The 98,156-nt window shown below is 66.3% G+C and carries 95 protein-coding genes and 1 tRNA gene (1 of these 96 only partly in view); 56 read left to right on the forward strand and 40 right to left on the reverse strand.

Translation table 11 applies throughout. The features are described 5' to 3' along the window. From AC1RPL_RS16655 to flgB, 13 genes are all read right to left on the reverse strand, one after another. A protein-coding gene (locus AC1RPL_RS16655) for a flagellar motor protein MotB (protein WP_493070757.1) crosses the window boundary here: on the reverse strand, positions 1–666 show its 5' portion. It extends 309 nt beyond the left edge of the window; only the first 666 of its 975 coding nucleotides appear in the window; it begins with the start codon at positions 664–666; its stop codon lies off the left edge, out of view. A 3-nt stretch (positions 667–669) separates the two neighbouring features. Beyond that, the gene (motA, locus tag AC1RPL_RS16660; RefSeq protein ID WP_493070759.1) at positions 670–1,533 is read right to left on the reverse strand and encodes a flagellar motor stator protein MotA; all 864 of its coding nucleotides are present in this window, start codon (positions 1,531–1,533) and stop codon (positions 670–672) included. Between the two features lie 187 nt (positions 1,534–1,720). Further along, the gene (locus tag AC1RPL_RS16665; protein ID WP_493070761.1) at positions 1,721–2,620 is read right to left on the reverse strand and encodes a flagellin N-terminal helical domain-containing protein; all 900 of its coding nucleotides are present in this window, start codon (positions 2,618–2,620) and stop codon (positions 1,721–1,723) included. Between the two features lie 6 nt (positions 2,621–2,626). Beyond that, positions 2,627–3,970 carry a flagellar hook-associated protein FlgK gene (gene flgK / locus AC1RPL_RS16670; protein WP_493070763.1) on the reverse strand — a complete coding sequence of 448 codons (1,344 nt, stop codon included), beginning with the start codon at positions 3,968–3,970 and terminating at the stop codon, positions 2,627–2,629. After that, positions 3,967–4,317 carry a rod-binding protein gene (locus AC1RPL_RS16675; protein WP_493070765.1) on the reverse strand — a complete coding sequence of 117 codons (351 nt, stop codon included), beginning with the start codon at positions 4,315–4,317 and terminating at the stop codon, positions 3,967–3,969. Before AC1RPL_RS16675 ends, flgK begins: the two co-directional genes overlap by 4 nt. Continuing rightward, positions 4,314–5,411 (reverse strand): flagellar basal body P-ring protein FlgI, encoded by a 1,098-nt coding sequence (locus AC1RPL_RS16680; protein ID WP_493070767.1) that lies wholly within the window; start codon positions 5,409–5,411, stop codon positions 4,314–4,316. Before AC1RPL_RS16680 ends, AC1RPL_RS16675 begins: the two co-directional genes overlap by 4 nt. Positions 5,412–5,425: 14 nt before the next feature. Next, complete coding sequence (locus tag AC1RPL_RS16685; RefSeq protein WP_493070768.1) at positions 5,426–6,121, reverse strand: flagellar basal body L-ring protein FlgH; 696 nt, start codon at positions 6,119–6,121, stop codon at positions 5,426–5,428. A 10-nt stretch (positions 6,122–6,131) separates the two neighbouring features. After that, positions 6,132–6,920: a flagellar basal-body rod protein FlgG gene (flgG, locus tag AC1RPL_RS16690; RefSeq protein WP_493070770.1), complete on the reverse strand. Its 789-nt coding sequence runs from the start codon at positions 6,918–6,920 to the stop codon at positions 6,132–6,134. Positions 6,921–6,935: 15 nt separating this feature from the next. Further along, positions 6,936–7,679 (reverse strand): flagellar basal-body rod protein FlgF, encoded by a 744-nt coding sequence (gene flgF / locus AC1RPL_RS16695; RefSeq protein ID WP_493070772.1) that lies wholly within the window; start codon positions 7,677–7,679, stop codon positions 6,936–6,938. A gap of 26 nt (positions 7,680–7,705) precedes the next feature. Further along, positions 7,706–9,013 (reverse strand): flagellar hook protein FlgE, encoded by a 1,308-nt coding sequence (locus AC1RPL_RS16700; protein WP_493070774.1) that lies wholly within the window; start codon positions 9,011–9,013, stop codon positions 7,706–7,708. Positions 9,014–9,040: 27 nt separating this feature from the next. Continuing rightward, positions 9,041–9,748 (reverse strand): flagellar hook assembly protein FlgD, encoded by a 708-nt coding sequence (locus tag AC1RPL_RS16705; RefSeq protein ID WP_493070776.1) that lies wholly within the window; start codon positions 9,746–9,748, stop codon positions 9,041–9,043. Positions 9,749–9,750: 2 nt separating this feature from the next. Next, on the reverse strand, positions 9,751–10,161 hold the full coding sequence (flgC, locus tag AC1RPL_RS16710) for a flagellar basal body rod protein FlgC (RefSeq protein ID WP_493070778.1): 411 nt from the start codon (positions 10,159–10,161) through the stop codon (positions 9,751–9,753). A 2-nt stretch (positions 10,162–10,163) separates the two neighbouring features. Next, positions 10,164–10,517 (reverse strand): flagellar basal body rod protein FlgB, encoded by a 354-nt coding sequence (flgB, locus tag AC1RPL_RS16715; RefSeq protein WP_493070780.1) that lies wholly within the window; start codon positions 10,515–10,517, stop codon positions 10,164–10,166. A gap of 228 nt (positions 10,518–10,745) precedes the next feature. Between flgB and AC1RPL_RS16720 the strand changes: the two genes are divergently transcribed. The 9 genes from AC1RPL_RS16720 to AC1RPL_RS16760 all read left to right on the forward strand — a co-directional run bounded on the left by AC1RPL_RS16720 (position 10,746) and on the right by AC1RPL_RS16760 (position 18,426). Beyond that, the gene (locus tag AC1RPL_RS16720; protein WP_493070782.1) at positions 10,746–11,408 is read left to right on the forward strand and encodes a motility protein A; all 663 of its coding nucleotides are present in this window, start codon (positions 10,746–10,748) and stop codon (positions 11,406–11,408) included. After that, positions 11,405–11,917, forward strand: a complete 513-nt coding sequence (locus AC1RPL_RS16725; protein ID WP_493070783.1) for a flagellar motor protein MotB — start codon at positions 11,405–11,407, stop codon at positions 11,915–11,917. Before AC1RPL_RS16720 ends, AC1RPL_RS16725 begins: the two co-directional genes overlap by 4 nt. Next, positions 11,914–12,444, forward strand: coding sequence for a flagella basal body P-ring formation protein FlgA (locus AC1RPL_RS16730; protein WP_493070785.1), 531 nt, complete (start codon positions 11,914–11,916; stop codon positions 12,442–12,444). The genes AC1RPL_RS16725 and AC1RPL_RS16730 overlap by 4 nt, the downstream gene beginning before the upstream one ends. 69 nt (positions 12,445–12,513) lie before the next feature. Then, the gene (flgM, locus tag AC1RPL_RS16735) at positions 12,514–12,807 is read left to right on the forward strand and encodes a flagellar biosynthesis anti-sigma factor FlgM (protein ID WP_493070787.1); all 294 of its coding nucleotides are present in this window, start codon (positions 12,514–12,516) and stop codon (positions 12,805–12,807) included. Then, positions 12,794–13,105, forward strand: coding sequence for a flagellar protein FlgN (locus tag AC1RPL_RS16740; protein ID WP_493070789.1), 312 nt, complete (start codon positions 12,794–12,796; stop codon positions 13,103–13,105). The genes flgM and AC1RPL_RS16740 overlap by 14 nt, the downstream gene beginning before the upstream one ends. 84 nt (positions 13,106–13,189) lie before the next feature. Next, a complete protein-coding gene (locus AC1RPL_RS16745) occupies positions 13,190–14,083 on the forward strand; it encodes a lytic transglycosylase domain-containing protein (protein ID WP_493070791.1) in 894 nt (297 codons plus the stop codon). A gap of 36 nt (positions 14,084–14,119) precedes the next feature. Further along, on the forward strand, positions 14,120–16,171 hold the full coding sequence (gene flhA, locus AC1RPL_RS16750; protein ID WP_493070957.1) for a flagellar biosynthesis protein FlhA: 2,052 nt from the start codon (positions 14,120–14,122) through the stop codon (positions 16,169–16,171). Between the two features lie 101 nt (positions 16,172–16,272). Beyond that, entirely contained in the window at positions 16,273–16,935 is a 663-nt protein-coding gene (locus AC1RPL_RS16755; protein WP_493070793.1) for a FliA/WhiG family RNA polymerase sigma factor, read from the forward strand. Between the two features lie 144 nt (positions 16,936–17,079). Beyond that, positions 17,080–18,426 (forward strand): M28 family peptidase, encoded by a 1,347-nt coding sequence (locus AC1RPL_RS16760; protein WP_493070795.1) that lies wholly within the window; start codon positions 17,080–17,082, stop codon positions 18,424–18,426. A gap of 118 nt (positions 18,427–18,544) precedes the next feature. On the opposite strand, the gene AC1RPL_RS16765 is transcribed toward AC1RPL_RS16760, so the two are convergent. Beyond that, positions 18,545–19,363 carry a flagellin N-terminal helical domain-containing protein gene (locus tag AC1RPL_RS16765; protein ID WP_493070798.1) on the reverse strand — a complete coding sequence of 273 codons (819 nt, stop codon included), beginning with the start codon at positions 19,361–19,363 and terminating at the stop codon, positions 18,545–18,547. A 222-nt stretch (positions 19,364–19,585) separates the two neighbouring features. Here AC1RPL_RS16765 and AC1RPL_RS16770 point away from each other — a divergent pair, with 222 nt between their 5' ends. The 18 genes from AC1RPL_RS16770 (at position 19,586) to AC1RPL_RS16855 (ending at position 34,890) form a co-directional block, all read left to right on the forward strand. Continuing rightward, positions 19,586–20,842 (forward strand): sigma-54 interaction domain-containing protein, encoded by a 1,257-nt coding sequence (locus AC1RPL_RS16770; protein ID WP_493070800.1) that lies wholly within the window; start codon positions 19,586–19,588, stop codon positions 20,840–20,842. After that, positions 20,839–21,204 carry a flagellar hook-basal body complex protein FliE gene (fliE, locus tag AC1RPL_RS16775; RefSeq protein WP_493070802.1) on the forward strand — a complete coding sequence of 122 codons (366 nt, stop codon included), beginning with the start codon at positions 20,839–20,841 and terminating at the stop codon, positions 21,202–21,204. The genes AC1RPL_RS16770 and fliE overlap by 4 nt, the downstream gene beginning before the upstream one ends. A 3-nt stretch (positions 21,205–21,207) precedes the next feature. Continuing rightward, the gene (gene fliF, locus AC1RPL_RS16780) at positions 21,208–22,896 is read left to right on the forward strand and encodes a flagellar basal-body MS-ring/collar protein FliF (RefSeq protein WP_493070804.1); all 1,689 of its coding nucleotides are present in this window, start codon (positions 21,208–21,210) and stop codon (positions 22,894–22,896) included. Beyond that, on the forward strand, positions 22,893–23,909 hold the full coding sequence (gene fliG / locus AC1RPL_RS16785) for a flagellar motor switch protein FliG (protein WP_493070805.1): 1,017 nt from the start codon (positions 22,893–22,895) through the stop codon (positions 23,907–23,909). The genes fliF and fliG overlap by 4 nt, the downstream gene beginning before the upstream one ends. After that, positions 23,896–24,630, forward strand: coding sequence for a FliH/SctL family protein (locus AC1RPL_RS16790; protein WP_493070807.1), 735 nt, complete (start codon positions 23,896–23,898; stop codon positions 24,628–24,630). Before fliG ends, AC1RPL_RS16790 begins: the two co-directional genes overlap by 14 nt. Beyond that, positions 24,624–25,952 (forward strand): FliI/YscN family ATPase, encoded by a 1,329-nt coding sequence (locus AC1RPL_RS16795; protein ID WP_493070809.1) that lies wholly within the window; start codon positions 24,624–24,626, stop codon positions 25,950–25,952. The genes AC1RPL_RS16790 and AC1RPL_RS16795 overlap by 7 nt, the downstream gene beginning before the upstream one ends. Next, positions 25,945–26,370 carry a hypothetical protein gene (locus AC1RPL_RS16800; protein ID WP_493070811.1) on the forward strand — a complete coding sequence of 142 codons (426 nt, stop codon included), beginning with the start codon at positions 25,945–25,947 and terminating at the stop codon, positions 26,368–26,370. Before AC1RPL_RS16795 ends, AC1RPL_RS16800 begins: the two co-directional genes overlap by 8 nt. Before the next feature lie 143 nt (positions 26,371–26,513). Beyond that, positions 26,514–27,848, forward strand: a complete 1,335-nt coding sequence (locus AC1RPL_RS16805; RefSeq protein ID WP_493070813.1) for a flagellar hook-length control protein FliK — start codon at positions 26,514–26,516, stop codon at positions 27,846–27,848. Between the two features lie 18 nt (positions 27,849–27,866). Next, entirely contained in the window at positions 27,867–28,499 is a 633-nt protein-coding gene (locus AC1RPL_RS16810) for a flagellar basal body-associated FliL family protein (protein ID WP_493070815.1), read from the forward strand. Positions 28,500–28,502: 3 nt separating this feature from the next. Further along, positions 28,503–29,450, forward strand: a complete 948-nt coding sequence (locus tag AC1RPL_RS16815) for a flagellar motor switch protein FliM (RefSeq protein WP_493070817.1) — start codon at positions 28,503–28,505, stop codon at positions 29,448–29,450. After that, entirely contained in the window at positions 29,447–29,743 is a 297-nt protein-coding gene (gene fliN / locus AC1RPL_RS16820) for a flagellar motor switch protein FliN (protein WP_493070819.1), read from the forward strand. Before AC1RPL_RS16815 ends, fliN begins: the two co-directional genes overlap by 4 nt. Position 29,744: 1 nt before the next feature. After that, positions 29,745–30,017, forward strand: a complete 273-nt coding sequence (locus tag AC1RPL_RS16825) for a flagellar biosynthetic protein FliO (protein ID WP_493070821.1) — start codon at positions 29,745–29,747, stop codon at positions 30,015–30,017. Further along, a complete protein-coding gene (gene fliP, locus AC1RPL_RS16830) occupies positions 30,017–30,844 on the forward strand; it encodes a flagellar type III secretion system pore protein FliP (protein WP_493070823.1) in 828 nt (275 codons plus the stop codon). Before AC1RPL_RS16825 ends, fliP begins: the two co-directional genes overlap by 1 nt. A 5-nt stretch (positions 30,845–30,849) precedes the next feature. Continuing rightward, entirely contained in the window at positions 30,850–31,119 is a 270-nt protein-coding gene (gene fliQ / locus AC1RPL_RS16835) for a flagellar biosynthesis protein FliQ (protein ID WP_184163011.1), read from the forward strand. Between the two features lie 7 nt (positions 31,120–31,126). Further along, complete coding sequence (fliR, locus tag AC1RPL_RS16840; RefSeq protein WP_493070826.1) at positions 31,127–31,900, forward strand: flagellar biosynthetic protein FliR; 774 nt, start codon at positions 31,127–31,129, stop codon at positions 31,898–31,900. Next, positions 31,900–33,036 carry an EscU/YscU/HrcU family type III secretion system export apparatus switch protein gene (locus tag AC1RPL_RS16845; RefSeq protein ID WP_493070828.1) on the forward strand — a complete coding sequence of 379 codons (1,137 nt, stop codon included), beginning with the start codon at positions 31,900–31,902 and terminating at the stop codon, positions 33,034–33,036. Before fliR ends, AC1RPL_RS16845 begins: the two co-directional genes overlap by 1 nt. Positions 33,037–33,082: 46 nt before the next feature. Then, complete coding sequence (gene fliD, locus AC1RPL_RS16850) at positions 33,083–34,492, forward strand: flagellar filament capping protein FliD (protein ID WP_493070830.1); 1,410 nt, start codon at positions 33,083–33,085, stop codon at positions 34,490–34,492. Continuing rightward, the gene (locus tag AC1RPL_RS16855) at positions 34,492–34,890 is read left to right on the forward strand and encodes a flagellar export chaperone FliS (protein ID WP_493070832.1); all 399 of its coding nucleotides are present in this window, start codon (positions 34,492–34,494) and stop codon (positions 34,888–34,890) included. Before fliD ends, AC1RPL_RS16855 begins: the two co-directional genes overlap by 1 nt. Here AC1RPL_RS16855 and AC1RPL_RS16860 read toward each other — a convergent pair. Further along, the gene (locus tag AC1RPL_RS16860) at positions 34,887–35,966 is read right to left on the reverse strand and encodes a CaiB/BaiF CoA transferase family protein (RefSeq protein ID WP_493070834.1); all 1,080 of its coding nucleotides are present in this window, start codon (positions 35,964–35,966) and stop codon (positions 34,887–34,889) included. The genes AC1RPL_RS16855 and AC1RPL_RS16860 overlap by 4 nt on opposite strands. Positions 35,967–36,064: 98 nt before the next feature. Here AC1RPL_RS16860 and AC1RPL_RS16865 point away from each other — a divergent pair, with 98 nt between their 5' ends. Together AC1RPL_RS16865 and AC1RPL_RS16870 are read left to right on the forward strand one after the other, a co-directional pair. After that, positions 36,065–36,601: an NADPH-dependent FMN reductase gene (locus AC1RPL_RS16865; RefSeq protein ID WP_493070836.1), complete on the forward strand. Its 537-nt coding sequence runs from the start codon at positions 36,065–36,067 to the stop codon at positions 36,599–36,601. A gap of 62 nt (positions 36,602–36,663) precedes the next feature. Next, on the forward strand, positions 36,664–37,224 hold the full coding sequence (locus AC1RPL_RS16870; protein WP_493070838.1) for a response regulator: 561 nt from the start codon (positions 36,664–36,666) through the stop codon (positions 37,222–37,224). A gap of 4 nt (positions 37,225–37,228) precedes the next feature. Here AC1RPL_RS16870 and AC1RPL_RS16875 read toward each other — a convergent pair whose 3' ends face one another. The 5 genes from AC1RPL_RS16875 to argH are packed head-to-tail and all read right to left on the reverse strand — an operon-like array spanning position 37,229 to position 41,800. Next, positions 37,229–38,182 (reverse strand): zinc transporter ZntB, encoded by a 954-nt coding sequence (locus AC1RPL_RS16875; RefSeq protein WP_493070840.1) that lies wholly within the window; start codon positions 38,180–38,182, stop codon positions 37,229–37,231. Beyond that, entirely contained in the window at positions 38,179–38,910 is a 732-nt protein-coding gene (locus AC1RPL_RS16880; protein ID WP_493070842.1) for a precorrin-2 dehydrogenase/sirohydrochlorin ferrochelatase family protein, read from the reverse strand. The genes AC1RPL_RS16875 and AC1RPL_RS16880 overlap by 4 nt, the downstream gene beginning before the upstream one ends. Next, positions 38,907–40,169 carry a diaminopimelate decarboxylase gene (gene lysA, locus AC1RPL_RS16885; protein ID WP_493070844.1) on the reverse strand — a complete coding sequence of 421 codons (1,263 nt, stop codon included), beginning with the start codon at positions 40,167–40,169 and terminating at the stop codon, positions 38,907–38,909. The genes AC1RPL_RS16880 and lysA overlap by 4 nt, the downstream gene beginning before the upstream one ends. A gap of 18 nt (positions 40,170–40,187) precedes the next feature. Continuing rightward, positions 40,188–40,424: a hypothetical protein gene (locus AC1RPL_RS16890; RefSeq protein ID WP_493070846.1), complete on the reverse strand. Its 237-nt coding sequence runs from the start codon at positions 40,422–40,424 to the stop codon at positions 40,188–40,190. After that, complete coding sequence (gene argH / locus AC1RPL_RS16895) at positions 40,424–41,800, reverse strand: argininosuccinate lyase (protein WP_493070959.1); 1,377 nt, start codon at positions 41,798–41,800, stop codon at positions 40,424–40,426. Before argH ends, AC1RPL_RS16890 begins: the two co-directional genes overlap by 1 nt. A 115-nt stretch (positions 41,801–41,915) precedes the next feature. Between argH and AC1RPL_RS16900 the strand changes: the two genes are divergently transcribed. The 6 genes from AC1RPL_RS16900 (at position 41,916) to AC1RPL_RS16925 (ending at position 46,784) form a co-directional block, all read left to right on the forward strand. Continuing rightward, positions 41,916–42,395 carry a TlpA family protein disulfide reductase gene (locus AC1RPL_RS16900; RefSeq protein WP_493070847.1) on the forward strand — a complete coding sequence of 160 codons (480 nt, stop codon included), beginning with the start codon at positions 41,916–41,918 and terminating at the stop codon, positions 42,393–42,395. 41 nt (positions 42,396–42,436) lie between these two features. Continuing rightward, positions 42,437–43,171 carry a pyrimidine utilization protein B gene (gene rutB / locus AC1RPL_RS16905; protein WP_493070849.1) on the forward strand — a complete coding sequence of 245 codons (735 nt, stop codon included), beginning with the start codon at positions 42,437–42,439 and terminating at the stop codon, positions 43,169–43,171. Between the two features lie 10 nt (positions 43,172–43,181). Next, entirely contained in the window at positions 43,182–43,565 is a 384-nt protein-coding gene (rutC, locus tag AC1RPL_RS16910) for a pyrimidine utilization protein C (RefSeq protein ID WP_184162974.1), read from the forward strand. Continuing rightward, complete coding sequence (gene rutD / locus AC1RPL_RS16915) at positions 43,565–44,341, forward strand: pyrimidine utilization protein D (RefSeq protein WP_493070851.1); 777 nt, start codon at positions 43,565–43,567, stop codon at positions 44,339–44,341. Before rutC ends, rutD begins: the two co-directional genes overlap by 1 nt. Before the next feature lie 4 nt (positions 44,342–44,345). Further along, positions 44,346–45,410 carry a pyrimidine utilization protein A gene (gene rutA, locus AC1RPL_RS16920; RefSeq protein ID WP_493070853.1) on the forward strand — a complete coding sequence of 355 codons (1,065 nt, stop codon included), beginning with the start codon at positions 44,346–44,348 and terminating at the stop codon, positions 45,408–45,410. Positions 45,411–45,602: 192 nt separating this feature from the next. Continuing rightward, the gene (locus tag AC1RPL_RS16925; protein WP_493070855.1) at positions 45,603–46,784 is read left to right on the forward strand and encodes a tyrosine-type recombinase/integrase; all 1,182 of its coding nucleotides are present in this window, start codon (positions 45,603–45,605) and stop codon (positions 46,782–46,784) included. A 557-nt stretch (positions 46,785–47,341) separates the two neighbouring features. Here AC1RPL_RS16925 and AC1RPL_RS16930 read toward each other — a convergent pair. From AC1RPL_RS16930 to AC1RPL_RS16945, 4 genes are all read right to left on the reverse strand, one after another. Continuing rightward, positions 47,342–50,428 (reverse strand): P-loop NTPase fold protein, encoded by a 3,087-nt coding sequence (locus tag AC1RPL_RS16930; protein ID WP_493070857.1) that lies wholly within the window; start codon positions 50,426–50,428, stop codon positions 47,342–47,344. A 356-nt stretch (positions 50,429–50,784) separates the two neighbouring features. Then, entirely contained in the window at positions 50,785–52,584 is a 1,800-nt protein-coding gene (locus AC1RPL_RS16935) for a recombinase family protein (protein WP_493070859.1), read from the reverse strand. A gap of 382 nt (positions 52,585–52,966) precedes the next feature. Beyond that, the gene (locus tag AC1RPL_RS16940; RefSeq protein WP_493070861.1) at positions 52,967–54,190 is read right to left on the reverse strand and encodes a hypothetical protein; all 1,224 of its coding nucleotides are present in this window, start codon (positions 54,188–54,190) and stop codon (positions 52,967–52,969) included. Positions 54,191–54,290: 100 nt separating this feature from the next. Next, complete coding sequence (locus AC1RPL_RS16945; protein ID WP_493070862.1) at positions 54,291–54,497, reverse strand: helix-turn-helix transcriptional regulator; 207 nt, start codon at positions 54,495–54,497, stop codon at positions 54,291–54,293. Between the two features lie 731 nt (positions 54,498–55,228). Between AC1RPL_RS16945 and AC1RPL_RS16950 the strand changes: the two genes are divergently transcribed. The 3 genes from AC1RPL_RS16950 (at position 55,229) to AC1RPL_RS16960 (ending at position 58,255) form a co-directional block, all read left to right on the forward strand. Continuing rightward, positions 55,229–56,968, forward strand: coding sequence for a ParB/RepB/Spo0J family partition protein (locus AC1RPL_RS16950; RefSeq protein WP_493070863.1), 1,740 nt, complete (start codon positions 55,229–55,231; stop codon positions 56,966–56,968). 53 nt (positions 56,969–57,021) lie between these two features. Then, positions 57,022–57,261, forward strand: coding sequence for a sigma factor-like helix-turn-helix DNA-binding protein (locus AC1RPL_RS16955; protein ID WP_493070865.1), 240 nt, complete (start codon positions 57,022–57,024; stop codon positions 57,259–57,261). 70 nt (positions 57,262–57,331) lie between these two features. Beyond that, positions 57,332–58,255 carry a HEPN domain-containing protein gene (locus AC1RPL_RS16960; protein ID WP_493070867.1) on the forward strand — a complete coding sequence of 308 codons (924 nt, stop codon included), beginning with the start codon at positions 57,332–57,334 and terminating at the stop codon, positions 58,253–58,255. Between the two features lie 481 nt (positions 58,256–58,736). Here the strand turns inward: AC1RPL_RS16960 and AC1RPL_RS16965 are convergent, their stop codons facing one another. The 7 genes from AC1RPL_RS16965 to AC1RPL_RS16995 all read right to left on the reverse strand — a co-directional run bounded on the left by AC1RPL_RS16965 (position 58,737) and on the right by AC1RPL_RS16995 (position 62,722). After that, entirely contained in the window at positions 58,737–59,132 is a 396-nt protein-coding gene (locus tag AC1RPL_RS16965; RefSeq protein ID WP_493070869.1) for a hypothetical protein, read from the reverse strand. A gap of 848 nt (positions 59,133–59,980) precedes the next feature. Then, positions 59,981–60,199, reverse strand: coding sequence for a hypothetical protein (locus AC1RPL_RS16970; protein ID WP_493070871.1), 219 nt, complete (start codon positions 60,197–60,199; stop codon positions 59,981–59,983). Positions 60,200–60,543: 344 nt separating this feature from the next. After that, a complete protein-coding gene (locus AC1RPL_RS16975) occupies positions 60,544–61,206 on the reverse strand; it encodes a hypothetical protein (RefSeq protein ID WP_493070873.1) in 663 nt (220 codons plus the stop codon). A 251-nt stretch (positions 61,207–61,457) separates the two neighbouring features. Then, positions 61,458–61,823 carry a hypothetical protein gene (locus AC1RPL_RS16980; protein WP_493070875.1) on the reverse strand — a complete coding sequence of 122 codons (366 nt, stop codon included), beginning with the start codon at positions 61,821–61,823 and terminating at the stop codon, positions 61,458–61,460. Between the two features lie 166 nt (positions 61,824–61,989). After that, positions 61,990–62,151 (reverse strand): DUF6771 family protein, encoded by a 162-nt coding sequence (locus AC1RPL_RS16985; RefSeq protein WP_493070877.1) that lies wholly within the window; start codon positions 62,149–62,151, stop codon positions 61,990–61,992. Positions 62,152–62,157: 6 nt separating this feature from the next. After that, entirely contained in the window at positions 62,158–62,382 is a 225-nt protein-coding gene (locus AC1RPL_RS16990) for a conjugal transfer protein TraD (protein ID WP_493070879.1), read from the reverse strand. A 31-nt stretch (positions 62,383–62,413) separates the two neighbouring features. Then, positions 62,414–62,722, reverse strand: coding sequence for a conjugal transfer protein TraD (locus tag AC1RPL_RS16995; protein WP_493070881.1), 309 nt, complete (start codon positions 62,720–62,722; stop codon positions 62,414–62,416). A gap of 171 nt (positions 62,723–62,893) precedes the next feature. On the opposite strand from AC1RPL_RS16995, the gene traA reads away from it, so the two are divergent. The 4 genes from traA (at position 62,894) to AC1RPL_RS17015 (ending at position 69,311) form a co-directional block, all read left to right on the forward strand. Then, on the forward strand, positions 62,894–65,710 hold the full coding sequence (traA, locus tag AC1RPL_RS17000; protein WP_493070883.1) for a Ti-type conjugative transfer relaxase TraA: 2,817 nt from the start codon (positions 62,894–62,896) through the stop codon (positions 65,708–65,710). A gap of 201 nt (positions 65,711–65,911) precedes the next feature. Continuing rightward, positions 65,912–66,910, forward strand: a complete 999-nt coding sequence (locus AC1RPL_RS17005; protein ID WP_493070884.1) for an ABC-three component system protein — start codon at positions 65,912–65,914, stop codon at positions 66,908–66,910. Next, positions 66,898–67,410, forward strand: a complete 513-nt coding sequence (locus tag AC1RPL_RS17010) for an ABC-three component system middle component 2 (RefSeq protein WP_493070885.1) — start codon at positions 66,898–66,900, stop codon at positions 67,408–67,410. The genes AC1RPL_RS17005 and AC1RPL_RS17010 overlap by 13 nt, the downstream gene beginning before the upstream one ends. Then, a complete protein-coding gene (locus tag AC1RPL_RS17015; protein ID WP_493070887.1) occupies positions 67,407–69,311 on the forward strand; it encodes an AAA family ATPase in 1,905 nt (634 codons plus the stop codon). Before AC1RPL_RS17010 ends, AC1RPL_RS17015 begins: the two co-directional genes overlap by 4 nt. Positions 69,312–69,810: 499 nt before the next feature. Here AC1RPL_RS17015 and AC1RPL_RS17020 read toward each other — a convergent pair whose 3' ends face one another. The 5 genes from AC1RPL_RS17020 to AC1RPL_RS17040 form a co-directional block, all read right to left on the reverse strand. Then, a complete protein-coding gene (locus tag AC1RPL_RS17020; RefSeq protein ID WP_493070889.1) occupies positions 69,811–71,574 on the reverse strand; it encodes a UvrD-helicase domain-containing protein in 1,764 nt (587 codons plus the stop codon). Next, positions 71,571–73,349, reverse strand: a complete 1,779-nt coding sequence (locus AC1RPL_RS17025; RefSeq protein ID WP_493070891.1) for an ATP-dependent nuclease — start codon at positions 73,347–73,349, stop codon at positions 71,571–71,573. Before AC1RPL_RS17025 ends, AC1RPL_RS17020 begins: the two co-directional genes overlap by 4 nt. Before the next feature lie 81 nt (positions 73,350–73,430). After that, positions 73,431–77,135, reverse strand: coding sequence for an AAA family ATPase (locus AC1RPL_RS17030; RefSeq protein ID WP_493070893.1), 3,705 nt, complete (start codon positions 77,133–77,135; stop codon positions 73,431–73,433). Then, complete coding sequence (locus tag AC1RPL_RS17035) at positions 77,132–78,364, reverse strand: exonuclease SbcCD subunit D C-terminal domain-containing protein (RefSeq protein ID WP_493070895.1); 1,233 nt, start codon at positions 78,362–78,364, stop codon at positions 77,132–77,134. Before AC1RPL_RS17035 ends, AC1RPL_RS17030 begins: the two co-directional genes overlap by 4 nt. A 560-nt stretch (positions 78,365–78,924) precedes the next feature. Continuing rightward, positions 78,925–78,998 (reverse strand) — tRNA-Gln (locus AC1RPL_RS17040). Between the two features lie 166 nt (positions 78,999–79,164). On the opposite strand from AC1RPL_RS17040, the gene AC1RPL_RS17045 reads away from it, so the two are divergent. The 3 genes from AC1RPL_RS17045 (at position 79,165) to AC1RPL_RS17055 (ending at position 81,141) form a co-directional block, all read left to right on the forward strand. Then, a complete protein-coding gene (locus AC1RPL_RS17045; protein WP_493070897.1) occupies positions 79,165–80,217 on the forward strand; it encodes a Ppx/GppA phosphatase family protein in 1,053 nt (350 codons plus the stop codon). Then, positions 80,214–80,894, forward strand: a complete 681-nt coding sequence (locus AC1RPL_RS17050; RefSeq protein ID WP_493070898.1) for an RlmE family RNA methyltransferase — start codon at positions 80,214–80,216, stop codon at positions 80,892–80,894. Before AC1RPL_RS17045 ends, AC1RPL_RS17050 begins: the two co-directional genes overlap by 4 nt. 91 nt (positions 80,895–80,985) lie before the next feature. Then, positions 80,986–81,141: a hypothetical protein gene (locus tag AC1RPL_RS17055; protein WP_493070900.1), complete on the forward strand. Its 156-nt coding sequence runs from the start codon at positions 80,986–80,988 to the stop codon at positions 81,139–81,141. Between the two features lie 100 nt (positions 81,142–81,241). Here AC1RPL_RS17055 and rpoZ read toward each other — a convergent pair whose 3' ends face one another. Next, the gene (rpoZ, locus tag AC1RPL_RS17060) at positions 81,242–81,586 is read right to left on the reverse strand and encodes a DNA-directed RNA polymerase subunit omega (RefSeq protein ID WP_348973991.1); all 345 of its coding nucleotides are present in this window, start codon (positions 81,584–81,586) and stop codon (positions 81,242–81,244) included. Positions 81,587–81,775: 189 nt separating this feature from the next. Here rpoZ and AC1RPL_RS17065 point away from each other — a divergent pair, with 189 nt between their 5' ends. Beyond that, the gene (locus AC1RPL_RS17065; protein WP_493070961.1) at positions 81,776–82,960 is read left to right on the forward strand and encodes a phospholipase D-like domain-containing protein; all 1,185 of its coding nucleotides are present in this window, start codon (positions 81,776–81,778) and stop codon (positions 82,958–82,960) included. Here AC1RPL_RS17065 and AC1RPL_RS17070 read toward each other — a convergent pair. Then, positions 82,928–83,683 (reverse strand): 3-deoxy-manno-octulosonate cytidylyltransferase, encoded by a 756-nt coding sequence (locus tag AC1RPL_RS17070; protein WP_493070902.1) that lies wholly within the window; start codon positions 83,681–83,683, stop codon positions 82,928–82,930. The genes AC1RPL_RS17065 and AC1RPL_RS17070 overlap by 33 nt on opposite strands. Before the next feature lie 107 nt (positions 83,684–83,790). Between AC1RPL_RS17070 and AC1RPL_RS17075 the strand changes: the two genes are divergently transcribed. From AC1RPL_RS17075 to AC1RPL_RS17090, 4 genes are read left to right on the forward strand one after another with little or no spacing between them, the layout of a single operon-like run. Further along, on the forward strand, positions 83,791–85,026 hold the full coding sequence (locus AC1RPL_RS17075; protein WP_493070904.1) for a capsule polysaccharide biogenesis protein: 1,236 nt from the start codon (positions 83,791–83,793) through the stop codon (positions 85,024–85,026). Continuing rightward, positions 85,014–86,138: a glycosyltransferase family 4 protein gene (locus AC1RPL_RS17080; RefSeq protein ID WP_493070906.1), complete on the forward strand. Its 1,125-nt coding sequence runs from the start codon at positions 85,014–85,016 to the stop codon at positions 86,136–86,138. Before AC1RPL_RS17075 ends, AC1RPL_RS17080 begins: the two co-directional genes overlap by 13 nt. Continuing rightward, complete coding sequence (locus AC1RPL_RS17085) at positions 86,138–86,917, forward strand: ABC transporter permease (RefSeq protein WP_493070908.1); 780 nt, start codon at positions 86,138–86,140, stop codon at positions 86,915–86,917. The genes AC1RPL_RS17080 and AC1RPL_RS17085 overlap by 1 nt, the downstream gene beginning before the upstream one ends. A 25-nt stretch (positions 86,918–86,942) precedes the next feature. Further along, positions 86,943–88,094 (forward strand): KpsE/RkpR family capsule polysaccharide export protein, encoded by a 1,152-nt coding sequence (locus tag AC1RPL_RS17090; protein WP_493070910.1) that lies wholly within the window; start codon positions 86,943–86,945, stop codon positions 88,092–88,094. An 18-nt stretch (positions 88,095–88,112) separates the two neighbouring features. On the opposite strand, the gene AC1RPL_RS17095 is transcribed toward AC1RPL_RS17090, so the two are convergent. Further along, positions 88,113–88,781 (reverse strand): ABC transporter ATP-binding protein, encoded by a 669-nt coding sequence (locus tag AC1RPL_RS17095; RefSeq protein ID WP_493070912.1) that lies wholly within the window; start codon positions 88,779–88,781, stop codon positions 88,113–88,115. A gap of 99 nt (positions 88,782–88,880) precedes the next feature. Between AC1RPL_RS17095 and AC1RPL_RS17100 the strand changes: the two genes are divergently transcribed. The 4 genes from AC1RPL_RS17100 to AC1RPL_RS17115 are packed head-to-tail and all read left to right on the forward strand — an operon-like array spanning position 88,881 to position 93,169. Next, positions 88,881–90,221 carry a glycosyltransferase family 4 protein gene (locus AC1RPL_RS17100; protein ID WP_493070914.1) on the forward strand — a complete coding sequence of 447 codons (1,341 nt, stop codon included), beginning with the start codon at positions 88,881–88,883 and terminating at the stop codon, positions 90,219–90,221. Continuing rightward, positions 90,214–91,305, forward strand: a complete 1,092-nt coding sequence (locus AC1RPL_RS17105) for a polysaccharide biosynthesis/export family protein (RefSeq protein ID WP_493070916.1) — start codon at positions 90,214–90,216, stop codon at positions 91,303–91,305. The genes AC1RPL_RS17100 and AC1RPL_RS17105 overlap by 8 nt, the downstream gene beginning before the upstream one ends. After that, the gene (locus tag AC1RPL_RS17110) at positions 91,302–92,348 is read left to right on the forward strand and encodes a capsular polysaccharide export protein, LipB/KpsS family (protein ID WP_493070918.1); all 1,047 of its coding nucleotides are present in this window, start codon (positions 91,302–91,304) and stop codon (positions 92,346–92,348) included. Before AC1RPL_RS17105 ends, AC1RPL_RS17110 begins: the two co-directional genes overlap by 4 nt. Continuing rightward, positions 92,348–93,169 carry an FkbM family methyltransferase gene (locus tag AC1RPL_RS17115; protein WP_493070920.1) on the forward strand — a complete coding sequence of 274 codons (822 nt, stop codon included), beginning with the start codon at positions 92,348–92,350 and terminating at the stop codon, positions 93,167–93,169. Before AC1RPL_RS17110 ends, AC1RPL_RS17115 begins: the two co-directional genes overlap by 1 nt. Here AC1RPL_RS17115 and AC1RPL_RS17120 read toward each other — a convergent pair. Further along, entirely contained in the window at positions 93,166–93,627 is a 462-nt protein-coding gene (locus tag AC1RPL_RS17120; protein WP_493070922.1) for an Lrp/AsnC family transcriptional regulator, read from the reverse strand. The two genes, AC1RPL_RS17115 and AC1RPL_RS17120, sit on opposite strands and share 4 nt — an antisense overlap. Positions 93,628–93,726: 99 nt before the next feature. On the opposite strand from AC1RPL_RS17120, the gene putA reads away from it, so the two are divergent. Both putA and AC1RPL_RS17130 read left to right on the forward strand, forming a co-directional pair. Beyond that, positions 93,727–97,311 (forward strand): trifunctional transcriptional regulator/proline dehydrogenase/L-glutamate gamma-semialdehyde dehydrogenase, encoded by a 3,585-nt coding sequence (putA, locus tag AC1RPL_RS17125; protein WP_493070962.1) that lies wholly within the window; start codon positions 93,727–93,729, stop codon positions 97,309–97,311. 184 nt (positions 97,312–97,495) lie between these two features. Continuing rightward, complete coding sequence (locus tag AC1RPL_RS17130; protein WP_493070924.1) at positions 97,496–97,825, forward strand: hypothetical protein; 330 nt, start codon at positions 97,496–97,498, stop codon at positions 97,823–97,825. Positions 97,826–98,156: the final 331 nt, after the last annotated feature.

Consider the following 98,156-nt stretch of genomic DNA (forward strand, 5'->3'; position numbering starts at 1 on the left):
GATCATGATCGGGTTTTCCATGCTCTTGATCGAGTCCGCGATCGTGCCGATCAGCGCGCTCGCCTCGGGCACCAGCGCCGTCGTGCCTAGGTTGAACATCGAATAATTGGCGTCGTCGATCAGATCGATACGCATGCCGTCGCGCGTGGGCACGAAGCGGATATGGTTGGCGAGCTTGGACAGCGACGGCGTCATCTGCATGCGCTGGCGGATCCGCTTCGCCGTCTCCTCGAAATTCTTCTGGTCCTGCTGGGTCAGCGCGCGTTGGTCCTTGAGCGTACCCTTGGATCCGGTGCCGACATCCTTGCCGCCGCTGCCGCCCACCGGGACGGTCAGCGACTTGGTGCCGGTCTGCGACGCCTTGCCGGGATAATTGTCGCGTTGGTTGATCGCCTCGCCCCCGAACAGTCCGTTCGAGCCGGCGCTGTTCTGCTTGAGCTCGACCAGCGTCGGCGCGAAATAATCGGCCAGCGCCTTGCGCTGCTTCTCGGTGGTGGCGCCGAGGATCCATAGCAGCAGGAAGAACGCCATCATCGCGGTCACGAAATCGGCATAGGCGACCTTCCAGGCGCCGCCGTGATGACCGCCATGCCCTTCGACATAGATCTTCTTGACGATGATCTTGGGCGGCGCGTTTACGCCGTGAGGTGCGCGCGCCGCGGCCATGGCTTAGCGGCCCCTCAGGCCATCGAAGACTTCGCCGAAGCCCGGCTGGTTGGAATGCGCGATGCCAGAGCGGGCGGCCTCGATCACCAGCGGCTGCGGATGGCCGTGGAGCGAGGCGATGATGATCTGCTTCACCACGTGATAGATCGCCGAATCGGCGTCGATCACCTGTTGCAGCCGGTTGGCGAGCGGTGCGACGATGCCATAGGCGAGAAGCACGCCCATGAAGGTGCCGACCAGCGCCGAGCCGATCATTGCGCCGAGGATGCTCGGCGGCTTGTCGATCGAGCCCATCGTCTTCACCACGCCGAGCACGGCCGCGACGATGCCGAGTGCCGGCAGCGCGTCGCCGAGCGAGGTCAGCGTGGTCTGCGGGCCCTGCACTTCGTGGTGGTGGGTCTTGATCGCGTTATCCATCACTTCTTCGACGGCGTGCACGTCGAGCGTGCCCGACGAGACGACGACGAGGCGCAGCGTATCGGTGATCAGGTTGATCAGCGTGTGATCGGCGAGCAGGCGCGGATATTCCGCGAAGATCGCGGAGGACTTGGGATCCTCGACATGCGGTTCAAGCGCGATCGGCCCCTCGGTCCGCAGCATCTTCATCAGCTTCGAGACCAGGAAGATCGTGTCAAGATAGTCCTGCTTCTTGTATTTAGGGCCCTTGAGGACCTTCATGAAGCCGCCGCCGAGCGCCTTCAGCTCCTTCATCGAATTGCCGATGACGAGCGCGCCGACGGCAGCGCCGCCGATGATCAGCATCTCGTGCGGGATGGCTTCCATGACGGGGCCGAGCGCGCCGCCGGTGATCGTGAAACCACCGAAGACCATCACCAGCAGGATGACTAGGCCGATGACAGGATACATGTGCGCGCGAACCCCCCGATTGGTCGTTTCGGTTAACGACCGCTTCGCTGTGATATTCAGCGGAAAAACATGGTTAATTCGTTACCGGCGCGAATAAATTGCGCGATTTGCTTGGATTTTGCCCGCGCGCGGCCTAGCGGCGCCGGCATTCCGGCCGGCGCGGCGCAAAAACGCGATTTCCGGGCGCTTACTTCAGGTAGTTGAACAGCGACATGCTGCTCAGCTTGGTGAAGGTCGATTGGGTTGCCGACAGCACGGTCAGAGTCTTTTGCAGATTGGCCACTGCCGTCGGAATGTCGGTGTCCTCGATGCCCGATCGCGTGACTTCGCGCGTCTCGGCCGTCTGGGTCATCTGGTCCGCCTTCAGGTCGAGCCGCGCGCCGCGCGCGCCGATCGAGGCGCGGGCCAGCGAGACCTGGCTGAGCGAGGCATTGATGCCGGTCAGCGCGGTGCCCGCCGCGGTCTTCACATCGGTGCCCGATTTCAGCGCATCGGCAAGGTTGCCGATGATCGCGAACATGTCCGCCTCGTCGGTGGTGAACACGCGCTCGCCACTGACCGAAGGCTGGATGTTCTCGCCATCCGCGACCGGGATGCCCGAAGGCTCGCCGGTGCCGGCGAAGCTGATCGAGCCGTCTGCGTTCTTCACATAGGCGCTGTCGCCGGTCGCGCCGCCGAACAGCGGCTGGCCGCGGATATCGTCCTTGGTGTTGGCCAGGCCGTAGATCGTGTCGCGGATCGCGCTCAGTTCCTCGCCGATCGCGGCACGGTCCGAGTCCGACAGCGTGTCGTTGGCGGCGCGGGTGGCAAGCTCGAGCGCGCGCTGGAGCTGCGTCTCGACGCTGTCCAGCGTCTGGTCGGCCTGGGAAAGCACGCCCTGCGCCACGTTGATGTTCGACTTGTAGGTCGCATCGCCGGTGGTGGCGCGCTGGATCTGCTGCAGCTTCACATAGGATGCCGCGTCCGAAACCGCGGTCACGCCCAGCTTGGTCGTGGCGATCTGGGCCTGGGTCTTGTCGGCCTCGGCGGTGAGCTGGGTCATCAGCGACACCGGCCGGCTATACATCTGGGCAGTGGAGATGCGCATGATCGTTTACCTGATATCGAGGATCGACTGGAGCGTTTCGCGCGCGACCTGGATCACGCGGGCCGACGCCTGATAGGCCTGCTGGAAGCGCATCAGATCGACCGCTTCTTCATCGACATTGACGCCGCTCACCGAATCGCGTGCGGAAACCGCGGCGTCGCGGATCGAGGTCTGTGCGTCGGCGATGCTGTTGCGGCCTGACAGTGCCGCGCCATTGGCCGCGGTCAGGTCGGTCACGCCCTGCTCGAAATTGCCGCTGGTGCGCAACGTGTCGAAGCCGGCGAGATTGGCGTTGTCGCGCGTGCCCCCGCCCGCAGCCGCGGCGGCGATGCTGCGTGGATCGGTCATCGCGATGCTCAGCTGATAGGATGGGTCGCCCACGGTGAGGATCGGCTGGCCGGCATTGCCCTGCAGGTCGTCACCCGCGGCCTGGACCGCGTTGACGCCGTCGGCGAAGTCCCGCGCCATCCGGCCGATCTCGTCGCGCGCGGCGCCGATGCGGGCGCCGCTCTCGGCGATGCCGGCAAGTGCGCCGCCGTTCGGCGACATCGCCGAGACCGCGCCGGTGGCCTGCTTGACGGAGAAGGAGAAGGCCCCCTCGTCATTGCTGGTCTGCGAGACGATCGCGGCGTTCGCGCCCTCGACGAGCGTCGGGCCGGTGTTGTTGCCGGCCTGAACGGTGGCGCGGCCATAGGTGTCAAAGCGCACGGTCACGTCGGTGAGCGCGCTCATCTGCTCGAGCATCTGGTCGCGCTGGTCGAGCAAGGCCGCCTGGCCGGCCGTGCCCTCGGTGGCGCGGGCCAGGCCGGCATTGACCTTGGCGAGGCTGGTTGAAAGATTGTTGAGCTGCGTCACCGCGGTATCGGCCGAAGCCTTGAGATCGGTCATCGCGCTGTCGAGCGCCTTGCCCGTCGCGCTGAACACGGCGGCCACGCTGGTGGCGCTCTCGAGCAGGTTGGCGCGGGCGGGCAATGCAGTCGGGTCCGCCGCCACCGCTTTCGCGGAATTGAAGAAGGCGGTGAGCTGGTCGCCCAGCTTGTTCTGGGTCAGGCCGGTGTCGATCCGGCCCAGCCAGGTCGCGCTGGCGAGCGTACGGGCAAGATCCGAGCTGGAGCTGCGCACTTCGCTCGCGCGGAACTGGTCGGCCGAGCGAACGACGCCGCCGACATTGGCGCCCAGACCCGAAGTGGTCGCGCTGGTGTTGCCGCCGATCGCAACGACTTCGCGCACCGTGGCGACGCGGCGCGAATAGCCAGTGGTCGCGGCATTGGCGATATTGTCCGACGTGGTGGCGAGCGCGGACTGATAGGCCCGCGCGCCGCTCGCGCCGATCGACAGCAGGTCGGTCATGTGGCGGTGCTCCCGTCGGCGGCGGGCGGCGAGGTGGCGCCTCCGTCTGCCGTCTTGAGGTTCTTGGCCAGGAAGTCGGTCATCGCCTTGCCGATGCCGATCGGCGCGTGCACGGCCATGCTCTGGGCGAGCTGCTGGTCCTGCATGTCGCGGAACTGGTCCTCGCCCTTGCTGTCGAACAGCCCATCGCCCAGCTTCGCCTGGCGCATCGATTTCAGCATCATGCCCGTGAAGACTGCCTCGAAGCGCTGGCCGGCGGCTGCGAGGTTCTCCTTGGACGCGAGGCGCGACGTGTCGGCCGACACACCGCCCGACGGGCTGGCGGAAAGGGCGATGGGATCGGTCACAGGATGATCAGCTCCGCCTTGAGCGCGCCGGCTTCCTTGAGCGCTTCGAGGATGGCGACGAGGTCCGCCGGCGACGCGCCGATCGCGTTCACCGCCTTGACGACGTCGGAAAGCTTGGGCCCGGGCGCCATCAGGAACATCGGGTGCTTCTCCTCCTCCAGGCCGACCGTGCTGTGCTGCTCGGTACGGGTCTCGCCTTTGCTGAACGGCGCGGGCTGGCTCGTGCGCTGGTTCTCATCAATACGAACGGTGAGTTTACCATGTGTTACCGCGGCCGGGCTCACCCGGACGGCCGAGTTGATCACCACCGTGCCGGTGCGCGCATTGACGATCACCCGGGCGGCGGCCTCGGCGGCTTCGACCGGCAGGTTCTCGACTTCGCTCATCAGCTCGGAGCGCACGTCGCGACCCTCGGGCGCCTGGATGGCGATCGACACGCCGTCGATCGCGCGGGCACGGCCGGGTCCGAAACGGGTGTTGATCACATCCTGCACGCGCTGCGCCGTGGTGAAGTCGGCGCGGGCGAGGTTGAAGGTGAGGAAAGGCGATTTGTCGAAGCCGGTGTCGACGCTGCGCTCGACCGTCGCACCCTCAGGGATGCGGCCCGAGCTCGGCGTGTTGACCACGATCTTCGAGCCATCGGCGCCCTCGGCTCCCAGCCCGCCCACGGCGAGGTTGCCCTGCGCCATCGCATAGATCTGCCCATCGGCGCCCTGGAGCGGCGTCATGATCAGCGTGCCGCCGCGCAAGGACTTGGCCTTGCCCATCGACGATACGGTGATGTCCAGCTTCTGGCCCGGCTTGGCGAAGGCAGGCAGCTCGGCGGTGATCATCACCACCGCGGCGTTCTTCAGCCCCGGCGCTACGCCCTGGGGCAGCTGCAGGCCGAAGCGCGACGTGACGCCCTTCATCGACTGGACGGTATATTCCAGATTGTCGTCGCCAGTGCCCGGCAGGCCGACGACGACGCCGTATCCCGTGAGCTGGTTGGTGCGGATGCCCTGGAAATTGCCCAGGTCCTTCACGCGCTGGGCCTGCGCCGGCGTAGCGGCGGCAAGCGCCAGGGCGGCGAGTGCGAGGAAGCGGCGGATCATGGTCTGGCTCCGGCTCAAAAGGGGCTGATCACGGAGAAGAACCGGCCCAGCCAGCCCTGGCGGCTGGCGCGGGCGACGTCGCCCTTGCCGGTATAGGCGATGCGAGCATCGGCGACGCGGGTGGAGAGTACGCGGTTGTTCGCATCGATGTCCGCCACGCGCACGATGCCCTTGATCTGGACGAACTCGTCGCCGCGATTGAGCGTCACGCGCTTCTGGCCCTGCACCAGCATCGTGCCGTTGGGATAGACGGCGGCAACGGTCACGCTGATCTCGCCCGACAGTGCGTTCGACTGGTCGGCCGCTCCGGTGCCGGCGAAGTTGCGTTTGCCGCTCACGCTGGCGTCGGTTTCCTTGAACAGCGAGAGGTTACCCGTGCTCGGCGGCGTGATGCCGAACCCTCCCGAGCTGTCGAGCTTGGTGCCCGCCGACTTGGACGCGGCGGTCTTCTCGACCAGCAGGATGGTCAGCGGATCGCCGATGCGGCGGGCGCGCATGCCTTCGTAGAGCGCAGCATAGCCGTCGCTCGCCTGGAAGATGCCGCCGTTGGCGACCGGCGTCACGGGCGCGACGGTTGGGAGCGTCACGGAGTAATCCTCCTTGGGCTTCTTCTTGCCGATACCGAGGAACTGCGCCTTGGCGGGCGTGGCTGTGAATGCGAGCCCCGCTGCAATCAGCGCACCGGTGGCGAGGCCTGTGAGAAACTTCATGGCGCGGCCCTCAGATGTTCTGGTTGACATATTTGAGCATCTCGTCGGTTGCCGAGATCATCTTCGAGTTGACCTCATAGGCGCGCTGGGTCTCGATCATGTCGACCAGCTCCTCGACGACGTTGACGTTCGAGCCTTCGAGCATGCCCTGGCGAACCGTGCCGCGGCCATCGACGCCGGCATTGCCAAGCGCGACGGTGCCGCTGGCGGGCGTTTCGATCAGGTAGTTGTCGCCAACTGCCTGAAGTCCCGCCGGATTGGGGAAGCTCGCAATCTGGATCTGGCCGATCTGGGTGAGGTCGACCTGGTTCGGCATCTGCGCCGAGACCGTACCGTCGCTGCCGACGGTGACCGAGATCGCGCCTTCCGGGATCGTGACGCCGGGCATCACCTGATAGCCTTCGGAAGTGACCAGCTGGCCCTCGGCAGAACGCGAGAAATTGCCCGCCCGGGTATAGCCCAGGCCGCCGCCGGGCAGCTGGATCTGGAAATACCCATTGCCGTCGATCGCCATGTCGAGGCCGTTGCCGGTCGTCTGGAGCGACCCTTGCGTCTCCAGGCGCTGCGTACCCTGCACGCGCACGCCGGTGCCGAGGTTCAGGCCGGTCGCGTACTTGGTCTCCGCGGTCGAGGCCGCGCCGGGCGCGGTGACAACCTGATAGGCCAGGGTCTGGAAGCTGGCGCGATCCTTCTTGAACGCCGTGGTGTTCACGTTCGCCAGGTTGTTCGAGATGACCCGCATGCGCGTATCCTGAGCGTCGAGGCCCGTGCGCGCGATGTGCAGTGCTGCCGATCCCATGCGTCTAACTCCTTATCAGGACGGCATCCGCATCAGCGATGCGGTGCTCTCGTCCATGTTCTTGGCTTCCTTGAGCAGGCCTGCCTGCACTTCGTAGGCGCGCTGGTTCTCGATCATGTCGACCAGCGCCTGCGTCAGATTGACGTTCGATTGCTCGAGCGAGCCCGAGGTCACCTTGGCCTCCATGTCCTCGGGCAGCACGCCGCCGCCCTTCACATGGAGGAGATTGTCCAACCCCTTGGCAGTCTGGCTGCCGTCGGTGCTGCACAGCTTGATCTTGTCGATCACCTGCGGCTGCGTCGGATCGCCGCCACGCGGCACGATCGAGACGGTGCCGTCCTCGGCGATCGAAATCTTGTCGGCGGGCGGCACGGTGATGGGGCCCCCCGACCCCATCACCGGGAAACCGTCTCCGGTTTCCAGCACGCCCGAGGCCGCGATCTTGAGATCGCCACGCCTCGTATAGGCTTCGGTGCCGTCGGTCGCCTGGACAGCCATCCAGGCATCGCCGTTCACCGCAAGGTCGAGCGGGTTGCCGGTCTGGATCATCGTGCCCTTCGTCCGGTCGAAGTCGTTGACTTCCTCCGCGGCGAACTGGCGCGAATCCAGGCCCGTTCCCTGAAGGACCAGCCGGTCGAAGCTGACGCGCTCGCCGCGGTACCCGATGGTCGAGGCGTTCGCGATGTTGTTCGCGATCGTCGCCTGCGACTGCATCTGGCTGCGCAGCCCTGACATCGCTGTGTAGACAAGCCGGTCCATACTTTGCTCCTCCTCAGCCGATCAGATCAGCTGCGGATGTTGAAAATGGTCTGGGACATCTGGCTGGCGGTATCGAGCGCCTTGGCATTCGCCTGGAAGTTGCGCTGTGCCGCGATCAGATTGACCAGCTCTTCGGTGATGTCGACGTTCGAGCGCTCGATCGCGCCCGACATCAGCCCGCCGAAACCGTTGGTGCCCGGCTCGCCCAGGCGCGCATCGCCCGAGAAGCCGGTTGCGGCCCAGGTCGAGTTGCCCAGCTGGCGCAGGCCTGCATTGTTGGTGAAGCTGGCCAGCACGACCTTGCCCAGCGCCTGGGTGTCGCCGTTGGAGAAGCTCGCAGTCACCGTGCCGTCGTCGCCGATCGTCACGCCTTCGATCTGGCCGACGGGCGAACCGTCCTGGCTGGTCGAATTCAGGCTGAACGGGGAGCTGACCTGCGTCGTGCCGGCGGTCAGGTCGAGCTTGAGCACCTGCTCCGACGTCGCGCCCGGCGCCAGGAAGCCCATGAAGGTGATCGGGGTAGTCGGCTCGGAAAGCTTGCCGGTGCTGTCGAACTTCAGCTCGATCTGCTCCATCGTGTCGGGGTCGTCGCCGGCATTGAGCTGCTGGTCGCCGACGAACGAATAGACCTTCCAGCTGCTGGTTGCGTCGGTGCCGGTCGGTTTGGTCTCGCGGACGAAATAGTTGGTCAGCGTCAGCGCGTTGCCGTTCGCGTCATAGACCGTGGTCTGGACCGACTGGTTGTAGGTGGTCGGGTCGAAGCGATCGAACTTGTACTCGGTATCCTCGAACTTCACGTTCTCCGACGGGATCGCCGAGCCGGCATTGAGGTTGAGGCCCAGCTTGACGTTCTCGGTCTCCTCCGGCGTGCCGCTGGTCTGCGGCAGGCGCAGGCTGACGGTCGAGCTAAGGCCGGTCGCGACCACCGCGCCCGAGCCGTCGACCGGATAGACCTGCAGCTTGTTGCCCTGGGCATCGACGACATAGCGCTCGGCATCGACCTGGAAGCTGCCGTTGCGGGTATAGGCCACGCCGTTGCCGCTCTTCTCGTCCCCCTTGACGATGAAGAAGCCGTCGCCCGAGATTGCGACGTCGAGCGCCGACGAGCTCTGGGTGAAGCCGCCCTGGCCGAACTGCTGCCGCACCGCCTTCACGACCACGCCCGAACCGACCATCTGACTCGGGTTCATGTTGGCGGTCGATGCGATGACGTCGGCGAACTGCGTGGTGCTCTTCTTGAAGCCGTTGGTCTGCACGTTCGCGAGATTGTGCGAGATCGTCGACATGTCGGTCTGAGCTGCCTGAAGGCCGGAGAGCGAGGTGAAGAAGGACATTTTCCGTTACTCCTTGGAAAAACTGATTCAGCCGACCTGCCAGATGGCGTCGGTGGACACGTTGCCGATGCCTGGAAGCGTGAGGAGCGGCTTGCCGTCCGATCCCAGCGAGACGGCGGTGACCGGCGCCCAGACGAGCGGCGCGGCCTTGACGTTGCCGGTGCCGTTGGTGGCGGTGACGCTGACGGTGAACGGGCCGGCGCCGGCGTCTTCCCCGGAGTCGGTCTTGCCGTCCCAATCCCAGGCAACGGCGCCGGAGGTTTCCTTGCCCATCTCGATCGTCTTGAGCGTGTTGCCGTCGCTGTCCTTGATCGTGACGCTGACGTTGGTCGCGTCCTTGTCGAGCGCGACGGCGCCGGCGAGGCCGCCGGTGGTGCGCGGATAGGCAGTCGAGCCCTCGACCAGCACGGTCTTGCCGACATAGCCTATCGCGTCGTTTAGCGAGGTAGTGCTCAGCTGGCTGGCGATCGTCTTGAGCGTCGAGCCCATCTCGGTGATGCCGGAGAGCGAAGAGAACTGCGCCATCTGGGCGACCATCTGGCTGTTGTCGACCGGCGCGAACGGATCCTGGTTCTTCAGCTGCGCCGTCATCAGCGACAGGAAGTCGGACACATCCATGTCGGTCTTGCCGAGGTTCGACGTGTCCTTGGTGTCGAGCGTGGTGCCGCTCGTCGTGCTCGAGGTGTTGTACCTGGAGATGCCCAGACCAGTGAGGGTGGTATCGAAATCACTCATGTTCAGCGACCCAGCTTGAGGGTGTCGACGATGAGCTGCTTGGCAGTCTGCATCACTTCGACGTTGTTTTGGTAGCTCCGGGCGGTCTCCATCATGTCGACCAGCTCCCGGGTCTCATCCACGGCGGCTTCCCAGACATTGCCGTCCTTGTCGGCGAGCGGGTTGCCGGGATCGTAGCGCTTGGTCGGCTCGGAGCCCGCGGTGACGACCTGCTCGACATCGACGGTCGACATCCCGCTCGCCTGGTCGAAGGCGGTGCGGAACACCGGCTTGATCGTGCGATAGGCAGCGTCCGGGCTCGATGCGACCGTGCCGACATTGGCCAGGTTCGAGGCCGTGGTGTTCATCCGCACCAGCTGCGCGCTCATCGCGCGGCCGGAGACCTGGAAGATCGAGAGGGGCTGGTCACCCATGCTTATTCTCCCTTCAGCGCGCGCGTGATCTGGCCGATGCGGCCGTTCAGGAACGACAGCGTCGTCTGATAGGCGACGGCGTTTTCGGCGAAGGCGGTCTGCTCGGTGGTCAGCTCGACGGTGTTGCCGTCGGCCGAAGGCTGGAGCGGCACGCGGTAGAGCGTGTTGGCGTCGATCGAGGCGTCCAGCGAACCGCCGGTTGCGGTGGCGCCGTTGAGCGCCGCCTGGAAATCGATGTCCTTGGCCTTGTAGCCAGGGGTCGAGGCGTTCGCGATGTTCGACGCCAGCATGCCCATGCGCTGCGAACGCACGGCAAGTGCTGCGCCATGTACGCCGAAAAGGTTGTCGTTGGGCATTGCACGTCTCCCGCACAAAAGTTCGCCAGAAGGCTTGGGCACCTCTCTGCAACCGCCGTGCCAATTTGATCCGATAGGCGAAAAAACCGCCATTCCCCTCGGAAGCGGCAAGCACCGGCAAGCTCTTGCCGGTGTGTCGGCAGCGCGTTGCCGCTCCAGCATGCCCGGCATGCCGCTCTCTCCGGTGCGCACACTTGGCCCGCCTCTTGCACCCACGCAGGTATGGATATGAATGCCCTCCCCGCGCTCGGGACCTTTCTCGATCCGCTCGCCCTCGCCATTGTCGGCGGAGGCACGCTGGCGGGTGCCGTGCTGCGCACCGCGTCGGGCGACCTGGCCCGCGGCGTGTCCGCGCTCGCCGTGCTGCCGCGCCGCCGTTTCGATGCCGAGCCGCTCTGCTCCCAGATATCCGCGCTCACCCGGATCGCGCGCCGCCACGGCGTGATCGCGCTCGATCGCACCAAGATCGAGGACCCGGATCTTGCCGCCGCGGTCGCTGCGATCGTCGATGGCGCGAACCCCAAGGATGTCGAGACGTTGCTCGAGCAGCGCCGCTGCGCCCGCTTCGAGCGCCAGCGCGGCGCCTGGGAGCTCTGGTCAGGCGCGGCCGAGCTGGCGCCCGCCATGGGCATGGTCGGCACCTTGCTCGGACTGGTCGGCATGTTTGCCGCGATGAAGGACCCGCAGGCGATCGGTGGCGCGATGGCCGTCGCCCTGCTCGCTACCCTCTACGGCGCGCTGCTCGCCAATCTCGTGCTGCTACCGATCGCCACGCGCCTCAAGCGCCGCGCCCGGCACGAGGCACAGGAGCGGCTGCGCCTCCAGCCCGGCCTCGCCGCGCTGGCCGCGATCGAACCGAACACGGGGCGGATCAAGGAGATCGCCGCGTGACTGCCAATGTGACCGTCTTCGACGAGGACGAGCCCGTACGCGCGCCCTGGCTGGTCACCCTGGCCGACCTGTCGCTGCTGCTCGTCGGCTTCTTCGTCTTCCTCCAGGCGACCCAGGTCGACCCGGCCAAGCTCGCCGCCGGCATCCGCGCCGGCTTCGGCGCGACGGAAACCGGGCCCGCACCGATGCCGGTCGATATCGCCACTGCCACCGGCTTCGCGCCCGGCTCGGCGCTGCCTGCCGACACCGCATCCGCGCTCGAATGGGCGCGCGCCGCCGCCCGTGACCCCCGCACCCGCCTGCGCATCACCGGCGAAGTCGATGGCTCTTCGGCAGACGTCGATCCGGCCACCGGCAGCGGTCCGATTCTCGCCGCCGACCGCGCCCGCGCCGTTGCGGCGCTGCTCATCCGCCAGCACGCGATCGACCCGTCGCGCATCCTGATTTCCACCGGCCGCGGCCAGCGCCGCGCCGTGCTTACGCTTGGCTTCGAAGGAGACCGGCAATGATCCTCGCCCTCACGCTCGCGCTCACCGCCCAGGACTTCCAGTCCACCGCCGCGCTCGACACGGTCGTCACCCAGTTCACCGGCAAGAGCGTCGGCGAGCAAGGCGGGGCGATCGCGCCGATCGACCGCCGGCTGAAGCTCGCGGCCTGCACCGCACCGCAGCTCGAATGGCGCGGCGACAGCCATGACGCGGTCGTGGTCCGATGCATGGCGCCGGTCTGGAAGATCTATGTGCCCGTCGCGGCGGTCCCCAGGCCCAAGGCTGCCGTGCCCGCCCCGATGCCCGCCAACGTCGTCGTACGCCCCACCGCGCCGGTAAAGGCCGAGCCGGTGATCAAGCGCGGTGACTCCGTCACGGTGGAGGCCGGATCGGAAGGTTTCTCGATCTCGCGCCAGGGCATCGCGCAGAACGATGCCCCCGCCGGCGGCCGGATCAGCGTCAAGGTCGACGACAAGCAGCCGCCGATCCAGGCCATCGCGATCGAGCCCGGCCGCGCCCGGCTGCCGGGCTTTGCCGAGGGCGGCTGAAATTTTCCTGTAAAGCTTGGGCGCCCGCGGTCGTTTGAAGGACTGCAGGCACAGCAAGGATTGCAGGCAATGGTGGAATCAATCGGCACGAAGGCAGGCGCGGTCACCGACCGTCGCACTGTGCCCGTTGACCCTGCTGCCAAGGTGGCGGCGGTTCGATCGGTAGCGAGCGACGCGCCAACGGTGCAGAGCGCCGCGGCGGCGATCTCCGGCCAAGCGGCGGCACAGCCGCCCGTCGACATCGAACGCGTCGCCCGGATCCGCAAGGCCATCCAGGACAACAAGTTCCCGCTCTCGCCCTCGACGATCGCCGACCGGCTGCTCGCCCTCAAGCTCGATTGGAAGTCCCGTGACTCGGCGTGATGCACTGATCCAAGTGATCGAATGCCTCCATGCCGAGATCGCGGCGCTGAAGGCGGGCGACGTCTCCGCGCTCGAGCAGGCCACCCAGACCAAGCTTGCCGCGATCGACACGGTCGCGCTCTATGACGGCGAGGCCCCGGGCCCCGAGGTCCGCGAGCTGGCGGCCGAGGCGCAGCGCCTCAACGAGACCTGCCGCATCTATGTGAACCTGATGGCGGCAAATGTCCGCCGCCGCCTGCAACTTCTTTCCGGTCAGCAGGCGCCGTCGTACAAGTCGGCAGGCTATGCACTGGGCTGAGCCCCTCCCTAACGCGCATTAACCAGAACTGGCACGGTCCTTGCTCTGATAGCCCCGAATAAGGGCAATCCGGAACGGGATTAGATGAGCGTCACTTCGGTCAACTCAAAGGCAAGCGTCCAGACGGCGATCGCCGCGGCGAGCCGCAAGACCGGCATCGACTTCAACTATCTGCTCGGTCAGGCGCAGGTGGAAAGTGGTCTGAAGGCCGATGCCCGCGCCGGCACCTCGTCCGCGACGGGGCTTTACCAGTTCATCGAGCAGAGCTGGCTGGGCGTGGTCAAGCAGCACGGCGCCGAGCATGGCCTGTCCTGGGCCGCCGACAGCATCAAGCAGACCAGCTCGGGCCGCTATGTCGTCAGCGATCCCGCCGCACGCAGCGCGATCCTCAACCTGCGCAGCGACCCACAGACCGCGGCGCTGATGGCGGCCGAGCATGCGTCGGACAACAAGGCCAAGCTCGAGGACAGCCTGGGCCGCCCGGCCACCGGCACCGATCTCTACATGGCGCATTTCCTCGGCCTGGGCGGCGCGGACAAGTTCCTCAGCGCGATGGCCGACAGCCCGAGCCGCTCGGGCGCCTCGATGTTCCCCGCTGCCGCCCGCGCCAATCGCGGCGTATTCTACGCATCGAACGGCCAGCCGCGCACGCTTTCGGAAATCTACAGCCGCTTCGCCGGCAAGCTCGATCAGGGCGCCGCTGCCGGCGGGGCCACCGGCATCGCGTCGGACGGCATGGACAGCGGCTTCGCCAGCGCCGCCCGCGCCTTCACCGATGGCGACAACGAAGTCGTGCTCGGCAATGGCGCGGTCGATAACGACCGGCACTGGGTGCAGAATACCCTGGCCCAGCTCAACGTCTCGCGCCCCGAAGGTGCCGCGACAACCGATCCGCTCGGCCGCCGCATCGATCCGCTGCGCCCGACGCCGGAAAATGCCCGGCTCGCCTATCTCATGCTCGCAAACCTCGGAGCGTAACCCCCAGTGTCCGCAATCACGCTTCCGCAGGGCACGGTGCCTGCCTTGAAGAGCTTCGCGCTGCCCGGTGCGATCCTGCTGCTCGTCGCGCTGATGGTGGTGCCGATCCCGGCCTTCCTGCTCGACGCCTTCTTCATCCTCAACATCATGATCAGCCTCGCGGTGCTGATGGTGGCGCTGAACGCGCAGAAGCCCCTGGACTTCTCCGCCTTCCCCACCGTGCTGCTGTTTGCCACACTGTTCCGCCTCGGCCTCAACGTCGCCTCGACGCGCGTCGTGCTGGTGCACGGGCATGAAGGCGAAAGCGCCGCGGGCCATGTGATCGAGGCGTTCGGCACCTTCATGATCGGCGGCGACTATGTCGTCGGGCTGGTCGTGTTCGCGGTCATCGTGATCATCAACATGATCGTCGTCACCAAGGGTGCGGGCCGCGTCTCCGAAGTCAGTGCGCGCTTCACCCTCGATGCCTTGCCCGGCAAGCAGATGGCGATCGACGCCGATCTCAATGCCGGCCTGATCACACCCGACGAAGCCCGCGCCAAGCGCATCGAAGTCTCGACCGAAGCCGATTTCTACGGCGCGATGGACGGTTCGTCCAAGTTCGTGAAGGGCGATGCGATCGCCGGCCTGCTGATCCTCGCGATCAACGTGATCGGCGGCCTGATCCTCGGCGTCGCCAGCCATCACATGGCGGTGGGCGAGGCTGCATCGACCTATGTGCTGCTCGCCATCGGTGACGCGCTGGTCGCGCAGGTCCCGGCGCTTTTGCTCTCGATCGCCGCCGCCGCCATCGTCACCCGCGTCAAGTCGAGCGACGACCTCGCCGGCCAGATCGGCAGCCAGTTCGCCAGCTACAAGACCTGGATGCCGGTCGCCGTCATCCTCGGCCTGCTCGGTGTCTTCCCCGGCATGCCGCATTTCCTGATGCTGCCGGCCGCCGCCGGCGCCGGCTTCGCGGCGTGGCGCCTGCGCAAGGCCGCCAACCGGCCCAAGATCGTCGCCGCGCCGCCGGCCGAGCCGACCGATCTCTCCAAGATCGGCTGGGACGAAGTCACCGACAACATGCAGGTGATGCTCGACATCGGCTACGGCCTGGTGCCGCTGGTCGACGAGCGCCGCGGCGGGCCGCTGATGGGCCGCATCACCGGCGTGCGCCGCCAGCTGTCCAAGGAGCTCGGCTTCGTCGTGCCCCAGGTGCGCGTGCGCGACGACATCAACCTGGCGCCCTTCACCTACCGCGTCGTCATCGGCGGCGTCGTGGTGGCGGAGGACAATGTCTCGCCCGACGAGATGCTGGCGATCGACACCGGTCAGGCGTCGGGCCGTCTCGGTGGCAAGCCGGTCAAGGACCCGACCTTCGGGCTCGATGCGATGTGGATCTCGGCCGGCGATGCCGATGCCGCCACCGGGCTTGGCTATCTCGTCGTCGATCCGGGCACCGTGGTCGCCACGCATCTCAACCAGTGCCTGATCCAGAACAGCACCGACCTGCTCGGCCCGGACGAAGTCCAGTCGCTGCTCGACGGGCTCAAGGAACGCTCGGCCCAGCTGGTCGCAGCGCTCTCGCCGGCGCCGCTGCCGCTCACCACGCTCACCCAGGTGCTGCGCGGCCTGCTCGCCGAGGGCATCCCACTCAAGGAATTCCGCCGCATCGCCGCCGCCGTCGCGGTCGCCGCGCAGCGGACCCTCGACGCGGAAGAGCTGATCGAGCTGATCCGTCCGGAGCTGGGTCCGCTGATCATCCAGAAGCTTTGCGGCGTGCGCGAGCCGCTGCGCGTGATGACTCTGGAGGGCCAACTCGAGGGGTTGCTCGGCCAGGCGGTCCGCTCGGATCCGTCGAAGCGCCACACGATCGAGCCCGATCTCGGCCGCCGCATCGCCGATGCGCTGCAGCGCGCCGCCCAGCCGCTGATCGCCGAGGCCAAGCCCTTCGCGCTGGTCGTCCAGCCGTCGATCCGCGTCGCGATCCGCAAGCTGATCAAGAACGTCCTGCCCGACACGCCGGTAATGAGCTTCTTCGAAGTGCCCGAGGACAAGGCCGTCGAAGTCGTCGCCGTGATCGGTGCGCCGGAGGCGCTGCCCGCATGAACGCTTTCACCCCAGGGAAACTAGACGCCATGGCTTCATTGGCACTTGACCCACCTCTGACCTACACGCCTGCGCCGCCGCGGCGCGACCCGGAGGCGCTGGTGCGCAAGCATCTGCCGCTGGTCCGGCGCATCGCCTGGCACATCCATGGCTCGATGAGCTCGCTCGTCGAAGTGGAGGACCTGATCCAGATCGGGCTGGTCGCGCTGATCGAGGCGTCGGCGAATTTCGAGGATCGCGGCCAGGTCACGTTCGAGCAATATCTCGCCACGCGTTTGCGCGGCGCGATGATCGACGAGCTGCGCAGGCAGGCGACGACGACGCGCGGCGCGATGCGCCGGCGCAAGGCCTATCACGAAGCCGTATCCGCGCTCACCGCCGAGTTCGGCCGCGTGCCCGAGGACGAGCAGGTCGCCGAAAAGCTGGGCGTCACGCCGGAGAAGCTGCGCACCGACTATGCCAATGCCGAGGCGGTGCGCTTCGATTCGATCGACGACACCTATTCGGACGAGAGCCCCTGGTTCATGTCCGATGAGCCCAACGCCTTCGAGCAGCTCGCCGAGAACGGCCAGCGCGAGGCGCTGGTCGCCGCGATCGCCGAACTGCCGACACGCGAGCAGCAGGTGATCCAGCTCTATTATGTCGAGGAACTGAACCTCGAGGAAATCGGCCAGGTCCTCGGCGTCGGTGCGGCACGCATCTGCCAGATCAAGGCAAGCGCGCATGCCCGGCTGAAGAAGGGACTCGCGCGCAGGCTGACGTAGACACGCGCGCCATTCTCCCTGCGCAGGGGCGCGCACGCGCGTGCGTGTCGTGACTTTTGTGACTTTCCGGCCCGCGACTCGGCTTGCGCGGCCCCGACGCTTGGCCCAGAAATCCGCCCCAACGAACCATTCGGGGGATTTCAATTGACCAAGCATCTGTTCCTGGCCGGCGCGATGGCGTTCGGCATGCTGGCAACGCCGGCGCTTGCCCAGGACAAGTGGACCGTCCGCTCCGAATGGGTGCGCGCGCATGAGAGCTTCCTCGCCAGCGACGCACTGCAGGGCCGCGGCAGCGCGACCCGCGACGAGGCGATCGCCGCGGCCTATGTGGCGGCGCAGTTCGAGAGCTTCGGGCTGAAGGCAGCGCCCGGCATGCCCGGCTATCTCCAGGTCGGCACGATCATCCGCGCCAGCCTGAACGGTGCCTCGCTGGTCTCGGGCGATCTGCGCGTGCCGCAGTTGGCGGTGCTGGTCGGCGGGGCGGAAGGCGCCAGCGGCAAGTCGGTGGTCTTCGCTGGCACCGATCCCAAGGAACTGCCGGCCGGCGAAGTGATCCTGGCCTCGGGCGATCCCGATATCATGGCGGTCTACCGGGCCGCGTCGCGCAAGGACGTGAAGCTGCTCGTGCTGCGCGAAAGCGCCAAGACCGAGGCGATGCGCAAGGCGATGGGCGGCCAGCCGCGCATGCCGACCTTCCTCGAGGGCGCGCCCAAGGAGCCGCGCACGCTCGTCGTCGTGCTGCCCGTCGCCCAGTTCGATGCACTGGCGAAGAAGCCGGGCACCGATGTCCAGGTCCAGCTCGACGTCGCGCGCAACACCACCACCACCACCAATGCGATCGGCTGGCTGCCCGGCACCGATCCGAAGGCGGGCGTGATCCTGCTCACCGCGCATCTCGATCACTTGGGCGTGCGGCCGGACGGCGTAATCATGCACGGCGCCAATGATGATGCCTCGGGCACCACCGCCGTGCTCGAGCTGGCGCGGGCGCTCGCTGCCGGCAAGCCATTGAAGCGCGGCGTGCTGTTCGTCGCCTATGGGGCAGAGGAGATTGGCGGGCTCGGCTCGACCTGGTTCGGCATGCACCCGCCGGTACCGCTTGCCGACATGGTGGCGAATATCGAGTTCGAGATGATCGGCGCGCAGGATCCGAAGCTTCCCGCCGGCCAGATGATGATGACCGGCTTCGAACGTTCGAACCTGGGGGAAACGCTCAAGAGCCATGGCGCGCTGGTCGGGCCCGATCCCTATCCGGACCAGCATTTCTTCGAACGGTCGGACAACTACTCGCTCGCGCTGCAGGGCGTGGTCGCGCACACCATCTCGGGCTGGGCGGTGATCCCGACCTATCATACCGCCAAGGACAATCTGGAAAGCCTCGACATCGCGTTCATGACGCGCGCGATCCAGTCGCTGGTCGCGCCGATCCGCTCGCTGGCGAACAGTGCAGACAAGCCGGAATGGAAACCGGGCGGCAAGCCTGGGAAGTAAAAAGGAAAAGCCCCGGTGATCACTAGGACCACCGGGGCTCCCCATGCGCCCCCTCCGGCAAGAAGGGGTGACCGGCCTTGGTGCCTGTCAGGGGGGTGACACCCCGACCGGCACGCGCTTACTGAAGAAGCTTGAGAACCGACTGCTGGCTCTGGTTCGCCTGGGCGAGCATTGCCGTCGAAGCCTGGGACAGGATCTGTGCCTTGGCGAGCGCCGCGGTCTCGGTCGAGTAATCCGTGTCCTCGATGCGGCTGCGTGCGTCGCTCAGGTTCGCTACGTTCGACTGGAGGTTGTTCACCACCGATTCGAGCTGGCTCTGGCCGGCGCCGAGAGCGGCGCGGGCAGTGTTGACCGTGGCGAGTGCGTCGTCGAGCGTTTCCAGCGCGTCCGAAGCATCGTCGGCGTCCGAGATGTCGATGTCGACGGCGTCGTCGAGGTCGATTTCGCTGAAGTCGAGCGATACGGTGTCCGAAGCGGTCGAGCCGGTCTGGATCGTCACGCTGCCCGAGTCACCCGCCGAACCGTCGAACAGCGCCACGCCGTTGAACGTGGTGTTGTCCAGGATGCTGGTGATCTGGGTGGTCAGCGCGGTGACTTCGGTCTGCAGATTGGTGCGGTCGTCGTCCGAATAGGTGCCGGACGAAGACTGGACCGCCAGCTCGCGGATACGCTGCAGCATGTTGGTCACTTCGCCCAGCGCGCCTTCGGCGGTCTGCGCCATCGAGATGCCGTCATTGGCGTTGCGGACCGCCTGGTTCATGCCGCGGATCGAGGCAGTCATCGTCGAAGCGATCGCCAGGCCGGCGGCGTCGTCCTTCGCGCTGTTGATGCGCTTGCCGGTCGACAGGCGCTCCATGGCAGTGCTCAGCGCCGAGTTGGCGCCGCTGGAAGCGTTGGCAGCGCGCAGCGCCGCGGTGTTGGTTCCGATAACAGTCATGTTCTTTACTCCATGCTCGTCGGCTTCCCATCTACCCCCCTGAACGGGAGCTCGGAGCCGCCAAGCCAAGGAACGGCCGCTGCGGACCGGGCTTAAGCAAAAAATTTCGGCTCTACGTGCGCCCGCGTAGACGCGCCCGGACCAAGGTGGTGGCGGGCTACGTAAATTTACGGTGCGTTAACCAACCTGGCGCCAAAAGGATGGTGTTCAGGGGGTTTACCAATGCGATCCATCGTTCCTTCCGCTGCAGTGCTGCGTCAGAAATATGCGCTCGTGTCGTCGTTGCGTGCCCAGGGCTTCGCAGTCGGCACCTGCGAGGAAGGCCGTCCTTCCGCGAACGATCTGTTCCTGGTTGCCGAGGGCGAAGTGCCCCCCGCCGCAGCCCGCACGCTGATCCTGGGCGACGAAGGCCGCCAGGCGATCGCGTTCGGCGATGGCAACCCCGCCCGCCTTTCCTACACGATCGAAGACGCCGCCGTCGGCGCCGGCTTCGCCACTGCGCTGCTGCGCGGCCCCCATGAGCCGGTCGCCGCCGACCCCGAGAGCCTGGCGCTGCTGGCGCTGGCCGAGCGCGTAGCTGCGTCGGATATCACCGTGCTGATTAACGGCCCGACCGGCACCGGCAAGGAAGTCCTTGCCCGCGCCATCCACAATGGCTCGACCCGCAAGGACGGACCGTTCGTGGCGATCAACTGCGCTGCGCTGCCCGAGTCGATGCTCGAGGCGATGCTGTTCGGCCACCAGAAGGGTGCCTTCACCGGCGCCTCGTCGGGCGGGCAGGGCTTCTTCCGCGCCGCGCATGGCGGCACGATCCTGCTCGACGAGATCGCCGAGATGCCGCTCAGCCTCCAGGCCAAGCTGCTCCGTGTGCTCCAGGAGCGCGAAGTGGTCCCGATCGGCGGCACCATGCCCGAGAAGGTCGACGTCCGCGTCGTCGCCTGCGCCAACCGCGATCTCCACGCCGAAGTCGCCGCCGGCCGCTTCCGCGCCGATCTTTACTACCGCCTGTCGGTCTTCCCGCTGATGACCAAGGCGCTCGTCGATCGCCAGGGCGACATTCCCGCGCTCGCGGCGGCCATGGTCGTGCGTCACGCCGGCGGCCGCGGCGCGATGCCGTGGATCTCGAACGAAGCGCTCGACGCGCTCGCTGGCCATGACTGGCCGGGCAATGTCCGCGAGCTCGAGAATGTCATCCAGCGCGCGCTGCTGCTCTGCGGCGGCCGCACGATCGATCCCGAGCATCTGATCTTCGACCGTCCCAGCGCACGTCGCATGGAAGTCGAGGCGTCGGGCACGCTCTCCAACATCGTCCAGATCCATGAGTTCGCTGCGATCCGCGAAGTGCTCGCCGAATGCGGCGGCAGCCGGATCGAGACCGCCAAGCGGCTCGGCATCTCGGAACGCACCCTGCGCTACCGCCTCGCCAAGGCGCGCGAGCAGGGCGAGCAGATCGATAGCAAGGCGAGGGCCTCGGCATGAGCGTTGACGGTATCGGCGGCGGCGCGATGAGCGTCGATCGGGTCCTGGCGCTGCGCGCTTCGATCCTCGAGCGCAACGCCGCGCTTTCCAAGGCCAATGAAACGCCCGCAGGCGCGGTGACCGGCACGTCGGGCTCCAAGCCGACGAGCTTCACTTCGTCGATGGAAGACGCCCTGAAGCAGGTCAACGCCGACCAGAGCCGGGCAGGCGCGCTTTCGGAAGCCTATGAGCGCGGCGACACGGTCGACATCGCCAAGGTGATGCTCGCTCGCCAGCAGGCGTCGGTCGGCTTCGAAGCGACCCTCCAAGTCCGCAACAAACTCCTGTCCGCATACAAGGACATCATGAGCATGCCGGTGTAATCCATGAGCAACGCACTCACCTCCACCGAAGCGCCCCTCCTGCCCGCAGCCGCGGGCCGTCTTGGCGCACCGCTCTCGCAGATGCGCGATTTGCTCGCACAGCCCGCGGTCAAGCGTGCCACGCCCTTGATCTTCCTGATCGGACTGCTCGCTGCCGGCTTCCTCGCCTGGTCGCTGGTCTCGACCTCGCCGCAGCGGATCCTGTTCGCCAATGTGACCGATTCCGACAAGGCGGCGATCAGCACGGCGCTGGAAGGTGCCAGCATCAAGTCGAGCATCGACAGCTCGGGCTCGATCACCGTCGCCGAGGACGATTACCACAAGGCGCGGATGCTGCTCGCCAGCCAGAACCTGCCCAAGGCGGCGCCGGGCGGCTACCAGATCCTCGACCAGCTGCCGATGGGCGTGAGCCGGGCAGTGGAAGGCGAGCGCCTGCGCCAGGCCCGCGAGACCGAGCTCGCCCGCTCGATCGAGGAAATCGATGCCGTAGGCGAAGCGCGCGTCCATCTCGCGACGCCCGAAGCCAGCGTCTTCGTGCGCGACAAGTCGGTGCCCACCGCTTCGGTGATCCTCAAGCTCCAGCCCGGCCGCGCGCTGGGCGAGGCGCAGACCCGCGCGATCGTCAACCTCGTCGCCTCGTCGGTGCCCGGCATGGCGGCGGAGAACGTGACCATCGTCGACCAGATGGGCGCCCTGCTCTCCAAGAAGGGCAATGAAGCAAATTCGGCGAGCGATGCGCGCATCGATTATCAGCGCCGCATCGAGGACAAATATCGCGAGCAGCTCGTCCAGCTGCTCACCCCGCTTGTCGGTGCCGGCAATTTCACTGCCGAGATCCAGGCCGATGTCGATCTGGATGAAAGCCAGGCGACGCGCGAAAGCTATGACAAGCAAGGCGTGCTCGCTGCCGAGCAGGGCGCCTGGACCGGTAACAAGGACGGCCAGGCTCCGGGCGGAATCCCCGGCGCGCTGTCGAACACCCCGCCGCCTGCCAGCACGATCACGGCGCCCAATGCCCAGCCCACTCCCGGCGCCGCGCCTGCCCCCGGCACCACGGTCGCGAACGGCGCCAGCCAGGCCAGCCCGCAAAAGCAGAGCGAGAGCTACGGCCGTAGCTTCCAGAACGGCCGCGAGGTTTCGGTCACCCGCCAGGCCCCGGGCAACATCAAGCGCCTTTCGGTCGCCGTGCTTCTCCGCGAAGAAGGCGGCAAGCCGCGTTCTACCGTCGAGATCCAGCAGATCACCCAGCTCGTCCAGGCCGCGGTCGGCTACAACCAGGGCCGCGCCGATCAGGTGACGGTGATCAGCCGCAAGTTCAGCACCGCGCCCGAAGCGGCCGAAAAGGGACCCTCCTGGTACGAAGCCGATTGGGTGCCGGTCGCTGCCCGCAACGCCACCGCGCTGGTGATCGCCTTGCTCGTCCTGTTCCTGGGTGTCCGCCCGCTGACCAAGGCGCTGCTCAAGAAGCGCGAAGAGCCGGCGGGAGCAGGCAATCGGCCGGCGCTCGCGATAAGCGGCGTAGCTGGCGAGGATGGCCAGGAGCATGGCGCCGCGCCTGTCTCGATCGACATGCTCGCCGGCGACCATAACAGCTATGACGAGCGCGTGGGCCTGGTCCGCGGCTTCACCCGCGACAATCCGGCACGCGCTGCGCTGGCGGTCCGCGACATGATCAAGGCAGACGCGCAATGAACGCCATTCGCAGCTTCAATGGCGTCGAGCGCGCCGCGGTCCTGATGATGCTGGTCGGCGAGGAGGAGGCTGCGGCCATCCTCCAGAAGCTCGATCCCGACGAGGTCCGCTCGCTCGGCAAGGCGATGTTCAACGTCGCCGATGTCAGCGAGGCGGAAGTCGAGATCGTCCTCGACGATTTCGTGTTCAAGGCGCGCGAGCGGACAGGGGTTTCCTTCGATCCGGCGCCGCGCATCGAAAGCATCATGAACAAGGCGCTCGGCCCCGAGCGTGCCTCGGGCGTGCTTGCCCGGGTGATGCCGGCCAGCCAGGCCGCATCGATCGAATGGCTCGACTGGTTCGAGCCCGACGAGATCGCGGGCATGATCGAGGCGGAGCATCCGCAGATCGCCGCGGTGCTGCTCGCCAATCTCGATCCCGATATCGCCGCCAAGGTGTTCGAGGCGCTGCCCGAAGCCGTGCAGCCGCAGATCCTGCGCCGCATCGCCAAGCTAGGTCCGATCCCGCCCGAGGCGATCGAGACGCTCAAGACGATGCTCAAGGGCCGCGCCGGCATGGGCGGCAAGAAGTCCAGCGGCGGGCTCCAGCTCGGCGGCACGCGCGAGGCGGCGAAGATCCTCTCGGGCGCGCGCAAGGTCACCGAGCAGCGCGTCATGCCCAAACTCGCCAAGATCGACCGCGAAGTCGCACGCGCCATCGAGGAAGCGATGTTCGTCTTCGACAACCTGCTTGAGCTCGACGACAAGAACCTGTCGACGCTCATCCGCAGTATCGACACCAATATCCTGATCAAGTCGTTGAAGGGTGTCGAGGAAGAGGTGCGCGAGCGGTTCCTCGGCTGCATGTCGAGCCGCGCGGCCGATGGCATCCGTGACGAGATGGAATCGCTCGGGCCGATGAAGATGGCGGATGTCCTCGATGCGCAGAAGGCAATGATCGCCATCGCCCGCGGCCTGGTGAAGGACGGGACGCTCCAGATGCCCTCGAAGGGCGGAGACGATGACTATGTCTGATTTCGCGCCGGGCTTTGTCGGACGGATCAGTGCGGCCGGACATGTGTTGCAGCGTGCCTTTGGTGACGGCGCCGGTTTCGCGCCCTCGGAAGTCGAGAGGATCGGCCGCAGGTTCGAAGAGGCGCCGGCCCAGCCGCGCCATTTCTCGCCGGCCAATCCCGACACCAATCCCACCGAAGGCTGGGACCCTTTCGCTGCCGATACGCAGCAGCCGGCCGAGCATGGCCCGTTCGTCGATCCGATTGCGGCAGCGCATGAGGCGGGATTCGCCGAAGGGCATGCCGCAGCGCTGGTGGAGATCGAGGCGGCGCGGGCGCGCGAGGCGGCGTTGCTCGATCAGGTCTCGACAGCGCTTGCCACCGGCGCGCATTTCGATCGCGATCGGATGGCGGGGCAGTTGCGCCAGACGGTGCTGCACCTCGTCACCAGGCTGGTCGGCGAAGTCGGCGTTGCACCCGATATCCTTGCACAGCGGGTCAACGCCGCTGTGGACTTGCTTGCCAACAGCGCCGAATCCGCGCTGCTCCGCCTCCACCCGGAGGACGTTGCCTTCGTCCAAGGCAAGCTGCCCGCCACTGTCTTCCCGGTCGGCGATCCGCACATCGCGCGCGGTGGCTTCGTGATCGAAAGCGCTTCGACCATCGTCGAGGACGGGCCCGATCTGTGGCTCGAGCAGCTCGCCCAGGCGATCGATCGCGTGCCGATTCCGCCCGCATGCTGAACCATTTCCCCGAAGAATATCTGGGAGGTCTCGGCCTCGGCAGCTTCGTGGCCCAACCCCGGATATCCGGTCGGCTGTCCTCCTATGACGGCTTGCTGATGGAGGCTATCGGTCTCCAGCTTCCCGTCGGCACGGTCTGCGCGATCGGCAACGGCGAAAGCCGGGTCGAGGCCGAAGTGATCGGCTTCCGCTCGGGCAAGACGCTGTTGATGAACCTGGGCGGTCCCGCCGCCCTGCTGCCCAATGCCCCCGTCCGCCCGATCGGCCCTCCCGGAGAAGCCGAAGTCGGTGCCGCGATGCTCGGCCGCGTGGTCGATGGCTCGGGCAAGCCGATCGATGGGCTCGGCCCGATCCGCGGCGCGGGCAAGTGGCCGCTTGCCGGCAAGCTCCAGTCGCCGCTCGATCGTGGCCGCGTGCTCGAGCCGCTCGATGTCGGCGTGCGCGCGATCAACGGCTTGCTCACCATCGGCCAGGGCCAGCGCGTCGGCATCATGGCCGGCTCCGGCGTTGGCAAGTCGGTGTTGCTCGGCATGATGGTGCGCGCTGCCCAGGCGGAAGTGGTGGTTATCGGGCTGATCGGAGAGCGTAGCCGCGAAGTTGCGGACTTTCTCGAGACCAAAGTGGCCGGCGAAGCGCGGGCGCGCTCGGTCGTCGTCGCAGTGCCCGCCAACCATTCGCCGGTGCTCCGCATCCGCGGCGCCCTGCGCGCCACCGCGATCGCCGAGGCATTCCGCGCCGAGGGCAAGAAAGTGCTCCTCATCATGGATTCGCTCACCCGCGTCGCCCATGCCGGCCGCGAGATCGGCCTGGCGCTGGGCGAGCCCGCCTCCGCGCGCGGATACCCGCCGAGCGCGATCGCGATGCTGCCCAGCCTGATCGAACGCGCCGGCACCGATGTCCACACCGGCGGATCGATCACTGCGATCTACACCGTGCTCGCCGACGGCGATGACGGCAATGATCCGGTGGTGGACTCTGCCCGCTCGATCCTCGACGGCCATATCGTGCTGAGCCGTGCGCTTGCCGAGCGCGGCGTCTATCCGGCGATCGACCTCGGCCCCTCGGTCAGCCGCGTGATGACCGATATCGCGCCCAAGGAGCATGTCGCCGCCGCGCGCGTGCTGCGCCGGCACCTGGCGACCTATGAAGAGAATCGCGACCTGGTGCTGATGGGCGCCTATCGCGCCGGCGCCGATCCCGAGATCGACGCGGCGATCGCCTGCCACCCGGCGGTGATGGAATATATCCGCCAGGGATCGGACGAGATCGTCACCCTGCCCGATGCCGTGACCGAGCTGGTCGGCGTGTTCGGGCATGGCTAGGAGCGCCAAGAAGCTCGGCCGGCTGCTGCGCGTCCGCACGCTCCAGCTCGACCTGGTCCGCGCCGACGAAGTGCGCGCCGTCGCCCGCGTCGATCAGGAAGCCAGGCTGCGCGATCGCATCGCCAGCCTCGCGGCGAACGTCGCGCCGGTGCGCAGCACGACCGAATCGGCCTCCAGCCTCGCCGCTGCGGCGAATTTCCGTGAGCGGCTCCACCAGTCCGCCTTCGCCGCCGACAAGCGAGTCGAAGTGGCCGAGCAGAGCCTCGAAATCGCTCGCGTCGCCACCCGCGAGGCGCGCCGCGACCAGAACGCGATCGAGAAGCTGATCACCCGTGCCGAGGCCGATGCCGCACTAAAGGCGCTGCGCGAACTCGAAGCGCTCCCGCCCATGGGAAAAAATCGGCACGATATTTGCTAAGTGCCCTGTGAACCTAGTGTCACGGGGACTTGAACTTGATCCAGCTTGCCGCCGCGCTTCCCGCAATTTCCGTGGGTCCCGTAAAGCCGAACGCCGCGATTTCCGTGGATGCGAGCGGTTTTGCGCTGGCCCTGGGAGCGCTGATGCCCAAGATCGCCGCGCCCGCCGCCGGCCTGCCGGGCAAGGCAGGCGACGCGGCGGTGCCGCTGCCGGAGGGGCAGGATCTTGCCGAGGGCGGCAAGGAATTGCCGGATGCCGTGCTCGGCCTCGACGGCAAGAGCGAGGACCACCCCGGCGCCGATACCGATAGCGACGACGATGCGAGCGCCGAAGACGCGCCGCCGCCACCCTTCGCCTGGTTCGCCACCGCGCCCATCCCGACCGCCGAACCCGAAGCCAAGCCCGTTACGGGCGAAGCGGCGCCAGCGGTGACCATGGACGCGGGCGGCAAGGAACGCCGCGACGTGCAGCTGCCCGAGGTCGCCGTTACCGATACAGCAGAAGCCCCGGCCAAGCCCGCGCCGCAACCATCCGTGCCGATCCCCTCGCCGGTGCCGCAGGTCGAGGCCAAGCGCACCGCGCCGGTGCAGCGCCAGCCCAGGACCGATGCCGCGCCGGTCGATCCGGCAGCAGATACTGTCATCGCCGATGCGATGAAGGCCGAGGTCACGACTACGACAGCGACCAACTCCCCCGAGCAGCAGCCGGCGGCCGCGGCCCCCGTCGCCCAGGCGCCGCGCGAGCTGCGCAAGGCCGCGGCCGATGCGCCCGTCGTGCGCATCTCGCTCGACAGGCCGGCAGCACCGCAAAAGGTGTCGATCGCCGATGTGACCCAGGTCCAGCGCCAGGCCGCTCCGGCATCCCAGTCGGTCGCCGAGCAGATCTTCGCCGCATTCGATTCGCCCCAGCCGCGTGCGCCCATCGCCAGGACGAGCGACCCGCAGGCCGATATCGCCACGCTGGCGGCGCAGGCCGCCGGCACCCAGACCGCATCGGCGGTCACCGCCACCGGCCAGGGTCAGGACGCCGCGCTCGACACGCGCCATCAGCAATGGACCGCGCAGATACTCGACAAGATCGAAGCGCTGCGGGATGCATCGCCGGTCCGCGAGACCAGGATCAGCCTGATGCCCGAGGGGCTGGGCAAGGTCGATATCTCGATCCGCCAGGACGATGCCGGTCTCCATGTCCAATTCAACACCGATACCCAGTCTGCGCGCCAGCTGATCGCCGATGCGCAGCCCAAGCTCGCCGAAATCGCGCAGGAGCGCGGCATCCGCCTCGGCTCGACCAGCGTCGAATCGAACGCAGCCGATACCAATGGCGGTACCGGCGCCGGCGCCGGGTCGCAGATGAACCAGGGCCAGCGGCAGGACGCCGCACCCAATCGCAACCAGCCTTCGGCGCCGCCCAGTGCCCGCCGCGAGGCCCCGTCTTCCAGCAATTCTTCCACCAACGACGATGAACGGGTCGCCTGAGACCTTCGGAGATAGATGATGTCCGACACCAAGACCGATGGCGCCGCGGCGCCCAAGAAGAAAAAGGGCAAGTTGCTGCTGCTCGTCGGCGCCCCCGTGCTGCTGCTCGGTGCCGGCGGCGGCGTCACCTTTTACGGCATGCAGGCCGGCTGGTTCAGTGCCGCCGCGCATGCCGAGGAAAGCAACGATCCCAAGCTCGTGCCCAAGAGCGAGGAGAAGCGCGCCTCGATGAAGGAAGGCGGCGAGGGCGGTCACGGCGGCGAAGGTGAGGGTGGTGGCGAAGCTGTCGGCCATGGCGGCAAGCCGACACCGAAGGGCGAGGGTGGCGACAAATATGCCTCGACCTATTATCCGATGGAGAAGGAGTTCACCTCCAACCTCCAGGACAGCGTCCATTTCGTCCAGGTCGGCGTCGCCGTTTCCACGCCCTATGACGAGCGCGTCCTCGAGAATATCAAGACCCACGAGATCGCGATTCGCTCCGCCGTGCTGATGGCGCTCGGCGAGACGACCGAGGACGAAGTCTTCACCGCCGAGGGCAAGCGCCACATCCAGGACCGCCTGGCCAAGGCAATCAACGGCGTTTTGAAGGAAAAGGAAGGTTTTGGCGGGGTTAGTAACGTCTACTTTACCAATTTCATCGTTCAGTGAGACATGGTTAACAGCCCTTCACTAGACGGCACGGCCGAACGGCGGGAACGCCCCCGGGCAAGCGCGGAACACGCGGCGGCCCTGGGGACGGTCAACCTCAATCCGTTCGGCGATCTGGTCACGCTGCAGCACCTTAGTGCGCGGCTGGCAAAGTCGTTGAAGGGCCCCTTCGAAGGGCTTCTTCGGAAAGATCTGCGCGCCTGGGCCGAGCCGCTCTCGGTCCAGCGTTTCGCCGATTACAAGGCCGAGCGCGGCGGCGTGCTTTCGGCCTGGCAGCCGCTGGCGATGGGCCCGGCCCGCGCCCGCGCGCAGTTCGTGATGGATGCCGGGCTGGTGTTCGAGATGCTCGACGCCTTTTTCGGCGGCGATGGCGAAGCACCGCTCCCGCTGCCGACCGAATTCACGCCGGCTGCAGAGGCGCTGGTCGCCCGTCTGGCCAATTCCGCATCGGGGTTGCTCGACAAGGCGTGGGAGCCGCTCTCGCGTGTCGCCTTCTGCGCCGAGGCTGCGCCCAATCTCGCCGCCGCGCCCGATCTCGGCAATGACGAGCCGGTGGTGGTAACCCGCTTCGGCATCGCCGCCGGCGAGGGCAAGCCGCATTTCTTCGACATTCTCTATCCCGTCGCCGCGCTCAAGCCGCACGGCGCGGCGCTGATGGTCAAGGTTCACGGCGCCACGGAAGAGGTCGAGCCCGAATGGCGCTCGGGCCTCACCCGCGCGGTGATGGCCGTCACGCTGCCCGTCCGCTCGGTGCTCGCCGAACCGACCCTTTCGCTCGGACGCCTGCTCGAGCTCAAGGAAGGCGATGTCATCCCGATCGATTTCGGCCCCGAGGTTCCGGTGATGGTGGCCAGGCGCCGCCTCGGCACTGGTCTCGTCGGCACCGCCAATGGCCGCGCCGCGGTCCGCCTCACCCAGCTCGAACCGCTCAACGCAGAGGACTTCCAATGAACGACATGACGGCCACCTTCCAGGCCGACACGGCGCTGGCGGCCAATTTCCGGCTGCTGCAGGACGTCGACGTCAAGCTGACCGTCGAGATCGGTTCGACCCGCCTAACCCTGCGCGAGCTGCTCGCTTTGGGCGAGGAGAGCGTGATCGAGCTCGACCGCGACGCGAACGAACTGCTCGACGTGTTCGTCAACGGCACGCTGATCGGCCGCGGCGAAGTCGTGACCGTCGGCGAGAAGTTCGGCGTGCGGATGACCGAGCTGGTCAGCCCGGACAAGCGCGCGGTCCGCTAACATGACCTGGTACATCATCAAGCTGATCGTGCTGCTGCCGCTCGTCTGCGGCCTGCTGGTCGGCTGCCTCTATGCCTGGCGCAAGCTCGAATCGCGCCTGCCCAAGAACCAGGGCACGCGCATGGTGCAGCTCAAGGAGACGATGATGCTGTCCCCGGGCCTGCGCCTCGCGGTGCTCGAGTTCGAAGGCCAGAAGCTGCTCGTCTCGGTGAGCCGTACCGGCGTCACCCTGGTCGACAAGCAGGGCCAGGGGCAAGGGCTGGGGCAGGCGTGATGCGCGCGATCGTTCCGGCGCCGCGCACGATCGGAGGCCGCGCCGCGGTATTCATCGGGCTGCTCGCCTTCCTCGTCCTCTTCGCCCTCCCGGCGTTCGCGCAGGGCGCGGCACCTGTGGTGCCGACGCCGGTCGCCACTCCTGGCGTAGGCGAAGCGGTGGACCGCGCGCTCGGCGACCTTGGCGGCGGCAATGCGCCGCTCAGCCTGTCGCTGCAGGTTCTCATCATCATGGGCCTGCTCAGCGTGCTGCCGGGCATCCTGCTGATGATGACCAGCTTCACGCGGATCATCATCGTGCTCGCGCTACTGCGCCAGGCCTTGGGTCTCCAGCAGACCCCGCCCAACCAGGTGCTGCTCGGCCTCGCGCTGTTCCTCAGCTTCTTCGTGATGGCGCCGACGCTCAACACGATGAACACCAATGCGATCCAGCCCTATTCGGCCGGCAAGATCGGTGCGAGCGAGATGATCGCCAAGTCGGGCGAGGCGCTGCACGGTTTCATGATCAAGCAGACCCGCACCAAGGACGTCACCATGTTCGCGGGGCTGGCCAAGAGCGGTCCCTATGCGAAACCGGAAGACGTGCCCTTCTCGGTGCTGCTGCCGGCCTTCGTGACGAGCGAGCTCAAGACCGCCTTCCAGATCGGCTTCCTCATCTTCCTGCCCTTCATCGTCATCGATCTCGTCGTCGCCACCGTGCTGATGGCGCTGGGCATGATGATGATGTCGCCGACGATCATCTCGCTGCCCTTCAAGCTGCTGCTCTTCGTCCTGGTGGACGGGTGGGCGCTGACGATGGGTTCGCTCGCCTCCAGCTTCGTGAGTTAGCGCACATGGACGCCGAATATTTCCTCACCGTGGGGCGCGAGGCGATGTGGGTGCTGGCGCTCGCCGCCACGCCGATCCTGGTGCCCGCCCTCCTCGCCGGCCTCGTGCTCGGCATGGTCCAGGCCGCTACTTCGATCCAGGAGCAGACGCTCACTTTCGTGCCCAAGCTGATCGTGGTCGGCATCAGCCTGATCATCTTCGGCTCGATGATCCTCGGCCTGCTCGGCGATTTCACGGTGAGCATCTTCGAGCGCATTCCGGATCTGGTGAAGTAAGCTAGCGATGCTGATGGGCTTCGGCCTCTCGATCGAGCCGCAGCTCTGGGCGCTCCTGTTCGCGATGGTGCGGGTGGGATCGGCGTTCATTGCGGCGCCGGTGTTCAGCAACATGGCGATCCCGCTGCCCGCGCGCATCGCGCTCACCGGCGCGATCGGCGTGCTGGCGCTCAATGTCGCGCACATCACTCCGCCCGAACAGATCTTCTCGCTCACCACCTTCCTCGCCATCGCCGCCGAGGCACTGATCGGCCTGGCGATGGGCTTCGTGCTCCAGATCGCCTTTGCAGCGCCGATGGTGGCGAGCGAAGTGATCTCGATGTCGATGGGTCTGGGCTTCGCCAACACGGTCGATCCCACCAGCGGGCATTCGACGCCGGCGATCGGCACCTTCCTGTCGCTGATGCTCACCTTGCTGTTCCTCGCGGTAGACGGGCATCTCGTGCTCGTCGATCTCGTCGTGCGCAGCTATGCCGTCATGCCCCCCGGCGCCTGGATCTCGCCCGACCGGCTGCTCGGCATCGCGATGTTCGGCGGCTATACCTTTCTCGCAGGGCTGCTGCTTTCGCTGCCGATCGGCTTCCTGCTGCTCTGTCTCAACCTCATCGTCGGCATGCTCAGCCGCGCCGCGCCGGCGCTCAACCTGTTCGCGGTGGGCCTGCCTGCCAGCCTGTTGTTCGGTGTCGTCGCGATGCTGCTCGCGCTGCCCGCCATGGGCGATTATCTCGTCGTCATCATCCGTGAAGCGCTCACGATGATGCCCCAGTTGGTGCTCGGTTGATGTCGGAGTCCGCTGGCGAAAAGACGGAAGCCCCAACAGCCAAGCGCAAGCGCAAGGCCGCCGAAGAAGGCCAGATATTAAGCTCGAAGGACTTCGGCACCGCCTTGATCGTCCTGCTCGGCTGCGCCTGGATGGCGATGTTCGGGCCGTCGCTGGTCCGCGGCTGCAAGGAGATCATGATCGGCAGCTTCACCTTCGGCAGGGCGGATGTCGACGATTTCGAGCCCTGGCGCCCGCTCATGGAAGCCGGGTGGAAGCTGGCGCTGCCGATCGGCGCGCTGCTGCTGGTCGCGGTATTGGGCGCGGTGCTCAGCCATGTCGGCCTGGCCGGGCTGCGCTGGAATTCGGCGCTGTTCGCCCCCAAGGGGTCGCGGATCAATCCGGCCTCGGGCCTTGCCCGCATCTTCGGCCCCACCGGCTGGATCGAGCTCGGCAAGGGGCTGCTCAAGGTGGTGCTGCTCGGCAGCATCGGTAGCTGGCTGCTCTGGTCGATGACCCAGCGCTCGCTCGGGCTGGTCCAGGCCGATCTCAACGGCGCGATCGGCGCGATGGGCGGCGAGTTCATCCACCTGCTCTTCGTCATGGCGGGCGGGCTGCTGATCATTGCCGGCATCGACCTGCCGATCCAGATCATCCGCCACATGCGCCGGCTGCGCATGAGCAAGCAGGAAGTGAAGGACGAGCACAAGGAAAGCGATGGCTCGCCGGAGACCAAGGCGGCGCAACGCCAGCGCGCGCGCCAGATCCTCAAGGGCGGCTTCCGCAAGTCCGTGGCCACCGCCAACGTGGTGATCACCAACCCGACGCATTTCGCCGTCGCGCTCCGCTACGAGCCGGGCAAGGACCAGGTGCCGGTGGTGGTCGCCAAGGGCCGCGGCGCCACAGCGCTAGCCATCCGCGAGCTGGCCGGCGAGCTCGACGTGCCGATCCTCGAATATCCGCAGCTCGCCCGTGCGGTCTATTACACCAGCAAGGAAAACCAGGAGATCCGCGACGATCTCTACATGGCGGTCGCCACCGTGCTCGCCTTCGTCTTCCAGCTCAGCAAGCGCGCGAACGCGGCGATGCCGGCGATCAGCGTGCCCGAGACGGCACTTTTCGACGAGCACGGCCGCAAACAGGCGCGCGCGCACTAAAAAATGCGAAGGCCCGGCCGTTTAAGGGAGGGAGCAGGGGGACAAGATGGCCGTCGAATCGATCGCAAAGACGCTGGGCACCGGATCGGGGATCGACACCACCGCGCTGGTACAGTCGCTCGTCGACAACGCGTTCGCCAACAAGAACCACCTGCTCGAGACCAAGGGCGACACGCTCGCCACCCAGATTTCCACGGTCGGCACGCTCAAGAGCAACATCAGCGACTTCGCCTCGGCTCTCGCCTCGCTTACCGGCTCGGGCTCGCTCGCGACCCAGCCGACCAGCTCGAACACCGGCATCCTCACCGTCACCCGCCTGCCCGGCGCCGATCTCGCCGGCCTCAACGCCACGATGGAAGTGCGTCAGCTCGCCCAGGGCCAGGTCACCAGTTCGCAGTCGTTCAGCGGCGGCAACGCAAGTGTGATCGGCACCGGCACGCTCACCCTGACCTTCGGCACCGCGACGGTAGCCGACGGCGCGATGAGCGATTTCACCGCGGGTCCGGCGACGCCGGTCACGATCGACATCACGTCGTCGAACAACTCGCTCAAGGGCATCGCCGACGCGATCAACGCCAAGAAGACAGGCCTCACCGCCTCGGTCCTCAGCGACGCCAATGGCGCGCGCCTGGTGCTGAAGAGTTCCACCGGCGCCTCGCAGGCCTTCACCCTCAGCGGCACGGGCGACCTGTCGCAGCTCGATGTCGGCGTCGGCGCCACGGCCACGACGATCAATGCGACCGCGCAGGACGCCAAGGTCGCGCTCGACGGCGTCGAAGCCAAATATCCGACGAACAGCATCTCGGGCATGATCCCGGGCGCGCGGATCGATCTGGTCGCCGCCCAGGTCGGCACCAAGGTCGCGATCGGCGCCAGCGCGCCGACCTCGGCGATCAGCGAAGCGGTGACCAACTTCGTCACCACCTACAATGAAGTGCTGAAGGCGGTGCAGGCCGCAGTCGATCCGATCACCGGTCCGCTGCGCACCGATCCCGCCGCCAAGGACCTGCTGCGCCAGCTCAAGGGGCTGACGCTGGCCCAGCTCGTGCCCGGAGCGTCGAGCGACGTGCCGTCCAGGCTCGCCGATATCGGCGTGAAGACCAATCGCGACGGTACGCTGAGCGTGGATACCAGCCGCCTGTCCAAGGTGCTCGCCAGCTACCCCAATGATGTCGAGAAGATCTTTGCGGGCAGCGCGGCGCTTTCCAAGGCGCTGTCGACGATCGCCACCAACGCCGCGAGCACCACGACGGGTCTTGGCGCCAGCGCCGCCAACTACACCAAGCAGCAGACCAAGATCGAGGATCAGAAGGACAAGGTCCTCACCGATACCGAGGCATTGCGCGCGCGCATGACCCAGCAATTCGCCGCGATGGATTCCAAGGTCGCTGCCTACAAGTCGACCCAGGCCTTCCTGACCCAGCAGATCGCTTCGTGGAATGCGAGCGACAGCTGATGCGCTACGCTTCCGCCCTCGCCGCCAACCCGGCGGCAACCTATCGCCAGATCGACCTGGTCGGCCGCGGTGCCGGCGGCGATCCGCATGCGCTGGTCGGCCTGCTCTATGAGGAAGGCATCGCCGCGCTGCGCACTGCCGCCTGGGCGGCCGAGCGCGGCAATTACGCCGTCAAGGGCGAGCGCGTCGCACGCGCCACCGCGGTGATGTTCGCGCTCGAGGCCGGGCTCGACTTCGACAAGGGCGGCGACGTCGCCAAGACGCTGGCCACCTTCTATCACGGGCTTCGCGGCGAGATCCTGAACGCGGCCACCGGCCTGGATCCCGAGCCGTTCCGCGCGGCGGCGAACAGCCTGGAAGACATCGCCAAGGCCTGGAACAGCCTGAAGGCAGGCTAGGCCCAGCGGGCGAGGATCTCCGCCACCGTCTCCTCCCTTGCCGGCAGCGCTTCGGCCGGCGTTACCGCGAATCGCGGCGCGGGCCCTGGCCGCATGACGCCATCTTGTGCCGTGAAGGTGCCGCGCGCGCGGTTGTGCGGGTGGAGCGGTGCCTCGGTGAGCGACAGCACCGGCGTCACGCATGCCTCGCCCCCGTCGAACAGCGCCGCCCAGTCATCGCGCCCGCGCGTGGCGAAGCCGGCGGCGAGCGCTTCGCCCAGTGCCGGCCAGCAGGCGCGATCATATTGGTCGAATTTGTCCGCCGCGATGCCGATGCCGGCACAGAGCGCGCGGAACGCCGGCGGCTCAAGCGCGCCCACCGCGACGTGCCGTCCATCGGCGCAGGCATAGCAGCGATAATAGGGCGCACCGCCGTCGATCATGTTCGATGCGCGGGCATCGGCCCAGCGTCCGGCGCCGTGGAGCGCGTAATAGAGCGTCATCATCGATGCCGCGCCGTCGATCTGCGCCGCCTCGATTACCTGGCCATGCCCCGTCGCCTGCGCCGCAAGGATCGCGGAGACCAGGCCGAGCGCGAGATAGAGCGCGCCGCCGGCATGCTCGCCGATCAGGTTGAGCGGCGGCACCGGTCCCGGCACCGGGCCGATGGCATGGAGCGCGCCCGAGAGCGCCAGATGGTTGATGTCGTTGCCCGGCGCACCGGCCAGCGGCCCCTCGCGTCCCCAGCCGCTGGTGCGCGCATAGACGAGCCGCGGGTTGAGCGCGAGGCAGCGCGTCGGATCGAGGCCGACCTGCTCGGCTACGCCCGGGCGATAGCCTTCGATCACGCCGTCCGCCCCGGCGATCAGCGCCAATGCCTGTTCGCGCCCCGCCGCCTGCGTCAGGTCGAGTGCCACCTGCGAACGCCCGCGATACAGGCTCGCCGCCACCGCGCTGCCCTCGTTCCCCGGCCGCAGGATCCGCACGACGTCGCAGCCGAGATCGGCGAGCAGCATGCCGGTGAAACTGACCGCGCCCGGCGCGTCGAACTCGATGATGCGCAGGCCCGCCAGGGGCCCGTGCGTTGCTGCAACCATGATGTTCCCCGCGAACGATTCTGGCCCTGCATAGCCGCTGGCCCGGTCCCGGGTCCACGGACTGGCGCTCGCCCGGCCTTTGGGCTAGCGCAAGGGGCATGACGGCACCCCACATCGTCGCGCTCGGCGGCACCCTGCGTCCTGAATCCGCTACCGGACGCCTGCTCGCGGCCACGCTGGAGATGGCGGCGGCGCGCGGCGCCCGCACCACTTTGCTCACCGGCGACGCGATCGCCTTCCCGCATTACGAGCCCGGCAATGTCGAGGGCAATCCCGCGGTGATGCGCTATCTCGAGGCGCTGCGCTCGGCCGATGCGGTGATCGTCGGCTCGCCCGGCTATCACGGCACGCTCTCGGGCCTGGTCAAGACCGCGCTCGATTATGTCGAGGCGCTGAGCAAGGACGAGCGCCCCTATTTCGACGGCCTCCCCGTCGGTCTCGTTGCCACCGCGGCGGGCTGGCAGGCGGCGGTCTCGACGCTCCAGGCGCTGCGTACCATCACCCATGCCCTGCGCGGCTGGCCCACGCCGATGGGCCTGGCGATCAATACCGTCGAGCCGGGCGACCCGATCGCCAAGTGCAGCGGCCCGATGGAAGTGATGGTGGGACAGATATTCAACTTCCTGGAACGCTGATCCAAGTAGATAACGACCTGGTTGCGCGCCGTTTAACTGTTTCGTGATTGTTGCTGGCTAGAATGGCCGCCATGGACGAAGCTTCGGCACAGGAGGGGATCGGCAGTGCGCGCCGTCGCGCCACGCGTACGATCCTGGCGGTCGATGACAGCCGGACCAATCTGCACGTCCTCGCGCACCGGCTCGGCCAGCTCGGCTATCTCGTCGTGCTCGCCGATCGCGGCGCCCAGGCGCTCGAGCTGATCTCGGCGCGCGGCTTCGACATGGTGCTGCTCGATTGCGTGATGCCCGAGGTTTCGGGCCTGCACGTGCTCCAGGAGATTCGCGGCGCCCGCGACACGGCGGACCTGCCGGTGATCATGGTCACCAGCCAGAACGACGCCAGCGGTGCGGTCGAGGCGCTCCAGGCCGGCGCGGACGATTATCTCTCGCGCCCCTATGCCTTCGAAGTCCTCGCTGCCCGGATCGAGCGCACGCTCGCCCGCGCGGCGCGGATGGAGGAGCTGAAGCGCTCCAACCTCGCGCTCGATGCCCGCATCGCCGCCCGCGCGATGGAGCTGGGCGAAATGCGCAGCGAACTCGCCGCTGCCCGCGCCGAACTGGACCGGCACCTTCGCGCCTAGGCGTTCAGCCCTCGAACCAGTGCCGCCACAGGAAATAGCCGGCAATCCCGACCGCCATCACCACGCACAGCGCCACCACGCCGGCAAAGGCCCAGGGCTCGTGCGCGTACGGGATGCCGGCCACGTTCATTCCCAATAGCCCGGTGATGAAGGTCAGCGGCAGGAACACCATCGCCACGATCGCGATCATCAGCGAGCGCTGGTCGATCAATTCCGAACGCAGGTCGGTCAGCGTCTCGTGCGTCAGCGCGGCGCGCTCGCGGATGCTCTCCAGCTCCTCGGCCATGCGCGCGGCGCGATCGGCCGCGGCGGTGAGGTGGAGCCGGTCGTCCTCGGCCAGCCACTCGACCGGCAGCCCGGCCAGCTTCTCCAGCGCGGCACGCTGCGGATAGAGGAAGCGCCGCAACCCGATCGCCTTCACCCGCGTCGCATTGACCATCCGGCGCAGGTCGAAGGCGCGGTGCTTCGAGATCTGCTCCTCGCAATCGTCCAGCGAATCGCCAAGCTCGGCGACCATCGGGTCGAGTTCCTCGGTGATCGCCTGGGCGATCGCGGCGATCAGGTCGCCGGGATCGAGGATCTTGCCGTCCTCGACCAGCTTGCGCACCGGTGCGATCGCGTTGAGCGGCTTGCGCGTCACCGAGAAGACGCAGCCTCCATGCGCGTACATCCGGATCGAGGCGAGCGGATCGGAGCTGTCGAGCGTCTCGGACGAAAGCCCGCGCAAATTCACCAGCGCGGCGGGCCCGAACATGTCGCAGCGCGGGCGAGTCTCGGTCGCGGTCAGCGCCTCGGTCACCGGCTGGGGCAGCTTGGCCTCGCCGCCCAGCCACAGCTGCGCGCGCTCGTCATTGGTGGTCAGGTGGATCCAGCTGAGGCTGGCATCCTTTCCCAGCGCCTCATGGAGGACCGGCTGCTCCACCTTCCCGTCATGGACGATATAGGCAAAGCCGCTCATGCGCCGATCTCCAGCCAGATCGAGAGTCCCGGCCCGGGCGCGTCGGGCGGGACGGGGCAGGCGATTCGCGCGGCATCGGCCCGGGCGCGGTTGAGGATGGCGGTCGGCACAGCCGGAGCGTGGTACACCCGCTCCGCCTGCGCAAGCGCCCGCGCCTGGCGCAACGTCAGATCGTCGGGATCGGCGGAGGTCAGCGTGAAGCGCTCCAGCCGCGCCGCGTGCGGATCGCGCAACCGCGCGACCACGTCGCTGCCCAGCCCTTCGGCCAGCGCGGCGCCGATCGCGCGGCGGCGGTCGGCGATGTCGGGGAAGCGGGTGCGCAATTCAGGCCGCGCTGCATGCAGCGCCCGCGCGGTTTCGCCCAGATCGGCGGGCAGCTCTGCCTCCAGCTTCTGCCGGATCGCCGCGGCCAGCCCGGCGGAGACGCCGCCGGTTCCCACCGCCACCAGCACCGGGTCGCGCTCGACGATCGCGGGCAGGGTGAAGTCGCACAGGTCCAGGCGATCGACGGTGTTCACGAGCATGCCGCGAGAACGCAGCCGCGCGACAATGGGTTCGGGGTTCTCGACTGCGACGATGGCGAGGGAGGCCTGCGCCTCCTCGCCGACGATCACTGCACCCGCGCGCTCGAGCAGCCGGCGCTTGGCTTCGGCAGCCTCGCCGCTGCCGATCAGCATCACCGGCCGCCCTGCCAGCATCACGAAGATCGGCAGGGCGGTCAGCGTCATTGTGCCAGCCAGTCCGGGATCTGCTCTTCGCCCATGATCGTCTCGGCGGTGATCCGCCCGGCGACCACTTCGAAACGCTCGCCAGAGACGAGCACTTCGGGCACCAGCGCGCGGCTGTTATAGGTGCTCGCCATCGTCGCGCCGTATGCGCCCGCGCTCTGCAGCACCGCCAAGTCGCCGCCCTTCAGCGCATCGATCTCGCGGTTCTTCAGGAACACGTCGCTGCTCTCGCACACCGGCCCACAGACATTGGCGACCATCGTCTCGCCGCTCGGCGTGACCGAGGCGAAGCCATGATAGGCATCGTACAGCGCGACGCGTTGCAGGTCGTTCATCGCCGCATCGACCACTACCCAGGGGTTGGTCACGCCCGGCTTCACCCACAACACTTCGGTGAGCAGCACGCCGGCATCGGCCGAGATGTGGCGGCCCGGCTCGAACATCAGCTCGACGTCCCAGTCCCTGGTCACGCGCGCGACCATCTCGCCGAACGCCGCCGAGGTCGGCGGCACCTCGCCGGGCTTGTAGGCAACGCCGAGGCCGCCGCCCAGGTCGACATGGGTGATGGTGTGCCCCGCGGCGCGCAGCTCGGCGACCAGCTTGCCGACGCGCTCGAACGCGGCTTCCAGCGGGGCGAGGCTCAGCAACTGGCTGCCGATATGCACGGCCACGCCGCGCAGATTGATGCCGTCCAGCCTGGCCAGCCGGTCGAAGATCGCTCGCGCCTGGTCGATCGGCAGGCCGAACTTGTTCTCCGCCTTGCCGGTGGAGATCTTCTCGTGCGTACCGGCGTCGACGTCCGGGTTGACGCGCAGCGCCGCCGGCGCGGTCATGCCCTTGGCGTGGGCGATCTCGGCAAGGACGACGCCTTCCTCTTCCAGCTCGAGGTTGAACTGGCCGATCCCCGCATCGAGCGCCTGGTGCAGCTCCTTGCGCGTCTTGCCGACGCCGGAGAACACCACGTCCTGCGCCGGGATGCCCGCCGCCAGCGCGCGCGACAGCTCGCCGCCCGAGACGACGTCGGCGCCATAGCCTTCATTGGCGAGCAGGCGCAGCACCGCGAGGTTCGGATTGGCCTTCACCGCAAAGGCGACATGGTGGCGCCCGACCGGCTTCAGCCCTTCGCGAAAGGCGCGGGCGGCGTCGCGGAACGCCTCGGTCGAATAGACATAGACCGGGGTGCCGACCTGCTCGGCAATGCGCGCGAGCGGAACATTCTCGGCGTGCAGCTGGCCGCCGATGACTTCGAAATGAGACACTGAGAACTTCCTGTGGAGTTAGCGCGGCGGCAAATCGAACTTGTCGCTTCGCCGCTGATTCGTGCTTTCGATGAGGTCGTCGCTACGTGCCGGGCGCGTCTGGACGGGGGGCTGGAGAAGATCGGTCGGCGACGGCGTCGCTTTCGCACCCTCGGGCGCTACCGGCAGCGATGCCGTCGCCGCGGGTTTGAGCTCGTTGCGTGCGCCACAGCCTGCAAGGGCGAGACCGATTGCCAGCACTGCCAGTCGCTTCATCACGCTTCCTCCTCGCGGCGCGCCCGTGCGGCCGTGATCGCTTCGCGCACGCGCTGGGGGGATGTGCCCCCGAAGCTGGTGCGGCTCGATACCGAAGCATCGACGCTGAGAACGCCATATACGCGTTCATTGATTCGCGCGTCGATTTCCTTGAGTTGGGTGATCGATAGCTGATCGAGCCTGATTCCGCCGGCCTCGGCGGCCGCGACCGCGCGCCCGGTGATGTGGTGCGCCTCGCGGAACGGGATGCCGCCCTCGCGCACCAGCCAGTCGGCCAGGTCGGTCGCGGTCGAGAAGCCGGCCTCGGCGGCGGAGCGCATGCGCTCCAGCCGGAAGGTCGCGCTTTCGACCATCCCGGTCATGGCCGCGATACTGAGGCCGAGCAGGTCGTGCGCCTCGAACACCGGCGGCTTGTCGTCCTGCATATCCTTCGAATAGGCGAGCGGCAGGCCCTTCATCGTGATCATCAGGCTTACCAGCGCCCCGGTGATCCGCCCGCTATGTCCACGCACCAGCTCGGCCGCATCGGGATTGCGCTTCTGCGGCATGATCGAGCTGCCGGTCGACCATTGGTCGCTCAAGGACACAAAGCCGAAGGGCTGGCTCGCCCAGATCACGAATTCCTCGGCCAGCCGGCTGAGGTGCAGTGCGGTCTGCGCGGCGGCAGTGAGATACTCGATCGCGAAGTCGCGGTCCGAAACCGAATCGAGCGAATTGCGCGTCGGCCCGTCGAAACCGAGTGCCCTGGCGGTCGCTTCGCGGTCGAGGTTGAAGCCGGTGCCGGCCAGCGCGGCGGAACCCAGCGGGCACAGGTTGAGCCGCACGCGGGCGTCCTTCAGCCGCGAGCGGTCCCGCGCGAACATCTCGAAATAGGCCATCAGGTGATGGCCGAGCGTAACCGGCTGGGCGACCTGCAAGTGGGTGAAGCCCGGCATCACGCTGTCGGCGTGCTCTTCGGCGCGGACGAGCAGCGCGTCCTGCAACGCGCCCAGCGCCGCTTCGGCCTGGTCAATCGCGTCGCGCACCCACAGCCGGAAGTCGGTCGCCACCTGGTCGTTGCGCGAGCGGGCGGTGTGCAGGCGCCCCGCCACGGGGCCGATCTTCTGCGACAGCCGCGATTCGGCGAGCATGTGAATATCTTCGAGCGCCAGGTCCTCGGGCACGCCCTCGGCCTCGAACTCGGCCGCGACCTGGTCGAGACCGGCATGAATCGCCGCTGCATCCTCGGCCGCCACGATGCCCTGCGCGCCCAGCATCTTTACATGCGCCTGCGAGCCGCGCAGGTCCTGGCGCCACATCCGCTTGTCGAAGGGGATGGAAGCGTTAATCTCACGCATCACCGCGGACGGGCCCTCAGCGAAGCGCCCGCCCCACATGGCATTGGAGCTGTCCTTGCGCTCGGCGATCTCACTTCTCCTTCTGGCCACGCTGGCAATCGCGGGGTGCGATAAGCGCTCCGAGCCCGGAAGCCAAGCAAACGAAACTTTGCCGGTGGCGAACGCCGCCGCGCCGGCGGCCGCCACCGCCGACAAGGGCACGCTCGATCGCAGCCACAAGGGCGAGGCGGCACCCGACACGCCCTTCACCGATCCGGCGGGCAAGAAGACCAGCCTCGCCGCCTTCAAGGGCAAGCCGGTGCTGCTCAACCTCTGGGCGACCTGGTGCATCCCGTGCCGCGCCGAGATGCCCACGCTCGATGCGCTCGCGGGGCAGAAGGGCGATGCCCTGCCCGTGATCACCCTGAGCCAGGACTTCAAGGGCCGCGCCGAAGTCGATCCCTATTTCGCCAAGGCGGGGTTCAAGAACCTCAAGCCCTGGACCGACACTGACGCCGCCTTCAGCCTGAACATGGGCGCCAATCTGCCCACTACGATCCTCTATGATTCGGCCGGCAAGGAAGTCTGGCGCGCCTCGGGCGAGATGGACTGGGCCGGGGCCAAGGCCGCAGCTTTGCTGGCGGAGGCCCGCTAAGCCGCTTGCCAGCGCGCGCCTTCTCGGGAACACTCGCGCAAATGACAGGCGAACCTACCGTCGGCCGCGACCTCGAAGGTCCGCGGGTCGTTACGCTTCCCGCCCGGCCCGAGCCGATCCGCGTGCTCGCGGACGAGACCGCGATCGTCGTGATCGACATGCAGAACGCCTATGCCTCGCCCGGCGGCTATGTCGATCAGGCGGGGTTCGACATTTCGGGCTCGGCCGGCACGATCGGCAAGATCGCTGCGGTGCTCGACACCGCTCGCGCCGCCGGCATGCCGGTGATCTATCTGCAGAATGGCTGGGACGCGGACTATGTCGAGGCCGGCGGGCCCGGCTCGCCCAACTGGCACAAGTCCAATGCGCTGAAGACGATGCGCGCGAAACCCGAGCTCAGCGGCAAGCTGCTCGCCCGCGGGACCTGGGATTATGAACTCGTCGATGCGCTTGCCCCCAAGCCCGGCGACATCCGCCTCCACAAGACCCGCTACAGCGCCTTCTTCAACTCGCAGCTCGATTCGACGCTGCGGTCGCGCGGCATCCGCAACATCGTCTTCGTCGGCATCGCCACCAATGTCTGCGTGGAAAGCACGCTGCGCGATGGCTTCCACCTCGAATATTTCGGGGTGATGCTCGAGGACGCGACGCATCATCTCGGTCCGCCGATGATGCAGGAAGCCACCGTCTACAATGTCGAGAAGTTCTTCGGCTGGGTCTCCACCACCACCGACTTCTGCGGCAGCTTCGGCCAGATCCAGAGCCAGGATTCCTAGGGAGTAAGCGATGCCGTTCGAGCCGATCAATCCGCCCCAGTTCCCCACACCGATCGCCCCCTATTCGGCCGGCGCCAAGGCAGGCAACACGGTGTACGTCTCGGGCGTGCTGGCGCTGGGCGAGGGCGGTATCGTCCTCCATGTCGGCGACGCCGCCGGCCAGACGCGTCATATCCTGGAAGTGATCAAGACGACGCTCGAGGCGGCGGGCGCCACCCTCGAGGACGTGGCGATGAACCACATCTTCCTCAAGGACTTTGCCGACTATCCCGTCTTCAACCAGATCTATGCCGAGTATTTCCCCGGCGCCAAGCCGGCGCGCTACTGCATCAAGGCCGATCTGGTGAAGCCCGATTGCCTGGTCGAGATCGCCTCGGTGGCGCATATCGGCTGATGCCCGAAGCTGGGGGGCTCCATTATGAGGACCATGGCAGCGGTCCTCCGCTGATCCTGTCGGCCGGCATGGGCGGATCGGGCAATTACTGGCGGCCCAACCTGCCCGCGCTCGCCGAGCGTTTCCGCGTGATCCTCTACGACCATCGCGGCACCGGCCGCTCGGACCGTACCGTCACTCCGCGCCTCGAAAGCATCGGCGAGGATATCCGCCTGTTGATGGACGAACTCGGCGTCGAGAAGGCCTCGATCCTCGGCCACGCAATCGGCGGCATGGGCGGATTGAGCCTGGCGCTCGACACGCCCGATCGCGTCGACCGGCTGGTGGTGGTCAATGGCTGGGGCCGGCTCGATCCCTATACCGCGCGCTGCTTCGACGCCCGGCTGGCGCTGCTGCGCGCCTATGGTCCGGGGAAATATGTCGATGCCCAGCCGATCTTCCTGTTCCCGCCGCAGTGGATCTCGGAGAATCACGACCGGCTGGAGGAAGAAGCGAAGCACCATGTCGCGGGCTTCCCCGCCGAGATGGTCGAGGCGCGCATCCTCGAGGCGCTCAGCTTCGACCTGATCGATCGCCTCGAAGCCACACCGCTCGCCACCCCCGTGCTGCTGCTTGCCAGCGACGACGATGCGCTCGTCCCGCCCGGCTGCTCGGAGCGGCTTGCGCAAGCCATTCCGCGGGCGCAGCTTGTCCGGATGCCTTGGGGAGGGCACGCCTGTAACATCACCGATCCGACGGGCTTCGAAGCCCGCGTGCTCGCATTTCTGGGGAGCTAATCACATGGAAGTCGGCGTCTTCGTTCCCATCAACAACAATGGCTGGCTGATCAGCGAGAACGCGCCCCAGTACATGCCGTCGTTCGACATGAACAAGGCGATCGCCTTGAAGGCCGAGGAGCATGGCCTCGATTTCCTGCTCTCGATGATCAAGCTGCGCGGCTTCGGCGGCAAGACCGAGTTCTGGGAGTACGGCCTGGAGAGCTTCACGCTGATGGCCGGCCTTGCCGCCGTCACGGAGAAGATCAAGATCTACGCGACTTGCCCCACGCTGGTGATCCCGCCGGCCTTCGCCGCGCGGATGTGCAACACGATCGATTCGATCAGCCATGGCCGTTTCGGGCTCAACCTGATCACCGGCTGGCAGCGCCCCGAATATAGCCAGATGGGCCTGTGGCCCGGCGACGAGCATTTCCGCAACCGCTACCAGATGCTCGACGAATACGCCCAGATCCTGCGCGAGCTGTGGGAGACCGGGCGCAGCGACCTGAAGGGCGAATATTACCAGATGGACGATTGCCTCGTCCGGCCCACGCCGCAGGGCGACATGAAGATCATCTGCGCCGGCTCGTCGGACGAGGGCCTCGCCTTCTCGGCGAAATGGGCCGACTATGCATTCTGCCTCGGCAAGGGCGTCAACACGCCCAAGGCCTTCGCCTCCAACAACGAACGCCTGGCGGAGGCGACTGCCAAGACCGGCCGCGACGTGAAGGTGTTCGTGCTCGTGATGGTCATCGCCGACGAGACCGACGAGGCCGCGATGGCCAAGTGGAAATCCTACAATGACGGCGTCGATCTCGATGCGATCGCCTGGCTCAAGGACCAGGGCGCGGCCGACAAGCACAACGCCACCACCAACGTCCGCCAGCTCGCCGCTCCCGAAGGCGCAGTGAACATCAATATGGGCACGCTGGTCGGCAGCTATGAAAGCGTGGCGCGCATGCTAGACGAAATGGCCGAAGTGCCGGGCACCGGCGGCGTGCTGCTGACCTTCGACGACTTCCTCGAAGGTGTGGAGAATTTCGGCACGCGCATCCAGCCGTTGATGAAGAGTCGCGCCGGGCGCTGATGCGTCCGGTCTGGTGCTGCTTCTGTTGGAAAATTGGATGCCCCGTGAGCCCTATACTCCTCGTCTCAGGAAAGCCGAGGGCGGCTCTTAGTCTTTAAGAAATAAAGATAATTTGCAAAGCTGCGCCTCACGTTTTCCCACGGTGCGTCATCGCATCCAACGCTCAGTGTGGGAACGAACGAGGGAACAGAAATGGGCAGCTTGACCGCCATCGGCGTTAGAAATGCCAAGCCCGGCCGCCATGGGGATGGCGCCGGACTATACCTCCTCGTGAAGAACTCTGGAAGCAGGTCATGGCTGCTACGGGTTCAACGCGATGGTAAGCGCAGGGACATCGGCCTTGGCTCTATAGCCGCGCTCAACCTAGCGGAGGCCCGCGAGAAAGCGGCAGAACTTCGCAAGCATGTATTGAATGGGCGAGATCCAATAGCCGAGCGGGATCGCGATCGCCGGCCTATTCCCACGTTCAAAGAAGCTGCGAAGGCTACACATGACGATTTGAAATCAGGCTGGGCATCGAAGCATGCCGCAGCGTTTCTTTCATCGCTGGAGGAACACGCTTTTGGGCCGATCGGGAATCGTAGGGTCGACACGATCGATGCTGCCGTCATACGCGACATGCTGGCGCCGATCTGGACCAGGATACCGTCTATGGCGCGCAAGGTTCGCCAGCGGGTGGGCACCGTCCTCAACTATTCCCAATCCAAGGGCTGGAGGGCGAACGAGGCGCCCTTGAAGGCCGTTACTTTGGGGCTCGCCCGGCAGGCTAGCGGCAATAACTTCGCCGCCATGCCGTATGCCGAAGTTCCGAGCCTCGTAGCGGATCTGATGGATCGAGCCCAAACAACCGGCCGAGATGCATTGATGTTCCTGCTGTTCACCGCGGCGAGGTCGGGCGAGGTTCGATCTGCTCGATGGTCCCACATCGATCTTGATGAAGGAAATTGGAACCGCCCGGCGGACCTCATGAAAAACCGGCTGGCGCATACTGTCACGCTCAACCAGCCCGCGATCGATCTACTGCGTCGGCGCCTCGATGAGATTTCACCTAAGCCGCAAGACCTGATTTTCCCGGCACAGAGAGGCGGGCAGCTTTCCGACATGACGATTACCAAGGTTTTGAGGAGCGCCAAGGTGCCCTTCACTGCCCACGGGTTCCGCAGTTCATTCCGGGATTGGGCAGCCGAAATGATGCCGGCGATTCCCGACCCCGTTGCCGAAGCGGCACTTGCACACGTGGTTCCCGACAAGGTGATCGCCGCGTACAAGCGGACGTCATTCTTGGCTTTGCGGCGAGAACTCCTCGCGGCTTGGGGAAACGCCAGCACGGCTTCGATCAGTGGGGGTGGGCCGAACGCAGCCGTGCGATCCTGATACCACCCATTCGCTCATCCGACACGGAGCGCCAATCGAACGACCGAGATTGGGACATTCCCGACATTCGCACGCGACGTGTCGAACGGCGACTTTTTTCAGAAGCTGACGATCAGCGCGTGTCCGGGCGGCGTCGCGTTGCGACTGGAGTTGGGCCGAAAGCGGACTGGCGGCTTCCGGGACCGGAATGCCCGACAGCTACCTTGTGCACTGGCTGCGATCTGATTTGGTGCACCTTGGGAGACGCTGGCCGACGCCGCGGTGTGCCGTCCATCGATCCCGCCATCCGGCCCGGGACCGAACGCTTCGAAACGAACGCCCAGTTCGCGACCGATCAGGTCGCGTGACAGATCCTCGAAGTCGGTTGGCGAGAGTGACTCGAAACTATAGGTCAAGAGGGGACAGCTTTCTGCTTGCTCGGATGGGTTCGCTTACGGACGGGCTACCGCACGTTGTTCCACTTTTGTTTGGCTGACAACTCACCTTTCCCGGACCGGCTGGCGCGGACAGCACAGGATGACACCGGCGACGGAGTCCCCCCGAGCGCGCGAAATTATTTAGGGATGGAAGGAATATCGGGCCACGATGTGCCGGGCCAGACGCAGTTCATGCGGTTCGATTGGGCGACCCAGCACCCGGACCGCCTCCCGCACCCCATCCAAGAACGCGCCTTGCAGCCCCTGCTGGGTCAATGCCGTCAGCCAGGCTGGCGCCGAAGGCGGCGACAATGGATCCACGTTGAGGCTGGAGCCGGCCACGATCCGTCTCCACAGCTCGTCCGGGGTCTGGCCGATGCCGTCGAGACATATTGGTACCAACGCGCTTGGAAAACCGGTCTCGACCGCGAGCATGAGCTGGACGGCTGCGAAAGACGGGATCTCGGACTGTTCGGCGGACAGGAAGCGCTCGATATCGCGCTGTCCCATGGACGCGCGAATCAGCCGGTACAGATTGACGAAGCGCTTCACCGCGCGCGGTGATTTCGCGGCGATCGGCCCGAGGGACAGCAGCAGTTCCCGCTCGTCACCGGTCAACGCCAGAAGGTCGGTTGTTTCGGCGCGCTCCCGCGGCGCGAACGGCTCTATGCGTTCGATCCCGCGTTTCGGGATCGCGGGGTCGGAAGCGACGTCCGGATCGGGCGCCGACGGTCCGGCCGACTCTGGCTGTGCCTCGGCAGTCGAGCCGATCATCGCCATCACGAAGCTGCGATACGCGCGATATTGCTCACCGCTTTCCGCCTCGGGGTTCCGGAGGCCCCTCACCCAGAACGGGATTTGGAAGATCTTCTCGAGATAGTCTGCGGCCTTGGCGCTGGCGTCCGATCCTTTGAATTGCTCGTAAACCGTCTCGAGCGCGTGCTGCAGCCAATGCGCATCCACTGCAACGACGGCGATGAAGCAGTCATAGGCGAGGAGCAGATGCACGGCCTGAAGGACCTGGACGACCTGCGCCTCGGTGCAACGATCGAGATCGTCGATATAGACGATGATCCGCTCGACACTTTCGCCGGTCTGGTTGCGTCGCCCGGCAGCAACCACGGCGCTCAATTGCTCGAAGCTTCGGCGCACGGCTGCCAGAGATCCAAGCTGGGCGCGGACCGCTGCAACGTCCGCCGAATCCTTCAGCAGAAATTCGAGCATGAGGGTGGGCGCGCCAGCCAGTCCCGCCTCCGCGACACCGCGATATTTGGCGAGATATGCTTCGCGTCTTGTACGGTCCGCGGTGGCCGTCTCGAGCGCAGCCTGATGCTTGGCCAGGCTCTCCCTGGCGGCGCTCAGCGCTTGATCCGCCTCTTTTCTCCGCGCCGCGAGCTCCCGGTTGAACAGTCCGGCGACCCGCCACGCCGGAAGCACGAACGGCGCGACCGGCAATAGGAACGCAAGAAGCGAGGCACAACGGACGACCCATGCAAGTGCGGGCGACACATGCGGCAGCAAGCGGCCCCATTCCCACCAAACGGCAACGCCGATCGCGGCCAACGTTCCCAGCGTGACCCATTTCCGCCAGCCCGCGTTCCAGAAATAGTCGAAGCCGATCAGAGCGATACGCGTCATATCGCCCGAGGCTTCCGCATATCGCCGTACGGTCGTCTCGCTCGGCTTGCCGCTATCGTCGAGCACGGCCTCCTTCAGAGCCTCGACTGCGCTTTTCTCGCCCTTGCTGGTCTCGCCCTTGTCGGCCTTCTCTTCCTCACCGAGCAATGCCCGAACCGTTTGCCCGGCAGCTTGCGCGAGGCTGGTTGTTCGGGCGCTCCGCGCCGCTTCGACCTGCTTTTCGGCGTCGGTCACGGCAGCCTGCGATTCTGACTGCGTCTTGAGCGTTGAGCGAAGGTGCTCGGCTTCCTCGCCGGTCCGCTTTGTCACTTCCGCCACCAGCGTCGCGCCGCGCTGCGCTTCGGCATGGTCGAGGCCGCCAGAGGCGATCTGATCGAATATCTCTGACGTAATCGACGCCCAGAGATTAGCGCTGTCAGCAAAGGTCCAGGCGTTGAGCGACACCTGGATGACGTTGCGCACTCTCCGGTCCGCCGGATCGATCTCATCGGTAGCGCTTACTGCGTTATCGGACCGGCGTTGACGCGCGATCGCCAGCCCGACCTGATGCTGGATTTGCTTCAGCAGCGTGCTCTTGCCACTGCCCCATGCACCAAACACGCCTACGGCCATGGGCGGCCCGGCGGACTCCAGCGTCAGAAGGCCGGCAAGCGCTCGGGCGTCGTCGCCTGAGCCGAGCGCATCGCGTCCGGCAAGCGCACGATCATCGATATATTCCGGGCGGACCCTTCGCTCGGTGCGCAGATCCGGGAGGTCGCGGATGAAGTCGGCGAATGCGTTGCGGTCCGCGGCGGAAGTAGCGCCGACAGGCGTCTCCAGCAAAGCCGAGCGGAACCGCTCGAACCCTTCGGTAAAGAGGCCCAGCGACTGGAGCGCAGCCTGGCCGTCACGCGTCGCAAGGGCACCGCCCCAGAGGAACTGCGCCGAAACCGCGCCCGCGCGCGAGCGCGTCCGGCGCTGCAACCGCGAAGCCATTGCCAGGATCTCGATGAGGTCCCAGTTCAGCACCACTTGTGCGTCCACGCCGGATCGCGGCTGGACCTGGGCCGTGTCGAGATCCATCGGCGGCAAGCTGAGGTCGTCCCAAGCGGACAGCCGGTCGCGCAGCGCGCTGTCGAAGGCGCTGCCGAGCACCGTTAGCGCGGTCCGAAAATACGCTTCGGCATCGATAAGGATCGGCTCGGGAAAAGAAACGGGATCGCCGCTCAGCCGTCGTGCCGCCTCCTCGAGCACAGCGACTACACCGGGTGCAAGCAGGGGCCGGGCGCCCTTCCGCCGCTCGGTCAGCTGGTCGAGCCGCGCAGACGCGCCGACGAGCGCCTCGAAGGGATCGGCTGCAAGCGCAGCTCGCAAACTTGCCTCCCCCTCGCTTGCCGACCCTTGGTTTGGCTTAACCGGCGATGGCCGCGCAGGCAGGCCAAGACGATGGGCCTTTCCGATCACCCGGTTTCGGGAAAACCCCAATTCCTCCCCGATCTGTGTCCCGGTGAGGCCCGAGCCCCACATCTCGCGCAGTTGGTCTTCGAGTTCCGGCGTCCATGGATGACCGGTATCGGAGGAGACTCTCTCAATCTGTGGCGGCTTGCTCATCGGACGAGCATCAAATCCCGCTTTGGCGCCTCGCGCAATGTTCTCTTTCCACCGTCGCTTAGGCACTAGAGGCTTCCGGACGGCTTTCCACCCAATAGCGAACGCTCGGCACAAAAATCGCGAATGACCGCTTCCAGGTGCAATCCGTTTCAGCCCGCACGACCGCAATTGGGGCGCAAAGCCGACCGGCTGGTTTGCGCGACCCGAATGGCGGACTTCAGCAATAGCCGACACTCAAATCAACGCCGCTGAATGTCTCGAGCTGGTCGGAGGCAGTCGGCAACCCCATTCAAATCGAATTCATAACCGGGGCGTGTTCCCCTGACCGCTTTGGCCTGCACAATGAGGTCTACAGCCTAAAGAGCAAGCCCTCCGCCACTCCGCGGCGCGTGGTTGCGCCCCGTGAGACTCATGCTCAACCCTTCCTTTGGCCAGGCCGGGAAGCCGAACATCAGGCGTTGCTGGTCCCATTCCATGGGCATGCTCGCCTCCAAGAGAGTTCGGCGCGTGAAGCCGGGCGGCTGCAGTCCGTCCATAATGGCGGCGACTATGTCGGGTGCCAGATAGTTGAGCTGGATCAGCCGTGAGAAGTGGGACGCGCCACGTCCCATCTTTCGCGCGACCTCCGCAACGGTCTTGTCTCGATTGGCGTATACCGCCTCGCGCGCAGCGGTCGCCTCCTCCAGCAACTTCAGCAGCCGAGGGTCGGGAGCAATGGCGTCTGCCGTCCGTGGTGGAATGGGCAGGATCAGTCGCCGCGTCTCCCGTACCAATGCTGCCGGTGCATCCACGACGTAGACGCGCGACATGACGCGCCCCGGTATCTCAACCGATGGCCGCAGCAATCCCACGCCATCCCAGGCGAGCAACCGATCAAGTTCAAAGCAGGAGATGAGCAACCGGACCTTCTCCCGGTCCAGTTCCGCACGCCGCACAACACATTTCAGCACTGCGGCCAGACGCTCGCGTTCCATTCCATCGAGCCAACGGGAGATCTTCGGTCCAGACTTGAGGGCCCTCTCGATCGATGCGTCCAGAATGCCAAGTTCTGCGAGAGCCTCCGAGAGACGCGGTCGATTGGTGAGAAGGCTGCGCAAGGCTGTGACAGCAAGTGCTTCCACCTCTCCCGCGTTCACGCGGATCACCTTCAGGTGCTGGCGTCGCGCGTCACGGGACAGCTCGGTAGAGTAATAGTCCCACCGTCGGCCTTCGCGAATTTGACCGTCGGGATGCATTCGCCGGCCATGGGAGTCGAAAAGCAAACCCTTCAGCAGCGCGCCGCTATGTCCGCGCGGGATCTGGCATTCGTGCCGTAGGGCGCGTTTCGCCTGCACCCGGTCCCACTCCGCGCGCGTGACTAAGGCTGGGTGCTCTCCGGGATACCACTCGCCCTTATATTCAATGAAGCCGAGATAGAGCGGATTGGTCAGTATCCGATGGAGCAAGCCCGGCCCGAAGAGATGCCCGCCCAATATCCTGCCATCCCGCGCAACCGAGGTTTTGTTGCGAACGCCCTGAGCACGCAACTCCTGCAGAAGCTGGTTGCCCGAAACCGCCTCGGGATAGCGCGCGTAGATGTCGCGGACGATCGCCGCCTCGTCCTCATGCTCGATCAGCTTCTTGTGGACCTTGGCATAGCCGAAGGGGGTCTTGCCGCCGGTCCATTTCCCTCGTCGCTTCAGGGTGGCGAACCGATCGCGCAGGCGATCTGACAGCAGCTCGCGCTCGAACTGGGCGAAGGTCAGCAGGACATTGAGCACCAGGCGGCCCATGCTGTCTGACGTATCGAAGGCTTGGGTGATACTGACGAAAGAGACCTTGAAACGCTCAAGGGTGTCGATCAGCCGGACGAAATCCAGAAGAGATCGCGACAGCCGGTCGATCTTGTAAATCACAACGACATCGACGCGGCCGGCCTCGATGTCGGTCAGCAAATCTTGAAGGGCTGGTCGGACCAGGTTCGCGCCCGACCAGCCTCCATCGTCATAGCGCTTCGGGAGTTCGATCCAGCCTTTGTGCTTCTGACTGCGGATATAGGCCGAACACGTGTCCCGTTGTGATTCCAGCGAGTTTACTTCCCGGTCGAGCCCCTCCTCGGTGCTCTTGCGAGTGTAAATCGCACAACGAAACACGGGCTTCGGTTCGGAGCCTGCCATCACACGCCTCCAAGCTGGCAGAGCGTCTCACATGTCGCGACAATCGCCGCTCCCCAATCCTTCGTGCGTTCAGGGCTTGCGACGAGCTGCCCAGACAAGGCCGGCCACTGCTGTGACGAGCGATGCCAGGCCAAGCAGAAAGCCATCGCTGAGGATAAGCATCTCGGTACTCCTTTCATCGGAGTCGATGTATGTTCACTTAATGTTCCAACATTGCAAGCGATGTCGAGGCGGGTTCGATCTTCCCGCGCCGTAGCTATAGGCCCCGCCAAATTTGAACGGGTTGCACATGGTCTCGCCTGAGGAACTGTATCAGATGTATGGGCTGAGCCGATGGGGCCGACTGAACGACCGGCTCTGATAATCAGCCGACAGGTTGCTTTTAGCTAAGGTGCCGCCCAGGTTCGGACGGCATTTCCTGGATCAGGTGCTCATCGACCTGTCCAGAAATTACCGGGTCCAGCCGGTCGGCCTCTGCGGCGGCCCATCGCCTCCAGTCGGCGAATGCCACAGGGTCCAGGCTTCGATGGCCTTTCTCTATTGCGGTACTAACCGATGCGATCAGCGCGCGGAGATCTTCTGCCTGCCGCAACATCTCCGCGCTGCGATGTAGCGCCTCCAAGCGCTCCTTGTTCCGCTTGGCCAGGGCCTCGCGCCGACGCTCCTCGCGCCAAGCGTCCATCCGCGCCGCGTGCTCGAGACGTTCTGCGATGCTGAGTCGGTAACGCGCCTCTCCGGCAGCGACGATCGTTGCCGCGATTTCCGCGACCTGCGTTTCCAATTTGACCGAACCGTCCTCCCACATGCGAGGAAAACTTTCCGGCAGTGCGCCAAGCAACTCGATCCGTAGCGGGGATTTGGGCGGGCTCGGCAGCGCGTCACCCTGGCGCCGATGGACTAGCGCGGCTTCACCGGGGTGCTGGATCCGCACCTGAACGTCATGGTCTCCGATCGTGGCGCGAAAGCTCGGTTCGTGTTCGCCCCACAGGGCGCACGGATATCCCATCGGGGCCAGGGCGTGCATCAGCGCGTCGACGATGCGCAGTTTGCGCTCCTGGTCTGGCTGGTCGAAAGCCGGGGCAAGTTCCCACCTCGGATAGCTTGATGTTGCAATCTTTTCGCGTCGGCGTTCGTCGCGTCGAAGCAGCACCTGCACGGCGCGGTGCGGCCGATCGAGCTTCCGCGAGACCGAGACCTTTCCGATCTGCTTCAGGACTTGGCGGCGTAGCGCGTCCAGATCCTCGGGGACGGCCTGAGTCGCAAAGGGCCCTTCGGGGTTCTCCGGTGCGCCCGGGTCGGCGCGGAAACGGTCGGCAAGCGCGCTGTGGACGAGCAGGAGGCTGTCCTGCCCCGGCTTGCGCGCCGGCAGCGGGGTGCGCCGGACCGGCTTGCCCGCCTGGAGCTTGTTCCAATAGCCCGCCTGTGGAAGCGGGATGCCGTGCTGACGAAGTGCCTTGGCCAGCCCGCTATCCGAAAGCCCGAACTCGGATGCCAATTGTCGCATGGGCGCGGACCAGGCGAGCTCGTACAACTGGTCCCGGCTGACCCGCACCTCCGTCTGCTGGCTCGGCCACCAGGATGCGCCTGAACCTCCGATCAACGCCATTCCACTCTCCGTCAGATACTGACGGTGTGGTGCCTCAGGCAGCGTGCATCGCCAACGGGCTCCGGGACAACCGGATGGCGATGCCACCGACCTGAAGGGGCTAGCCCTCGCCGACCTGATAGAACATCGGGTTCCTGAGCCATTCGGCAATTGCGGACTCGCGCCAACCGGCGCAGCGGGTGCTGATCTGGACGTTTCTCGGGAAGGTGCCGTTCTGCATCTTGCGGTACATGGTCGAGCGGCTGAGGCCGGTGCGCTCGAGGACGGTCTTGATCCGGAGAATACGGTCTGGGGTGTCGGTCTGCATCGGTATCACCTTGCATCTAGTGCCTGCGAGTGGTGCTCCCCGGGGCGAATTGGGCAGGAATGCTGAGCGGTGAAAAGAGGCTCTCTGGTGCCAGTCGGGGCCTGGCGTACAGTTGGCGGTAGTTGCGTAGACTGGTGTAGGTCGCTGGATTCAGGGTTGTTGTGTCAGGGCGTCCCACGCTGCGCGTGGCCGCGCTCTACGCCACGAAATCGCGGCCCCGAGTCGCTGCGCGTCTCGGCCCATTCGGGTTGCGATCGCTGACGTGTAAACGCGATGCCGTTCAGCGGAACGCGGTGTCTGATGGGCGTTCTCTGGCTGGCTTCTGCGAAGCCGCCAGGGTCCGCGGCGCCTCTTGTTTTCCGCGTGGCACGCTCGATCCGGACGGAAGGCACGGCGGCGGCTGGCGCACGGGCGCGCGCGCACGCCGCCGCGACGGCCGCCCGGATTCGAGAGAGCTGCTTTGAGGGGCGCCTCCGGCGCCAGGCGCTGCGCGCTCAAGATCTGCGGACGGCGCTGGTGCGCCGGCGTCGCCTGCCGGCCGCGGCCAAGGGGGGTGGGCGTCGCTGCCTCTAGTCCCGCCGCGGCGTGCCGCAACCCGGCGTTGCCGGGTCTTCCACTGCGTTGCAGCCCTGCGGGTGCAGCCCGCCGCTCAAGCGGGACTGCCGGCCTGCTCCTTGCCGCCCACCCCCCTTTTCCGGGGCCGGTGCGGTGTTTGAAGAGGAGTAGGACAGATGGAACTCAAGCATATCGATGTCGCCAAGCTCTGCATCTCCGCAGTGAACATGCGGGCCAAGGGCAAAGCCGACCTGTCGCACATCCTGCCGTCGATCCGTGCGCGGGGCGTGCTGGTGCCGCTGATCGTACGGCCGACCGGAGAAGCCGAGCGCTTCGAGATCGTGGCGGGCAAGCGGCGCTATAATGCGGCGCTGACGGTCGCGGAGGAGAGCGGCGAGGCCGAGCCCCTTCCCTGTGCGATCATGGCACCGGGCGACGATGCGGCGGCGCTGGAAGCCTCGCTGATCGAGAATGTCGCGCGGCTCGATCCGGACGAGGTGACGCTTTGGGAGAGCTTCACGCGGCTAGTGCGCGAGGGCCGTTCGCCCGAGGATATCGCGCTCACCTTCGGGCTGACCGAGTTGCAGGTGAAGCGGACGCTGGCGTTGGGCAACCTGCTGCCGCGCATCCGGGGGCTGTATCGCAAGGGCGATATCGACGCGGCGACGGTGCGGCACCTGACCCTCGCGTCCAAGGCACGGCAGCGCGACTGGCTGGGGCTGTTCGACGATCCTGACGTGCATTGCCCGACCGGGCATTCGCTCAAGGCGTGGCTGTTTGGCGGCGCGTCGGTGCCGGTGGGCGCGGCGCTGTTCGATCTGGCCGACTATCCCGGCGAATTGGTGTCCGACCTGTTCGGCGAGGAGCGCTTCTTCGCTGATACAGCCAGCTTCTGGGTAGCGCAGACGCCTGCCATCGAGGCCAAGGCCAAGGGCTATCGCGAGGCCGGGTGGTCCGAGGTGGTGATCCTCCCGACCGGCGAAACGTTCCACAGCTGGGAGCATGGGCGCTGCCCCAAGCGCAAGGGCGGCAAGGTGTTCCTCGCGGTCAGCGCGCGCGGCGAGGTGACCGTCCATGAAGGCTATATCTCGGTGAAGGAAGCGCGGCGGCGCGAGCGGGGTGAGGGCAGCCAGGACGATAAGCCGGTTCGGCCCGAGGTCAGCGCGCCGATCCAGAACTATGTCGATCTGCACCGGCATGCCGCCGTGCGGTCCGACCTGATCGGCCAGCCTTCGGTCGCGCTGCGGTTGCTGGTGGCGCATGCCATTGTCGGCTCCTCATTGTGGAACGTCCGGATCGAGGACCAGCGCGCGGCGAACGATGCGATTGCCGAGAGCGTCGAGAATTGCGCGTCGGAAGCGCGGTTCGACGAGAAGCGGCGGGCGGTGCTGGCGCTGCTCGGCTTCGATCCCGAAACCCCGACCGTGACGCGCGGCTATGAAGACGAGCACGGCGTCGCCGGGCTGTTCGTCCGGCTGTTGCAGCTTCCCGATCCGGCGCTGCTCGACGTAGCGGCGATCATCATGGGCGAGACGCTGGAGGCTGGGAGCGCGCTGATCGAAGTGCTGGGGCCACTGCTGGGCACCGACATGGCAAAGGTCTGGCAGGCCGACGACGCCTTGCTCGATATGATCCGCGACCGCGAGGTGATCGGCTGCGTGCTGGCCGATGTGGCAGGCGATGCCGTCGCGAGCGCCAACGAGGCCGCTACGGCCAAGGTAAGGCGCGGGATCGTGCGCGACTGCCTGACCGGCGCGAACGGACGCGCCAAGGTCGAGGGCTGGGTGCCGAAATGGATGGCCTTTCCGCCTGCCGCCTACATCGCGCGTGGGGGCGTGCCGACCGTCGCCCGGGCCGAGAAGATGGCGGGCCTCGTCATCACCCCCGAACCGCTGCCGCTGCGTGCAGCCGCGTGATCGATGCTGGCGGTCGCAAGGCCGCCAGCTTCCTTGGCTGAGGGAGACTTGTCATGATCGACACCCCCGATCCCCGCACGTTGCGGCGGCTCCGTCGAGCAATCCGCAGGCTGCCGCGCGATCAGCATGCCGTGTTCTGCGCGGTGCGGTACGAAGACCTGGACTACGAGCAGCTCGCCGAGCGCACCGGCCTCACAGTTCGCGAAGTCGAACGACGGCTGGCACAGGCACTGTTCGCGATCACCCGCGACATGGATCGCACACCGCGCCGCCGGTGGTGGCGCTTCTGGTGACCGACAACTGCCGCGCGGGGCAACCCGCGCGGTTGTTCTTTTCTGTCACGCTCGGATAGGATCGCCGCACATGCGTACCGACCTTGATCATCTCCCGCCGGCCAAGCAGCGCGAACTGGAACGCGTCGTCCAGATCCTCTTCGAGGAGTTTGCCGACGCGACCGCCATTGCGAATTCGGAGTGGAAGAAGAACGCGCGCATCCTCAAGGTCATCCTCTATGGCAGCTATGCGCGCGGCGGCTGGGTCGATGAGCCGCACACTGCCAAGGGCTATCAGTCCGACTTCGATCTGCTGGTGATCGTCAACAATGAGAAGCTGACCGACCGGGTCGAGTATTGGGTAAAGGCCGAGGACCGGCTCAACCGCGAACTGGCGATCACCAAGACGCTGCGCACGCCGGTCAATTTCATCGTGCACACCATGCACGAGGTGAACGACGGGCTCGCGCATGGCCGCTACTTTTTCATGGACGTCGCGCGGGACGGGATCGCGGTCTACCAGAGCGAGGACAACGAGTTTCATGAGCCCAAGCCGAAGACGCCCGAGCAGGCGCTGGCGATGGCGCGGGAGTATTTCGAGGAGTGGTACCCGAGCGCAATGAAGCGCTTCGAGATTGCGAATTTTGATCTTTCGAGGGGCTTCCTCAAGGACGCGGCGTTCGACCTCCACCAGACTGCGGAACGTCTCTATCACGGCGTCTTGCTGGTCTGCACTTTCTACACCCCGCACACCCACAATCTCGGCTTCCTCCGCACCCAGGCCGAACGGATCGATCCCCGCCTGATCGATGCATGGCCTCGCGACACCAAGCCGGATCGCTCGCGTTTCGAGAAGCTCAAAGAGGCCTATGTGAAGGCGCGCTATTCGAAGCATTATCGCATCAGCGCCGAGGAGCTAACTTGGCTCGGCGAGCGCGTCGAAGCGTTAGGGCAGGCGGTTCTGGTAATCTGCGAAGAGCACATCACCGCGCTGGAGAGTAGCGCGGCGGCCTAGGTTTGAACCCATAAACGGCAGCTATCGGCGCGAGGGCCGAATGTCCGAGATTGGGTGGGAGCCGACATCGACCTATGGAGCTGTCGCCCCGTAAACCCCGATGATCTCGTCAATCTGATTGGCAGTCGCACGCCACCGAACTGACCATAGCGTCTGTATTATGATGCCGCGCTTGATGGTCGCGCCCCGCCATCCGTCCTCGTATGCGACCCGATCAACTGCGAACCCTTGGCGTCGCAACTGGTCTACCATCTCGCGTTCGCTTGAGCCGAGAGGGAATCGCCTTTTTACGCGTTCGTCGAAAACTGGTTCGCCCTCTCCGAAAGTCTTGGGAAGGTCGCGTGCGAGGGGCGGAATGGGAGGATAAGGCCAGCGCATTCCGGGAATGTTTCATGCAGTCGGAATGTCCGCAATGGGGTCGTTAGCTGCCTAGCCGCTTTCAGATCGGCGCCCCCGGCGGCGAACGGCTGAGAATGGGTGGTTAGCTGCCGTCGCGCCGATCAAACGCGGTTGTTTCGCCGGTCACGCCGTTGATCACCTCAATCCGATTTGGACGCGGTTCGCCCCAAAGGCGGAGCTTCAAGGGATTGCCATCCCGGTTGAAGATCAAGCCGCGATCGGACGCGCCGACATAGCCGTTCGGAAGCAAGTAGGGGCTGACCTTATCGTGCTCGACTACATAGGCGACTTCCTGGCCGTTTCCGAAGTTCAGCACGCCGTCTCGCAGGTTCATGGAGCCGCAGCACACGCTGGTAAAGATGCCGTTGGCTGTTCCGATCGGAAGCCTAGGCGGGAAAGCCCACCAATAGAGCGGCAGACCAAGGAAGATTGCAGCTAACGCAACGCGCGCAAAAGTGTCGTTCTGCTCACGCGCCAAGTATGCTCGAACGGTAGGTAAGAGCAACGCCCGCTATCGGGGCGTTAGCGGCTGGGCCGCTCCTGGGCGGTCAAATTTGAACCGGAACGGCGGCGAATGGGTGGGAAGCAGGTCTAACGTCGTTAGGGCGAATGTCGTGAGCAGAGCCACATTACGATCGCCCAGCCAGAGAGCAACGGAATGAACGAAAGGACCGAGTCGTACCGATCGGCGAGAATGCATAGAGGTACGGTGGCCGCAGCGACCACACCCGGATAGACGAATCCCTTCCAATGAGCGGGAACGTAGCTCCACATCACGCGGTGGAACCAAATTTCCCTTCCTTGGCTGTTTCTCTCGGTCATCCGATGCCCCCCACCGCGGAATGGTCGCAAAAAACCGTCAATGTCCGCCGGCTCACGGGATCTCGGACGAGGAGCGGACAGCTCAGCGCACGACACATTGCTCTCTTACGACCTCGCTACAGGTCGGATAGGTCGTGGCGGCAATCGTGGAGAACACACATAGCGCCGCGCAAATCGGCGCGAGGCATAGCCATGGCGCCAAGTGATTCCAGAACCGCCATGGTGCTTCGCTTCGGAGGATAGCTGGCTTGCCGGCCCGTTCACGAAGAAAACTGACAGGCTGTGATTTTCCCGACCGCAAGCTTTCCCGGACGGCAGCTAGTGCCAGGATCGCAGTCATTGCGAGGATAACGGGCACGAATATCAAGGCATGCTCCGGCGCGATGAATAGCCCAGACTATCAGGCCACCAGGCGTCCGCAACTGAGTCGTCTGCCGCCAGACGACTTTAGATTGAGTATAAGGACGCGTTGCTAAGCGACGATCGCTTTGCGGCGGAAGGCGGCTATGGCCGCCGTTCCGCCACCTCCAGCGCGGCTTTGATAAGGTCGGCGGCGACCTCCCAGCCGAAAGTGTTGACCGTTGTCGGTCCATCATCGGGCACGCTGACGTCGAACAACATGTCCCCTTCCTCTGACAAAACTTCCATGCGTATGCCTTCGAAGGCGACATCGCTCGCCCATTGATATTCGACGGTTCGATGTTCGAGCATCAGCGTTCCCATTCGACCGTCTTACCGCACCGTCGCCGTGTCTGCTATCGGGCAGCGAGCCATAGCCGCCCGACGGCCGAATTTGGGCGTTAGCTGCCTCGCCGCCGGCGAGCATGCGACCAAACGATGAGGCTGAACGTCCCCAGCATCGATACGGCAATAGCTGGCCACAAACCAAACATGCAGAAGGTGATCATGGTCGCGGCCCATCCTGCGAAGGATGCTCGCCATTCGGTCTTCGATCGTGGCCACATAGCGAACGGGGGAATTTGAACGTCCACAACTGGGCGGGAAGTGGACGCGCCGCTGTCAGCTCGTATTAGGGCAATGCCGTCGTCTCTTGGACGCAGGGAGCGCTACGGTGTCACCGGAGCCATCCACAGCGATTCATCCGGGAACGGCAAGCGGACGCTGGCTGCAAATTTCTTGCCGTCGATTACGACGGCGGCCTTTTCCGGTCTGCTGGCAAGGAACGCCTTCAACGCAGGTAGCTCGGCCGACGGTACAAAGATGCTATATGAATCGCCGCGTTTGCGAGTGGTAGCGTCTGTAAGGTGCGGCCAACGCCGCGGCCAGACGATGGATCGGGCGGGGGCATATTCGTAGGGCCAGACCATGACTTCAACGCTATCCGGCGACCACGCCCGTGCGTTTGAAGCTTGGAAGTTTCGGAGCTTATCGAAGGCGCCTGTTATAGCCTTCGGCAATTTCTCCCGCACCGACTTATCGGCCAGCGACCCATAAACCGAAATGTAAAACGGCTTGTTGTTACCGTAGACGAGTAATCGGTTATCTGGCTGATCGGTGGCACTCGCTGCACGATAGCCGCCGGCGAGCGCCGCTAACTCAGGATTTTCAAAGGCCCGCAACAAATCGGCTTGTTGGGCCTGATCCAGCTTGGTCGATCCTAAACCGTCTTTAGTTCGAAATATTACGGTCCCATCGCTGTAGAGCGCAAATGTCGGCGAATCAGAACCGATCACCATCAGCCACGGATCGGACGTCAACATAACGATCAATGGGTATGGAGTTGTGGAGGCTCGTGCAGCAGCAAGCGCTACCGGCCGATCGAAGAAAGCTGTCTGAGTTTGGTCGGCCTTCACAAGGGTAGTGTCTTGCGAAACTGCCGGCGCACTGCAATCCGCTAAGAATAAGAGAGCCATTGATAGGGCCATAACATTGAGTGATCTGCGGTTCATCGGAGTAAGATGAACGAACTGCCGTTTCCGGGCAAGCTGCTGGGATGGATGAACGACGGCCTTTGGGGCGTTTAGCTGCCGGTCGTTCGCGACGGATAGCGTCGCTTCAGACCGAGCATCAGCATAAGTCCTGAAGTAGCGAAGCTACCAAAGCCCATCAGAGCTAAATCCGGCCGCCCCATCAATACAGCCGCCGCGAACAAGATCCAAACCAGACGGTTTACGATGAGAAGCCGGTGGTCGCCGTAGGCCGATGAAAAAAGGTGCTCAAATAAGCCGCTTTTCTTCAAACTCTTCGCTGTCGAACTATTAAATTTCTCGATCGCTCTTCGGGTTGGCGTATCGAGCAGCGCGACGACGAACATCGCTCCCGCTAATGCGAGCAACGCCCCCGTCACTGGAGCGATTGTGGGACCGATCGATGCTGGAAACAGCATGCTAGGACCAGCACGATCGCGCCAATCCAAGAACCGGAAAGCGCAGGCCAGAAGAATGCGTCCGTCCAGCGGTCGATCATGGTAGCTCGCTACAGTGAAGCTGCCTGTTTGCCAATGTCCGCAATTGGGGGCGATAGCCGACAGTCTGCTTTTATGAGTCTATGGCCTAGCTGCTACTGCTTTCGTCGAGTGCGGCCGCGATCATCGCCGCGAGCGCTTCCTCGGCGCGTTCGCGCGTGCCAGCTTCCTTCGACTGCAATTCCTGTCGAATCCAGTCCGGTGTCCGAGCAATGATGGCGGCAACTCTCGCCTGAAGTGTTTCGCTCATGCTGTGCTATGACGACGTATCGCCTGTCGCGGCAAGTGCGAACGCTCGCCTCCCGCGCCGTTGCCAGAGCGCCAGAGCTTCATCACGGCCTTCGCTGCGCAGCGTCGCGGCGGCCTCGATCATGATGCCGAACAGTACCGCCCGATCATCGTCGGTCAGTTCGACCAGTTCCGCTTTCACCACCAGGCCGCCAAGCTCGATCAGACGGCGCGTGCGCTCGCGGCGTTTCACGACCCAAGCTCGCTTGTCGTCACGCGCGGTCCTAGCCTGTAGGCGATAGCGCGCCGCCGTCACCCGCCGCGACGCGCTGTCGATTGCCGTCAGCGCCGCTACGAGGTGCGGCTGCGCGCTGAAAGAAGGCCGCGCCGCGCTTGCGCCAGCCCTCCTTCGTCGCAGCATCCTTGGTGTCAGCTACGCTCAGCAACGCGCCGGCCAGTTGCTCGATCGGCAGCGCGTCTGCGCCACTGGCGATCAAGAGCTCGCCCAGCTGGCGGAGCTTCTGCTCGCGAAGCCGCCGAGCCTTGTCGTTGAGAGCCTTTAGCTCGGAGTCGTAGTCACGGGGTTTGCGCATCGCTCAATCCTCATTTGCGTAATGAGGATCGACCAGTTATCGCTGTTATCGATCAGCGACAACGCCCTGAAACTTCATGGGATTACGCAATCCCGACAAAGATGAATTCTTTGGAGGGCGCGCTTATACGTCGTGCCGACGTTGCTCGTGTAGTGTAAGTGGATTGCCGCCATGGCGATCTACCATTTCTCCGCCAAGATTATCTCCCGCGCCAACGGATCGTCGGCGTTGGCCTCCGCTGCCTATCGCTCCGCCTCCCGCCTCCATGACGAGCGGCTCGATCGCCACCACGACTTCTCGAACAAGTCGGGCGTCGCCCATTCCGAAGTGCTGCTGCCGGATGGCGCGCCCGAACATCTCGCCGATCGCGAGAAGCTCTGGAATGCGGTCGAGGCGGCCGAGCTGCGCAAGGACGCGCAGCTATCGCGGGAGGTGGAGTTCGCTATCCCGCGTGAGCTGGACCAGGCCGAAGGCATCCGATTGGCGCGCGACTTCGTAGAACAGGAGTTCGTCGCGCGGGGAATGACCGCTGATCTCAATGTGCACTGGGATATCGGCGCCGATGGCGAGCCCAAGCCGCACGCGCATGTGATGCTCACTCTGCGTGACGTCGACGAGAACGGCTTCGGCAAGAAGAACCGCGACTGGAACCGCACCGATCTTCTGGAGAAATGGCGCGAGCGCTGGGCCGAGCACGTCAACGCGCGGCTGGCTGAACTCGACATCGATGCACGCGTAGACCACCGCTCCCTAGACGCGCAGGGCATCGACCTTGAGCCCCAGCACAAGATCGGCCCGGCCGCTGCCCGGATGGCGGAACAGGGGCTCGCTTCCGAACGGCTGGAAGAGCACCATGCCATTGCCCGCGCCAATGGCGAGAAGCTGCTGGCGAATCCGGCGCTGGCGCTCGAAGCGATCACCCGCACCCAGGCGACCTTCACCACACGCGACCTGGCGATGTTCGTGCACCGGCATAGCGAGGGGAAGGACCAGTTCGACCGCGTGATGGCTGCGGTCCGCGCGTCGCCGGAATTGGTCACGCTCGGCAAGGATGGGCGGGGTCCGGACCGTTTCACCAGCCGCGACATGATCGAGGTTGAGAAGCGGCTCGAGCGCGCCACCGTCCGACTGGAAGTGAGCCGGCGGCACGGCATGGACGAGCAGCATCGCAAGCTCGCGCTGGCGCGCGCGGAGATGCGCGGACTGCTCCTATCGAGCGAGCAGCGCAGTGCCTTCGACCACGTGACAAAGGGCCGGGGGCTGGGCGTAGTGGTTGGCTATGCCGGTACTGGCAAATCGGCGATGCTCGGCGTCGCGCGTGAAGCGTGGGAGAGCGCCGGCTATTCTGTCCACGGCGTAGCGCTGTCCGGCATTGCCGCCGAGAACCTGGAAAGCGGCTCAGGCATAGCCTCACGCACTATCGCCAGCATGGAGCATCAATGGGCCGATGGCCGTGAATTACTGACCAACCGCGATGTGCTGGTGATCGACGAGGCCGGGATGATCGGCACGCGCCAGATGGAGCGCGTTCTTACCGAAGCCGAAAAGCGTGGCGCCAAGGTCGTGCTGGTCGGCGATCCCGAACAACTCCAGGCGATCGAGGCTGGCGCGGCTTTTCGCGCGACCGCGGAGCGGCATGGGAGTATCGAGATCACCGAGATTCGCCGCCAGCGCGAGGATTGGCAGCGCGATGCCACACGCTATCTGGCAACGGAGCGGACCGCGGAAGCGCTCAGCGCCTATAGCAGACACGACCGCATCCATGATGCCGAGACGCGCGCGGATGCACGCGCTGACCTGATTGAGCGCTGGGACCGCGATCGTCACGCCAAGCCAAGTGCTTCGCGGCTCATCCTCACCCACACGAATGACGAGGTGCGCGAACTCAATCTCGGCGCGCGCGATCGGCTGCGCGCTGGCGGCGAGCTGGGCGTGGACGCGATGATCATGACCGAGCGAGGGGTACGCGAGTTTGCGCCTGGCGACCGGATCATGTTCCTGCGTAACGAACGCAGTCTTGGCGTGAAGAACGGCTCGCTCGGGCAAGTGCAGTCAGTCACCCAGGCACGCATGGCAGTGCTGCTGGACGACGGGCGCTCGATCGCGTTTGATGTGAAGGACTATGCGAACCTCGATCACGGCTATGCCGCAACGGTTCACAAGGCACAGGGTGTGACGGTCGAACGTGTGCATGTGCTGGCCACACCAGGGCTCGACCGGCACGCTGCCTATGTCGCGTTGTCTCGTCACCGCGACAGCGTTGATCTCCATTATGGCCGCGATGATTTCGCAGATCGGCAAGCTCTGACCAGGGCGCTGTCACGGGAACGCGGGAAGGACATGGCCGCGGATTATCCGGCGCCCGAGCGGGCGCAGGTGCCGCAGCCGGGGCATAACCGCTTTGCTGGCCTGAAGCTTCGCGTCACGCCGGATGTGCCGGAACTGTCTCCGTTCGAGCGAGCAGTGGTGCGCGTGGCCCGTTCGGCAGCCGATATTCTGCGCGTCCGAACCGAAGGCTCTGCGGAACTTCCACATCAGCGTGCCGCACTCGACAAGGCTGTTGCTGAAATGGAGGGGCTACGTCCTGGGGTTAAGCGCGACCTGCAGAGCGTGTTCAATGCCGATCGCACGACGATCGATGAAGCGGCGAACGGGCGGCCGAAAAGGGCGATCCGGGCGATGGCTTTGGAAGCCGAGATGCGGGCCGATCCAGCCAAACGTGCCGACCAGTTTGTCGCGCGCTGGGATAAGCTGCAGAAGCAGTCCCAGCGCGCCTATGTGGCTGGCGACGTCACGGTCCAAGAGGCGATCCGGAACGAGATGGCGGGCATGGCGAAGAGCCTCGAACGAGACCCGCAGATGGAGTCGATCCTCTCAGCCCGCAAAGCGCAGCTCGGAATTACGATCGACACCGGCCGCCGGCTAGGAGCGGAGTTGGCGTTCAATCACGGGATCGACTTCGGAAGAGGACGCGGGCTTGGACGCTGAAGCGTGTCGCTTTTCGCCTCAACAGCGGTCATTTGACTTGCTTGCTGGCGATCCCGAAAGCGTCGCGCGTTCGCCGCGCTAAGAGGATTGCAGCGATCCGAACAGGTCGCGAATTCCGTCCTCACCGGCGCGCATCCCTCTCCCCTCGGCGCGTCCGTGCTGCTATGCGCGGTCCAGAAGAGGGGTGACCGGGGGGCACGCGTGATCAATTACGCAGCGCAGATCTATGCGCTCGACGATGACGATCTAGAACGCCTGATCGACGATTGGGTCGCGTCGATGCGGTCGCGCTATCCCGACAGCGACCGCTTCTCCGGTCCGGGCGACATGGGCCGCGACGTCGTCGGCTATCACAGCACCGCGCGGTTCGATGGCACCTGGGATAATTATCAGTGCAAGCAGCTGCGCAATCCACTCGGCGAACCTGCCATGCTCCGCGAGCTCGCCAAGATTTTCTTCCACAGCGCCGCTGGCCATTTCCCGCCGCCCGATCATTTCATCTTCGTCGCACCGCGCGGCGCGGTCCGCACGGTCCGGGCTCTCATCGCGACCCCGAGCACGATTGCGCCCAGGCTCATCGAACAGTGGGACACATGGTGCGCCGCGCATCTGGTCGAGAATGAACATCATCCTTTGTCGCCCTCGATCCGCCAGATCATTGACGCCTTCGCCTTCGAGAAGGTCTCGCTCCTGGAAGCCGGCAAGCTGGTGCGCACCGAGGCGATGAAGCCCGTCCTCGTCAGCTGGTTCTCAGCCGATCCCGGCGACGCGCCGGTCGGTGAAGCACCCGACCAGATGCAGGCCGAGGAGGCCGCTTATGTGGCGCAGCTCTTCGCTGCCTATAAGGAACGCGGTGCGCCGGACTTCGCGAGCGGCGAGGAGGCCTTGGAGCATGGCGAGTTCGGCAAGCATTTTCGTGTCCAGCGCGACCGCTTCTTCGATGCCGCAGCGTTCAAGCGCTACTACCGAGACAGCACCGAGCCGGCCGTGCTCGCCACCTTTGAGAAGGACATCTTCCACGGCGTCTATGATACGCATGGCCTCAACCATGCAGACACGATGGCCAAGATCGCGGCAGTTATGATCGAAGCCAAGAATGTCGAGGTGTCAGGGGTTTTGCAGCGTTATGCCCGGGTGCCCGTCAAACAGGGCGTGTGCCATCATTTCGCCAATGACGGAAAGCTCCCATGGTTGAAATGACAGCGGCACCGCTCAGCGAGGACGTACTGCTCTTCAACAGCCCGCTCGAAACCGGTCTGCGTACACTGGTCGTGCTTGACGCGTTGCATCCCCGAACTTGTTCGATGAGCGAGCTGACCTGGTTCGATCATCTGGTCGTCCATACCGCTGATATCGAGGGACCGGACAGCCTCCATCCCGATCTACCATCGCGCGGCGGCGAACTGCTGGTCCGCCGCCATCTCGTCGACCAGGGCATCCAGCTTCTCCTCCATGCGGATCTCGTCACAGTCATCGAAGGGGATGACGGCGTTCGCTATGCCGCCGGTGACGAATCGCCCTCCTTCGTCGACCTGCTCGAAACCCCATATGCGCGCGCCCTGAAACTGCGCGCCCAATGGCTGGCAGGCCGCTTCAAGGATCTGGCCGAAGATGTAGTCCGGTCGATCGTCCATGACCGTCTGGGCCGTTGGACCCTTGAATTTCAAGGTGCTGAAACTTTGCACGAGCCTTCGGCATGAACGGGCGGATCATCCTGCGCCATCTTGCCTTTGTTGGCGAGGGCCGGCCGGTGGCGATGCTCCGCTTCGACGATGGCGTGAACGTCGTTTATGGCGCCTCCAACACCGGCAAGTCGTTCACGCTCGCGGCCCTGAAATTTATGCTCGGCAGCTCGACCCCGCCGAGCGCCAACGAGCATATGGACGGCTATGAGGCCGCGCTCCTTGGTCTCGAGCTCGCCAGCTCCGGCGCAAAGACCCTGTACCGCGCAATTAAGGGCGGCGCGTTTCGGCTCTATGACGGCCTGCATAGCGAGGTACCCGACGACGCGACCTCCCAAATCCTGGTTGCCGAACATGTCGCGAACCGGACCGACACCCTGTCCTATCTAATCCTCGCTCATCTCAATATCGACGGTCGCAAGATCGTCCGGAATGAGAATGGCGAGCAGAATAATTTCACGCTGCGCAATTTCGACCCCTTCATCTTCGTCGATGAAAGCGCGATCATCGAGCAGCGTAGCCCCATCCTGTCCGGGCAGCGCGATAGCGCCACCTATGAGAAGAATGCCTTCCGGCTGGTGCTGACCGGACGTGACGATTCCGCCGTCGTCCCCGTGATCCCGTCGAAGATCCGCAAAGCCCGCCAAGCCGGTCAGAAGGAGCTGATCGAGCAGTGGATCGCCGATATCGACAAGCAGATCGATGCGGTCGGCAAGGATCGCGAACAGCTGACCGATCAGTCCAAGCAGCTTGAGGCAAGCCTGAACACAGTCCAGAGCGACCTAGCCCTGCGCCAACAGCGCATAGACGCCGCCACCCGCGAACGCAGGCTGGCGATCGATCAGCGCGACAAGACCTCGGCGCAAGCACGAGAGGTTGAACTCACCCTGGCGCGCTTCGCGCGGCTGATGGAAATTTACGAATCCGACGTCGAACGGCTCGATGCGCTCGAACAAGGGGGGCATCTGCTCCTAGCCCGCCTCGACCGACCTTGCCCACTCTGCGGCGCGGAAGCGGCGCATCATCATCATGATGGCAAGCGCGACGTCGAGCGCGCCAAAGCCACGGCGCGCGCCGAAGTTGCCCGCATCGATCGCGAACGTCAGGATTTGACCAGCACCATCAAGCTGCTCGAACAGGATGGCATTCGCCACGCAGACGGCCTCCAGCGTGTCGCCCGACGGATCGCCGCGGCCGACCGTTTGCTGGCAGCCCTCAGGCCCGAAGAAGCCCATCTGCGATCGAGTTATCAGGAGCGGTTGGAAAAGCGCGATGAGGTCCGCGAAAATCTGAAATTATACGAAGATCGCGACCGCCTCGCGGTCCAACTCTCCCAGATCTCAAGCGCGCCGGCGCCGGCCAAGCTCAATCTGACGATGGGCATTGATGGACCGACGGGCCACGAATTTTCGGTGAAGGTGGCCGAAGTCCTGAAAGCCTGGGGCTTTCCAGGCGAACCGACCGTCTCATTCGATTCGCAGAGCCAGGATATCTGGCTGGATGGCAAGGAGCGCCGCGCCAATGGCAAGGGCGTCCGAGCCGTCCTGCATTCGGCGTTCAAGGTCGCCACATTGCTCTTTTGCCAGGATAGGGGCCTTCCTCATCCCGGCATCCTGATCCTCGACACACCGCTTCTAACCTATCGCGAGCCGATCAAAGTGCCGCGTTATGGCGAGTTGGCCGCCGATGAAAAGGCACTTGCCGCGACGCCTTTGCACGAGGGCTTTTATCGCCACCTCGCCAGCCTCGCCGATCGAGCGCAATTCATCATTCTGGAGAATAGCGATCCGCCGGGTGCGCTGATTCCGTCGATCACGACGCATCTCTTCACCGGCGATCCAAATGACGGTCGTATGGGCTTCTTCCCTCCGCCTCCACCGCCTCCGGGCCAAGCCGTGAGCGGTGAGGAGCAGTCCTAGCCAGACGTCTTTGGGCCCTATGGCGCCCAGCATACATCGCAAAGCCTGTGTCTATCCATCACCGCCCATGATGGTGGAGTGAATTGATCGGCAAGGTCGGCATGGCGAGGTTGGACATCTAGCTGCTCGACTTGAATGAAGGTCGCCCACCGGGCGAGCCGATGCTGTGCTCGAACATCGCAGGCGTCGGCGGTGCAGTTAGGGTTAAACTCAGCCCGAACGTCTGCTTCTCCGGTTCTCGGAACTGGACCGGACAGACAGAAGCCGGCGCATTAGCGCACCTCGCGGCCTTCTTCATCTGAATGGCCGGAATTGGGCCGCTAGCGGTCAGGCAGGTTTCGGTCGAAGCGGAATGCAAAGCGGACGCTCGAACAAAAGACTGGCGGTGCCGCCAAGACCCTCACGCGGTCACTCGTTGCCCAATCGCCCCCGCCCAAAATCAGTTCGTTCATGCCGCCTAGTCAGTGCAATCCCGAGCAGCGAGCCACGACGATCCCGCTCAGTTTATGATATTGATGCCAGCCTGTCCGAGAAACGGACTCGGCGGGTTGTTCCATCGGTCGCGCTCGGCGACATACATCAGGAGGCGTTCGGCTCGAGTGATAGCGACGTAAAACTGCCGCTTCTCCGCCGCGATGTCGGTGGTGTTGTAATACGGGAACGATCCCGTGCGCATTCCGATAATGCAGACCGCTGCATATTCGCGCCCCTTGGCGCCATGTATCGTGGAAAGGCGAAGTGCCTTTGTAGGGCTGGCGAAGAGTCCCAGATGCTCGATGGAAAGGTTGGCGACGTCCACTTTCTGCCGGACCATGTCGGCCTTCATCTCCTGGACGGAGGCATAGAACAGACCGGACTGCTGTGCATCGACGTATCCCGCCTGCCGCAGGATATCACCCGTGGCCTGCGACATGGCGTCCAGCCATCCCAATGCGCCATGGCAGGCCTTGGCGAGGCTGACTGCTTCCCGCTGTAGTCTCACCAGGACCCGCCGACCCTCGAACCCGAACAGTTCAAGACGGGTCTCGCCACTTGCGTCCTGAACCGTGTGGAAGAGGGCGCGCTCGAGCTGCCTCGTCGTGTCGGGTGATGGCTCCACGATGGCGCCGCAGAGCTGCTCCGCCAGTTGGGCGAAGAGTCGAGACCGCTTGTAAGGGCGCGCGCCCGGGCCAACGATCGGGGTGCCAAAGTCCCGCAAGAGCTTGGCGAGTGCGATCAGCGAATACCAGTCCTTGGCGAGGATGACGGATTCCCCAAGCGGTATCCCGCTCGCCTCCAGCGTCGGAAGAAACTGTTCCGTAACCGCCTCGAAGGCCGTGCCACCCGCGACAAGCACTGGCTCCAGCGGGCAGTGGCGAGCTGGGCCGGCGGCGGTCATCGGTGGTACGCGCGGCAGCAGTCGTTCCCCATGGGCCACGATCCGCTGACTCGAACGGAAATTGAGAGAAAGGCTCAGGTCCGTGCGTGCGCCAATGTGCACGCCAAATGGCGCCACGAGTTCGGGTCTGGCGCCGGTGAAACCGTAGATCGACTGCGAGAGGTCGCCCACGGCGAAGAACTTGGACCGCCTCGTCGCGTGTAACAGCTTGAGAATCTCGACCTGCAGTTCGGTCGTGTCCTGGAACTCATCGACGAGAAACCAAGGGTGGCGGGCGCACAGCGAGCGCGCGATCTGAGGGTAGTCGCGCAGAAGCAAAAAGGCGCCGTGGACGATCTGGCCGAAATCGATGTAGCCGAGCTTGGCGCAGCGATCCCAGAAGTGCGGTGCCGCGCGACAAACGGCCTCGTTCCTCGCCGCCATTCCGATAATGTTCCCGGTCGCGTCGACGCTCAGGCTCTCGAAAGCCTCCAAGTCCGACTGTTGGAGGTGATGGAAGTTCACCTGTGCGGCCGCATGCTCGCAAATGGGCTCGAAATCGGAATTGTCCCGCGTCAGGACCTTACGCGCGCCCCCAAGTTCGGGCCGCAGCCAGGCAAACGGTCTCAGGATCGAGTGCAGACAGAACGAGTGGATCGTGGAGACATGAATGTGGGCCTCGTCACCCGCCTGCAGCTGTTCGCCCGCGCGCTGCTCAATCTCCTGCACGGCCGTGTTAGTGTAAGTGATGCAGCAGATCGACTTCGGCGACCCTCGCACCTCCTCGATCTCGGCGACCAGCTTCGCGATCAGCGTGCGGGTCTTGCCGCTGCCGGGGCAGGCGGTGAGCAGCAGGTTACCGGTCCAAACGACGGCATCGCGCTGCTCATCCGTGAGCAGGCTCACCATAGCCGTAGCCAGTTCACCGCCTGCTCGATGTAAGGCGGCAGTCGGGTAGCCTGATCGACATGCCGTGCGGCCGCCTGGGCGAATCGGGCTTTACCGAACCTGATCGCGGTTCTGAGCACCTTCCTCTTCAGTTCCTCGTTGACGCCGAATGTCACCGCGGTCTCCAGGTTGGCCTTGATCCTCGGAGCACCGACGTCGGCGGCTGCGGCGGCCAGCATGGCGGCATTGCCGTCCAGCGTGATCTCCCGCTCGAAGGTCGTTGCACCCACGAAAGCACGGACGAAGTCGTTCTGGAGTGCCGCAAGGTCTTCCGGCGGAGGGACGTCGTCCTCGGGTTCAGTGGTACCCGGAGCACGGTCGGCATCGGCGACGATCGCGCACCGCTTCGGCATGCAGTCGGCTGCGAACATCCGCGCGAACGGACCGAAATGAGTGCCGTGTATCGACACGACCGAGATACCCTCGCGCTCCAGGTCAACGCCCATCACCCGCTTCACCAATGGTGGGATGAGAAGGAGCTCAGCCGGCCCCTCGACCAGCATCACGCGCCGCGCGAACAGCAGGTTTGACTTCGTCGCATCGAGGTATCGTTCGAGGTCCTGGCGGTCGTTGGGGGTAAGGCCGGTCGCCCGCCCGGGGACGGCGGCGACCGCGATGCCGCTCGGCTGCTGCGAGAGCACGGTGAACGATGAGAGCGGCGCGCCGGCGGTTACCTGGGTGCTGTGGGTCGTGGCGATCACCTGGAACGGGAGCTGCCGCATCGCGTCCATAAGGGTCGCCTGGAGCTGGGGGTGCAGGTGCGCCTCCGGTTCCTCGATCAAGATGAGCTCGCCGGCGGCATCGCCCCCCGCGGCGCGTTTCCTGAACTGCTCGATCAGCATCGCGATGAAAAGGATGTTGTTTAGCCCGAGGCCATTTCGGCGGGGTTCGACGTTCTGCGCGAGCGCCCCCGACAACAGGACGATCAGGTTCCGCATGATCGAGGCGAACGTCGGGGCGGACAGCCCAAGGCCGACGTCAAGAAAGAATGCCGGACCGGTGATATCTTTAAGAGCGTTGTCCACCGAACTCGCCAAGTCCTTGATCGAGGGCGAGGCCTCGATCTGCGCGTTCACTGCCTTTACGGCATCCACGATCGCCGCCTGCTCGGTCGGCTCCACCTCGCTCGCCTCGATCAGCTTCATCAGCGGCGAGCGACGGAACTGCTGCAGGTCGGCCTCGACATCCCGTAATGCGGGCAAGAAGACGACCAGGTAGGACTGCAGGATCTGCAGGCCAACGGATGTCGCGCCGAGATCAGCGTTCTCGTGGGACCAATCGACAGTGGCGATGTCAATGACCGGATTGCCACCGCCAAACAGTTCCCAGCCGAAGTCGTCGAGTGTCAGCGCCCGATCCAGCTCGTCCGCCGCGATGGCCTCGCGGATGAGGCGCTTCGGTCGGAACCGGTAGAAGAGCCGGGCACGATCGGGACCGATCTGCGTCCCATGCAGTAGGGCCTCCTCGTTCTCGTTGCCCTCGAAACCGGTGAACTCGACTGCGACGAGCACCTGGAACGGCTTAGTCTGATCGACCGTGCAGTGCACGTCCTCCTTGCTCAACGCGCGGAAGGCCGAGGACAGCGTAACGTCGAGACAGAGCCGTATGCCGTGGATGAGCGTCGATTTACCTGTGTTGTTCTCTCCGATGACGACGGTCGCCGCCTCGGTGATGGGGACGTCCAGCGACTGGATCGCGCGCAGGTTCTTGATGACGAGTCTGCTCAGCCTCAACTTTCATCCCCTTCGCGCTTCTCGGGCGGGTGCGTATCCGCTGCATCGCTGGCTGGGGTACGGTTGGCGTGCCGTTCCATATCAGCCCTGCACCTCGATCGCGCTTATGCCGTTCGACGCTGGCGAAACCACGATCTTGACCGCGATGCGCTCCTTCACATCCTCGATGTGGCTGATCACGCCGACCCGCCGCCCCGTCGCGTGGAGCTGCTCGAGCACGCCAATGGCTTGGCCGAGACTGGCGCTGTCGAGGGCGCCGAACCCCTCGTCGATGAAGAGGCTTTCGACCCGCAGCCCCTGACCGGTCGACATCTCGGAAAGCCCGAGCGCCAACGCGAGGCTGACAAGGAATCGCTCTCCGCCCGACAGGTTCGTCAGACCGCGGACCTCACCGGCCATGTCGTGGTCGACGACCTGCACGATCATCTCGCCGCCCGGCGCGCGCTCGAGGGAATAGCGCGGCTTGAGCTCGCCGAGGCGCGCGTTCGCGTGGAGCAGCAGCCGCTCGAGCGTCAGGCCCTGCGCGTAGCGCCGGAACTTGTTGCCCGTCGCGTCGCCGATCAGCACGTCCAGCTGGAACCAGGGTTGCGCCGCGGTTCGCTCCTGTTCGAGCGTCGCGCGTAGCGCCGCCGTCGCCTCGCGCGCTCGGTCGTCCTGGCGGATGACCATCTCCGCCTCGCTCAGCGTCGTGCGAGCCGCTGCCTCAGCGGCGGTGGCTTCGAGCAGAGCGGCTTCCATCTCCTCGACCGACAAGGCCGGCGCATCCGTAGCCTGATGCGCATCCCGGTCCCCGACACGCGAGCGCAGTTCCGTCTCGGCGACCACGACCGCCCGGTCGACCTCGGCCAGCGCTCGCGCCTCAGCCTCGAGCGCCGCTTCGCCGGTGGCCGCCACCTCGGCGACTACCTCGACGTCCACCGCTTTTGACGTGAGCTCGCGTTCCAGCATTGCCCGGCGCGTGGCCGCGTGCACCCGCTCGATCTCGAGCGATGCCACGGCCTGCTCGTGCCTCGCCTTGGCGGCTACCGCCGCCGAACGCGCATCGGTCGAAGCGAGGCGCGTCGCCTCGCGGATTGACCTGGCCACCTCGACGGCTGTTCCCAACCGGTTCGCGACATCGGCGGCCGCCTGCCCATCAAGCAGTGTCGCCCGGTCAGCAGCCAGCCGGTCCCGCTCTTCACGGCACGACGTCTCGGCACCGGTGGCCCCCTCAAGCCGCGACGTGTTCCTCCCGTGCTCTACCTCCGCGTCGTTGGCGACCTTGGTCAGGCCCGGCAGGTCAGCGTCGATCCCGGCCATCCTCTGCGACCGCGACCCCCATTCCTCAACGAGCTGGTCCAGCGCCGTGACGGCCGAGCGCTCCTCCCGCCAGTCGAAGTGAATGCCGAGGGCGGCGTCGAGCTCCGCGACGAGGGTGTCACGGCGTCGCGTCGCCACGTTCATCCGTTCAACGGCGAGCGCGCGCTCGGAATCCAAGTTCCGGACGGCCTGATCTGCCGCGCGCTCGATGTCGATCGCCTTGGTGAACGCGGACCGGGCCGCTTCCAAAGCCGACGCGGCCAGTCGTTCGGCATCTCGCGCGGCCGACGTCCGACGGCGCTCGCCGTCGACCCGCTGCAGCCGGGCCGCGACCTCCGCCCGGATTGCTGCCGCATCGCCTGCCTGAAGGCCGACGGGTTCCAGGACCGCCGCCAACGCAATTGACGCACCTTCACGGCGCTCGATGGCCTGGGCGAGACCGGTCGCGCCCCTGTCGATGCGCACTGATGCCGCGTCACTACGCTCGCGGTCCTGCTGGATGCGATCCGAGAGAACTGCGCGCTCCCGTTCGAGCGTCGCAATCTCCGCGGCCAGGTCGGCCACGCGCTCCGCGTCGGCGGCGGCGCGGCCGTCGAGCAGGCCGGCCAATGTGGCCACGGCATGGTCGGTGCCGCCGCAGACAGGGCAAGGTTCGCCGGGCACCAAGGCGACGCGGAGCTGCGCGGCCGCATCGCCAGACGCGGCTGCCGAGAGCGCGCCGGCCCGCAACGCCTCCTCATGACGAGCAACGAGCGTTGGCAGCGCAGCGTCGGTCTCGATGCGGTGCGCCTCGGCTGCGGCTACCTGGCGTGCGAGCCGCTCCACCTCGGCGCGATCGGTCGCCATCGACCCATCAAGCCGTGCGGCGTCACTGTCGGAGCGCTCGAACGCGAGCAAACACGGCTCGATGGCGACAAGCCGGTCACGCTCGAGCTCGCAGGATGCAGCGGCTTCAGACGTTGGCACGGCACCGCGGGCAGTCTCGCATTCACGCTCGGCGGACTCGAGGGCGCGGCGCGCCTCTCCCACGGTCGTCACCGCGTCTGACAAGTAGGTGTGTGCCGCGGCCCGCCTCGTTGCCAAGCCGTCGAGAGCGGCCTGCATCTCGGCCACGCCGGTCGCAACCTCCGCGTGCTCGGCGAGATCCGCGGCGAGGTCGTCGCGCCGAGCCGAGACCCTTTCGCGAGCCCGGTTGCCGTCTAGCCAGGCTGACAGGCCCGTCCGCTCCTCGGTCAATTCGTGAAGCGTCACGACGGCGACAGCGCGGGCGGCGGCGCTCGCCTCGGCCTCGCCGGCGGCAGCAAGGCGGGCGTTGCCCAGCATTTCGAGCGTCCCGTCCAATTCCACCAGCCGTGCGTCCAGGGCGCGAGCCGCCTCGAGGTCGGGACGCGCCCGCTCGAGCTCTCGAGCCGCCAGCGTGAGGGTCTCGACGGCCAGCGCCTCGGCAGCGGCGGCGGTGATGACGCAGCCGTCGGCCGTCTCGCCATCCTTCCTGAGCGTCTCGTTCCGAAGCACCGTCGACGCGACCTTCGCTTCGGCCTCGTTAAGCCCCTGCCAGGCCGGGACGACCGAGTGCGCAAGCCTACGGGCGGCGAGGCGGACGCGGCGGGGCTCAGCCTCCGCACGGCTCCGGTCCGCCGCGTCGCGGGAGAGTTCGGCTAACCTCACGCGCTCGGTCAGTTCGCCTGCACGCGCGTGCCATCCCCGATCCCGCTCGCGGGCCGTGAGGACGGTTTGCGCGGCGTCGTGATCAGCCTTCGCGCAGGCAAGCCGCTCCTCGGCCTCCGAGCGCTTGATGTCGTCGAGACCGTTCTGCGCACCGATGCGCATCTCGACATCCGCCAGAGCACCGCGCAACACTTCGGCCTTGGCCCGTGCGGCCATGCCGAGACGCGCGTAGAGGTCAGTGCCGGTCAGCTTTTCGAGCAGTTCAGCACGCGTGTTGGAGTCGGCGTCGATAAAGGCGTTGAAGTCGCCCTGCGCCAGCATCACCGCGCGGCCGAACTGCTGTGCAGTCAGCCCGACCTTTTCCTTGATCGCCTGCAAGGTCTCCGTTCGGGTCCCGCCATAGACCTCGCCCGTCTCCAGGTTCGTGAAGGTCTGCACGACCGCCTGCAACGTACCATCCGGCCGAAGTCTCGCACGCTTTACGTACCACCGGGCCCGGTAGCGCCCGCCGTCCAACCCTACGAAGTCGACCTCGGCGAAGCCCTCGCCCGCACGGTGGCGCAGGAGGCCGCGCGCGTCGTCGGCCTGTAGGATCTCGCCGCCTGCAACGCCGATCTGTCCACGCGCCGCCGAGCCGAGGCGGGGGACATGGTTGAACAGCGCCAGGCAGACGGCATCGAGCAGCGTCGACTTGCCGGCGCCGGTAGGCCCGGTGATCGCGAAGATGCCCGCCGACGCGAGCGGTTCGGCCTCGAAGTTGACCTCGAAGTCGCCCGCCAGACTGGTGAGGTTCTGACCCCTAATCGCCAGCACCCTCATGGCAGTGTGTCCGACTGGACCGCGATGACGAGTTCGGCGAATGCCCGTGCGAGCGTAGGGTCAGGCTCGGCGGCGTAGCGTTCGGCGTGCAGCGACGAGAACACCGCATCCGGCTCGAGCGCGTCTAGCGCCTCGCCGCGACCCGATAGGCCCTCGCGCGTGCGGGCCTCGGGATAGACCGACCGTATGCGCGTAAGCCGGATCGGCTTACCCTCGAGCGCCGCGTGGACGCGCGCGGTGACGCCCGCCTGCGGCCGGTCGAGCAGCACGGCGACCTCGACGAACGGCCGCTGTCCCGGTGATGCCGGTTCGCCGAAATCGAAGGCCGCCAGCGCGAGCTCGACCTCCTCCAACGATTGCGCGCCCGCAGGCGGAAACGACACGAACGGTGCCAGCCGGGGGATCTCGATCACCGTCAGGTCGGGGCCATCTCGGCCGAGGTCGACGACCGAGATCGAATGCCGGTAGTCCCGCTCTGCGATCGAGAGCGGCAGCGGCGAACCCGCATACCGGATCAGGGTATCGCCGGCGATCGTCTGGGGCCGGTGGAGGTGGCCCAGCGCCACGTAGGTCGCGCGCGCATCGAACAGGCTGGCAGCCTCCGCCTCCTCGCCGCCGACGACGATCCGGCGCTCGGATTCTATCGACACGTCGCCGCCGGACACGTGAAGATGCCCCGTGAGCACGATCGGCACCCCGTCCGCGATCCCGGCGGCCGCGGTCGTCACCTCCGCGTAGAGCGACGCGAGGTTGCCACGTCCCAGATCCCCAGGTCGGCAATAGGGGATCGCGGCAAGCAGCGCCGCCGGCTGGCCATCACGATCGACGAGCGGGACGAGGAGCTCGTCCATGTCCAGCGCGCCGTCGCATCGAGGAAGCTGACCCACCAGGCGGACCCGTCCCCGACCGAGGAGCGAAGAGGGCAGGTTTATCCGCGCGGCTGAATCGTGGTTGCCACCGACGATGACGACCTGCAGCCGGGGATAGCGGGCCAAGGCGTCGCGCAGGAACGCGTAGAAGCGGGCGGTCGCGGAGACGGGAGGGTTCGCGACGTCGAAGATGTCGCCGGTCACGACCAGCGCGTCGGCCGCCAACTCGCCTAGCTGTTCGATCAGCCATGCGAGGAAGGCGTCATGCTCCTCCTGACGGTCATGACCATGCAGTTCCTGGCCGATGTGCCAATCCGACGTGTGAAGAAGACGCAGAGAAGATTCCAGGTGGGACGACATTGCCAACAGGTTATCGCGTTCAGCGCGAGATCCAAGAGCTGGCTTAGAAACAAGTATACGGACCTTCTTAAGCGCTCGGAATCGACGCGGCTGCTTTTCAAGCACCCAGCCGATCGGCCCAAGGTCCCGCCACCTGAGCGAACGACGGCTTGCGGGACGTTGGATAGGCCTCGCAAACGTCCGATATTGGGGCGCTTAGCGGTCGCAAGCTGCGCCATGTCGGGCCAGAAAATCGCACGTACAGTGGTAGGAGAAGTGGTGGGTCGCTCGTCCTTAGCTTAAGTTTGTTCGAACGGTTTCAATATCTTATGGAGAATTCTAAACTTCCTCCCGCTCGCTATGCATCGAGAGTTCCGCGTTCCTCGATCAGTCACGCGCTTACATGAAGGCACCAGATCAACTCGATCGACGAGCAGGAACTGTCGAATCGCCAGGAAGGCGCTCAATTCGGGCTGGGAAGCACGCAAGCGCACAGCTAACGCGCTGTGGGAACCGATGAGGGACCGATTTTAGCGGATCTTCAGTAAGTTACTGAAAGGCAAAGGAATTTTTTGGTAGATTGGATGCCCCGTGAGGATTCGAACCTCAATTAACGGAGTCAGAGTCCGTAGTCTTACCTTTAGACGACAGGGCATCACGCGACGTCAAAGTCGCAGGCGGGGGGCAATAAGGCGACCAAACCGCGCTGTCAACGCGGGAAAAGGCGGATGCCTTGCTCCGCGCGACGGTCTCCGCTAGCCTCGCTTTCAAGCACCGGCGGCGAAAAGCCGTGACGGAATAGAACATAAGCGAGTGATGTTATGGGGGATGGCACCGCCAATATGCCCCGCGGCCGTGGTCCCGGTAGAGTCCGGAAGCCCGCGGTGCCGCCGGAACGACCGATTCGCGGTCGCTGGCCCGAAGGGCGCCATTATGCGGCGCTCGATCTGGGCACCAATAATTGCCGCCTGCTGATCGCGCGTCCGCAAGAATCGGGCTTTGCCGTGGTCGATGCCTTTTCGCGAATCGTCCGGCTGGGCGAGGGGCTGGCGAGCAGCGGCAAGCTCTCCGATGCCGCGATCGAGCGCACCATCGCCGCGCTGCGGATCTGCGCCGAGAAGCTCAAGCGCCGCCAAGTGATCCTCGCGCGCTCGGTCGCGACCGAAGCTTGCCGCCAGGCGTCGAACGGCTCGGAATTCATCGAGCGCGTCTACCGCGAGACCGGCATCGCGCTCGACATCATCACTGCCGAGGAAGAGGCGCGGCTCGCCGTGCTGGGCTGCCACGCGCTGCTCGAGCCGGGCGACGGCCCGGCCTTGGTGTTCGACATCGGCGGCGGCTCGACCGAATTGGTGCTGGTCGATTCGCGTGGCGAAGTGCCTCGCATCCTCGACTGGCACAGCGCACCCTGGGGTGTCGTCTCGCTAACGGAAGCGTCGGGGCCCGCCGAAAGCGCCGAGGAGCGTGCCGCGCTCTACGCCAGCATGCGCGCGCGCGTCGCCGAGAGCTTCGCGCCGTTCGCCAGGCGGCTGCGCACCCCGCGCGGCACCCGGCGGCTGCTCGGCACGTCGGGCACCGTCACCACGCTCGCCAGCGTGCACCTTGGCTTGGCCGCCTATGACCGCTCGGTGGTCGATGGGTTGATCGTCCCGGCACCGGCGATGCGCGAGGTCAGCCAGCGCATTGCGGGGATGAGCATGGCGGAGCGCAGCCAGGTGCCCTGCATCGGCTCGGAGCGCGCCGACCTGGTCGTGGCAGGCTGCGCTATCCTCGAGACGATTCTCGATCTATGGCCGGCCGAACGGCTGGGCATTGCCGATCGCGGCATCCGCGAGGGCATCTTGCGCCGCCTGATCAACGGGAGAATCTTGTGAGCAGAGGCGGCGGACGCGGCCATACCCGCGTGCTGACGGCGCGAAAGCGCACGCCCCAGTCGACGCGCTGGCTCGAACGCCAGCTCAACGATCCGTACGTCAAGCGCGCCAAGGCCGAGGGCTTTCGCAGCCGCGCGGCCTATAAGCTGACCGAGCTCGACGAGAAGTTCGCCTTTCTGAAGGGCAAGAAGCGCGTGGTCGATCTTGGCATCGCGCCGGGCGGCTGGACCCAGGTGATTCGCCGCAAGCTGCCCAAGGCGGCGGTGGTCGGCATCGATCTGCTGCCCGTCGATCCGATCGACGGCGCGACGATCCTGATGATGGACTTCATGGACGATGCCGCGCCCGGTCGCCTGATCGAGGAGCTGGGCGGCGCCCCCGACCTCATCATCTCGGACATGGCGGCCAACACCGTCGGCCATCCGCAGACCGATGCGCTCAGGACCATGGCCCTGGTCGAGACCGCGCTCGACTTCGCGATCCAGGTGCTCGAGCCCGGCGGCGACTTCGTCTCCAAGGTGTTCGCCGGCGGCGCCGATTCGCAGCTCGTCGCCGAGATGAAGCGCAACTTCGCCACCGTGAAGCACGCCAAGCCCGCCGCCAGCCGCAAGGGCTCGGTGGAATGGTTCGTGGTGGCGCAGGGGTTCAAGGGGCGCAAGGCTGCGGCCGAGGAATGACCGCGTGCCGCATGACGCAGGTCTAGCGCCGCTTCAATTTCGCGGCGCGGTGCTCCAGCTTCAGCAGCAGGGCGGCATATTGCTCCCTGGCGTGTTCCGCCGCCGCTCGGACATTGGTGAAAAGCACCCTCTCGATTTCTTCATCGGCTCCGGTTTCGATCTGCTCGATCGGGGCCGCGCCGAATTTGGCGACGAGAAGCGCCCGGACGCGATGAAGACGGGCGGCGAAGTCCTTCTTCAGCCGTAGATATCGGGGTCCGCCGGTACGCCCCGATATGGACGAATCGCCAAAGCAAAAGGGCCGGAGTCGCCCCGGCCCTTTCGAAATTCCTGCGTGTCCGAGCGAATCAGCCGTCGTAGTCGCCGCCCAGATTCTGGTTGCGCGGCGGCGCGGCGGCGGTGAGGCGGAGCGCCTCGGCCGAAGCTGCGATCGAGCCGACCTCGTCCGGGGCCTCCTCGTCGTCGATCTGCACGCGCTGCAGGCTCGACACGACCGATTCCTCAAGGTGAGTCGGGCGAACCGTCTCCTCGGCGATCTCGCGCAAGGCGACGACCGGGTTCTTGTCGCGATCGCGATCGATGGTCAGATCGGCGCCGCCCGAGATCTGGCGAGCCCGCTGCGCCGCGAACAGCACCAGGTCGAAACGGTTGGGAACCTTGTCGACGCAATCTTCGACAGTGACGCGCGCCATCTGTGCTTCCTTGAAACGGAGTATCCGGGAAAGGCGGCGATCTAGGGTTCGCGCGCGGAAAAGTCAAGAAAATGGGGAGGCGAACCGAATCGCGCGTGGCGCGTTGGGAACGCACTCGCAACGACTCGGAAATCCATGGAAGCGCTCGCCCCCCTTGCCGACGAAGCATCGAACCCGCATCACGTCCCGATGGAGTTCTCCCAGCCGAGCCACGAGGTCGACGGCAACCGGCTGACCTTGCTGCCCGACGGGCCCGAACGGCTGGCGGCGCTGCTCGACCTGCTGGGCTCGGCGAAGCGCACGCTCCGAGTGCTCTATTACATCTATGTCGATGACGAGGCCGGGATCGCGGTGCGCGAGGCGCTGATCGGCGCGGCGAAGCGCGGCGTGAAGGTCAGCCTGATCGTCGATGGCCTGGGCAGCGAGCATGCCCAGAGCCACCGCTTCTTCGATCCGTTGCGCGAGGCGGGTATCGATGTCTGCCGCTTCGTGCCGCGCTGGGGCCGGCGCTATCTGCTGCGCAACCACCAGAAGCTCGCCCTTGCCGATGAGGAACGGGTGATCGTAGGCGGGTTCAACATCGAGGACAGCTATTTCGGCACGATCGCCGAACAGGCCTGGCGCGATCTCGGGCTGCTGATCGAGGGGCCGGCGGCGGGGCGGCTGGTCGGCTATTTCGATGCGCTGTCCAATTGGGCCAAGCGTCCCAAGCCGTCGCTGCGCAAGCTCGCCAGGACCTTGCGCGCCTGGAGCGAGCAGGAAGGGACCACCCGCTGGCTGCTCGGCGGGCCGATGCGCCGATTGTCGCCCTGGGCCAGGGAAGTGAAGCGCGACATGGAGCGATCGAAGTCGATCGACATCATCGCGGCCTATTTCGCCCCCAATCCCGCGATGCTTCGCCGGCTCGACCGGGCCGGCCAGCGCGGCCAGGTGCGGCTGGTGCTGCCGTCCAAGCTCGATCACGGCGCCGCGATCTGGGCGGCGCGCTTCACTTATGCCGGCCTGCTCCGCAAGCGGGTGGAGATCTACGAATACCAGCCGACCAAGATGCACACCAAGCTGTTCCTGCTCGACGATGTGGTGAACATCGGCTCGGCCAATTTCGACATCCGCTCGATGTTCCTCAACCTCGAGCTGATGTTCCGCGTCGAGGATCCGGGCTTCGCCGCCTATGTCCGCGGCTTCGTCGATGGCGAGATCGCGCGTTCGGAGCGGATCACGCCCGAGATCTACAAGGCGCGCACCGGCCCCTGGACGCGGGTGAAGCAGGCGGCGGCCTATTTCGTGATGGCGGTGCTCGATTATAATTTGACGCGGCGGCTCAATTTCACCCCGCGCCGTTCACGCCCCAAGGGCGGCGGCAACCAGGGCTAGGTCCTCGGGATTATTGACTTCCCAGAAGCCGGCCTCGGGCGCCGGCACTTCGACCAAGCGGATCCCCATGCCGTTCTCGAGGAAGCGCAGCTGCTCAAGCCCCTCGGCGCTTTCCAGCGCGCCGGGTGCCCAGCGGGCATAGGCGGCAAGCGCGTCCGGCGTATAGGCATAGAGCCCGATGTGCAGCTTGGGACGGCCGCCATGCGGCAGCACGCGCTTGGAGAAATAGAGCGCATTGCCCGCCCGGTCCGCCACCACGGTCGTCCCGCCGACCCGGCCCGCATTGGCATCGGCGAGCAGCCGCGCCTCGGTCGTCGCATCGCAGGCCATGAAGGGCGTCAGCATCGTCGCCCCGCTCCCGCGCCAGGCGGTGACCAGGGCAGCGATGTCCGATCGCCGGACCAGCGGCGAATCGCCCTGGAGGTTGACGACCAGCCTCGCCGCCGGCCGCAGCGCCGCCACTTCGGCGCAGCGCTCGGTGCCGTTGCGCGCTTCCGCGCTGGTCATCACTGCCGTCCCGCCAAAACCGCGCACAACCTCGGCGATGCGCGCGTCCTCGGTCGCCACCACTACTTCGCCCAGGTCGGCAGCGCGCATCCCCGCTTCCCAGGTCCATTGGACCAGCGGCTTGCCCGCGATCCGCGCGAGCGGCTTGCCGGGGAAGCGCATCGAGGCGAAGCGCGCGGGGATGACGATCAGCACATCTGGCGGCACATCGGACATGCGCCCTTCTTAGGAGTGCGCTTCCGCAAAGGCGATGCGCGGCGTAAGAGATTGGCGACAAGGGGGAATCGGTGGCGACAGGGCCCGATAGTCTGGATGGCGGGCCCGTGCCCACATCCCATGCCGCGCCGGCGCCGCTGCGGCTGGTCGAAGGGCCGCGCCATTTCCTCTTCCTCCAGGGCCTGCCCGGTCCGTTCTTCCGCAGGCTCGGTCGCCAGCTCCGGGCCGAAGGCGCTACCGTATCCCGCATCAATTTCAGCGGCGGAGACTGGTGGGACTGGCCCCGCGGTACCGCCTTTCGCGCCGCCACCGCCGATTTCCCCGCCTGGCTGGAGCGCTTCGTCGCCGCACGCGGGGTGACCGATCTGGTCGTGTTCGGCGATTGCCGGGCCCCCCATGTCGCCGCCCGCGCGCTGGCCGATCGCCGGGGGTTGCGCTTCCACGCGTTCGAGGAGGGCTATCTGCGCCCCGATCATGTCACGCTGGAGCGCGGCGGGGTGAACGGCCATTCGAGCTTGCCGCGCTCGCTGCGTGCGTTGCGCCTGCTCGATGCGCGGATCGAGGCCCCCGCGGAACCGGTGCCGGTGCGCAGCGCCTTCGCGCCGCGCGCGCGGGAGGCGGTGCTCCACCATCTCTTCGCTGCGCTTGGCCGCCCGCTCTTCCCGCACCACCGCAACCATCGCTTCTGGCCTGCCTGGCGCGAGGCGGCGGGCTGGCTCGGTCGACGCCTCCACCGCACGCGCGAGCATCGCGCCAGCCTGGCGGCGCTCGCCAGCCTGGCAGGGCGCCCGACCTTCCTGCTGCCCCTCCAGATCGAAGGCGATTCGCAGCTTGCGGTCCATTCGCCCTTCGCCTCGATCGTCGAGGCGATGGAGCATGTGCTCGAGGCGTTTCGCGACGCGCCGCCCGAGGCGCGGCTGCTCGTCAAGCAGCATCCGCTCGATCCCGGCGTGATCCGCTGGCGTGCGCTGGTCACGCAGGCGGCGCACCGGATCGGGGTGGGCGACAGGGTCGCCTTCATCGAGCGCGGCGACCTGCTGCCGCTGCTGCGCGTCGCGTGCGGGGTGGTGACGGTCAACAGCACCGTCGGCCCGCTCGCATTGGCGCAAGGCGTGCCGGTGCTGGCGCTTGGAGCCGCGATCTACCGGGTGCCGGGGATCACCGCCGAATGCAGCCTCGCCGAATTCTGGCGCGATCCGCCGCTGGTGGACACAGAGAATTTCGCGCTGTTCTGCCGGGTGCTGCGCGCCAAATGCCTGGTCAATGGTGGCTTCCACGGCAAGGAAGCGCTGGCGCTGCTGTTGGAACGCAGCACCGAGCGGCTGTTGGCATGCGGCCGCTGAGCCTCGACATCACCCGGCTGCTGCTCCGCCGCCGCCACGCCACGCCGACGGGGATCGACCGGCTGGAGCTGGCCTATGCCCGCGCACTCCTCGCTCGCCGGGACCGGCCGGTGGCGTTCGAGGCCTGGGTGCCCGGCCTCGGTGCGTGCGGCTATGCGGCACCGGCGCTGGCGAAGCTGCTTCCGCAGATCGAGGCGCGCTGGGCGGCGGGCCAGGCTTCGGGGATCGCGCTTTCCGGCCTGCGCCTGCGCCAGCCCCGTGAAGGCGAAGTCCGCCTGCTCGTCTCGCATCACCATCTCGCCGAGCTGCCTCGTCGCCACCGGCCGGCGGGGAAGACCTGCGTCTATATCCATGACGCGATCCCCGCCGACTTCCCCGAATATGCCCGGCCGGGCGGGGCGCAGAAGCATGAGACACGCCTGCGCAACGCCGCCGCGCTCGCCGATGCGGTCCTGGTCAATTCGCACGCCACCGCCGCGTCGCTCGATCGTTTCCTCGAAAAGCGCCGCCCGCCCGTGCTCGTCGCCCCGCTCGGGGTCGAACCGCGCTTCGCCGGCACCCCGCCCGAAGTCCAGGACCGCCCCTATTTCCTCTGTCTCGGCACGGTCGAGCCCCGGAAGAACCATCTCCTGCTGCTCAACCTTTGGCGCGCACTCGCTGGCGAAGCGGATGCGCCCCGGCTAATCCTGGTCGGCAGGCGCGGCTGGGAGAACGAGAATGTCGTCGACATGCTCGAACGCTGCCGGGCGATCCAGGGCCTGGTGGTCGAAGCCGGCCGGGTCGGCGATGCGCGGCTCGCGCGTCTGGTCGCCGGTGCCCGCGCAGTGCTGATGCCGAGCTTCGCCGAAGGCTTCGGCCTGCCCGTTGCCGAGGCGCTGGCCGCAGGCGTGCCGGTGATCGCCAGCGATCTGCCCGCCTTGCGCGAGACCGGCGGCCATGTGCCCGACTATCTCGATCCGCTCGACGGCCCCGGCTGGCAGCGTGCGATCCGCGATTACGCCGCGTCGGAAAGCCCGCGCCGCGCCGCGCAGCTCAAACGATTGAAGGCCTGGACCCCGCCCGGCTGGGACGCGCATTTCGCCGCGGTCCTCCCGTTCCTGGACACGCTATGATGCGCGCGCTGCTTGCCGCCGCGGATACGCAGGGCGCGGTGATCCGCGCGCTGATCCTGCGCGAGCTGCACACCCGCTTCGGGCGCGAGAATATCGGCTATCTCTGGCTGTTCGCCGAGCCGATGCTGCTCGCCGCCGCCGTCGCCTTGCTCCACGGATCGAGCCATCTGCCGATCAGCGGCGGCGTCAAGCCGATCCCCTTCGCGATCGGCGGCTACGGCCTCTTCATCATGTTCCGATCGGTGATCTCGCGCGCCGAGACGGTGCTCGAAGCCAACCGGCCCTTGCTCCACCACCGCCCGGTCACCTTGTTCGACATGCTCGCCGCGCGCTCGCTGCTCGAACTGGCCAGCACGATCGTTGTACTGGTCACGCTGCTCGGCGCCGCGGCGGCGCTCGGCCTCGCCGATCCGCCGGCCCGGCCCGAGGCGGTGCTGCTCGCGATAGTGCTGATGGCCTGGTTCGCCTTCGCGCTCGGCATGCTGGTAGCCGCCGCCTCGCATGCCGCGCCGCTCATCGGCCGGCTCGTCCATCCCCTGCTCTATCTGTCGATGCCCGCCTCCGGGGCCTTCTTCGCCATGGCCTGGCTGCCCGAAGGCGCGCGTGCCTGGCTCGCCTGGATCCCGCTCGTCCCTGTCTTCGAGCTGCTCAAGATCGGGCAGTTTGCCGGCTTCACTTCGCACTATGCCGATATCGGCTATGTCGTCGGCTGGTGCGGCGCGCTGACCCTGCTCGGGCTGTTCGCGCTCGCCCATCTGCGCGGGCGGCTTGAACTATGAGGCGCTTTTGCCTGAGATGCCGCGCATGAACCGCATGGTCCATCTTTCCCCGGCCGAGGAAGCGGTGCCGCGCGCACGGCCGGCTTGGTGGCGGCGCACTCCCTTTGCTCTGGTGGTGCTGCTGCCGACCCTGCTCGCCGCGCTCTACCTCTTCGCCATCGCCAGCCCGCAATATGCCTCCGAGGCGCAGTTCGTCGTGCGCGGGCTCGAGGCGCAGGGGCCGCGCGTCGGCGGCATGGGCCAGCTCTTCGGCCTGGGCGGCGCGCTCGCGCCGGGCCAGCAGGAGGCGCAGAGCGTCCGCGAGTATCTGCGCTCGCACGATGCCGTGGCGGCCTTGAAGGCCAAGGGCATCGATCTCGCCGCGCTCTATGCCCGGCACGGGATCGACTGGCTGTCGCGCCTGCGCGCGGACAGGCCCCGCGCCGAGACGCTGCTCGACTATTACCGGGCCCATGTCGACGTGACCTACGACCCCGACGACAATATCACCCGCCTCTCGGTCCGCGCCTTCGCCCCCGAGGACTCGCGTCGCGTCGCCGCCGCCTTGCTCCAGCTTGGCGAGGAACGGGTCAACGCCTTCAACGCCCGGCTGTTCGACGCCTCGCTGCGCGCCGCCGATGCGGATGCGCTGGCCGCCGAGCAGGAACTCGGCACGATCGAGCGCCAGCTCTCCGCCTTCCGCCAGGGCAATGGCGATATCGATCCCGCCGCCAGCGGTGCTGCCGGGCAGAAAGCGCTTGCCGACGCCGAGATCGACCTGGGCAAACAGCAGGCGCTGCTCGCCGACATGCGCCGCCAGCTGAGTCCGGCCAGCCCCCAGGTCCGCGCGGTCGCGGGCCGGGTATCCGCGCTCCAGGCGGCGGTCGCGGCGGCACGTGGGCGCATCGCCGGCCAGCCCGGCGCGGTTGCCGCGCGGCTGGGCAATTTCGAGGAGCTGCGCCTGCGCCAGAGCTTCGCCGCCAAGCGCTACGAGGCCGCCCGCGCCCGGCTCGAGGAAGCGCGCGCCCGCGCCGTGAAGGAGCGGCTGTTCATCGTCCCCGTGGTCGAGCCCAACCTTCCCGAAAGGCCAGATCGCCCGACGCCGTGGCGGACCACGCTGCTGATCTTCGCCGGGCTGGTCATCGCCTATGGCATCGGCTGGATGCTGCTCGCCGGGCTACGCGAGCACCAAGCCTGAGACCGCTCCGCTATGGGCCTAGGCGACCTTCGCTTCCTGTCGGCTGGAGTGCCGCGCGATCGCTTCCTCGATATGGTCGTAGAAGGTCAGCCGCCCGCCCTCCAGCACCGCGCCGATGTCGCAATAGTCGCGCAGCGTCTGCATGTCGTGGCTGACCATGACGAGCGTGCCCTGTCGCCGCCGCTCCATCAGCGCGGCATGGCAGCGCGCGCGGAAGCGCTCGTCGCCCGCGGCGATGACTTCGTCGATCAGATAGCAGTCGAACTCCACCGCCAGGCTCGCGGCGAATGCCAGCCGTGCCAGCATGCCCGCCGAATAGGTACGGATCGGCATGAACAGATATTCGCCCAGCTCGGCGAAATCCTCGACAAAGGCCAGCACCTCTCCCACCGGTCGGCGATAGATGCGCGCGATGAAGCGGACATTGTCGGCGCCGCTCAGGCTGGACTGGAAGCTGGAGCCATAGCCGATCGGCCAGGAGACGCGCATGCCGCGTTCGATCCTGCCGGCGCTCGGCTTCTCCACTCCGGCGATGAGGCGCAGCAGCGTCGTCTTGCCCGCGCCATTGTGGCCGCAAATGCCGATCGACTGGCCGGGCAGGATGCGGAAGCTCGCTTCCTCCAGCACGGTCCGCCGCCCGCCGCCGCGCAGCGGATAGGATTTGGCGACGCGATCGAAGCGGATCATCGCGCCACGCTAAACCCATGGAGGTCCTTGCGAAAGTGCGGGCTTCGCAATCGCTTCACCGGCCTGTACGACAGAGCGAGGCTAGGGGGACGCCGCACCATGCGGTTGATGATCGACGGCTATAATCTGGCGCTGCCGCAGGGCACGGGCGTGGCCACCTATGGCTATCAGCTCGCCGATGCCGCGCACGAATTGGGGATCGGCGTCGACGGGCTGTACGGCCTGCGCGCGCCGTTCAATCCGCGCCTGCGCGAGGTCATGTTCTACGAAGCGCTGGGCAATGGCCATGCCACGCGCCGGCCCTTTCCCGGCAGCCCGGCCTGGCTGCGCGAACTTGCCCGGCTGGCCCGTCCGCGGCACACCCGCGCCATTCCGGTCGACGGGCACGTGCTCGCCCGCCAGTTCGCCCACCGGCTGCCGCGCTTCGATGCGCTGCACAGCGCGCCCGATCTGTTCGATCTCGCCGCCCGCAACTTCAAGCGCACCGGCCTGTTCACCCGGGCGGTCATCCCCGGCGGCGCCCCCGACGTCATGCACTGGACCTACCCCTTGCCGGTGCGCATGCCGGGCGTGGCCAATCTCTACACGCTGCACGATCTGGTGCCCTTGAAGCTCCCCTTCGCCACCGCCGACAACAAGCGCTTCTATTCCCGGCTGGTCGGCAAGGTGGTGGCGACCGCCGACCGTATCGTCACTGTCTCCGAGGCGAGCCGGGCCGACATCCTCCAGCTGTTCCCCGAAGCCGAGCCCAGGCTGGTCAACACCTGGCAGGCCGTCCGCCTGCCAGAGGGCGCGGCCGAGGAGCCCGAGCAGGACGTCGCCCGCGCGGTGCAGAGCATCTTCGGGCTCGATTGGCGCGGCTATTTCCTGTTCTTCGGCGCGATCGAGCCCAAGAAGAACCTTGCCCGGCTGATCGAGGCCTATCTCTCGCTCGGCACCGATACGCCGTTGGTGATCGTCGGCCAGCGCAGCTTCGGCAGCCGGCAAGAGCTGCGTCTGCTCCGCCGCGACGAACTCAACCCGCTGGTCGCCCAGTTCAAGAATGTCCGCCGGATCGACTATCTGCCGCGCAGCCTGCTCTTCCGCCTGGTCCGTGGTGCGAAGGCAGTGACCTTCCCCTCGATCCATGAGGGCTTCGGCCTGCCGGTGCTCGAGGCGATGGCGCTGGGCACGCCGGTGCTCACTTCGAACACCAGCGCGCTCCCCGAAGTGGCGGGCGATGCGGCGGTGCTCGTCGATCCCTATAGCCCCGCCGCGATCGCCGCCGGGCTGCGCGCGCTCGATGGCGATGCCGAGTTGCGCGAGCGGCTGTCCGCCGCCGGCAAGGTCCGCGCCGAATTCTTCTCGCCCAAGCGGTACGGCGAACGCCTCGCCCGCCTTTATGGCGATTTGTTCGAGGAGCGCGCCCAGGCGGCCGCGCTGCGGCCCGCCCATGCGTAGCCTGCTCCTTCCCCTGGCGCTGCTGCTCATCTCGGGCTGCGCGACACTGCCCGCCGCCGCACCGACCGCGCATCAGGTCGTGAATCCGGCGGCCGCCGCCGGCGTCACGGTGATCGACATCGTCGACGCCCCCGGCCTCGCTGCCGAAGCCGAGCCGGAAGCGCCCGCCTGGCCGATCGCCGATGCCGCGCCGAGCGACAATGGAATTGCCGTGGGCGACCGGGTGAGCGTCACCGTGTTCGAAGTCGGCTATGCGCTGTTCGGTGCCGCCCGCGACGAGGCCGCGCCCACCGCCGCCGGCCGCACCCTGCCCCGCATGGAGGTTGGCGAAGCGGGCACGATCGACTTGCCCTATATCGGTGCCGTCTCCGTCCTCGGCCGTACCCCCGATACGGTCTCGTCGGAGATCGAGCGCCGGCTGCGCGGCCTTTCGCAGAGCGCCCAGGCCAGCGTCACGATCGATCGCGGCCCGGCGCGCAGCATCGTGGTCAGCGGCGATGTGAAGACCCCCGGCCGCCAGCCGCTCACGGCGGCGGGCGAGCGCCTGCTCGACGTGATCGCCGTCGCCGGCGGCCCCACCGCCCGCGCCGCCGACACATCGGTGCGGCTTACCCGGACCGACCAGTCCGCCGAGATCCGGCTCGACCGGCTCCGCGTCGGCGCGCTCGCCAATGTCCGCCTCGCCCCTGGCGACCATGTCGAGCTGATCCGTTCGGTCCGTTCGGTCACCGTCCTCGGTGCGGCGCGCACCGTCTCCGAAGTGCCGTTCGACAGCGATGCGCTCAGCCTCGCCGAAGCGCTCGCCCGCGCTGGCGGCCCGCTCGACAGCCAGGCCGATGCCACCGGCGTGTTCGTCTTCCGCTACGAGCCGGCAATGGTCGACGGCGTCCGCAAGGAGCTGCCGGTGATCTACCGGCTCAACCTGATCGACCCGCGCAGCTATTTCGCCGCCCAGCGTTTCCGGATGCGCGAGAAGGACGTGCTGCTCATCGCCAATGCCCGCTCGGCGCAGTTCGGCAAGCTCGTCCAGCTGCTCAACACGCTGATCACCCCGGCGCTCACCGTCGAGCTGCTCACCCGGTGACCGACCCCCGGGCGGAAGGCATCGCCTGCCTCGCCGGGATCGCGCGGTGGAAGCGCAGGCGCCTCGCTGCAATGCTTTGCAACCGGCATGGGCCGGTATTTGCAAACGCCGCTGCCAAGGCCGTGAAGGCGGCAAGGGCGGGCGGCGGCGCCATCGCCTGCTGGGCCTCGCGCATGCCGGCTGGGCTGGAGGCGCAAGCGGCAGCCGCGGGCGTGCCGCTTTGGTGGATCGAGGACGGCTTCATCCGCTCGGCGGGGCTTGGTGCGGCGCTGGTCCCACCCGGCTCGATCACGCTCGACAGCCGCCGCCCGCATTACGATGCCGCGGGCCCGAGCGATCTCGAGGTGATGCTCCAGACCCGCGACTTCACGCCCGATCAAATCGCCCGCGCCGAGCGCCTGCTCGCCCGGCTGCGCGAGGCGGCGCTGACCAAGTACAATCTCGACGGCCCGATACCCGATCTGCCAGCGGATCGCCGCATTGCGCTAGTGCTCGGCCAGGTCGAGGATGATCGCTCGGTACTGCTCGGCGGACTGGGACTCTCCACGGCCGATCTGCTCGCTCGTGCCCGCGCCGAGGAGCCGGACGCGTATCTGGTCTACAAGCCGCATCCCGATGTCGTCGCCCGCCTGCGCAGCGGCGCGCTGACGGCGCCTGAGGCGGACCTGGTCCTGCCGCATGCCGATCTCCCGCGCCTGCTCGACCGGGTGGACGTGGTGCACACGCTCACTTCGCTCGCCGGCTTCGAGGCGCTGGTCCGCGGGCGCAATGTGGTGGTGCACGGCGCCCCCTTCTATGCCGGCTGGGGCCTGACCCGCGACCATGCCGCGCCCGCCCGCCGCACCCGCCGCCGCACCCTTGCCGAGCTGGCCGCCGCCGCGCTGATCGCCTATCCGCTCTACGGCGATCCCGTCACCGGTGCGCCTTGCCCTCCCGAGCAACTTGTCGAGGCACTGGCCCGAACCGGTCCGAAAACCCCGCGCGCCTCGATTGCGGCGCATCTGGCCGCATGGCATGCCGGCCGCCGGGCAAGGGAAGGATGATGGACACGGCACCGATCTACGACATCTGGCGCCTGCTTTCGGAACCGCGCGACCAGGTCGAGGCGGAGATCCGCGCGCTCTGCCGCACGGCCTATTGCGGTGATCACACCGCGCTCGCCCGCGTGCTCGGGCGGTACAAGATGTACGTCGACACGCGCGACACCGGCATCGCCGCGCACCTGATGCTCGACGGCTTCTGGGAAATGTGGGTCACCGAAGCGATGCTGCGCGTCGTGCGCCGCGGCGCGACGGTGATCGATGTCGGTGCCAATCTCGGCTTCTTCACGCTGCTCCTCGCCGATCTGACTGGCGATGGGGGCCGCGTCCTGTCCTTCGAGCCCAATGACGGGGTGGCCGGCCGGCTCGCCTCAAGCATCGCGATCAACGGCTTCGGCCCATTCACCACGCTCCACCGCTGTGCGCTCGGCGCGGTCGAAGGGCTGGTCGCGCTCGATGTGGAGACGCATGCGCCGGGTGGCGCGCGGGTACGCGAGGATGGCGCCGGTTCGATCCCGATCCGCCGGCTCGACAGCTTTGCGCAAGCGCTCGATGCCGAGTTCATCAAGATCGATGTCGAGGGCCATGAGCAGCAGGTATGGCGCGGCATGACCGGCATCCTGGCGCGCGGCAATCCGCTCACCGTCTTCATGGAGTTCACCGTCGGCCGCTATCCCGATCCGGCGGGGTTCCTCTCCGAGATACTCGGCGAAGGCTTCACGCTTGGTCTGATCCATCATGACGGGCAGATTCGCCCGATCACACCCGAGGAGCTGCTCGGCGGGCCGCGCCATGTCGATCACATGCTGAGTCTCAGCCGCTAATCCTTCACCGTCTCCATCGCGACATAGGTCGAAGTGCTGGCGACGTGCGGCAGGCTGGAGATCTTCTCGCCCAGCACGATCCGGTAGCGGTGGATGTCCGCGGTGCGCACCTTGAGCAGATAGTCGAAATTGCTGGCGAGCATATGGCACTCCTCCACTTCGGGAAGCCGCCGCACGGCTGCGTTGAACTCCTGCAGCGCCTTTTCCCGCGTGTCGGCCAGCTTCACTTCGGTGAAGGCGATATGATCGAGTCCCAGCCGCGCGGGATCGATGATCGCGCGAAAGCCGCGGATTACGCCCGAATCGACCAGGCGCTTGAGCCGCACCTGGGCCGGCGTCTTGGAAAGCCCCACCTGTTTGGCGAGCTCGGTGACGGTCATCCGGCCGTCCGCGGAGAGCGCGGCGACGATCTTGCGATCGAACTCATCCAATTCGACTGCGCGCGCGGGCTTTTTCATCATTTCCGCCTAGCACGGCCCGGTGAATATGGCGATTCATCCCATGATACCGCGCTGAAAAGTCGGATCGACTTGGCGGGAAGGTTTATTATGGCCGCCATGAACCAGCCCGCACCCTTTGCCGCCTTCGCTCCGCCCGTCCGGGAAGCGACTCCGCTCCGCCAGGCGATCACCGCCGCCTATCGCCGCGACGAGCGCGAGGCGCTGCTGCCGCTGATCGAGGCGGCGACACTCGACGAGGCCACCCGCGCCGCGGTCCGCGAGACGGCGACCCAGCTGGTCACCGGGCTGCGCGCCCGCAAGCGCGGCGGCGCGGTCGAATCGCTGGTCCAGGAATATGCGCTGTCGAGCGAGGAGGGCGTGGCGCTGATGTGCCTGGCCGAGGCGCTGCTGCGCATCCCCGACGATGCCACCCGCGACGCGCTGATCCGCGACAAGATCGCCGATGGCGACTGGCGCGCGCATCTCGGCGGCAAGCCGCTCTTCGTCAACGCCGCGACCTGGGCGCTGGTCGTCACCGGCAAGCTGGTCGGCACCGCGGACGACAAGGGGCTGGGCGCCGCGCTGATGCGCCTGGTCGCGCGCGCCGGTGAGCCGGTGATCCGCCGCGCGATCGACATCGCGATGCGGATGATGGGAGAGCAGTTCGTCACCGGCGAGACGATCGCCGAGGCGCTCAAGCGGGCCAGGCATGAAGAGGCCAAGGGATTCCGCTACAGCTATGACATGCTCGGCGAGGCGGCGACCACCGGTGCCGACGCCGAGCGCTATTATCGCGATTACGAGAATGCGATCCACGCGATCGGCAAGGCCTCGGCCGGGCGCGGCATCTATGAAGGGCCGGGCATCTCGATCAAGCTGTCGGCGCTGCACCCGCGCTATGCCCGCTCGCAGGCGGACCGGGTGATGGGCGAGCTGCTTCCCCGCGTGAAGACGCTGGCGGCGCTGGCCCGCAGCTATGACATCGGCCTCAACATCGATGCCGAGGAAGCCGATCGACTCGAACTGTCGCTCGACCTGCTCGAAGGCCTGGCGCTCGATCCCGATCTCGCGGGCTGGGACGGGCTCGGCTTCGTCGTCCAGGCGTACGGCAAGCGCTGCCCCTATGTGCTGGACTGGATCATCGACCTCGCCGGCCGCGCCCAGCGGCGGATCATGGTCCGGCTGGTCAAGGGCGCCTATTGGGATGCCGAGATCAAGCGCGCCCAGGTCGATGGGCTGCCCGATTTCCCGGTCTATACCCGCAAGCTCCACACCGATGTCGCGTACATCGCCTGCGCGCGGAAGCTGCTCGCGGCCACGGATCGCGTGTTCCCGCAATTCGCCACGCACAATGCCCAGACGCTGGCGACGATCTACCAGCTCGCCGGCCCGGACTTCGCGGTAGGCAAATACGAGTTCCAGTGCCTGCACGGCATGGGCGAGCCGCTCTACGAGCAGGTCGTCGGAAAGGCGAAGCTGAACCGCCCCTGCCGAATCTATGCGCCGGTCGGCACCCACGAGACGCTTCTGGCCTATCTGGTGCGCCGTTTGCTGGAGAATGGCGCCAACTCCTCCTTCGTAAACCGTATCGCGGATCCCGAGATTCCGGTTTCCGAGCTGGTTGCCGATCCGGTCGAGCAGGTCCTGGCAATGCCCGATCCCGGTATGCATCACGACCTGATCGCGCTGCCCCGCGACCTCTATCCCGACCGCCGCAATTCGGACGGGCTCGACCTGAGCAACGAGGATGCGCTCGCAACGCTCACCGCATCGCTCCAGCACAGCGCCACGATCGCATGGCGGGCCGCGCCGGCGGACGGGCAGGGGGCCGAGCGCAAGGTCCTCAACCCCGCCGATCACCGTGACGAAGTCGGTGTCGTCGTCGAAGTTTCCCCGGAAGCTGCTACTGCCGCCGTTGCCCGCGCCGCCGCCTCGACCTGGAGCAGCACCCTCGTCGCCGATCGCGCCGCAATGCTCGAGCGCGCCGCAGAAGCGATGCAGGCGCGCATGCCCGTGCTGCTCGGCCTGATCGTGCGCGAAGCGGGAAAGTCGCTGCCCAATGCGATCTCGGAAGTGCGCGAGGCGATCGACTTCCTGCGCTATTACGCCGCCCGCGCCCGTGCCACCTTCGGCTCGGCCCAGGCGCCGCTCGGCCCGGTGGTGTGCATCAGCCCGTGGAACTTCCCGCTGGCGATCTTCACCGGGCAGGTCGCCGCCGCGCTCGTCGCGGGCAACCCGGTGCTCGCCAAGCCAGCCGAGGAAACCCCGCTGATCGCCGCCCAGGCGGTGGCGTTGCTGCACGAAGCGGGCGTTCCCGCCGATGCACTCCAGCTCGTTCCCGGCGATGGCCCGATCGGAGCGGCCTTGGTCGGGGCGCCGCAGACCGCCGGTGTGATGTTCACCGGCTCGACCGATGTCGCCCGCCTCATCCAGCGCCAGCTCGCCCCGCGGCTCTCGCCCGCCGGCAAGCCGATCCCGCTCATCGCCGAGACCGGCGGGCAGAATGCGATGATCGTCGATTCCTCGGCGCTCGCCGAGCAGGTCGTGGCGGACGTCCTCGCCTCGGCATTCGACAGCGCCGGCCAGCGCTGCTCGGCGCTGCGCATCCTCTGCCTGCAGGAGGAAATCGCCGATCGCACGCTGGCGATGCTCAGGGAGGCGCTCAAGGAACTGCGGATCGGCCGCACCGATGCGCTCGCGGTCGATACCGGCCCGGTGATCACTGCCGAGGCGCAGGGCAATATCGAGCGCCACATCGCCACGATGCGCGCGCGCGGCCACAAGATCGAGCAGCAGGAACTGCCGGCGAGTGCGGCGCACGGCACCTTCGTCGCGCCGACGATCATCGAGATCGCTTCGATCGCCGATGTCGAGCGCGAAGTGTTCGGCCCGGTGCTCCACGTCCTGCGCTACGCCCGCGATGACCTGGGCAAGCTGATCGATGCGATCAACGCCACCGGCTATGGCCTCACCTTCGGCCTGCACACCCGGCTCGACGAGACGATCGCCGAAGTCACGGCGCGGGTGAACGCCGGCAATCTCTATGTGAACCGCAACGTGATCGGCGCGATCGTCGGCGTGCAGCCCTTTGGCGGGCGCGGGCTTTCAGGTACCGGCCCCAAAGCGGGCGGGCCGCTCTATCTCGGCCGGCTGACTCATGAGGCGCCGGTAGCGATCGAGCCCGCCACGGCCCCCGCGCCGCTGACCGAATTCGCCGCCTGGCTCGATGCGCAGGGCGAAGCCGATGCGGCTGCCACGGCCCGTCGTTACGGCGCTGCCTCGGCGCTGGGCGCCGAGCGTGAGCTGCCCGGCCCGGTCGGCGAGCGCAACCTGTACGCGCTGCATCCGCGTGGCCGTATCCTGCTGCGTCCATCGACCCGTGCCGGCCTGTTCGAGCAGACCGCCGCCATGTTGGCGACGGGCAATACCGGCACGCTGGAAGGCATGGCGCTGCCCACGGGCTTGCCGCCGCGGATCGCCGCTGCCTTCGCGGCTGCGGCGGGCACGCATCCCGCAGCCGCGCTGGTCGAAGGCGATCCTACGGCACTGGCGGAGCAGCTGGCGGCCTTGGACGGCCCGATCGTGGCCGTCCTTGCGCGCGGCCAGAATGGCTACCCGCTCGACCTGTTGCTCGAAGAGGTATCGATCTCGATCAACACCACCGCGGCTGGCGGCAATGCCAGCCTGATGACGATCGGCTGAGCGCATTCCCGAACCGGTTGGGAAAAAGGCGCTCGCAACTGTTGCGAGTGCCTTTTTCTTTGGGCCGGGCACCGGGGCGTGCAAGAATGTCATTCTGCCGACCGGCTTCTTACGTCGCCGAAACCTTCTGGCCGGTCTTGTGTTTCGACGGGGATGAGCCCGCACGAGCGGGGACGGGGCGCCCATGAATACGCAACACGACTATTATCAGGCCCGCGCCGCACGCCAGCGCGAGATTGCCGCAGAGCTGACGGGCAGTGCCCGGGAGCAGCACCTGACATTGGCGGCGATGTACGAGGCGCTGGCTACCGAGCCCAAGGGCGCATCTCCTGCTGCGAGGCCCGAGGAGGCGAAACAGCCACCGGCAGAAGAGGAAGGCGAGCGCGCCTATCTGCAGCGCCGCGCTCGAGAGGAGCGCGCACGGGCCGCGGACACCGATGATCCGGCGGTACGGCGGATCCGCTTCGAGATGGCCGATGAGTATCTGCGGCGCGCAGAAGCAGCCAAGCCATGATGCGATATCCGGCTGCGCCCCGGGGCGCCCGGCGGATTTTTCGGCAAAGTTCCGGTTTTTTGGAAAAAGTGCATTTTTCCCGTTGACGCGAATCGATTGGGCTCATAGATGCCCACCTCCCGGCGGCGAGGCACTCGCTTCTCCGCTCTTCCGGACCTCGGTTCGGACTGTTCTCAACTAGCTGGTGAGGCTTCGGCCTTGCTGACTTGGGCCCCATAAAAGGGGATGTTCGAAGTTCGCTTCGGGCAAGGACACGCTCTTTGACATAGTGATTTTGATGAAGGGACATGTGGGCGGCGGCCCCGGGTCTGGCGGCTTCTAGGCGTCGGAT

It is taken from the genome of Sphingomonas sp. GW821-FHT12D09 (assembly GCF_058807215.1).

Bases quoted from the DNA above. Each gene is read 5' to 3' on its own strand.
- flgC (WP_493070778.1), bottom strand. From the start codon at position 10,161: ATGGGTGACCAGCCCCTCTCGATCTTCCAGGTCTCCGGCCGCGCGATG.
- AC1RPL_RS16770 (WP_493070800.1), top strand. From the start codon at position 19,586: ATGCGATCCATCGTTCCTTCCGCTGCAGTGCTGCGTCAGAAATATGCG.
- motA (WP_493070759.1), bottom strand. From the start codon at position 1,533: ATGTATCCTGTCATCGGCCTAGTCATCCTGCTGGTGATGGTCTTCGGT.
- AC1RPL_RS17115 (WP_493070920.1), top strand. From the start codon at position 92,348: ATGGACACGGCACCGATCTACGACATCTGGCGCCTGCTTTCGGAACCG.
- AC1RPL_RS16985 (WP_493070877.1), bottom strand. From the start codon at position 62,151: ATGAGCGAAACACTTCAGGCGAGAGTTGCCGCCATCATTGCTCGGACA.
- rutC (WP_184162974.1), top strand. From the start codon at position 43,182: ATGCCGTTCGAGCCGATCAATCCGCCCCAGTTCCCCACACCGATCGCC.
- fliP (WP_493070823.1), top strand. From the start codon at position 30,017: ATGCGCGCGATCGTTCCGGCGCCGCGCACGATCGGAGGCCGCGCCGCG.
- AC1RPL_RS16665 (WP_493070761.1), bottom strand. From the start codon at position 2,620: ATGCGCATCTCCACTGCCCAGATGTATAGCCGGCCGGTGTCGCTGATG.
- AC1RPL_RS17070 (WP_493070902.1), bottom strand. From the start codon at position 83,683: ATGTCCGATGTGCCGCCAGATGTGCTGATCGTCATCCCCGCGCGCTTC.
- AC1RPL_RS16700 (WP_493070774.1), bottom strand. From the start codon at position 9,013: ATGTCCTTCTTCACCTCGCTCTCCGGCCTTCAGGCAGCTCAGACCGAC.
- AC1RPL_RS16845 (WP_493070828.1), top strand. From the start codon at position 31,900: ATGTCGGAGTCCGCTGGCGAAAAGACGGAAGCCCCAACAGCCAAGCGC.
- flgM (WP_493070787.1), top strand. From the start codon at position 12,514: ATGGTGGAATCAATCGGCACGAAGGCAGGCGCGGTCACCGACCGTCGC.
- AC1RPL_RS16805 (WP_493070813.1), top strand. From the start codon at position 26,514: ATGCCCAAGATCGCCGCGCCCGCCGCCGGCCTGCCGGGCAAGGCAGGC.
- fliE (WP_493070802.1), top strand. From the start codon at position 20,839: ATGAGCGTTGACGGTATCGGCGGCGGCGCGATGAGCGTCGATCGGGTC.
- AC1RPL_RS16950 (WP_493070863.1), top strand. From the start codon at position 55,229: ATGGAACTCAAGCATATCGATGTCGCCAAGCTCTGCATCTCCGCAGTG.
- AC1RPL_RS16855 (WP_493070832.1), top strand. From the start codon at position 34,492: ATGCGCTACGCTTCCGCCCTCGCCGCCAACCCGGCGGCAACCTATCGC.
- AC1RPL_RS16680 (WP_493070767.1), bottom strand. From the start codon at position 5,411: ATGATCCGCCGCTTCCTCGCACTCGCCGCCCTGGCGCTTGCCGCCGCT.
- fliQ (WP_184163011.1), top strand. From the start codon at position 30,850: ATGGACGCCGAATATTTCCTCACCGTGGGGCGCGAGGCGATGTGGGTG.
- AC1RPL_RS16890 (WP_493070846.1), bottom strand. From the start codon at position 40,424: ATGAAGCGACTGGCAGTGCTGGCAATCGGTCTCGCCCTTGCAGGCTGT.
- flgF (WP_493070772.1), bottom strand. From the start codon at position 7,679: ATGGACCGGCTTGTCTACACAGCGATGTCAGGGCTGCGCAGCCAGATG.
- AC1RPL_RS17065 (WP_493070961.1), top strand. From the start codon at position 81,776: ATGGAGTTCTCCCAGCCGAGCCACGAGGTCGACGGCAACCGGCTGACC.
- AC1RPL_RS16815 (WP_493070817.1), top strand. From the start codon at position 28,503: ATGGTTAACAGCCCTTCACTAGACGGCACGGCCGAACGGCGGGAACGC.
- fliN (WP_493070819.1), top strand. From the start codon at position 29,447: ATGAACGACATGACGGCCACCTTCCAGGCCGACACGGCGCTGGCGGCC.
- AC1RPL_RS16800 (WP_493070811.1), top strand. From the start codon at position 25,945: ATGGCTAGGAGCGCCAAGAAGCTCGGCCGGCTGCTGCGCGTCCGCACG.
- traA (WP_493070883.1), top strand. From the start codon at position 62,894: ATGGCGATCTACCATTTCTCCGCCAAGATTATCTCCCGCGCCAACGGA.
- fliD (WP_493070830.1), top strand. From the start codon at position 33,083: ATGGCCGTCGAATCGATCGCAAAGACGCTGGGCACCGGATCGGGGATC.
- AC1RPL_RS17130 (WP_493070924.1), top strand. From the start codon at position 97,496: ATGAATACGCAACACGACTATTATCAGGCCCGCGCCGCACGCCAGCGC.
- AC1RPL_RS16995 (WP_493070881.1), bottom strand. From the start codon at position 62,722: ATGCGCAAACCCCGTGACTACGACTCCGAGCTAAAGGCTCTCAACGAC.
- AC1RPL_RS16875 (WP_493070840.1), bottom strand. From the start codon at position 38,182: ATGAGCGGCTTTGCCTATATCGTCCATGACGGGAAGGTGGAGCAGCCG.
- AC1RPL_RS17010 (WP_493070885.1), top strand. From the start codon at position 66,898: ATGGTTGAAATGACAGCGGCACCGCTCAGCGAGGACGTACTGCTCTTC.
- fliF (WP_493070804.1), top strand. From the start codon at position 21,208: ATGAGCAACGCACTCACCTCCACCGAAGCGCCCCTCCTGCCCGCAGCC.
- AC1RPL_RS16870 (WP_493070838.1), top strand. From the start codon at position 36,664: ATGGCCGCCATGGACGAAGCTTCGGCACAGGAGGGGATCGGCAGTGCG.
- AC1RPL_RS17100 (WP_493070914.1), top strand. From the start codon at position 88,881: ATGCGGTTGATGATCGACGGCTATAATCTGGCGCTGCCGCAGGGCACG.
- AC1RPL_RS16685 (WP_493070768.1), bottom strand. From the start codon at position 6,121: ATGAAGTTTCTCACAGGCCTCGCCACCGGTGCGCTGATTGCAGCGGGG.
- AC1RPL_RS16790 (WP_493070807.1), top strand. From the start codon at position 23,896: ATGACTATGTCTGATTTCGCGCCGGGCTTTGTCGGACGGATCAGTGCG.
- AC1RPL_RS16940 (WP_493070861.1), bottom strand. From the start codon at position 54,190: ATGGCGTTGATCGGAGGTTCAGGCGCATCCTGGTGGCCGAGCCAGCAG.
- AC1RPL_RS16960 (WP_493070867.1), top strand. From the start codon at position 57,332: ATGCGTACCGACCTTGATCATCTCCCGCCGGCCAAGCAGCGCGAACTG.
- rutD (WP_493070851.1), top strand. From the start codon at position 43,565: ATGCCCGAAGCTGGGGGGCTCCATTATGAGGACCATGGCAGCGGTCCT.
- AC1RPL_RS17080 (WP_493070906.1), top strand. From the start codon at position 85,014: ATGCGGCCGCTGAGCCTCGACATCACCCGGCTGCTGCTCCGCCGCCGC.
- AC1RPL_RS16935 (WP_493070859.1), bottom strand. From the start codon at position 52,584: ATGGCAGGCTCCGAACCGAAGCCCGTGTTTCGTTGTGCGATTTACACT.
- putA (WP_493070962.1), top strand. From the start codon at position 93,727: ATGAACCAGCCCGCACCCTTTGCCGCCTTCGCTCCGCCCGTCCGGGAA.
- AC1RPL_RS17035 (WP_493070895.1), bottom strand. From the start codon at position 78,364: ATGTCGTCCCACCTGGAATCTTCTCTGCGTCTTCTTCACACGTCGGAT.
- AC1RPL_RS16980 (WP_493070875.1), bottom strand. From the start codon at position 61,823: ATGCTGTTTCCAGCATCGATCGGTCCCACAATCGCTCCAGTGACGGGG.
- AC1RPL_RS17095 (WP_493070912.1), bottom strand. From the start codon at position 88,781: ATGATCCGCTTCGATCGCGTCGCCAAATCCTATCCGCTGCGCGGCGGC.
- AC1RPL_RS17015 (WP_493070887.1), top strand. From the start codon at position 67,407: ATGAACGGGCGGATCATCCTGCGCCATCTTGCCTTTGTTGGCGAGGGC.
- AC1RPL_RS17085 (WP_493070908.1), top strand. From the start codon at position 86,138: ATGCGCGCGCTGCTTGCCGCCGCGGATACGCAGGGCGCGGTGATCCGC.
- rpoZ (WP_348973991.1), bottom strand. From the start codon at position 81,586: ATGGCGCGCGTCACTGTCGAAGATTGCGTCGACAAGGTTCCCAACCGT.
- rutA (WP_493070853.1), top strand. From the start codon at position 44,346: ATGGAAGTCGGCGTCTTCGTTCCCATCAACAACAATGGCTGGCTGATC.
- flgB (WP_493070780.1), bottom strand. From the start codon at position 10,517: ATGCCCAACGACAACCTTTTCGGCGTACATGGCGCAGCACTTGCCGTG.
- AC1RPL_RS16865 (WP_493070836.1), top strand. From the start codon at position 36,065: ATGACGGCACCCCACATCGTCGCGCTCGGCGGCACCCTGCGTCCTGAA.
- fliR (WP_493070826.1), top strand. From the start codon at position 31,127: ATGCTGATGGGCTTCGGCCTCTCGATCGAGCCGCAGCTCTGGGCGCTC.
- AC1RPL_RS16860 (WP_493070834.1), bottom strand. From the start codon at position 35,966: ATGGTTGCAGCAACGCACGGGCCCCTGGCGGGCCTGCGCATCATCGAG.
- AC1RPL_RS16930 (WP_493070857.1), bottom strand. From the start codon at position 50,428: ATGAGCAAGCCGCCACAGATTGAGAGAGTCTCCTCCGATACCGGTCAT.
- AC1RPL_RS16795 (WP_493070809.1), top strand. From the start codon at position 24,624: ATGCTGAACCATTTCCCCGAAGAATATCTGGGAGGTCTCGGCCTCGGC.
- flgK (WP_493070763.1), bottom strand. From the start codon at position 3,970: ATGACCGACCTGCTGTCGATCGGCGCGAGCGGCGCGCGGGCCTATCAG.
- fliG (WP_493070805.1), top strand. From the start codon at position 22,893: ATGAACGCCATTCGCAGCTTCAATGGCGTCGAGCGCGCCGCGGTCCTG.
- AC1RPL_RS16765 (WP_493070798.1), bottom strand. From the start codon at position 19,363: ATGACTGTTATCGGAACCAACACCGCGGCGCTGCGCGCTGCCAACGCT.
- AC1RPL_RS16880 (WP_493070842.1), bottom strand. From the start codon at position 38,910: ATGACGCTGACCGCCCTGCCGATCTTCGTGATGCTGGCAGGGCGGCCG.
- AC1RPL_RS16745 (WP_493070791.1), top strand. From the start codon at position 13,190: ATGAGCGTCACTTCGGTCAACTCAAAGGCAAGCGTCCAGACGGCGATC.
- AC1RPL_RS17090 (WP_493070910.1), top strand. From the start codon at position 86,943: ATGAACCGCATGGTCCATCTTTCCCCGGCCGAGGAAGCGGTGCCGCGC.
- AC1RPL_RS16730 (WP_493070785.1), top strand. From the start codon at position 11,914: ATGATCCTCGCCCTCACGCTCGCGCTCACCGCCCAGGACTTCCAGTCC.
- AC1RPL_RS16955 (WP_493070865.1), top strand. From the start codon at position 57,022: ATGATCGACACCCCCGATCCCCGCACGTTGCGGCGGCTCCGTCGAGCA.
- AC1RPL_RS17120 (WP_493070922.1), bottom strand. From the start codon at position 93,627: ATGAAAAAGCCCGCGCGCGCAGTCGAATTGGATGAGTTCGATCGCAAG.
- AC1RPL_RS17030 (WP_493070893.1), bottom strand. From the start codon at position 77,135: ATGAGGGTGCTGGCGATTAGGGGTCAGAACCTCACCAGTCTGGCGGGC.
- AC1RPL_RS16925 (WP_493070855.1), top strand. From the start codon at position 45,603: ATGGGCAGCTTGACCGCCATCGGCGTTAGAAATGCCAAGCCCGGCCGC.
- AC1RPL_RS17105 (WP_493070916.1), top strand. From the start codon at position 90,214: ATGCGTAGCCTGCTCCTTCCCCTGGCGCTGCTGCTCATCTCGGGCTGC.
- AC1RPL_RS16970 (WP_493070871.1), bottom strand. From the start codon at position 60,199: ATGGGAACGCTGATGCTCGAACATCGAACCGTCGAATATCAATGGGCG.
- AC1RPL_RS16945 (WP_493070862.1), bottom strand. From the start codon at position 54,497: ATGCAGACCGACACCCCAGACCGTATTCTCCGGATCAAGACCGTCCTC.
- AC1RPL_RS16825 (WP_493070821.1), top strand. From the start codon at position 29,745: ATGACCTGGTACATCATCAAGCTGATCGTGCTGCTGCCGCTCGTCTGC.
- AC1RPL_RS16705 (WP_493070776.1), bottom strand. From the start codon at position 9,748: ATGAGTGATTTCGATACCACCCTCACTGGTCTGGGCATCTCCAGGTAC.
- AC1RPL_RS17045 (WP_493070897.1), top strand. From the start codon at position 79,165: ATGGGGGATGGCACCGCCAATATGCCCCGCGGCCGTGGTCCCGGTAGA.
- argH (WP_493070959.1), bottom strand. From the start codon at position 41,800: ATGTGGGGCGGGCGCTTCGCTGAGGGCCCGTCCGCGGTGATGCGTGAG.
- AC1RPL_RS16810 (WP_493070815.1), top strand. From the start codon at position 27,867: ATGTCCGACACCAAGACCGATGGCGCCGCGGCGCCCAAGAAGAAAAAG.
- AC1RPL_RS16720 (WP_493070782.1), top strand. From the start codon at position 10,746: ATGAATGCCCTCCCCGCGCTCGGGACCTTTCTCGATCCGCTCGCCCTC.
- flgG (WP_493070770.1), bottom strand. From the start codon at position 6,920: ATGGGATCGGCAGCACTGCACATCGCGCGCACGGGCCTCGACGCTCAG.
- rutB (WP_493070849.1), top strand. From the start codon at position 42,437: ATGACAGGCGAACCTACCGTCGGCCGCGACCTCGAAGGTCCGCGGGTC.